The organism is Larkinella terrae, assembly GCF_009668025.1.
GTDB lineage: Bacteria > Bacteroidota > Bacteroidia > Cytophagales > Spirosomataceae > Larkinella > Larkinella terrae.
In genome coordinates, this window is the sequence record NZ_WJXZ01000014.1 from 115,344 (window position 1) to 230,686 (window position 115,343).

Sequence of the window (115,343 nt, forward strand, 5' to 3'; positions counted from 1 at the left end):
CAAAGGGCTGAGTTTCGGGTATTAACGTATGATACAGAACGCACTAAAGGTTGCCCTCGCCAACCGCACCGCTTTCGTCATTGCGGCCCTGTTGTTGATGGCGGCCGGGCTGGTTTGTTTCCGGTTTCTGAAAATTGAGGCCTACCCGGACATTGCCGATACGAACGTCATCGTGATTGCGCAATACGCCGGTCGGGCGGCTGAGGAAGTGGAACAGCAGGTCACAATTCCGCTCGAACGGGCCTTGAACAATACGCCCCGCGTCATTGCCCGCCGGTCGCGCACCATCTTCGGGCTGGCGGTCGTGCAGCTCAATTTCGAAGACGGAACGAACGATTATTTTGCCCGGCAACAAGTCATTGAACGGCTGGCAGCTGCGGAATTGCCCGACGGCGTCACGCCGGAACTGGGTCCGCTGACGACGGCGGTGGGCGAGATTTACCGCTACGTGGTGGAAGCTCCGCCGACCTTTTCGCCGATGCAGCTCCGCGATTTGCAGGATTGGGTCATCCGTCCGGCGCTGACGCAGGTTTCGGGCGTGGCCGACGTGGTGACGTTCGGCGGCCCCGTCAAACAGTATCACGTGCTGACCTCGCCGGATCGCTTGCGGAAATACAACCTGACGATGGAAACCATCATTCAGGCCGTGCAGGCCAATAACCTGAATACCGGCGGCAGCATCGTCGAACGCGGTGGGCAGGGGTTTGCGGTGCGCGGTCTGGGCGCGATTCAGCGAGCCAGAGACATCGACAACATCGTGCTGACCACCATCAACGGCGTTCCGGTTTACATCCACGACGTCGCCAGCGTTGAGGTGGCGCCCCCCCAGCCGCAGGGAATTTTGGGCTATACGATTCCGGTGAAGGGCGTTGACGTCAATTCCGGGGTGGAAGGAATCGTCTCGCTGCGCCGGGGCGAAAACCCGACGGAGGTTCTGAAAGCACTCAAGGAGCGGATTACCGATTTGCAGGACAACGAACTGCCCAAAGGCGTCAAATTACAGATTATATACGACCGCTCGACGCTGGTCAACTACACCCTCGAAACGGTATCGCACACGCTGCTGGAAGGTATTTCCATCGTCGTCATCATTCTGGTGCTGTTTCTGGGCGACATTCGTTCGGCGCTGGTGGTGGCCATTACCATTCCGTTTTCGCTGTTGTTTGCGTTTATCCTGATGAAACTGACCGGTATTCCGGCCAATCTGCTGTCGTTGGGTGCGATCGATTTCGGGATTATTGTCGACGGTGCCTGCGTAATGGCGGCTCACCTGATTCATTCATACCGACACGCGGCCGATCGGACGGCGGAATCGGGAAAACACCGGAAAAACATTGTGGCCCTGACCATTGAATCGGCGGGCGAAGTTGGGCGGGAAATCTTTTTTGCGGTGACCATCATCATTCTGGCGTATTTACCGATTCTGACCATGCAGCGCGTGGAGGGAAAACTCTTTTCGCCGATGGCGCTGACGCTGGCTTTCGCCGTGATTGGCTCAATGTTATTTGCCTTGACCCTGATCCCGGTTTTGATGACGTTCGTGTATCGGAAACAGGTTGAAACCGCTCAACCCGCCAAAAAGAAGCGGAAAACCGTTTTTGAACGCATCCAGGGTAGTTATGTTCGGATGGTCCTGCGAAGTTTGCAGAACCCCCGAGCGGTTTTTTTCGGCGGCCTGGCCGTGGTGCTCATCGTCATCGGTTTGGGCGTTCGCATCGGTACGGAGTTCCTGCCGACGCTGGATGAAGGATCGATTTTCATGCGCTCGTTCCTGCCCGCCGGTACGAACATCACGGAAAACCAGAAGATTGCCCCGGTGATTCGTCGGGTGGCGTCGCAGCATCCCCAGATCGAAAGCATCGTTACGCAATCGGGGCGGAATGACGACGGAACGGACCCGTTTCCGGCCAACCGGACCGAAATTCTGATGATTCTGAAACCATATAGCGGCTGGGTGCACGACACGACGAAGCAGCAATTGCTGACGACGATCAAAAGCCAGCTGGAAGAGCAATTGCCCGGTGCCAACCTGTCGTTCGGTCAGCCTATTATCGATCAGGTGACGGAAATTGTGACGGGTTCGGCCTCCGATCTGGCGATCAATCTGACCGGTTATGACCTGACGCTCCTGCGTTCCAAAGCCGATCAGGTGCTGAAAATTGTGCGCGGCATCGACGGCAGTTCCGAGTCCGGTATTGAGCAGGAGGGACCCCAGGCGCAGATGAGCATCAATATCAACCGCCAGCAGGTGGCCCGCTACGGCATCAATGTGGCCGCGATTCAGACGATGGTCGAAGCCGCCATTGGCGGAAAAGTGATCAGCACACTCTACGACGGACCCCGGCGTTACGACATTGTGGTGCGGTATTTACCCGAAAACCGCAATAACATCGACGTGATCCGCAGCCTGCAGGTTCCGTCGCCGGGCGGTTCCCTGATTCCGATGAGCCAGTTGGCAGATGTGCAACTGATTGACGGACAGACGAATATCTACCGACTGGATGGCAAACGGCTCGTCACGGTGCGGACCAACATCCGGGGGCGCGATCAGGGGAGTTTTGTGGCCGAAGCCCGGCGCAAAGTCCGGCAGCAGGTGACGCTGCCGCACGGTTATGCGGTGGCTTACGGTGGTCAATTCGAGAACCTGGAACGGGCGGGCAAGCAATTGACGGTGGCCATTCCGCTGACGGTGGTGATTGTGCTGGCGGTTTTGTTCCTGCTTTTCCAGTCGGTTCGTTACGCGCTGATGACGGTTGTCTGCGTGCTGTTCGGGCTGGCGGGCGGTATTGCGGCCTTGCTGCTGCGCGGCTATAACTTCAATGTATCGGCTGGGGTCGGTTTTGTTTCCCTCTTCGGTTTGTCGGTCATGGCCGGTGTGCTGTTGATTGCCGCTATCAACCGGGAGCGCGAAACCGGCGAAATGCCGCTTAAAATGGCGGTGGCCCACGCGTCGGGCGAGCAGTTGCGGGCTATTCTGATGATGCTGATCGTCGCGATCATCGGCTTGATTCCGGCGGCAACTTCTTCGGGCATTGGCTCGGACGTGCAGCGTCCGCTGGCGACGGTTATCATCGGCGGTTTGACCTCGACGCTCCTGTTTACACCTTTTCTGTTACCGCCTTTGTATTACTGGATAGAACGAAACCGCAGGAAAAAAACGGTTCCTGAGCCCCAGGAAGTTGTTGAATCCTCCCGGACCTAAAAACCGGCTTTGAAACCGTCTGTTTTTCCGTCCACCGTGCCAGTGGCTTCATCTAAAGATGCACCTTCTTTCTGGTCACGTAGAGACCGAATGTTGGTAGAAAATGAACCCGGTTCCACTGCTTTAGGTCGCGTAGCGATCGAACAAAAGGCGCGTGTTCGATCGCTACGCGACCAAAAGGGATGTGCTTAGAGAATTATACTATAAACATTCGGTCGCTACGCGACTAGAAAAGAGGTGCATCTACTTTAGAGGAAGACACAGCCCACGGGTTTGGCATTTTGCATTGATCAGGCTGTAGTACGTTCGGTTTCAAAACCGGTCGAAACCGTCAGTTCTTTCCAGGTTTCCAGATCACTTTTTACGGCATCAATCTTTCCATAAGCCAGATCGTAGGCATCCTGTCCCAGGAATAAATGCAGGGGCGGATTGGCTTCCGATGCAATTTGAATGATTGCGGCAACGGCTTTTTCGGGATCACCCGGCTGATTTCCGTTGATCTGCTGCTGGTGCGCCTGTTGCGAATCGCGGACCTCCCGGTAGGCATCGATCTGGTTTTTAGGAACGGCCAGCGAACCGGACGTCAGAAACTCCGTCCGGAAATAGCCGGGCTCAACCACGGTTACATGGATTCCCAGCGATTTAACTTCCGTAGCGAGCGATTCCGAAAATCCTTCGACGGCAAACTTGGTGGCGCAGTAAATCCCGAAACCGGGGAAGGCACCGGTAAAACCGCCAATGGAAGAAATATTGAAAATATGCCCGGATTGCTGCGCCCGCAGGTGTGGCAGCGCCTGCCGGATCACATTCAGCGAACCGAAAACGTTGACGTCAAAATTTTCGCGGGCCTCTTCGTCGGTCAGTTCCTCGACGCTGCCCAGCAAACCGTATCCGGCATTGTTCACCACCACATCGATTTGCCCGAAATGCCCGACGGTTTGGGCAATCGCGTCGGCCACGCTCGACTCGGTTTTCAGATCAACGGCCAGCGGCAGAAAACGATCGGCAGGCGCTTCGACCAACCGGCGCAGGTCGTCGAGATTCCGGGACGTGGCGGCAACATTATACCCGCCGTTCAACAACTGTTTTACCAATGAAAGTCCCAGACCTTTAGAGGCTCCGGTAACAAACCATACTTTCTGTGTGCTCATCATTTTGTGTGTTTAATGATGGGACAAAAGTAGGGGCATCGGGCGGGCGAAGCATTGCGGTTTTCAAACCGATACTTGCAAAATTCAAACAGTCCGGAAAGCGGAGGGTGTCAGGTGGGTCTGTTTCTTGAAAAAGTTGTTGAAATGGGCCGGTTCTTCGAAACCGAGCGTATAACTGATTTCGGAAATATTCCAGTCCGTGTGTTTCAGCAGCGCTTTGGCTTCGCTGGCGAGTCGTTCGGCAATGTGATCGGTCGTCGTTTTTCCGGTGGTCTCCCGAATCGAGCGGTTCAGGTGGTTGACGTGGACCGAAAGCTGGTCGGCAAAATCCTTCGCCGATCGCAATTTGAACCGTTGGGAAGGCGACTCGATGGGAAACTGCCGTTCGAGCAATTCGCTGAAAACCGCCGTGAGCCGCGATTTGGCGTCGGTTTGCTGATACAGCGTTTCCGTTGGCTGCATTTTAAGTGCGTAATGGATCAACTCCATCAGGTAATTCCGCAGCAGATCGTATTTATACGGATAATCCGAGCCAATTTCGTCGAGCATTTTCCGAAACAACTGGCTAACCTGTTCATCCTGCGTTTCATTCAGAACGTAAGCCGGTTTGCCGCCAATGGCGAACATGGGTAATTCGCTCAGGTTGCCCCGGAATTTTTCGGTAAAGAAAGCTTCCCTGAAAATGCAGAAAAAACCGCCGATGTCGTCGGACAGGGCTTCCCAGTTGTACGGCACCTGCGGGTTGAAAAACATCAGCGTTGGACCGTTGATATCCAGGCTTTTATCGGCGTAATGGTAAACATTTCGTCCGCGAATCAGCGTGACTTTGTAGAAATCCCGGCGGCTGTAGTTGACCGGTTCTTTGCCTTGACCAACGCAGTCCTCCAGCCGAAACACGTTGAAATGTCCCCGGTCCTGTTGCAGGTTTTCGGGCAGCCAGTTGAATTTGATCTGGTAAAAGTCTTCGAGCGTTTCGGTCTTTTGCATGACGCGAAGTTACGAAATTCAAACCGGATTTTTAGAGTTAGGGAGGGCGGTTTCTTGAAAAATGGTTGAATGGTTTTGATGGTTGGATGGTTAAAAATGGTTAAATGGCTGGTCGAGTAGGAAACCATTTAACCATTTTTAACCATCTAGCCATTTTTAGCCATCCAATATTAATACACCTCCATTTCCGGCTGCACGTCGCGGGCCCAGCTGTTGATGCCGCCCTGCAGGTTCATGAGGTTGGTGAAGCCGAATTCTTTCTGGAGATAATCGATGACGTACTGGCTGCGGATGCCATGGTGACAGTATACCACGACCGGCCGGTCGGTGGGGATGCGTTTGACGTTGTTGGCAATGATGTTGACCGGAATCAAAACCGCATTGTCGAGGTGGCAGATGTTGTATTCGGGCCGCTCGCGGACGTCGAGCAGGAAAAAATCTTCCGATTGCGCCAGCCGATCGGCCAGTTCCAGGGCGGTAATGGACTGGCGAACGGCGGTTTTTACCGCAATCCGCTGGCCTTCTTCCCAGCCGTTCTGGGCGGCTGCTTCGGCATCGAGCCGACGGCGAACCCGGATTTTCTGGAACGACATCGCCAGCAAATCCACCATCAGCAATTCTTCACTTAGCAAATGACCGATGCCCGTGATCAGTTTGATAACTTCATTGGCCTGATACGTCCCGATCACACCCGGCAAAACGCCCATCACGCCCGTTTCGGCGCAATTGGGAATCTCCATCTGATTCGGGAATTCGGGGAATAAACACCGGTAAGTGGGTCCGCGACGGACTTCTTCCGGCTGAACATCCGAAGCCGCCAGCCGGGCATTCAAAACCGCTACCTGTCCTTCAAACCGGTGAATGGCACCGTAGATAAACGGTTTTTCCTGCATCACACAGACGTCGTTGACCAGATACCGAACGGTGAAGTTGTCGGTGCAGTCGACCACCAGATCGTACTCGTCGATCAGCGTGCGGGCGTTCGAGCGATCGAGGGCGTAAGCGTAGGCATTAAACCGGATTTCCGGGTTTATTTTTTTGAGTGAATTTACGGCAATTGTCGCTTTGGGTTTTCCAACCTGCTCGGTGGTATAAAGCACCTGCCGCTGGAGGTTGCTGACGGCAACCGTATCCGGGTCGATCACGCCGATGGTACCCACGCCTGCCGCCGTCAGATAAAGCAAAACCGGACAACCCAACCCACCTGCGCCAACGACCAGCACACGAGCCTGTTTTAATTTCAATTGGCCTTCCAAGCCGATTTCGGGGAGATTCAGGTGTTTTTCGTAACGAGCGTATTCCGCAGGTAAAAGCATAGCTATTTGTTGTTGAGTTTCCGCACTACATTTTAAACGAAAAAGCAATCCAATTTACATTCCCACTTCTAATTTTATTTTATGAACCGCCCTTAAGTAGAAATCCCGTATTCGCACTTGCAAACCTGCTTAGCGGTTTTATCTTTGGTACTCAAACAATTAACCTTCGCCATGAAACAAAAAATTGGATTTACGGCACTTGCCCTGATGCTCTGGATGAGTTTCAGCGCTTTTCTGAGTGCCCCTAAAACCGTTGCCCAGATGACAACGGAGTGGACACGCGCGAAAGAATTCACCAAGGAGTATTTGGACGCGATGCCGGAAGACGGCATGGGCTACAAACCAACGCCCGAAATCCGGAGCTTTGCTGAGCAAATGCTGCATTTGACCGCTGCCAACTACAATTTTACTGCAGCCGCTACCGGAAAAGCCAATCCGATGCAGGGAAAAAAGCTGGAGGCAATGGACGAATTAAAAACAAAAGCCGCTCTGACGAAAGCTGTCATGGATAGCTACGACTTCGTGCTGGATGGCATCAAGGGGCTGAGTGACGCCCAACTGGCCGAAAACGTCAAGATGGGACCGCGTGAAATGTCCCGCGAAACCGTTTTTGCCAAGGCGTTTGAGCATCAGACTCACCACCGGGGCCAGGCAACGATCTACATTCGGATGAAAGGCATCAAGCCGCCGAATGAGAAATTGTTTTAACATCATTAGTAATTAAGGTAGAATGGAAACCAGAGTTCGGCGTGTTTTGTCGGGCTCTGGTTTTATTTTGGAGATATGTACTTACAAAATTAATTGTACCCGATAAGCCTTAACTTGCCTGTCTAACTCCGGAAAAGTTAGTCAAAATCTCGTTGACGGGAACTTACAAACGATGAAACGATACACCTTTGCGTTGGCCGTCGGATTGGTGATGTTGCTGACCATCAGCAGTGGCTGGCTGCGCCCTGAAGCGGTTTTTCGCCAGGTTACGCCAAAAATGATGTACGGCGACCAATCCCGGCTGGGCCGGCCTTACGCCAAAGATCCCCACGTCGTCAAATTTAAGGGGCGTTACCTGCTGTATTTTTCCATACCGGCCTACACTGATTCCAGCGGTGTCAAGCACGGTTGGGGCATTGGCGTGGCCGAAAGCCGGAACCTGATCGACTGGCAGAAAATTGCGGAAATTCCGCCCGTGGCAGATTACGAAAAAGCAGGCATCTGTGCGCCCGGCGCTTTGCTGAAAGACGGCAAAATTCATCTGTTTTACCAGACCTACGGGGGCGGCCCGAAAGATGCGATCTGCCATGCGTGGTCGGACGATGGCGTTCATTTTACCCGTAACGCGACCAACCCGATTTTCCGCCCGACGGGCGCGTGGAACTGCGGTCGGGCGATTGATGCGGAAGTATACCGGTTTAAAAACCAGTATTTTCTCTATTTTGCTACCCGCGATCCGGCGTATAAAAACCAGATTCTGGGCGTGGCCGTTACCCCCTTGAAAACGTCATTCAACCGCGAGGAGTGGCAGCAACTTTCGACCGAAGGTCCGATTTTGAAACCGGAGCTGGCCTGGGAAGGAGAGTGCATTGAAGGTGCTTCGGTGATCGAGCGAAACGGCGAACTGGTGATGTTTTACGCCGGGGCTTACAACAACTGGCCGCAGCAGATTGGCATCGCCCACAGCCGGGACGGACTCCACTGGGAACGGATGCAGACCGACCCTTTTTTGAAAAACGGGGCACCGGGCAGTTGGAACGCCAGCGAATCCGGACACCCGCATATTTTTGAAGACAGCGACCACCAGACGTATTTGTTTTACCAGGGCAACAACGACAAAGGCCGCACCTGGCTGCTGTCCAACGAGAAACTGAGCTGGAAAGGTACCCGTCCGGTGCTGCCTTGAAAAACCGCAAGCTTTCTAATTCCCTTCTTCTGGACTTATCATAAAACCGGAAAGGCGCAGGTCGAAAACCCGCGCCTTTCCGGTAAAGCACTTTTTATTCCTTATTTTTTTGCGACCGCAATCTGCAGTTCGTCCAGTTGCGCCGGAGCAATTGCGGACGGCGAGTCGATCATGACGTCGCGGCCCGAGTTGTTTTTCGGGAAAGCAATGAAATCGCGGATGGAATCGGCGCCCCCGAAAATGGAGCAAAGCCGGTCGAAACCGAACGCGATACCGCCGTGGGGCGGAGCGCCGAACTCGAACGCATCCAGTAAAAAACCGAACTGCGCCTTGGCTTCTTCGGGCGTGAAACCCAGCAGATCGAACATGCGCGACTGCAAATCCCGCTGGAAAATCCGGATTGAACCACCACCCACTTCGGTGCCGTTGATCACCATGTCGTAGGCATTGGCCCGCACCGCGCCGGGATCGGTTTCCAGCAATTTAATATCTTCCGGTTTGGGCGATGTGAACGGGTGGTGCATGGCAAACCAGCGGTTTTCTTCTTCGCCGAATTCCAGCAGCGGGAAATCCAGTACCCACAACGCGCTGAACTGGTTCGGATCGCGCAGACCCAGCCGACTGCCCATTTCCAGCCGCAATTCGCTCAGCTGTTTCCGGACCTTATTGGTTTCGCCGGACATAACCAGCAGTAAATCACCCGGTTCGGCCTGGAACTGAACCACCCAATGTTTCAGGTCTTCTTCCGAATAAAACTTGTCGACCGATGATTTGATCGTTCCATCTTCGTTATACCGGACGTAAATCAATCCTTTTCCGCCAATCTGGGGGCGTTTGATGAAGTCCGTGAGTTCGTCTACCTGTTTGCGGGTGTAATGGGCGCAGCCTTTGGCGTTGATCCCGATCACCAGCTCCGCTGAATCGAACACGACGAAGTTTTTCCCTGACGTCAGATCCACGGTGTCAAAAGCGCCTTTCAACTCAACAAACGACATCCCGAAACGCGTATCCGGTTTGTCGGAACCGTACAGGCGCATGGCTTCGGCGTAGGTCATGCGGGGCACTTCGTCCAGCGTGAGACCAATCACGTTTTTGAACAGGTGCCGCACCAGGCCTTCGAACATCTGAAGAATATCTTCCTGCTTAATGAACGACATCTCGCAGTCGATCTGGGTAAATTCCGGCTGGCGGTCGGCCCGCAGGTCTTCATCCCGGAAACACTTGACAATCTGGTAATACCGGTCAAAACCCGATACCATCAGCAGTTGCTTGAACGTCTGGGGCGATTGCGGCAGGGCGTAAAATTCGCCCGGATTCATGCGGCTCGGCACCACGAAATCGCGGGCACCTTCCGGCGTCGATTTAATCAAAACCGGGGTTTCGACCTCAATAAAATCCTGGCCGTCCATGTAAATCCGCGTCTGCTGCGCCATTTTGTGCCGCAATTCGAGATTCTTACGAACGGGATTCCGGCGTAAATCGAGGTAGCGGTATTTCATCCGCAGGTCGTCGCCACCGTCGGTATCGTCTTCAATCAGAAACGGCGGCAGTTTGGCCGGATTCAATATTTCCAGCTTTTCCAGCCGGATTTCGATGTCACCCGTTGGCAGATTAGGATTTTTGGATTTGCGCTCGATCACTTCGCCGGTGGCTTTCAGAACAAACTCCCGACCCAGCGTGCGGGTCAGGGCGATGGTTGCCGGGTCGGTTTTTCCTTCTTCGAGCAACAGTTGGGTCAGGCCGTAGCGGTCGCGCAGGTCGATCCAGATCAGACCCCCTTTGTCGCGGATACGCTGGACCCAGCCACAGAGAATAACTTGTGTGTTAACGTGTTCGATGCGAATTTCTCCGCAGGTATGAGATCGAAGCATACTCTTCAAATGGTTCAATAAGCCGCAAATGTAGCCAAAGTATACCCGCCTATCAAGCCGAAATAAAAATCGATGCCGGATTATTGAGCAGCAACGACCGGCGCCTTTTGCAGGAAAGCCCGGGCAAAGCTTTGGGTGTAGCGGGTGGCGGTTTTCCGGTTCAGGTGTTTGCCGTCGTCGGAACAATCGGCGGGGAAGGGCGATGTGAATGCCCGATGAAAGGGAACGGCAATCCGGTAGCGGTCGGGGAGAGCCGCGTAAACGTTCGGCAGGATTTGTTGCTCCTCCTGCATCATCCGATTGGGCAAATAGAAGTAGATAGCCACATTTGCTGCATTGCACTGCTTCACCAACTGCATCAATTGGTCGATGTAAAGCCGCTCGTTATCAGTGAATTGGTGGGAAATTTTAGCGGTATCGGGTGGGGAGCTCGTCCGTATTTTATTGGATAACCGGCTCGGAAACGCACCGGGTCGGAAATACCGAAAACCGGTGGACGTCATGATGTAATTCTCCGGATTGTCCCGAACAATCGCCAGGGCAAACAGGTAAACCGAGCTTCGGAGCATGAAAAAATGATTCAGGAAGGAATCGTAAATCGAGATACCCTTTTGTACCTGTTCGTGTCCGGACTGGGTTTCCCGCAGGAAATGGCTGTTCCTGAACGCAATGTCATTCAACGGGTTATCCCGCCCAAATGGGTCTTCGTGCGTGAGCGTAGGTGGAAAAGATAATTCCAGAAAGATGGTTTTCAGGTGCAAACCGTCCATTTTCAGGAGCTTTTCGCATTCGGCAAACGTGTTGGGCGCAAACATGGCACTGAGGCCGTGGTTGAACGAACGCGTTTGATAATGCGTAACCGAATCAAAAACCGCCGGATTGAAACTGTGCGATGTCCGGCTGGAACCCACAAAAACCGTGTTGATCCGGTGCCGCATCGGTTTCAGGAGCGAATCGAGTTTGTAACTGCTTTCGTCAAACTGTTTCATTCTGAAGGTGTGCAGGTAGGTCCAAAGGCTGATTTTGATGCTCAAAAGCACCACCGCCAGCACCAGCAGCTTCAGGAAAAATTTCAGCATGATTTCAAAACAGACCGAAAGCGTTCGGATCGATGCGCCTGAGCAGGCGAGTGTGGAAAGCTACTAAAAATCCAGTGAATCAGCAATTTACGGTTTTTTTGAATTACTGCTTTTAAATTGCTTCTGAATAAACGCCTGAGCAAAAAGCTGCGAATAAAGCGTAGCGGATTTTTCATTCAGGTGCTGCCCATCATCGGAATAGTCGGCGGGAAACGGTGGTGTGAATTCGCGTCGGTATGGAACCGCCAGGCGGTATCGGTCGGGCAGGGCGGCATACACGCCCGGCAGGATCGCTTTCTCCTCGGCCATCATGCGCGAGGGCAGATAAAAATAGATGGAAACCTTCTGCGCTTCACACTCCCGGGCGAGCTGCATGAGCTGGTCTTTGTAAAGCTGGACCCGTTTCGTGTATCGAACGGGGAGAACCGTGGTGTCGGGCGGAGTCGTTAAACGCACGGGATTGCTGGACCGGTTTTGAAACGTGTTGGAATGAAAATACCGGTAGCCGGTGGGCGTCATGCTATATTCGAGCTCACCACCCCGGGCCAGCGCCAGCGTCAGCACATGCACAGCGTTTCGCAGCCTGAAAAATTGCGTCAGATACGAATCGTAAAGGGACGTTCCCCGTTGCACGCTTTCCGGTCCGTAGCTTTGTTCCTGCAGAAAATGCGTGTTTTTTAACCCGATTTCGGCAAAGGGTTCCGGCCGGCTGAACGGGTCGCCGTAAGTTTCCGTGGGCGGAAAAGACAATTCCAGAAAGATGGTTTTCAGTTTTAAGCCGTTTATCCCGAGAAGCTTCCGGCATTGAGAAAAGGTATTGGGAGCAAACAGTGCGTTGATGCCGAGGTTAAAAGAGTGGGTTTGGTGGTGGGTCACGGAATCGAAAACCGCCGGGTTAAAACCGTGCGCCGTTCGGCTGGAACCCACAAAAACCGTATTGATCCGGTGCCGGACGGGCTTCAGCAACGCATTGGTTTTGTAACCGATTTCGTCGGAATACTTCTCTTCGTAGGTGTGTAAATAAGCCCAGAGAACGATTTTGATGCCCAGAATGACCGTTGTCAACGCCAGCAGTTTCAGCACAATTTTTAACATCGGATCAGAACTGGTAATAAAAAAAGGGACTGTCGCTAATCCGTCCAAAAGTGAGAATCAGGATACAAACGATCAAATAAAAACTCCAGCGGCTGAGTCCGCCATACGACGCCACCAGTTCGGGAAGCTCCCGGTTTTGCAGTTTCCGGTTGATGAAATCCATCAAACCCAAAGCCACCAGAATCGGAAGAAACGGTTTCAGGTTGACAACATCCGTCAGGTGCCAGCGGTTTTTGGAAAACAATCCGCCCAATAAGGATCCGGTTGCCCCAATCGACGGCGCGCGCAGGAAGGCGCTGGTAAACATCCCAACGTGATAAGCCAGCAGGGTGGACAAAAACCGGTGCAGGGGCGTGTTCAGATCGGGCCAGATCCGGCGGAAAAAAGCCTGTCGCTGTTCTTTGGTGGCGTGTTCAGCCACGAGCCAGAGCCCATTGAGCAGGCCCCAGAGGATGTAGCCCCAGGTGGCACCGTGCCACAGTCCGGTCAGGAAATAGACGATCAATAGATTGATATATAGGCCGGTACGGGAGCGTAACTGTTTGCTCAACGGGAAATAAACATAGTCCCGAAACCAGGAAGTCAGGCTGATGTGCCAGCCTTTCCAGAACTCGATGCGGGAAGTGGAAGCATACACCCGGTCGTCAAAATTGCGCATGAGCCGAATGCCCAGCATGCGGGCAGATCCCAGGGCAATGTCGGAATAGCCCGAAAAATCACAGAAAATCTGAAGCGGTACGAGGACGAGGGAAAGGTATAAAACCGGTCCGGAGTACGCGTCGGGCTGAATAAAAACCGGATCGATCAGGCCCGCGATGTGGTTGGCCAGTACGACTTTCTTGAATAAACCCCAGGCAATGAGTTGCAAACCGGCCACGGCGTTTTCGTAGCGGAATGGCTGGGGTGTTTGCAATTGCGTCAATACCCTCTTGGCGCGTTCGATGGGACCCGCCGAAAGCGTCGGAAAAAAGGCCAGATAGGTGGCAAAATAGCCGAAATGAAGGGCAGGTTTGAGGTAGCCCCGACGAATGTCGATCAGGTAACTGATGGCCTGAAAGGTATAAAACGAAATGCCGATCGGCACCAGGGGCGACCAGGCTGGCAGCGGACTGATTTCGCCCCAAAGGCCCAGCAGGCTCGCCAGATTCTGGTTCAGAAATGCGTAATATTTATAAAAAAGCAACGGCAGCAGCAGCAAACCGATGCCCAGCCAAAGCGTAAACCGGCTGCCGGAGGGCTTTATGAGTCGGCCAAAGACGTAGGCCACGGTGGTCGATGAGGCCAGGAGAATCAGGTAAAAGGGTTGCCAGGTGAAATAGAAAAAATAACCGGCCAGCAGCAGCCACATCCACCGAAAGCGGTGCGGTAGCAGGTAGTAAACGAAAAAAATCAGCAGTAAAAAAAACAAATAAAGCGTAGAACTTAACGACATGGGCTCAGGCGTTCGGTTTCTATGGACACATGAAGATAAGAAAGTTAAACCGAAAACCGTTCACACCAATTCCGTGTACAACTGCCAGTATTGCTCGGCTGCGCGTTCCCAGCTAAACCGGGCGGCTTGCTGGCGCAATCGGTTCGCCCGAAAGGGATTGGCGGCAAAATCGTTCAGGCCGTCGAAAATCGTTTCGGCCATCGCTTCCGGTTCGAACGATTCGAAATAATACGCATCCGGGCCGCCAATTTCGGGCAGGCTGGTCAGTTTCGACAGGAAAACCGGTTTGCCGCAACTCATCGCTTCGACCACCGGCAGCCCAAATCCTTCGGAAATCGACGGAAACAAAAAGGCATCACATTGTTGATACAAGCCGGTTTTGGTGGCTTCGTCGACGATTCCGGTCAGAATCAGCCGTTCGCCAATGCCCAGCTGTTGCGCCTGTTCGCGGAGGTGAGCGGCATACGGATGGCTGTCGGGACCGGCCAGCACCAGTTGCCATTCGGGAAAAGCTTCGAGCAACGGCAGCAGCGTGTGCAGGTTTTTTTTGGGATGGATGACGCCAACGAACAGGAAAAACGGGTTTGGGAGATTGAGCGATTGACCGGGCCGCCGGGCGGATACTGGGTGATTGAGTGTGTGGTTTAATGAATTTCCGTTGTGGATAACAGTAAGTGGTATGTTGGGAATGGTTACATGCTGGCGAACGACGGAAGCGGTGTATTCCGAAATCGTGGTGAGGGCCGAAGCCCGGTCGATCTTGCGCTGGAGAGCCGCGAGCTTACCGGTTTTTTTGGCGTCGCTGTAGTCCGGCCGTTCCAGAAAATTGAGATCGTGAATCGTGAGAGTCAGGCGGCTTTTTTTCGACGGAGGGAGAAAACCGGAATCCTGATGGGTACAATGCCAGACATCGAATGAGGCCGGATTAACCCATTTGCGCCACCAGACGGCGGTTTGATACTGGACGTCCGGCCCGAAAATACCCTGCTGGCCTTCGGGAACCAGAAACGTGAGTTGGGCCGCGTCCGGCCGCTGGCGAACGAGTTCGGCGCCCAGTTGCCGGCAGAATTGCCCCAAACCACTGTTCAAATCCCGAAGCCGTTCGGTATCGATAAAGATTTTCATTTCGTTAGAGTATTTTCCCAAAACGCACTTTCCGGGCAAACTGCGCCATTGAATCGGTGCCGCGAATATCGAGTCGCTGTAGCTCAAACCGGTTTGAGACCGGAAAGGGATTCAGGCGGTTTCCGATCCGGAAAGCGAGCCGGATGCCGGATTCGCTCAGGGCGGTTTTCATGGCCTGTTTAATCGTGGCGTCTTTGGGCCGACCGCCATACGGGTACGCAAATGCCCGCACGTACGGCAGATTCAGCGCATCGAAAGCCGCCGTGTTTTGTAATAAATCGGTTTTGATTTCACTGGCATTCAGGTGTTTGTAATTCATATGCTGGTGCGAATGCAGCGCGAGTTCAAACGTTGGCAACAGTTGGCGGAGCTGGTCGGGCGTCATCAACGGTTCGGTGCAGCCATCCCACTGGTTGCATTGGCCGACAAAAGCCGTGGGGACAAAAACGACGGCATTCATCCGGAAAGATTGCAAAACCGGCAGCGCGTGGGTCAGGTTGTTAACGTAGGCGTCGTCGAAGGTAATCAAGACCGAGCGGGCGGGTAGCGGTTTTTGCCGGTCGACGGCGGCAATGAGTTGTTCGAGCGTAATGGACTGGTAGCGCCGGGCCTGAAGCCACTGCAATTGCCGTTCAAACCGGGCTACCGAAACCGTCAGAGCATCCTGCCGTTCCGGGTCGATTTTGTGGAACATTAACACAGGTAGGGCCTTTGAAGTGCGGAAAAAATACCACACCGTTCCAACCGCTAACAGACCCGCCAGGAACCACATCATAAATATTTTAAGGTTAATACGGATCAAAAATCAGGATTATTTGCGTTATAAAACAAATTACTGCCCAATTGGCAGCTTATTTTCGTCGCATCGGTTTTTAACCGCCACAATGACGCTAAAATTGGCCAGTTGTAAGTTGGGTACGCAATTTGTTTAACTAATAGTACACAACCAACAAGTACGATTATGAAACCGATAGAGAATACGCTGAAGGGAATGGGTGGGCAATTCGATTTGCTGAACACATTGTATGGCGGATCGAGCATGACCCGTATGGAAACCGAGCAGGAAGAGGACCGGTTGCTGATTAAATTGTCTGCCCCCGGCGTTGGGCCGGAAGCGTTCAATGTATTGATCGATGGCAAAAAGCTGGTTTTATATACGTTGCTCCAACAAAAAAATCCGACCGAAGGTCAAAGTCTGGCGGTGCCGATGTTTTTGCGGGTGATCGATATTCCGGATTTCGTCGATGCTGAACACATTGAAGCCATTCAGGACCACGGTCAGGTGCTGATTAATCTGCCGTTCAAAGACGGCCAGCACTTCCAGAACCGGGTCGAAATCAAGAATCTGTTTTAAGAGGATAGTAATACGCAGGAAGTCAATGTCCACATTGGCCAAAACCGGTAGGGTTGACAAAACCGTACCGGTTTTTTGTTTTAAACCGAACCCCGGATAAAGTCTTCCAGTGCGTTCAGGTGGTCGGTGAAGGCCTGCCGTCCAACGGGCGTGGCCGAATAGGTCGTGTTCGGTTTGCGACCCACAAATTGTTTTTTCACGGAGACATACCCCTGCTCCTCCAGCGCCCGCAGGTGCGTCGCCAGATTCCCGTCGGTCATTTCCAGCAGTTCTTTGAGTGAATTGAAACTCAGGGATTCATTCACGATCAAAACCGACATGATGCCTAACCGGGCTTTACTTTCAAATGCTTTATTAAATCCTATCAGGAACTCTCGCATCAGCGCTTCAGTTCGTCTCGTTCATACTTGAGATACATGACGGTGCCGTACACAATGTGCAGCACGCCAAACCCCACGGCCCAGGTCAACAGCGAATAACCGGTCCAGAATAACGCCAGTAAACCCAGCAGAATCTCCGACAAACCGAGGTATTCGACGTCGCGGACGGTGTATTTACTGCCGCTGTAGAGGGCCATCCCGTAAAAAATCAATGTGGTCGGAAACGTCAGCCAGATCAGGTTAAACCGGATCAGGGCCAGACAGAAAATACCGCCCGTTACCAGTGGAATCAACAAAGCCCAGAGCAGCCGTTTCGAAATCGTGTTCCAGACGCCGTGACCCTGCCGCCGGGCCTTGCGGACCGTAAAAAAAATGCCCAGCAATAAAGCCGCTGCCAGAACGATGGCGCCATCGAGGATCAGAAAATCGACCATATCCTGACGGGCCGGGCCGTTGAGCCGGCTCATGCGTTCGTAGCTGAGCAGCGTGAGGTTATTGTTCTGTAGTTTTACAAAGGCTACACCCGCTCCAATAAGCGCTACAATACCCGCCGAAATTCCCGATAAACCGCTCAATGACAGGAATTTCGATGAGCGTTCCATCAAACTCCGTATCTCCGTCAGGGTCTGTAAATGTTCGTGCGATTCGGACATCGGAAAGTGTGATTGTTATGGTTTAGATGGTTTTTTATGGTTCTAATGGTTGAAAATGGCTGAATGGTTTTGATGGTTAAAAATGGTTCTGGTGGTTGAATTACCGATGTTCTTTAACCATTTAGCCATCAGAGCCATTTTAACCATTAAAATCATTCAGCCATTTTTAACCATCCAGTCCATTTCGATCAATTTAGTCCCAAAAATCAAAATACCTACTATTACCGCAATAATAACTACTAATAATACGCCTGCGGCCGACAGATCCTTAACGGCTTTGATTTGCGGGTGCCGTTCCGGTGAAACCACATCGGCCAGTTTTTCGATGGCGGTATTGAAAGCTTCGGCGGCCAGCACCAGCCCGACCTGCGTCAGGATGAGCGCCCATTCCGTCCGATTTAACCGGAGCCAGATTCCGGCGATGACGACGGCAATGGCGGCCAATAAATGAATTTTAGCGTTATTTTCAAACCGGAACAGAGTGCCAATGCCCTCAACGGCAAATCGAAAACTCCGTAAATTTTTCCGAACGTCAATCCAGCGACTCATGCGTACGGCGTTGAACAAACTGCGTGAAGCCGGTATAAAGCGTCACCAACGCGAAAGTATACGAAAGTGTCAGTTTCAATGCAAACGGGCTGAACAGGCTGCGGCCGATAATCTGGGACAGTTCCAGCGGATTCGTGAATAAATCCCAGCTATTCAGTCGGATGAAACGGCCGAGGTAAATGCCGAAACTGGTCAGAATCAGGCAGCCGATCATCACGGCCCAGGTGCGGACGTGGCCCATGCGCTGGAGGAGCATCCGGTGAACCAGCAATTGCGAATACAATCCGGTCAGCAGCCCCGTGAGGGCGCACATGAAAATCATCATGGTGTCGAACCAGACGGTTTCTTCCGCAACGTGCCGGACATGGAACAAATCGGTGATGATATAGGGCGAATTAGGCAGAAAGAGTAGCCAGAACGCCAAACCAGGCCAGAAAAACCACTTTGGCAGTTGGCGACTTTCCAGTCCTTCACGCAGAAAGAGGATCACGGCGAGTGGAATCCAGGCTAGAAACAGGTTCCAGCTCAGCATTTTGAAGAACCAGTAATTCTGGCGAACCGCCACCATCGTTATGCTCATGACGGATAGCAAAATCAGCATTCGCAGGCCTTCGCCGGACCGGTATACCGCAAGTAATTTGTTCAGCATATGGATAAAAGAACTTTGGTTTACAAAGTAGCACATTGCAGCAATGCCGGTCAAGAAAATAGGCGAAAATATTTAGGAATGGAGGATTTTTTCGATTTGTTGCCGAAACCAGCGGGTTTGCACCAGGCGTTTTTTGTCGAGGTTGAAAGGTGTAACTTTGTAAAAAATATTCCCGATGCAGACCAACCTGAATCAACGACTGGAAACCATGCCCGCCCGGCGGCAGGAACAATTGCTGGCATTCGACCGCCTGCTGACCATTATGGACGAGCTTCGCGAGCAGTGCCCCTGGGACCGCAAGCAAACCATGGACACGCTCCGCCACCTGACGATCGAAGAAACGTACGAGTTGTCTGACGCCATTCTGGAAAAGGACCTGCCCGAAATCCGGAAGGAACTGGGCGATGTGATGCTCCACCTGGTTTTCTACGCCCGCATTGCCTCCGAGCCGCAGTCGGGTGCCACGTTTGATATTGGCGATGTACTAAACAGCGTCTGTGACAAGCTGATTTCGCGCCATCCGCACATTTACGGCGACGTCGTCGCGGATACCGAAGAAAAAGTGAAACAGAACTGGGAGCAACTGAAGCTGAAAGAGGGCAATAAATCCGTTCTGGCGGGGGTGCCGGGATCGTTGCCTGCGCTGGTAAAAGCCATGCGGATTCAGGAAAAGGCGCGGGGTGCCGGTTTTGATTGGGAAGAAAAGCAGCAGGTTTGGGAAAAAGTGGAAGAGGAAATGCAGGAATTTAAAGCCGAATTCAACGCCGAAACCGACGAGGTGATCGACTCCGAGCGCGCCGAGAAGGAATTTGGCGACGTCTTGTTCTCGCTGGTCAACTATGCCCGGTTTATTGATATCAACCCCGAAACCGCACTGGAACGCACCAACAAGAAGTTCATCAAACGCTTTCAATACCTCGAAGAACAGGCCCGGAAAAACGGTCGTCAGTTGAAAGATATGCGGCTGGACGAAATGGAAGTGTACTGGCAGGAAGCCAAGCAATTTACCTGAGCCTCACAAATAATTTACCAAAAGTGCCACTTTTCAGTGCTAAATAGCACTTTGTCGGGAATAAGAATGACTTTTTAAATCTGTCTTCGTCATACAAGAGATTTTGGGATTTCCATCTGCACCATAATTCTCGGTAGTATGAAACACGGTTTTCTGCTTTCAGCAGGGCTGATGGCCCTGCTGAATCTAACGCCCGCATTTGCTCAGGATCTGGATTTTAATACAACCTCGCCACTTTATCCGCCTGGTGCAAATTCGCATTCTTACACAGCTATCGGAACACCAGCTGTGAATGTGTATATTAGCGTAAGTTCAGGACATACAACATCTTTAGCTGCTCCTCAAAGAGCTTCTACAGGTTTGTATTCTCCAAATTTAGATTTTGACAATCCGAATGAAACCAAAAGCTATAGTTTTACCTTCGGTGATCCTGTTACAGGCTTAGAGTTTTCGCTTATTGCCCTTCAGTATAGAATTACTACAAACCCTGACCACAGCTATCAGGATAAGGTGATTATTCTTGCTACGGATGAATTCGGCAATACCGTCATGCCGGTTATTCCTGCCGGAACCGGATATAGTGTGGCTGGGAACGAAGTTCTAGCAACCTCGTCAACAGCGTCCGACGTTAATAAAGTCCGATTTCCAACAAAAGTTAAGAATGTAACTATTGTCTACGGAAATGGCCCATTGGCGGGCTCAAATCCAAACTCACAGGGATTTACAATAGGAGATATGGATTGGTCGGGCATCGTGTTACCGGTTGAGCTGGCTAATTTCCGGGCCAAGCCGATTGGCAGCGTTGTCCAGCTTGCGTGGGAAACGACCTCCGAACACAATGCGAACTATTTCACGGTTGAGCACAGCCTGGATGTGATGAATTTTACACCCATCGGTCGGGTGAAAGCCGCCGGTAATGCCACCCGCCGTCAGTCCTATGCTTTTGTCGATGATCAGTCGCATCGGATGACCAATTATTACCGGTTGCAGCAGGTCGATACCGACGGATCGAAACGGTATTCCAAAATCATCGCGGCCCGGCCCGATCACCTTCTGCCTGCGCTAACAACCTATCCCAATCCCTCCGACGGCAAAACGTTTGGCCTGCAATTCAACGACATAGATACCGGATCGTTGCAGCTTGTCGACTTCAACGGGCGAAAAATCGACTTCCAATTGATTGAAACCCCGACTGGTCACGTTACCCTGAATCCGCTCGTCCCGTTAAAAACCGGTTTGTATTTTCTGCATGCCACGGGTGTGAAAACCGCCCGTTTAGTGGTCAACTAAACAAGTGTGTACAAGCATTTTATTGCCCCATTTTTCATTTTGACACTCTATCCATGAACCATCTTTTACGACTTTTGAGAGACTTTCTACAATTCAGATTTTCCCTTTCTTCGGTCTGCCCCCAACCCCCTAAAGGGAGCTTTGAAATGCCGATTAAAGCCCCCTTTAGGGGGTTGGGGGCAAATTGGAAAAGGAAAATTATAAATTTTAGGCAGTCTCTGAGTTTTGTTATTTTTCTTTTAACTGCGCAATCCGCTTTGGCGCAATCCATTTACTCCCAGAATTTTACCTCCGGGTTAAATGGCTGGACAGCCAGTAATTCAACCGCCATTAGCGTAACGACCACTTCCGCCAGCTCGGGTTACACGACGCCCATTGCGGCTTCGGGTGGAAACAATCTGTCGTTTGGTGAATGCGGTGGAAATTCGGAATATACTGCGACATCGCCAGCGATCAATACCGTGGGACGGACCAACATTATGGTTGGCTTTGGACGACGAAAAACGAATGCGTTTGGACCTCAGGTGGTCATGTTTGAATTCAGTACCGACGGCGGCACCAGTTGGACGAACATATCTTCCGATGTGTCAACCGTGGCAACGACCACCTGGGGGCTATCGGTTTTTAATTTGCCAGTGTCTGCCGAGAACCAGACAAGCCTGATTTTCCGGTTTCGATACACACCGCCGAGCGGTGCCGCCTGCGCAACCGCGTTCCGGATTGATGATTTTACGGTAAGTGAAAACAGTTCGTTACCGGTTAAATGGACTTATTTCAACGGCACCGCTGAGCGGAACGGCAATCGCCTTGGCTGGGAAACCGCCTGGGAACAGAATGCCAGTTACTTTGTCGTGGAACGGAGCGCCGACGCTGCGACTTTCGAAAGTATTGGTCAGGTAACGGCCGTCGGAAATTCGACCAGTAAACAAATGTATACTTTTACGGATGGCGAGCCTCTGCCGGGAACCAGTTATTATCGGTTGCAGCAGGTTGATAAAGAAGGGCTAACGTATTATTCCAAAATCATTACGGTTCGACCCGATTACCAGTTGTCCAATGTCATCGTTTATCCCAATCCGACCGACGGTCGGTTCATTTACCTTCAGACCAACGATCTCGATTTATCATCGATTCAATTGATGGACCAGAGCGGACGCAAAATCAATTTTCGGCTTGTCGACCAGAGTAACGGACGAATCAGGCTGGAACCGCTATTGCCACTAAGGGCCGGTGTGTACTTTATCAGTTTTGTACAAGGCAACCAGCGCCGGACCATTCGGTTTGTGGTTCGTTAGAAAACCGCTTTTTTGAAAAGGACAAAAACCGGTCAGGTCGATCAGTCGGGGATTCAGGTCGGCCGGTTTTTGTTTTCCGTACTCCCTTTTTTTAATTTGCGGTATGAGTGAGAAACGCTGGCTATACCGACCAATTCCGGAGTCACCTGAGGAGTTACAGGCAGTAGAGAATTTGATCCGTGATTTGAAAGTAAACCCGTATATGGCCACGTTGCTGGTACAACGGGGGGTATATAATTTTGACCAGGCCCGCACCTATTTCCGCCCCGAGCTTCCGCACCTGCACGACCCTTTTCTGATGAAAGACATGGAGAAGGCGGTTCAACGGCTGCAAATGGCGATAGTCAGAAACGAAAAAATCCTGATTTACGGGGATTACGACGTAGACGGTACCACGTCGGTTGCGCTGTTCTACGGTTTCCTGCGGACTATTTATGCCAATCTGGATTATTACATTCCGGATCGGTACAAGGAAGGGTACGGTATTTCCAGTCAAGGCATCGAATGGGCCGCCGAAAACGGTTTTTCGTTGATTGTCAGCCTGGATTGCGGTATTAAATCCGTTGAGCGGGTGGACGAAGCCTGGGAAAAAGGCATCGAGTTTATCATCTGCGATCACCACCGGCCCGGTGCCGAACTCCCGCGAGCGGCTGCCGTTCTCGACCCCAAGCGGGCGGATTGTGAGTATCCCTACAAGGAGCTGACGGGTTGCGGAGTTGGTTTTAAGTTATTGCAGGCTTTCTGTCTCTTCAAGGATATTCCGGCGGAGCGCTTATTCGACTACCTGGATTTGCTGGCAATCAGCATTGCGTCGGACATTGTGCCGATTGTGGGCGAAAACCGGGTGCTGGCCTATTACGGCCTGAAAAAACTGAATTCGTCGCCCGGTTTTGGGGTGCAGGCACTCATCAAAATAGCCGGTTTTAGCTCCACTTTGGATATTACCAATGTCGTATTTGGATTGGGTCCGCGGATCAATGCCGCCGGGCGAATCAAACACGCCAAAGCCGCCGTGCAGTTGTTGCTGGCCGAAACCGAAGAAGCAGCCACCGATTTTGCGTTCGAGATCAACGAGCACAACAACAGCCGCCGGCAATACGACACCAGCATTACCGAACAGGCGCTGGCCATGATCCAGAGCGACGAATGGCTGCTGAACGCCAAAAGCACGGTGCTTTTCAACAATACCTGGCACAAAGGCGTCATCGGGATTGTGGCATCGCGCTGCATCGAAAAATACCATCGGCCGACCATTATCCTGACCGAATCGCACAACCGCGCGGCTGGGTCGGCGCGGTCGGTGCCGGGATTTGATGTATACGAAGCCATCGAGGAGTGTTCCGACCTGCTTGAGCAATTTGGCGGACATACGTTTGCGGCCGGCTTAACGCTCAAACTGGAGAATATCAAGGCGTTCCAGCAAAAGTTCGAAGAAGTTGTCACACGCCGTATTCAGGAGGAGCAACTGATTCCGATGATTGAAATCGATTTACAACTAGATCTTGACGCGATCGACCAGAAATTTTACAATGTTCTCAAGCAGATGTCGCCCTTCGGTCCTCAGAATATGACCCCGGTTTTCTCGACCAGCGAGGTCTATCTGGTGGGGGAACCGTATATTATGAAGGAAAAACATTTGAAAATGACCGTTCAACAGGCGGGTTCTTACCAGCGGTTTACGGCCATTGGCTTCAATATGGCCCACCATGCTCTTTTTCTCCGGCGCGACCAGCCTTTTGCCATTTGCTATCAGATCGAAGAGAATAATTATAACGGGAACAAATCGTTGCAGTTATATTTGAAAGATATTAAGGCCGCCGTTGGCGCTGAGCAGTAAACTGCCGTGCTCGTTTGGAGGAAAACCAGCGCAGGCGCGGAATAAAAACATGATTCTTCGAACCGAAAATTTAGTCAAAAAATACGGCTCCCGACTGGTCAACGACCGCGTGACTTATCAGGTCGAACAGGGAGAAATCGTCGGTTTGCTCGGACCCAATGGTGCGGGTAAAACCACTTCGTTTTACATGGCCGTCGGTTTGATCAAGCCGAATAGCGGCAAGGTTTATCTTGACGATCAGGATATTACGAGTTTGCCAATGTATAAACGCGCCCGGTTGGGCGTCGGTTATCTGGCGCAGGAAGCGTCGATTTTCCGGGATTTAACCGTAGAAGAAAACGTGCTGGCGGTGCTGGAAATGACCGATCTGTCGCGGCAGGCGCAGAAAGAGAAAGTGGAACTGCTGCTGGAGGAATTTAGCCTGACGCACGTTCGGAAGAACAAAGGCAAAGTGTTGTCGGGCGGTGAGCGCCGACGGACCGAAATTGCCCGCTGCCTGGCCGTTGATCCCAAATTCATTCTGCTCGACGAACCGTTTGCCGGTGTTGACCCCATCGCCGTTGAGGATATACAGAGCATTGTCGCTCAATTGAAACACCGCAACATCGGTATTCTGATCACCGACCACAACGTCAACGAAACGCTTTCGATCACCGACCGCGCGTATCTGCTCTTTGAAGGCAAAATCCTGAAGCAGGGAACCGCCGAGGACCTGGCAAACGACGAGCAAGTCCGGCGCGTCTACCTGGGGCAAAACTTCGAATTGAAACGGAAGATTTAAAAAGGGTTATTTCGCGGAGGTAAGCGGAGTAAAAAGAGTTTAGCAGAGGTTTTATTTTTCTTCGCGTAACTCCCTTTTACTCCGCTTATCTCTGCGAAACAGTCCTCTTAAAATCTTAACTCAACACCTCCCGCAAAACCGCCAGCGACTTGATTTCCCCCAAACTATCGATGTGAATATGGTAAAATGCCACCATCGCATCCAGCAGTTCGGCGCGGGTTTGGCGGGAGATTTTGACGTGAGCGGCCAGCGGCTGGCGCAAAAAGTGATTCAGGGCGCGTTCGGCGGATTCGTCGGGAAGAAACGGGTATTTCTGTTCCTGCAATTGACCTTCAAATTCGCGGGCGTTGGACGGACCGAAGCCCAGGAAAAACGCCAGTTTCAGGAAAAACGCGATGTGAAAATTCTCGTAATCGCTTTCCGCTTCTTCCAGGTACAGGATGCTATCCACCAGAAAATAGTACAAAGACGGGTTGCTGGATTCTTCCTTCAGCGTTTTGGTCAGCATCTCGCTCACGAATAACGCCATGCTGGACTTGGCAATGTCGAACGGAATATGCTGGAGCGGATGGTTGATTTTCACTTCCGAAAGCCGGTGCAAGTCCTTGCCCGGTTTGTAATAAACCACCATATCGAGCAGCGTCAGGGGCTGAAAGAAGGCAATCCGGTTGGTTTTGCTCTTGGCCGAGCGCACGCCATTGACGAGGTAACTTTGTAACCCAAATTCTTCCGTGTAGATGCGGACAATGACGGACGTTTCGCGATAGCGAAAATAACTCAGAACGATTCCTCGGGTTTTGTGGAGCATTTTTTAGTAAAAAAACAGAGTCGGCTAGTATGAAAGTTGCCAAAAGTAGTACTAAAGCAAAGCGCTTTGGTTTTTTGAAAAAAATCAAAAGCTTTCTAATTTAACCCCTTTTACTCAATTTTCAAACCGGAATTTGCTGAAATCCTGCCTAAAATTGACCATTTTTGCGGGCTTTAAAGTCAAACTCAATTCCTTCAATCCTTCATGAAACTGTACCGCACCCGCCAGGGCATCGTTGTTGAACACGAAAACCGCTTCCACCGCGCCCCGAGTGACGATTGGGATTATCTGGTCAATCAGGACGATTTGTACGCCTTTCTGCAACAGGAAGTTCCGTCGACAACCGCTTCCGATGAATACAAAACCTGGACCGAAACCCAATTGTTACCACCCATCAGCCAGCAGGAAATCTGGGCGTCGGGCGTCACCTACCTCCGCAGCCGCAATGCCCGGATGGAAGAGTCGAAAGACGCCGGGGGCGGGGACTTTTACGAACGGGTTTACGACGCCGAGCGCCCTGAATTGTTCTTTAAATCGACAGCCGCCCGCGCCGTGGGATCGGGCGATGCCGTCCGGATTCGGAAAGATTCGACCTGGAGCGTCCCGGAACCGGAATTGACCCTGTTTTCGACCTCAAGCGGAAAGATTGTTGGCTACACGGTTGGCAACGACATGAGCTCGCGGAGCATTGAGGGCGAGAACCCGCTGTATCTGCCACAGGCCAAAACCTACGACGGCGCGGCTGCCATCGGCCCCTGCCTGTACGTACCGGGCGAACCCATTTCGTCGGATACCGAAATCCGGCTCGAAATCCGGCGCGATGGTCAGACGGTTTTTGACGAAAAAATTGCCATCAATCGCATGAAACGCCAGCACCCGGAACTGGTTTCTTTCCTGTATCGGGAAACTACTTTTCCGCACGGTTGTTATCTGATGACAGGCACCGGCATTGTTCCGCCCGACAGTTTTACGCTGGCAGCGGGCGACGAGGTGCGCATTTCGATTGAAGGAATTGGTACATTGATCAACAGCGTCCAGGCGTAACAGCATGAGTTTTACAGGCATAAACCCCGCGACCGGCGAAACATTGGCCGGTACGTTTGAAGAATCAACCCCCGAAGAAGTGGCCCACGCGTGCTGGCAGGCAGCCGCAGCGTTCCACACCTACCGCAAACTTTCCGGCGAAGCCAAAGCCCAGTTTCTGGAGCGCATCGCCGACGAAATCATGGCTCTCGGCCCCGAATTGCTCGAACGCGCCAACCTCGAAACTGCCCTGCCCATCGCACGGCTGACGGGTGAACGTGGACGCACGACGGGCCAGTTGCGGCTGTTTGCGCAGTATCTCCGCGAAGGTTCGTGGGTAGATGCCCGCATCGATACGGCGTTGCCCGACCGGCAACCGTTGCCCCGTCCGGATTTGCGGCAAATGCTGATTCCGCTGGGCCCCGTCGGTATTTTCGGCGCGAGCAATTTCCCGCTGGCGTTTTCCGTCGCGGGTGGGGATACGGCCTCTGCTCTGGCATCTGGCTGTCCGGTAGTGGTGAAAGCGCACCCGGCGCACCCCGGCACCTCGGATTTAGTGGGGAAAGCCATTCGCAAGGCCGTGGAAGCCAGCGGTTTGCCGGAAGGTGTTTTCCAACTGGTTCACGGTACGACGGTGGAAGTCGGGATGGCGATTGTGGAAAATCCGCTGATCAAAGCCATCGGTTTTACGGGTTCGTTCCGGGGCGGAAAAGCCATTTTCGATGCTGCCGTTCGTCGGCCGGAACCGATTCCGGTTTACGCCGAGATGGGCAGCACGAACCCGGTTTTCTTCCTGCCGGGCATCCTGAAAGACAAAGGCTTGGATCTGGCGAAAGCCTACGTCGATTCGGTGACGCTGGGCGTTGGGCAGTTTTGTACGAACCCCGGTCTGGCGATTGTCAAGCAGTCGGATGGGGGCGATGCGTTCATCAGTCAGGCCCGGTTGGCAATGGCACAGACGCAACCGACGGCGATGCTGACGAAAGGCATTTACCAGGCCTACACCAGTGGAATTGAAAAACTGAATTCGCATTCGCGAGTGTTGATAGCCAGTAAATCCGAAACCGTCGTCGAAGGTTTTGCCACCGCGCAACCCACGCTGTTGTCAACGACGGCCGACGTGCTGGTGGACAACCCGGAACTGACGGAAGAAGTGTTTGGCCCGAGCAGTTTGCTGGTGACGGCTGATACCAAAGAAGAAATGCTGTCCGTGGCCAACGGGCTGGAAGGCCACCTGACGGCGACGGTTTTTGGCAATCCGGACGAACTCGCGGAGTACGCCGATCTGCTGGAAGTGCTGGAACAGAAAGTCGGCCGCGTGCTGATCAACGGTTTTCCAACGGGCGTGGAAGTGAGTCACGCGATGAATCACGGCGGCCCGTATCCGGCCACGACGGATGTGCGGTCTACCTCGGTGGGCACGAACGCCATCCGGCGTTTTGCGCGCCCGGTTTGCTACCAGAACTTCCCGGATGCGTTGCTACCCGATGCCCTGAAAGCCGATAACCCGCTGTCGATCTTCCGATTGGTGGATGGGGCTTGGCAGAAATAAAAAAGAGTTGTTTCGCGGAGTTAAGCGGAGAAAATCAGAGGTACACAGAGAAAAACTCTGCTTAGCTCCTTTAGCCTCCGCTTAACTCTGCGAAATAACTTTTTACACAAAACTCAGCGTTTCAAACTTTCTCCCTAAAACCGCTACATCATCCACCTTCAGCCAGTCGCGGAGCAAGGTTGCGTAGATGCTGCGGAAATCGACGGAATATTTCAAGTTGCCTTCGTCGAGGTTCGTTAAGTTCGGCGCTTCGTTGAAAACCTTCCCCGGTGTCAAGCCTCCGCCGATCAGAAAAAGATTATTGGCCGTGCCGTGGTCGGTGCCGTTGCTGGCATTCTGCTTCACCCGCCGACCAAATTCCGAGAACGTCATCAGCAGCACATCGTTCAGTTTACCCGTCGATTTCAGGTCTTTCGTAAAAGCCGCCACCGCTTCGGCGTATTGGCGCAGTAAGCGTTCCTGCTGCCCCGGCTGGTTGATGTGCGTATCGAACCCCGAAATGGAAATGTAATACACATTCGTATTGACGCCCGACGTGATCAATTCCGAGACGGTTTTCAGGCGGTTTCCCAGTTCGCTGGCCGGATAAACGGTTTGGGAGCGGTTCACTTTCGATTTGTCGTAAATAAATTCCGCCGATGAAGCGGTTTCCGCCAGCGTTTTATAGAGATAGGAAATGTTTGGATTGGCGGCCGCTAACCGGGCATCCGGTTTCAGGTGGGCCAATTCCGTGACCAAACCGCTGCGGGTCTGGTTGTACAGTTTCTTCGGATCGAGCAGCGCCAAACCGTTCAGTTCTTGTCCTTTCAGCGCCAGACTCAGCGTATCGTCCACCTCAATTGCCCGGTGCGCAACGCAGTCCGATCCGTGACAATTCGCATCCAGATACCGCCCTAACCAGCCCGTTGTCAGGTACTTATCCGAATCGCTGGCGGTTTGCCAGATGTCCATCGACCGAAAATGGGACCGATCCGGATTGGGATAGCCGACGTTGTTGACCACCGTCACCAGGCCGTCGTCGTACAATCCTTTCAACGCTTCGAGTGCCGGATTAAAACCGATTTCATCGTTCAGTTTCAGTACTTTATCCGGAGCAATACCGATCGTTGGCCGTTCACGGTAATAAATGTCGTTACGGAACGGCACCACGGTATTCAATCCGTCGTTTCCGCCCGACAACTGAACGATCACCAGCGTTTTGCCCGCCGACGGCCCGCCCGTTAATGAATGGGTTTCATAGGCTTTCAGGAAGTGGGGAATCAGCAGGGTTCCCACCGTTCCCAAAGCCGAGTTCCTGACAAAATCGCGCCTTTTCATAGACTATGAGGGTTATGATTGTACAGTGATGGTTCTGATGGTTTGAATGGCTGGATGGTTAAATGGTTGATCGGGCAGGGGCAATTCAACTATTTTAACCATCCAGCCATTCAAACCATCAAAACCATTTAACACAATTGGTATTCCGGTAACGATAGAATGGCCGTAGTTAAATTCCGGATTTTCTCGCTTCGAAGACGCTCTTTGGTAACCTTACTCAGGAGCAATGTTCGTTGCGGAGCTGTCAGTGGTTGCGGCAAAAAATAGAGCGCCAATTCATCCACCAAACGCTCTTCGCTGACTTTCCGGAAGGCGTTCTCAAAGTTGGTCCAGTCGACTTGTGAAGCAAATAACCGGTTGACTTTCCGGGCCAGCAGTTCGGTATTGACGTCGCCATCGTCCTTCGGCTTGACCGTCACTTCGCCCGCTTTCAGAATCAGGTCCGGCAATTTCATCCGAAACAGCAGGCTCGAACTGTCAATCCAGTTGCGTCCGCCCGGCCAGCCCGCAACGTTCGGCGGATACAGCAAAACCTGCCCCAGCGTTCGCTGAACGTACAAAACCGGTTGTTTCTGCTCGAACTGAATGCCCAGGCTGTGCTGCATGCCGGCCAGTAATTCCACCGGTGATTTGATGCGCGCACCGACGTACTTCGGGTCGTAAAACCAGTCGCTGGTAAAGATCGTTTCCAGCAAATTGGCAATGTCGTAGTTGCTCCGGTAAAACTGATCGGAAAGTTGGGTAATCCGTTGATGATCAGTTAAGTTGTCGGTAATTTCGTCCGTAACCAGAAAGCGGTAGAGTTTGGTCGTTACGAACGTGGCGGTTTCTTTCCGCTCCAGCAGTAGCCGGATAATGTCTTCGCCCTGAAAAGCGCCGGCTTTGCCAAACACGGTTTTTTCGCCTTCGTCGTGGACATTCCGGCGGAAAACAAACTCGCCCTGCGGATTGAAACCCCAGCCGGTGAAAGCGCGGGCGGCTTCTTTAATGTCGTGTTCGGTGTAGTTGGCGCGGCCGAGCGTAAACAGCTCCATTACCTCGCGGGCGAAGTTTTCGTTGGGCGCGTTCTTGCGGTTTTGCTGGTTGTTCAGAAACTGCAACATCGCCGGTGATTTGGAAACCGCCATCAGCAGATCGCCGAAGTTGCCCAGCGCGTGCTCGCGGAGAAGGTTCACGTACTGCTGCACCATCCCGACATTGTTCTGGTTGCGGCAGGCAAAATGCCCGTGCCAGAACAGCGCCATTTTTTCCCGCAGTGCCCCCCGTCCCGACGCCATTTGCTGCATCCACTGCACGTTCAGGTCGCGGATGGACTCCCGGTTTTCGCGGATGCGGTCTTTCAACGTGTCGCGATCCAGTTTGCCTTCTTTAAACAAACCCTTCAGTTCTTTTTTGGCGGGCTGATCGCCGTCGGCAACCGTCAGGGGGACGAAATCGCGGCTGTCGGTAAACAACGCCCGCACCACTTTGCGCACCGACTGGTGTTCGGCTTCGCGAAGCTGGTGCGGGTTTGCGCCAAAACCCGCCCGCCAGAACAGATGCTGCTTGTTGACTTGCTCCTTCATAACCTGGATTTCGGGGTTTGACAAAGCAAACCGGCGAAAGGTTTAATCAAAAAACAATTCAGTAACCAACATAAAACCGGTGCGACGGGTAAGGCAATTCAATTGATGAAGTGTAAGCTGGGTATTTAAGGTAATTCAGGAAAATTCAGTTTCGGTTTCCTCGTCGCAAACCAGCCCGGTATACGTCAGAAAGTCGAAATTACGGTGTTTGAATACCAACCGGGCCAATAAGCAACAAAGTAGGGTTTTCATGGCTTTTTGCGTGGATTTGAAAGAAAATAAGTTTTAATTTCTGCAAGGCTTAACCCAACCCGCGATCTACGCCGATGGCGTTGGTAATTTCCAGCTTGACGAGATCGACAACGAACGAAAACAGCTCGCGGTTGACCATTGCTTTGATCGAACGTAAAAACCGGTTCTGGTCCTCTTCGGTCACCTGAAGCGGCCATTCGACGGCCGGTAACAACTGATTGCAACTGGTCTACAAAATTCCGGTTTTGCGGTTTCTTTTACCGGTACTTATGTTGCATAGAAGGATAGATTTGTTGCATTTCGGGGCCGACCGTTGCTATGTTGGGAGAACTTGTCTTACTTTTGCAACTGATTGATTTTCTGCAACTTTTGCGTTGCGCGAATTCCCTGCTTCTGCTACCCAAACACGACCATTAGATCCGTTGCGCGCCCTTATTGAAAGGGTTGACGGTCGTTTTATCCTGAAATCTGATTTGTGTTGGTATGAATGGTTTGGCGATTCCTTCTTTTTTGAAAAGAACTCCGTTTGCTGTGCTTCTGATGGTTGCGGGCTGTTTCGCATCCCGTGCGGTTTTTGCGCAGTTGATGCCTATTGACAGTTTAAAACAGGAACTGCGGTTACATCCAAAACCGGATACAAACCGGGTCGTGCTGCTGAATCTGTTGAGTAATCAATACATCAGCATCGATTACCAGCAGGTGAAAATCATTGCGGAGGAAGCCCTGAAGCTGGCGGAAAAGTTGTCTTACCAGGCTGGCATCGCCAACGCCAAAAACCGGCTGGCGCTCTGCTACCACATGATTGGCGAAGATGAACTGGCCATTCAGTTTGCCCTGAGCGCGGAGTCGATTGCCGAAAAGAACCAGATGGCTGAAGCGCTGGCCGAAAGTTACCGGATTCTCGGATCGGCGTACATGAATCAGGAAGATCTGAAAACGGCGGAAAACTACCACATCCGGGCCGAAAAAATGGCCCGGAAAACGAAAAACCGGCGTCTTCTGGCCCGCATTCTCAACGGCGCCGGAACGGTTCAGTTTCGGAAGCAGAACGACCTGGCTGCACTGAAACTCTACCAGCAAAGTCTGGGTATTTTGAGGGAAGAAAACGCGATCTTTTTTATGCCCATCGCCCTGTCAAACATTGGGGAAATTTACAGCCGACCGACGCTTCGAAACCCGGCGCTGGAACGGCAGTTTTTTGAGGAAGCGTTGTTCTACGCGCTCAAAAGCAAAAACCGGTTTGCCGAGGGAAGCGCCCTGTCCAATCTGGGAATGCTATTTACGACCCGGAATAATTACCCGAAAGCGGAACGATACCTGTCGCAGGCCCTGAAGCTGTCGCAGGAAACGGGCACACGCAGCGTGACAACCCGGATTTACCTGCATCTGGTGGAGCTGAACATGAAACGGGGGAAGTCCCCGCAAGCGCAGAAATACCTGAAGAGTTACTACGACTTGCGCGACAGCCTGCAGAATGAGAAACGAACCCGGCAGATTGTTCGGCTGGAGGCCCAGTATAAATCGGAGAAGAAGGAGCAGCAAATCAAGCTGCTGGAGCAGGAAAAGCGGTTTTACATGGCCTCGAAAAACTTCTGGATTGGCGGTTCTGTTTTGCTGTTCATTGCGGTTATTATCATCTATTACCTGCTGCAGTCGCGAAACCGCAAGGCCGGGCAATTGCTGGAGGTACAACAGACGCTGATCGAGAAACTGCGGGAAACCGACCTGCTGAAATCCCGGTTTTTTGCCACTATTTCGCACGAATTCCGGACGCCACTGGCGCTCATTCTGGCTCCGCTGGAAGAAATGCTGCTGGCTCCGCGCTCGTCGCCGGTCGATCCGAACGACCTCAAACTGGTGAAACGAAACGCCAACCGCCTGCTCGATCTGGTGAACCAGTTGCTGGATTTGTCGAAGCTCGAAGCCGGAAAAATGAGCCTGCAAATCCAGACCGGCGATCTGGAGACCTGGCTCCGGTTGCTGGTTTCATCATTCGATTCGCTGGCCGAAGCCCGTGGCATTCAGTTTATTAAACGGATGGCGGTTTCGTCGGACAACACCTGGTTTGATCCGGACAAGCTGGAAAAAATCGTCACGAACATCCTGTCGAATGCCTTCAAATTTACCGGCCCCGGCGGCTCGGTGGCGCTGTCGATCCAGACCAGCGACGACGCGTCCGACTTGTTTATTACGCTGACAGATACCGGAAAAGGCATTCCCGAAGAAGACCTTCCGCATATTTTTTCGCCCTTTTACCAATCGCGGAAACTGGCCGACGACGGGCAACCGGGAACGGGGCTGGGCCTTGCGCTGGTGAACGAGCTGGTGAAACTGCACAAAGGGGAGATTGATTTTGCGAGCCAGCTCAACACCGGCACCACCATCTCGATTACCTTGCCGGTTAGTCGGGAAAAGCTTGATTTTGCGGAAGCGGTTTTTGTTAGAAATCAGGAGTTTGCGCCAAAACCGCAAACCGCTGACGATTTTCCGGCGGTGGAAACGGAACCGGACGCCGGTACGTCCGACTGCCTGCTGGTGGTGGAGGACAACCCGGAATTGCGGAATTTTATCGTGACGATTTTTCAAAACCAGTTTCGGGTCGTGACGGCGCAGGACGGCGAAGAAGGGCTTCAACTGGCCGTCGATCTGCTGCCCGATTTGATTATTTCGGACGTCATGATGCCCAAAATGGACGGCATTGGCCTGACCGAACGCATCCGCACCAACGACCTGACGAGCCACATACCGGTTTTGCTGCTGACGGCCAAATCGGACGCCGAATCCCGCATGGACGGTTTTCGGACCGGTGCCGACGATTACCTGATCAAGCCGTTTTCGACCGAGGAACTGCGCGTTCGGGTCGCGAATCTGGTGGAGCAACGGAAAAAACTGGCCGCCAAATACCGCAGCGAAATCTGGGCACCAGCTTCGCCCACCCGGACGCTGTCGTACGACGAAAAATTTGTGATCAGTCTGCGGGCCGTGGTCGAAACGCACCTGAGCGATTCGTCATTCAGCGTGGAGCAACTGGCCGAGGAAATGTGCCTGAGCCGAACGCAGCTGTTTCGCAAGGTGAAGGCGCTGCTCGAAATTTCGCCGAACGAACTGATCAACGACATCCGCCTGCAGCGCGCAGCCGAACTGATCCGCTCCAAAGCCGATTCGCTGACGCAGATCAGCTACTCGGTTGGGTTCAGCGAGCAGTCGTATTTTGCCAAGCGGTTCCGTAAAAAATTCGGCGTTTCGCCCGGCGAATACGCCAACGCCTGATGAATGTAATGGCGGACAACCATGCGGTGTACAAATGGATATGCAGGAGCCTGGCAGGCAAAACCACTGAACTGGCCACTTACAGATTCAGGGCAGGGAAGTATCAACCCGATGGCACCAGTTGTTGGTTGTGGCTGGGGGATCGTTGACAGCACGTCTACTTTTGTGCCGTTCAATTGATTTTTATCCACATCCAACAACAAATGAAAATGAGACTGTTCTCAAAAAATGCGCTTACCCTGTTCGGGTTGATCGTTTACATGGGTTTGATTTCCTGCGAAAAAGACAGCCAGCTGCTTCAGCCGGATAACGGGCAAGGTTCCGGCAACGGTACCACGCGGCCCACTCAAACGACCGAAAACGGTCCGATCATTATGGTCCCCGGTGGGACGATTCAGGTAACTCCCGTACTGGTGAAATACGGCCACTGGCAGTTGAGTTACAACGCAAAAGGCGATCTGGAAAAGCTGCAATCGTCGGTCGACCCGACCTTATACCGGGAATACAGCCGCGCTTCCAACGGCACCGGAATGACCATTATGGATTACAACGGCGGAAAAATGAAGGGCAAAACGCTGATTCTGTTCGATGCCAAAGGCCGCTGCAAAGAGTCGTACGTGACCAGCTACGGAATTGCGAATGGACAGGTAACGACGTCGACCAAGCGGTTTAATTATTACTACAATGCCAATAACCAGCTGGAGAAGATCATGGATCAGGACAATAACCAGCGGTACGATCTGTTTACGTACACGAACACGGGCAATCTCTGGCAGGTAAAGCGGTATAACAACGGCCACAAATTTACCATGACGTACTGGGTTGACGCCGTGGGAATTCCGGCCGTTACGGATAAAAACCACCTGAACGCTCTCTGGTTTGAGCACGCCGACCAGGTAGACGAGTTTCTGCCTATCTACGGAAAGTTCCGGAAACAACTGGTGTATAAGTTCGAGAACATTGATGTCGTGAATGGCACGAGCGTCGATCAGGTCTATTACAGTTACAAGTTGAATAATGCGGGATATATCACCGAAAAGGAAGACACCCGGTATACGGCCGGTCAAACCGTGAAAGATACCTATGTATTTGGTTATAAGTAGTGTGTATTAGGTAATGCTTAAAAACGCCCGGCCCGAGTCGGGCGTTTTTTTTGCCGTTTAGTCAAAGCCGGGAGCAACTTAACCGGATTTTCCCGCCCGTTATTGCCCGGAAACGACCAGTTATTCATTTCGGGTTTCAAAAGAATGGAAGAACCTGTACTTTAGATCAACTAATCCGATAGCGGTTTCCCATACATCAAACAGACTAAAGTGTTAAAAAATGAAAAACATAACCAGGCGGATCACGAAAGAAAGACGTTAGAAGAAGAGCTCGAAACCGAACGGGCCATCAATTTTTTTGCGATTTCACTCATTGATCAAACCACCGTCGAGGAGGTTTTGTGGGACGTTGCCAAGAACTGCATCGCCCGCCTGAACTTCGTCGACTGCGTGGTTTATTTGCGGGATGAAAAGCGGGACGTTCTCGTGCAGAAAGCGGCCCACGGCCCCAAAAATCCCCGGTCGTACGAGATTTTCCAGCCAATCGAAATTCCGATCGGTCAGGGCATCGTGGGGTCGGTGGTGCTGAGCGGAAAAGCCGAGATCATCAGCGATACCTCGCTGGACCCCCGCTACATCCGGGACGACGAAATGAGGTATTCCGAAATTACGGTGCCGATTGCGCTGGACGGAAAAGTGATCGGAATCATCGACGCCGAGCATCCCGAAAAGGATTTTTTTCAGCCCCGGCACCTGCACATTCTGACGAGCATTGCCCGGCTCTGCGCCCAAAAAATCCGGCGCGTCGAGATCGAGCAGGCGTATCAGCAAACCGAACGGCAATTGCTCGAAAACAACAAGCGGATTGCCGAAACGAAGCTGCTGGCGCTGCGCATGCAGATGAACCCGCACTTTGTTTTCAACAGCCTGAATGCCATCAATAAGTTCATTCTGCAAAACGACGTGGACGAAGCGTCGACGTATCTGACCAAGTTTTCGCGGCTGATGCGGCAGATGATCGACAATACCCAGACCGAGTGGGTTTCGCTGCGGAACGAACTGAAGGCGCTGCAGACCTACGTGGAGTTGGAACAGTTGCGGAGCGATAATACCTTTGATTTTTCGCTGGTCGTCAGTCCGACGCTCAGTCAGGATACCGTTCACGTGCCGCCATTGCTGATTCAGCCCTACATTGAAAATGCGATCCGGCACGGCTTACTGGCCCAGAAAGCCGAAAAACCGCTTCTGCAGATCGACTGCCAGCAGGTGGCCGGTTTTCTGGTGATCTGCATTGCCGACAACGGCATCGGCCGCGAAGCATCGCTGCGGTCACAAGGCAGCGGTTTGATGGCGCACAAAGCCCACGGCAGCCGGATTGCGGAAGAGCGATTGCAGATTGTGAATGAAATTTACGGCGTCGATGCGCGGATCGACGTGGCCGATCTGGTCGATTCGGTCGGAGCCCCGGCCGGAACCTGCGTTACGTTTACCATGAAACTCAAACAATCATGACAGCCATTATTGTCGACGACGAAAAACATTGCCGCGATGTACTCGCCCTGTTACTCCAGCGGTTTTGCCCCCAGGTGCAACTGCTGGCCACCTGTGTAGACGGAACGGAGGGCTACCAGGCCATCGAAATGCACCACCCGGACCTGGTTTTTCTGGACATCGAAATGCCCGGCATGAGCGGTTTTGACATGCTCGAAGCCTGCCGGTTTACCAAATTTGACGTTATTTTTACGACGGCCTACAACGAGTACGCGATCAAGGCCATCCGGCACAACGCGCTGGATTACATCCTGAAACCGATCGATAAAGACGAACTGGTGCAGGCGGTTCAGAAAGCCGAACAGGAGCGCCTGACCCGGACGCCCGCCAAGGTAGAAAGTTTTGTCGATTACCTCCACCGGCAGAAAACCGGTGATCGCATTGCGTTGCCGACGCTGGAAGGCTTGCAGATCATCAACAGCGAAGAGATTTATTACTGCGAATCGGACGGTGGCTACACCCGGTTTTTCCTGACGAACGGAAAAGTTGTCCTGATTTCCAAGACGTTAAAAGAGGTGGAAGACGTGCTGGAAACCAAAGGTTTCTGCCGCGTTCACCACGGTTACCTGATCAACCTGCGCTACGTGCAGCGCTACATCCGGGGCGACGGGGGCGAAGTAATCATGGAAAACAACAAAAACATCCCGGTTTCGCGGAACAAGAAACAGGAGTTTTTGAATCTGCTGGAGAAGATTTAAATAACTAGTTTAGGGTATATGGTTTAACGTTTATGGTTGGCTGACGCATTCAATGTTCGGTATTCGCTATTCAATATTAATTAGACGCGCGTCAGCCAACCATAAACACTAAACCAGAAACGTTAAACTTCCTTTTCCACCGCAATAAAATGCGTCAGTTCACCTTTTTTGGTGCGGATGGGGTCGATTTCGATGTCGCAGAGATAGGACGTTCCGTTTTTGCGGTAATTGATGAGTCGATTACGAATCGGGCCGGTCGAGCGGTCGTGCTGCGCGGCTACCAGGTCTTTCGATAATTGACGAAGGCGCACCGGATCGGTTTCGGGTCCCTGCAAGAAGTGCGGAGTCCGACCGATGGCTTCCCGCGGCTGATAACCTGTCATGGCCAAAAACCGGTGATTGGTCCACAAAATCGACTTGGCAAGATCGGAAACCACGATTGTATACCCCTCACTCAGCACCTTTTCATAATCCCGAACCAGTTTCCAGTCAAAAATCTCCGCAAATTCCCGCAGCTTTTCCACTTCGCGCCGGTGGTGACGATCCTGAGCCTGATCGAGTAAAAAGATTTCCAGACATGCCGCCGGAAACAGCCGGGTCGAAACCACATTGCGCTGTAAATAGTCAGTGTAGGATTGATTCAAATGCATAAGTGTTCCTTTTTCAGGTGTTTATGTACTTTGCGACCAGTTCACAAAATGGAAAAGTATAGCCGGATTACGGATCGTTACCAGGCAAAAACCGTTATTTAACTTCCAGCACCAGGCCCGTTGTCCAGCGGAAATCGTTGTTTTTTCGGCCGATGGCCACCACGCTTTCGTACGAATTCTGCACCATGGTCCGCACGCTGATGAGCGAACTGAGCCGGATCTGAAACGCCACGTTTCCGTTCCAGCGCAGGTTGGGCTGGTTGAGGGCCGGTTGAAAAAAAGCCGTATGTGTGATCGAATACCGCCCGTCGTGCCACTGGTATTCGCCCACAACCCGGGTCGAATTTCGTAACACGTTGATATCCTTCACCTCCGCCGTGTTGGTGATGAAGTCGGTGTATTCATACAGCAGCACGTTCGTCACCGACAGGTAAGCGTTTTTTTTGCTGATCAGTTTATAACCAACCCCCGCCCCGCCGGTTAGCCGCCGTCGGATCTGACGCAGATTGCTGATTTCGATGGCCCCAAAACCCAGGTAGTAAAACCGCTTTTCCTGCAGAAATGTTGTCCGGAAATCGGCCAGAATTTCCCTTTCATTCAATTGCTGATTCTGTCGGCCGTAGGCAAACGACGGGCTGCTGGCAAACCGGAACAAGCGGCTCACGGCCCAGTCGAACGTACTGCCCACCTGAATCAAGGCCCGGTTGACGTTCCCGGCGGTTACCGTTCCATCCGCCGTAATTTTGTAATGAAAACCCGACAGGTCACTGGCCGCAACGGTGTCGCCCTGGGCTTCGTCCGGGTCATCGCCCGCAGCCGTGGTGTCGGCGACAACGGTGTTCGTCGTGTCGGCAACCACCGTATCGGCCGGAACGGCGGTTTGTAGCGTGTCTGGCGTAACGATTTGAGCAATACCGCCAAACGGCAAAAAGAGGCAAAAAAGAAGAATGATTTTCCAATTGATCATGGGCAAAAATACGATGGCTTCTTGTCTATAACCCATCATGCCGTACATTTGGTCTGCTTTTGTTCCAAAATGATTCAATCGACCTGCTTATGGCCGTGATTCGTTGGGGCGTTCTGGGGTTAGGCCGGATTGCCCATAAATTTGTTCAGGATCTGCTGACCGTTCCGGATGTCGAACTCCTCGCGGTGGCGTCGACCAGCCAGCAGCGGGCTGATGAGTTTGCGGCTCAATACGGCGCGAAACACGCGTACGGTTCGTACGACGAGCTGGTGAACTGCGAAGGGCTGGACGTGGTGTACATTGCCACAACCCACAATCACCATTTCGAAAATACGCTGCTGTGCCTGAACGCGGGCATTGCGGTTTTGTGCGAAAAACCGTTCGCCATGAACGCGGAACAGGTTCGGCAGATGGTCGAAACCGCGCGCTCAAAACGGGTTTTTCTGATGGAAGCCCTCTGGAGCCGGTTTATGCCGTCGGTGCAGAAAGCGCTCGAACTGATCGAAAATCAGGCCATTGGACAAGTGAAAGGCTTGCGCGCCGATTTTGGTTTCGTGGCACCGGTGGTTCCCGAAAAACGGATGTATAACAAGGCGCTGGGTGGGGGTTCGCTGATGGACATCGGTATTTATCCGCTCTTTCTGTCTTATCTGTTTTTAGGAAAACCGGCAACCGTTAAAGCAACGGCGGTTTTTGGCGCAACCGGCATCGACGAGCAATGCGGGATGGTGTTGACCTACGACCAGAATCAGCTGGCCGTTTTGAACAGCACGGTGGTCTCGAAAACGGAAACCGATGCGGTTTTGTACGGCGAAAACGGGAGCCTCTATTTGCCCGGTCGTTTTCACGAAGGCGATTCGGTTATTCACCAACCTCATGAAGGTGAGCCGGAAACCTTTACCTTTGCGCGGACAACCTGGGGCTACGACTACGAAGCCGAACACGTTTCGGACTGTTTGCGCCAGCAGAAAACCGAAAGCCCGTTGTGGTCGCTCGACGACAGCCTGAACCTGATCGGTCTGCTCGACGCCATCCGCGCCGAAGCGGGAATTTTGTATGAAGAGGATAAATAGTTTACGGTTTTCAGTTTACGGTGGCTGACGCATGTTGGCTAACACTTGAACAAGAATGCGTCGGCCCGGCGAAGCGTCGGCCCGGCGAAAACCGTATACCGAAAACTGTAAATCGAAAACCGATAGTATTATGAACAAAAAACTCCTTGCTTTTTCAGCCTTGCTGCTTTCTGGCCATACGTTGGTAATGGCTCAATCGTGGGAACAGGTGAAGCCGAAAAATGAGTGCGAAAAGCGCCACGAAAACGCTGCCGCCCTCGTTGGTGATAGTTTGTATGCGATTGGTGGTCGCGGGATGAAACCACTGGAGGCCCTGAACCTCAAAACCCTGATGTGGAAAAGACTGCCGGTTGCGCCGGTGGAAATGAATCATTTTCAGGCTATTAATTACAAAGGTGAAATTTATGTGATGGGCGCTTTTGAAGGCAAATACCCGCACGAAACGCCCATTCCGAACATTTATATTTATAGTCCCAAAACCGGTAACTGGCGGAAAGGCCCCGAAATTCCGAAAGCGATTCAGCGCGGGTCGGCGGGTGTGGTGGTCTATAACGACAAGATTTACATGGTTTGCGGGATTACCGACGGCCATTTCGACGGCCACGTTTCGCGTCTCGACGAATACGATCCGAAAACCAATACCTGGAAGCAACTGGCCGACGCGCCCCGCTCGCGCGACCACATCAGTGCGGCCGTGGTCGGCACCAAAATGTACCTGGCGGGTGGCCGTCGTTCGTCGGCCAAAACCGGTCACGTGATTGATACGACGATGCCGGAAGTGGACGTGTACGATTTTAAAACCGGTAAATGGGAAACGCTGCCGTCGGAGAGCAATTTCCCGACCCTGCGGGCCGGGAGCACGGCGGTAACGAAAGACAACAAAGTGTGGGTGATTGGCGGTGAAAGCGAACAGCTTTTGTCGCACAACGAAGCCGAAGTGCTCGACCCGAAAACCAACCGCTGGACGTCGGGGCCGAAGCTCCACGAAGGCCGTCACGGTACGCAGGCGGTGGTGTATAAAAACAGCATTTACATCCTGGCGGGATCGGCCAACCACGGCGGTGGCCCGGAACTGAATACCGTCGAAGTGTTAAAATAACGAATGAATCAACCAACTGATCGATACGCGCAACGCGGTGTTTCGGCTTCCAAGGAAGACGTTCACAAAGCTATTGCTAAACTGGATAAGGGGCTGTTCCCCAAGGCTTTCTGTAAAATCGTACCCGACGCGCTGGCGGGCGATCCGGCCTATTGCACCATTATGCACGCCGATGGCGCCGGAACCAAGTCGTCGCTGGCGTATCTGTACTGGAAAGAAACCGGTGATTTGTCGGTCTGGCGGGGCATTGCGCAGGACGCCGTGGTGATGAATACCGACGACCTGATTTGCGTGGGTTCCGTCGGCCCGATGTTGCTTTCGTCGACCATTGGCCGGAACAAAAATCGGATTCCGGGTGAGGTCATCGCCGAAATTATCGACGGAACCGAGGAAGTACTGGACATGCTGCGGCAACACGGCGTCGATATTTCCAGCACCGGGGGCGAAACCGCCGACGTGGGCGATCTGGTCCGGACGATCATTGTCGACAGCACGGTCATTGCCCGGATGCGCCGGGCCGATGTCATCAGCAACGATCGGATTCAGGCGGGTGATGTGGTGGTGGGGCTGGCCTCGTTCGGACAGGCGACCTACGAAAAATCCTACAATGGTGGCATGGGAAGCAACGGCCTGACCTCCGCCCGGCACGATGTGCTGGCACATTTCCTGGCCGATAAATACGCCGAAAGTTTCGACCCTGCCGTTGATCGGAGTCTGGTTTACAGTGGCTCGAAGCAATTAACGGATCCGGTTCCGAATACCGGTTTGAACGTCGGGCAATTGATTCTGTCGCCCACGCGGACCTACGCGCCAGTCGTGAAAGTGTTGCTGGATGAACTGCGGTCGCAGCTTCACGGCATGGTGCATTGCAGCGGAGGAGCGCAAACGAAAGTGCTGCATTTTATTGATGATCTGCACGTTGTAAAAAATAACCTTTTCCCGATACCGCCTTTGTTTCAACTGATTCAGCAGGAAAGCGGCACGAGTTGGCAGGAAATGTATAAGGTTTTCAACATGGGCCACCGGCTGGAAATCTATCTGTCGGAAGCGAACGCCCAGCGGGTGATCGACATTGCGGGTCAGTTTGGCATTGAAGGCCGGATCATTGGCCATGTCGAAGCGCTCGAAGGCAAGCGCGTCACCGTTCAAAGCGAAGCCGGAACATTCGTTTATTAGATAAAGACAAAAACTGTCCCTTGTCTCAAGTCTCACTTCTCCTATCTCGCCAATGAGCCAGGTCAAAATTTACGGCGTGAAGGAACCGCTGCGGGCCATTCGGGATCGCTTGTCGGACGTGATTCACGCGTGCGTGGTCGAAGCCCTGCAGTTTCCGCCGAACAAACGGGCACACCGGTTTTTGTACCTCGAACCGGAGGATTTTTTCATGCCCGAAGGCCGTTCGGAAAACTACATCATTATTGAGTTCATCATGATCGAAGGGCGGACGATCGAGACGAAGAAAAAGTTGATCAACCTGCTTTTTGAGCGAATCAGCCAGCAACTCGGGTTGTCGCTGGCCGATATCGAAATCTGTATTCTGGAAAGCCCGGCCCACAACTGGGGTTTTCGCGGCAAAACCGGTGATGAAGTATCGATCAATTATAAGATCAATGTGTAAGATTTCGGTTTTCAGTTTACGGTATACGGTTTTCGCCGGATTGCAGCCGGTTTCCCTTTTTACCGAATCAGTTGACTGACCGAAAACTGTATAGCGTAAACCGGATACTAACATGACGCTGCATCTGAAAGTCAAACCGGGCAGCAAAATCGATAAGCTGTTTTTCGACGCGGCCGGTCAACTGAACGCCAAAATCAAAGCCCCGGCCCAGGACGGCAAAGCCAATGCCTACCTGGTGGACTTTCTGGCGCGCCAGTTTGCGGTTTCCAAATCCTCCGTTGAGATCGTAGCCGGTTTTACAAATCCGCATAAACGGCTGGAAATCACTATAGATGAAGTTGAACTGACCCGGTTTTTATCGGGTTTGGAAGGGTATCAGTGAGCAGGTAAAAAAAATAATTGGCCTAACGTGTGACAATTACGAGCTTGCTGCAACTAATACCGTTGAATCCATTCGTTGTCTTTCCGTGGCCAAAGCATCGTTACATCAGGAATTTGTCCAGCTCATCGCGCGGCATCAGAAGCTGATTCACAGCCTTTGCAGCCTGTACTATCCGCTGCCCGAAGATCGGAAAGACCTTTTTCAGGAAATTGTGCTCCAGCTCTGGAAATCCTATCCGGCTTTTAATTACCAATCGAAAGTAACCACCTGGCTCTATCGGGTAGCACTCAATACGGTTTTCGCCCGAATCCGGAAAGAGAAAGCCCGGCCTAAAACTGGGCCGCTTTCCGAAAAAACCGACCAACTACCGGCATTGGATTCTGAGCGCACGGAGAACTCGGCGACGCAGGAATTATACCGCGCAATTAGCCAGTTATCAGACGAAGATAAAGCAATCATCCTGTTGCATCTGGACGAACACAGCAACGATGAAATTGCCGCAATGATGAACATGAGTCGAACCAATATTAGCACACGAATGAGCCGGATTAAAAACCGGTTGAGCAAACTATTCAAAAAAGAAATGTTATGAATACCGACGATTTAAAACCGCTCTGGGAAGCTTATAAAGAGGAGGTAGGTAACTCGATGCACTGGAGTGAGAAAGAACTTCTGCAATTGATTAAACCAGCGACAGTCGCTTATCCATGGTATCAATCCTATCGGCACGCCATTTTAAATGTTGGCGTGAGCGTTTTGTTATTGGGAATTACATCCGGTTGTTAATCTCCGTTCATTTCAATTTTATGGTATGCTACCCTTCATTATCTGGGATGTTCCTTCACGCCTTTATACGCTCGAAATCTTCGGTTTCGAGCTTCCGATTGCCTGGTACAGTTTGCTGTTTGCCGCCAGTTTTTTAGTCGGCCAATGGCTGATTTCGTATCTGTACGCCCGTGATCATAAACCTGCTTCAGATGTTGAATTGCTGACTTTGTACGTTGTGATTGCGACCGTCGTGGGCGCCAGATTGGGCCATTACCTGTTCTATGAGTGGGAGTTACTGATTGCTGATCCCTGGAAATGGGTTTCGTCGATGGTGCATTTACCGTTCGAAGGGCTGGCCAGTCACGGAGCGACCATTGCCATTTTACTAGCGCTGTTTTTGTACAGCCGAAAACGGAGCGATCAGCCGTTTTTGTGGGTGGCCGACCGGGTCGTTATTGTCGTCAGTTTGGGAGGAGCGTTGATCCGGCTGGGGAATTTAATGAACTCCGAGATTTACGGAAAACCGACCCCTTTACCCTGGGGATTTGCGTTTGTTCGGGAAACCGACCCAGCGCTTCTGCCCGTCGTTCCGCGCCATCCGACGCAGTTATACGAAGCGCTTTTCTGCCTGTTTCTGCTTACCTTAACTTTCTCGTTGTGGAAGTATAAACGTCAGCTACTACCAAGCGGTTTTATTACGGGACTCTTTCTGGTGTTGTTATTTAGTTTTCGGCTTCTGGTCGAATTTCTGAAAGCCAACCAGGAAGACTTCGAAAACAATATGGCTTTAAATATGGGCCAAATGCTAAGCATTCCGGCCATTTTAGCGGGATTAATAATTTTAATTCTTGCTCAAAAAAAGCATAAACCAGCTTTAATTACCAGATTATAAGGGTTGCGATTTATGGTTTCCATTCTTTCGGCAAACCGATCTGGCGGGCGTAAAAAACCGGGCCGTAGGAGTGAATAAAATCCAGCGCCTGATTGACGTCCGTTTCGAATTCGATGTAATAATCCGGATCAATTTTCTGGAGTTTTTTCAGAATCGACTCCGCTTTTTTCGCGACAAACGTGCAGGAGTTCTGGTTGTGGTGATTCAAATGCGCAAACTGACTCGGCTGGACGTTGAAAAAAGCCGTCAGCAGGTAGAGATTCAGCTCCACCTCACCGTATTTGTCCTTCGTAATTTTAACGTGGTGCGTAATGGCCGAAGTCAGCGACCGCAGGGCTTTCAGCATCCAGCCGTCGGGGTGCGTGTAGTGGCCGTTGGCGGTTTGGGCAATTTTCTCCTTCAGTTCGTGCCGCCGTTCTTCGGTTGTCGTTTCACCTTCGATCAGGACAAAATGCAGCCGTTCCACCAGATCTTTGTCTTTGGCAATCAGGCGGAGCAGCAATTTGTCCTTCTCACCCGTCGGCAGTTTCAGGATTTCTTTTTTGAGGTCTTTATCGATGGCTGCGGGCATCTCCTAACATTTCCAAATTTTACCAAAATTAGGAAATGTTAGGAGATGTTAAAACCTGTCAGGTCTTGAAGACCTGACAGGTTTAGTAGCTTTTTTTAAGTTACACGCGCTGAAACGCCACAATCGCATTGTGTCCACCAAAGCCGAAGGTGTTGCTCATGACCACATTGACCGGTTTTTGAACGGCCACGTTGGGCGTCAGATTCAGATCGGAGCTGATCCGCTCGTCGACGGTCTGGAGGTTGATCGTGGGCGGAATGGTGTTGTGCTGGATCGCGAGAATACCGGCAATGGCCTCAATGGCTCCGGCGGCTCCAAGCAAGTGGCCCGTCATCGACTTGGTGGCGCTGAGGTTGAGTCGTTCGGGTTTATGACCGAATACTTTCTGGATGGCCTGCGATTCGCTGAGGTCACCGACGGGCGTGGAAGTTGCATGAACGTTCAGGTAATCAACGTCTTCCGGTTTTAAATTGGCTTCGCGCAGGGCTTCGCTCATGGCTAAGGTAGCGCCCAATCCCTCCGGGTGAGTCGCCGTCATGTGGTAAGCATCGGCGGTTGCCCCGGTTCCGACCAATTCCGCGTAGATCCTGGCACCCCGGGCTTTGGCGTGTTCGTATTCTTCCAGCACAAGGGCGGCACCGCCCTCGCCCAGCACAAAACCGTCGCGGTTGGCATCGAACGGGCGGGAGGCCGTGGCCGGATCGTCGTTGCGTTCCGACAGGGCTTTCATCGCATTAAAACCGCCAACGGCTACTTCCGTCACCACGGCTTCCGAACCTCCGGCAATGATCACCTCGGCTTTGCCCAGACGGATGTAGTTGAAGGCGTCGATCAGGGCGTGGGTCGCCGAAGCACAGGCCGAAACCGGGGCAAAATTGACACCCCGAAAACCGTACCGGATCGAAATCAGGCCGGACGCCATGTTGGCAATCATTTTCGTAATGAAGAACGGGTTGAAGCGCGGATTACGACCACCGGCTCCGTAGGCAATGACCTCTTCCTGAAAGCTATACATTCCGCCAATGCCCGACGCCCAGATGACGCCGACACGGTTGGGGTCCACTTTATCGTCGACCAGACCCGCATCCCGAACCGCTTCATCGGCGACAACAATCGCGTACTGGCTGTATTCGTCCATTTTGCGGGCTTCTTTTTTCTCCAAAAACTGAAGCACATCGAAGCCTTTTACTTCGCAGGCAAACTTCGTTTTAAACAACGTCGTGTCGAATTTGGTGATCAGAGCGGCTCCACTGCGGCCCTGTACCAAACCGTTCCAATATTCTTCTACGGTATTACCAATGGGCGTCAAAGCGCCTAATCCCGTTACAACAACTCTCTTCATCTGATCGTCCGGAGTTAAATCCGGCTGTTAAATGCCTGACTTTTTTCAAAAACCGCAGCATACGGTTTTACAAACGTTCGACTGCCCGATTGCGGCAGTCGGTAAGCAATTGCTCGTTGCCGAATAATTTAACCAGGAGCAACGATCCCTGAATGTCAACGGTCACTTGTTGAGCCAGTTCCTGCGCCTTTTCGTCCGAATGGCTTGTCCGGTAAAGATGCGCCAGCGCAGCGATTGCATTGTTAAAATGGACGCGCAACGGTTCTTTAAACTCCTCGGTTACTAAAGCGGTTTCCAGGACGGTATTACCCATTAGGCAACCGCCTTCCGTCCGCAAAACACCATCAAACAGCGCATCGAGCAAATCCATGAGCCGCTGTTTGGGCGTACCGGATTCCTGGTAAGCGATGGAAAAAATGTGCTTTTCGTTGTAGGTATTGGCGTGCCAGAGCACCTCTTTCATCAGCATTTCCTTGCTGCTGAAGTAATGGTAAAAACTGCCCTTCAGCAAACCGCACGCCCGCGCCAGATCGTCCATCGTGGTCCGATGAAAACCCTGTCGTTTGAATACGCGCATGGCTTTCTGCAAAATCTCTTCCCGTGTAACTTTCTGAACCGGCATGCGGCAAATGTAAACGAGTAAAATGATTTTACCAAACGTTTGTTTGATAAAAGAGAGTTATTTGGCAGAGATCAGCGGAGTAAAGGAGAGTTTAGCGAAGTTTTTTTCTCTGTGTACCTCTTTTAAACTCCGCTCAACTCTGCGAAATAACCTCTTAACCAAGCTATCTTTGCCCCATGACTTTACAAAATGACCTGTTGCTGCGGGCGGCCCGTGGCGAAAACGTAGAACGCGTTCCCATCTGGCTGATGCGTCAGGCTGGCCGGATTTTGCCGGAATACCGGGCCGTTCGGGAAACCGCCGGTAGTTTTATCAAACTGGCGACAACGCCGGAACTGGCGGCCGAGGTGACCATTCAACCGGTTGATATTCTGGGTGTTGATGCCGCAATTATTTTCTCCGACATTCTGGTGATCCCGGAAGCGATGGGCCTGCCGTACGAGATGGCCGAGCAACGCGGACCGGTTTTTCCGGAAACCGTGCGGACATCGCAGGACCTGGCGCGGTTGAAAGTCGCCGATGCCGAAAGCGACCTGGCGTACGTGCTGGATGCCATCAAAATCGTGAAGAAAGAACTCAACGGCCGCGTGCCGCTGATCGGATTTGCCGGGGCGCCGTTCACGATTTTCTGCTACATGACCGAAGGCCGGGGCTCGAAAACCTTTTCGGTCGCGAAAAAGCTCCTGTATACGGACCCGATTTTTTCCCACGCGCTGCTGCAACAAATCACCGACAGCACGATCGACTACCTGAAAGCGCAGGTGCGGGCGGGTGCCGATCTGATTCAGCTATTCGATTCGTGGGCCGGTATTTTGTCGCCGGATCAATACCGCACGTTTTCGTTGCCGTATATTAAACAGATTTGCGACGCGCTGGCGACCGAAACAACGGTTCCGGTGACGGTTTTTGCCAAAGGAGCGTTTTTTGCCCGGCAGGAAATCGGGCAGTTGAGTTGCTCGGTGGTGGGGCTCGACTGGAACATGGACGCGGCCGAATCGCGGAAACTCATTCCGGACAAAACCCTGCAGGGCAATCTCGACCCCTGCGTGTTGTACGCCGAATACAGCCAGATCAAAGCGGAAGTCCGGAAAATGCTGGCGACGTTCGGGACGCAGCGGTACATTGCCAACCTCGGCCACGGCGTTTACCCCGATACCGATCCCGAGAAGGTGAAATACTTCATCGAAACCGTTAAAGAATACTCCGCATGAGCGAGCGGAAAAAGGCGTTAGCCGTTTTTACGCGGCACGCGGAACCGGAAACGCAGTCGTTCGATACAAAGGATGAAGCCGTTCGCTTCCTCGAACAGGGCGTGAAAGACAAGGAAATCCAGCCGATTGCGGTGATTGTCAATTACAAAGTGGCCTGGCGATACCACAACAACCGGGGCAGGGAGTACACCGACGATTACATCAACGAAATCCGGAAACGGGCCGAATAATCCGACCGGTTTTTATTGCCTGATGGCCTGATCGTCAAATTTTTCCATGATGGTTTCCGGTTTGGCGAGTTCCGTAAAACCGAACTGTTTGTATAAACCGTGGGCGTCGCGGGTGGCCAGCAGCCAGCGCCGGATCACCTGCAGATCGGGGTGGGCCATAACCGTCGCCATGAGCCACTTCGACAGGCCCTGTCCACGGTATTTTTCCAGCACGAAAACGTTGCCGAGGTATGCAAACGACGTAAAATTGGTGAGCACCTGGGCGTAGCCAATCTGATTTTCACCGTCGTATAGGCCAAAATGCAGCGTCGAGTTGTCCATCTGCTTTTGCAGCGTTTCGCGGCTGATGCCGGTTGCCCAATAGGAATGGTTCGCCAGAAAATCGTGAATAACGTCGAACTGCAGCCGCGACGGATCGGTCGAGATGGTGTAGTGGTCCTGCTTGACTTCCATAGGTCGTAGTTAATCAGTTTATCATTTCTGGTTTATCGTTGTTGTCACCATACACCAGAAACGATAAACACTGAACGCTTTTAACGGATTACAATTTTTCCTGAATTGCTTCCTTTTTCAGGCGGTTTTTGTCGATGGGAACAACGCCCAGCGATTCGCAAACCAGCCCACCGGCCAGGTTGGATAAACCGGCAATAAAACCGGGTGGTAAACCGAGGGCGACGCAGCAAGCCGCCACGCTGATGACCGTATCGCCCGCGCCCGACACGTCCGAAATCTGGCGAATGTGGGCCGGAAACCGGTGTACTTCGTTTTGGAAATCGATAAAAACCCCCCGTTCCGAGAGCGTAATCAGGGCCCCTTTCAGGTTCATCCGGGCTTTCAACTGATCGACGGCGGCCTGAAATTCCTCCGCCTTTGTCACATCGAAATCAATTTTCAACCCTTCTTTCAACTCTTTCAGATTGGGTTTGAACAGTGTCGTGTGGTTGTAAGCCAGAAAATTCCGCTTTTTCGGATCAACCACCGTCGGAACACCTTGCGCATTCGCAAAAGTCGTAATCTCGGCAATGGCTTCCGCACTCAGCACACCTTTGTCGTAATCCTGGAAAATAACCACCTGACAGGTCGGAATCAGCTTTTTTGCTTTGACAATGAGTGAGTTGCGTTCGGATTCGGTAATGTATTTATCGGTTTCCGTATCCACCCGAACCACCTGCTGCGAGCCCGCCATGATGCGTTCCTTGATGGTCGTAATGCGCGAGTTGCTGCGAATTAGTCCGTTGCAGTTCAGCCCGTGTTCTTCCAGTTGATTGACCAGCCGGTCGCCCGGTTCGTCGGTTCCGATGACGGAGCAAATGATGGGTTCGGCCCCTAGCGCCTGCACATTCAGAATGACGTTTCCGGCCCCGCCCAGCCGCAATTCCCGCCGTTGAACGGTCACCACCGGCACGGGTGCTTCCGGCGAAATCCGATCCACACGACCCCAGACGTAGGAGTCGAGCATGACATCGCCAACAATCAGGACGCGGAGCGAATTGAATGCTTCAAAAATTTCTTCAATGGATGTGGTATTGACCAAAACGGTTAGATGGTTTACAGTTTACGGTAAACTTCTTATTTCAACAGCGGTTTCAGTTTTTCGGTCCAGAGTGCGTAACCGGCTGGCAGCATGTGCAGGCTATCGGCCCGGAAATACTCGCCTTTGATCTGGCCATTGGCGTCGAGCATGGCAGAGTAAATATCCAGATACTGCGCCCGGCGCTGTTTCGCAATATAGTTCTTAATCAACGCATTAGCCTCCTGCGTGATCGGCAGGTATTTCCGGCGCGAGGGGCTGGGTTTCATTGAAATAAAGACAATATCGGTCTGGGGCAGCGGTTTTCGGATGGCGGTGAACAGCGTCACAAACCGGTCGAACACCTCCTGCGCCGTCACTTTTCCGCTGGCTACGTCGTTTTCACCGACGTAAATAACCACCTGTTTGGGTTTGTAGGGAATAATGGCGCGGTCGGCAAAGCGAATGACATCCGGTAGGGTAGAGCCGCCAAAACCACGGTTGAGCACCACTTTATCCGGAAAATCAGTTTTGAGACTTTCCCACAGCCGGATCGACGAACTGCCCGTGAACAGAATCGGATTTTTGGGTGGCTGGGTCGTCTGGTCCTGCTGCTCGAAGGCTTTGATTTCATTCTCAAACGGAACCGGCTGCTGGGCAATCGCAACGCACTGAATAACAAGGGTAAACAGGAATAGGAGTACGTAGTTTTTCATAAAGTATTGTTTAGGAATCAATCAAAAATTGCATTCGGTTTTTTTGTATCAGCCCACGGTTTTAACCGTGGGGCAGGTTTCGTAATTCTCTAATTTGCACAAACCGTTTTAACGGTTTACCCCAACTTGCAATCGCCAAAACCGTTGAAACGGTTTTTTGTATTAATTGGTATTTCGCTGTATTCCAAGGTTAAAACCTTGGGCTGTTAATTTCTGCATCGACATCCATTACAAAAACTGCACAACCGACTCCAGCCCCATGCCCCGCGAGCCTTTGATCAGAATCGCCGTGTTTTGAAACGGATTGTCCATGATCCAGTTGTGCAACGAAAACTTGTCGGGGAAATAATACGCTTTGGGCAATGCCGCCAGTGCGTATTTCATGTCTTTTCCGGCCAGAATCACGGTGTCAAATTGACCCTGCGCAATCAATTCGCCCAAAGCCGCGTGTTCGGCGGGGCTTTCGTCGCCGAGTTCGTACATGTCGCCCAGAATCACCACTTTACGGGCCGCTTCCTGTTTCATAAAGTTCTGAATGGCCGCGGCCATTGAACTTGGATTGGCGTTATACGCATCCATCAACAGCAGGTTGCTGCCCTTCTGAATGACTTGCGAGCGGTTATTCGTCGGGTTGTAGGATGCCACGGCCGCATTCGCTTCCTCCGCCGGAACGCCGAAAAACTTCCCGATGCAGAGCGCAGCCGCCATGTTGTCGAAATTGTAATGACCCGCCAAATGCGTCGTCACCACCTGACCGGCTTCGTCCCTGTAAACCACCGCCGGGTTTTCGGTAATGATTTCGTATTGATCGGTAAGCTGGTAAAATACCGCTTCGCGGAAAAGCCGCTCGCCAAACATCGCCGTCAGCACCGCGCTCTGGGCGTTAACGAAAACCGTACCGCCGGTTTCGGCCAGAAAATCGAAGAGTTCACCTTTGCCTTTCCGGACGCCCTCAACCCCGCCGAATCCTTCCAGGTGCGCTTTGCCGACATTCGTGATCAAGCCGTGCGTGGGCCGGGCGATGGAACACAGCAGCCGGATTTCGCCCTGGTGGTTGGCTCCCATTTCCACCACCGCCATTTCGTAGCTGTTATCAATGGCCAGCAGCGTCAGCGGAACGCCAATGTGATTGTTCAGGTTACCCAACGTCGCGTACGTCCGGTATTTTCGAGACAATACGCTCGCAATCAGCTCTTTGGTTGTGGTTTTTCCGTTTGATCCCGTCAGGCCAATGACGGGAATCGTCAGCGTGTTCCGGTGATGCCGGGCCAGTTCCTGCAAAGCCGTGAGGCCGTCGTTGACCAGTAAAAACCGGCTGTCCGTGGCCAGCGCCGGGTTATCGATCAGGGCGTAACGGGCGCCTTTTTCCAGCGCGTCATTCGCGAATAAATTTCCGTCAAATTGATCGCCTTTCAGCGCGACATACAGACAACCTTCTGTAATTTTACGGGTATCGGTCGATACGCCCGCGCATTCGCGGAAGCGATCGTACAATTCAGGAATGGAAATAACCATTTTCCGGAAAGAAGTAAACCAACGTTGTGAGTCTGTTCGTTATCCATTAACCGCACGGCCGACTTTGTCAATAATGTGGTTAATGAGCCAAAGTTACATGAAAAAGCTGTTTACCGTACTTTGTTTTCTGATTCTTCCATTCGCCCGGGCCCAAACCGGCGGTTCCTTTTCGTTTCGTTACGACGCCGGAGCGACCGTCAAAATTGTGGGCCGCAACCTGACGAATCCGTGGGCAGGGGGCATCAATGGGGCGCAATATTCCAGAATTCACCTCAATACCGATACCGTCGAGGACCTGGTCTTTTACGACCGGCAAACCAGCCGGGTGACCACTTTTCTGGCTGAAAAACAGGCCAACGGGAGCTACCTCTGGCGGCATGCCCCGCAGTATGAAGAGCAGTTTCCGGCCATCACGTTCGGCACCTGGATGTTGCTGGTCGATTATGACCACGACGGTAAAAAAGACCTTTTTACGCACACCAACGGCGGTTTGCGGATTCTGCAAAATACCTCTGCAAACGGCAAACTGTCGTTTAAAACCGTGGCCGACCCGGTTTACCACGAAGGACTTTCCGGCATTCTGAACCTCTACATCAATTCGGTCGATATCCCGGCGATTCTGGATGCGGATGGCGACGGTGACATCGATATTCTGACGTACGACATCAACGGCGGAACGGCAAATTTGTACCAGAACATGAGCGTTGAGCGGAAAAAAGACCCCAATGGGCTAGATTTCAAGCGAATCGGTTTTTGCTGGGGGAATTTTAAAAGCGACGACGACTGCGACGAGTTTACATTTGGGCTGGATTGCGTTTATGTCGGGAACGAAGCCGGGGGCGGGGGCGACAATTCGGGTGCGCGGGTGAAACACAACGGAAATTCGATGCTGCTGATCGACCTCGACGGCGACGGCAACAAGGATTTGCTGACGGCCCACGTCACCTGTCCGCACGTTTCGATGTTAACCAACTCGGGGGGCAACGGGGCTTCGACGGTTTTTGCGAAGTATAGCAATACCTTTCCGACGATTAATCCGATTTCGTTCAATCTTTTTCCGGCTTTATACGCTGAAGACCTTGATTTTGATGGCCTTACGGATCTTGTTGCCTCGCCGAATACGTACGGCAACGACGGTAATCTGATCGATTTCCGGATCTCGAACTGGCTTTATAAAAATACCGGCACGAATAACCGGCCCAATTTTCAGTATGTCTCCAAAAGCTTTTTGCAGGAAGACATGATCGATTTCGGTGAAAACGCGACCCCGGTTCTGGCCGACCTCGACGGCGACGGCGACATGGATTTGCTGATCGGGAACGCGGGCGTCCGCGATGCCACCGGCTACCGCGCCAGCATTGCCCACTTCGAGAATGTTGGGACCAAAACCAAACCGGCGTATGACCTGAAGACGACGGATTACCTGGGCCTTTCCCAGAAGTTTCAGTTGACGGACCTGAAAGTGGCCATTGCCGACATCGACGGCAACAACAGTTTTGATCTGATTTTCACCGGTAACTCGATCAATCGCGCGCCGGAAATCCGGTACATTCTGAATCAGGGCGCGCGCGGGGCGGCTTTTCAACTCGACGCAACCAAAGTGCAGCAAATCCCGACGCCCGACCGGCTGGGCATCATCGACCTGCCAACCTGGTACGACGTGGATCGCGACGGGAAAACCGATCTGCTGATCGGCAAACAGAATGGCGGTATTGAATATCACCGCAATACCGGCACGGCAACGGCGCCCAAATACGAATTGCAGCAGCAGAATTACGGACAGGTGAACGTGCTGCCGGGAGCGACCAGCCCGTCCATCGTCATTACCGATTTCAACGGCGATCAGATTCCGGAGCTGCTGACCGGCACGCGCGACGGCATGATGCGGCTGTACAAATTGCCTGCCCAACCCGCCGACAAAATGCAGTTGCTGGATTCGACGCTGGTAATCAATGAATTATCGCAAACGACCGACAACGCCATTCCCGGCGGAAATCTGGTGCTGACGGCGGCCGATCTGGACAACGACGGTCTGGCGGATGTGCTCGCCGGAACCCTGACCGGGGGCGTTCGCTACCTGCGCAACACCTCGGAGAAAGTGTTGATTACGGGCACGGAAGAAGAGGAAATGAAACAACCTTGGGTGTATCCGAGCCCGACCGACCGGTTTTTGCGGATCAAATCGTCCAACAACGGCGTCGTTGAGGTATTGAACCTGCTCGGACAACCGGTGACGGCCCGGCAGGCGGTGCAGGCGCATACGGAAGCCACCATCGATCTCGGAACCTTGCCGATCGGGATTTACCTGGTTCGCCTGTTGCGCGACGGACAACCCGTGCGGCACCAGAAGGTCATTTTGTCGAAGTAAAAACGGCTGATTCGTTACTTTTGCAGTCATACACCTAACTCCGCTGGCATGATTGTCTTTGTAAATACCCCTTTCAACGCGTCTGATAAAGCTTATTTTCTCGGAAAATTCCCGTCCGGTCACGAAGTTATTTTCAAAAAAGACCTGCCTGAAAACGAACAGGCTGCGGCCTTTCAACGGGCTGATGTGGTGTTGGGCAATCCGCCCGTTGCCTGGTTTTCGGAGGCTACCAATCTGAAATGGTGGCAGTTAGACTCGGCGGGATTCGACGGATATAAAAATCTGAAACTGACGAATCCGGTGACGAACATGGGCGATTATTTCGCCTGGCCCTGCGCCGAAACCATCGTGGCCGGTATCATTGCCTTTTACCGGGACATTCACGGACTGGCGGTTTTGCAAACCCAGAAAAAATGGGTCGGGGTGCCGCTGCGTTTCAAGCTGGGTTTACTCAAGAATAAAAAAGTGATCATTCTGGGGTCGGGCACCATCGGGCAGGCCGTGCGGCAGATGCTGACCGGTTTTCAGTGCAGCGTCCGGTTTCTGGCCCGCACCAATCCGGATGCTGAACTGCATACGGCCGACGAATTGAAAGCTGCGTTGCCCGAAACCGATCTGGTTGTCAACTGCTTACCCGGAACGGCAAAGGGTTTTTTCTCCGCCGAACTCATTGATGCCATGAAAACCGGGAGCGTTTACGCGAACATCGGCCGGGGCAGCACCACCGACGAAACCGCCCTGATCGGAGCGCTGAAAAGCGGTCAGCTGACCGGAGCGGTTCTGGACGTGACGGAAGTGGAACCGCTGCCAACGGACAATCCTCTGTGGGAAATGCCGAATGTGATTCTGACCCAGCATACGGGTGGAGGACTGGCGACGGAAGACATTGGAAAGGCCGACCTGTTTGTCCGGAACATGAACCAGTTTCTGGCTGGAAAACCGCTTGAAAATCAGGTCGATCTGTCGAAAGGGTATTGAAAATATTTTTTACCGCTGTCAGGGTTTTCAACCGCTGACAGGGTTTCGTCGCCCTGTCAGCGGTCGGAGACCCTGACAGCGGCAAAATCAATTTCCTCACCCATCCTGCTTCCATGAAAAAATTACTACTTGCCGGGTTCTTATTCTGCACCTTCATTGGCTTCGGGCAGACATTGACCAACCCCTTGCTGCCGTCGGGCGCGGATCCGTGGAGCATTCACAAAGACGGTTTTTATTATTACACGAACACCACCGGCCGCAACCTGACGCTGTGGAAAACCCGCTCGCTGGCCGATCTGAAAACCGCCGAAAAGAAAGTGGTCTGGACGCCCCCCGCAACCGGCCTGTATTCCAAAGAAATCTGGGCACCCGAACTGCATTTTATCAAAGGGAAATGGTACCTGATTTTTGCCGCCGACGATGGTCATAACCGCAACCACCGCCTGTGGGTGCTGGAAAACGCATCCGCCGATCCGCTGGAAGGGACCTGGACGATGAAAGGCCAGATCAAAACGCCCGACGACAAATGGGCCATCGACGGTTCGATTTTCGAGTTCAGGGGAAAACTCTACCTGGTGTGGTCGGGTTGGGAAGGCGACGAGAATGGGGAGCAGGATATCTACCTCTGCCAGATGGAAAATCCGTGGACGGCAACGGGCAAACGCATCCGGATTTCATCGCCAACGTATGCGTGGGAAATCGATGGGAAAATACCGAAACCGGGACCGGATGATAAGCCCATTGTGCTGGTCAACGAAGGGCCGCAGCCGCTTCAGCGAGGAGACCGCCTGTTTGTTGTTTTCTCGGCCAGCGGCTGCTGGACCGACAGCTACGCGTTGGGGATGCTTTCCTTCAACGGTGCCCAGGACATCATGACGCCCGGCAATTGGAAAAAGCAGGACAAACCGGTTTTCAAGGCGGTCAACGTGACCGGTACGAGCGCGGCCGGTCACAACTCCTTTTTCAAATCGCCCAACGGCCAGGAAGACTGGATCTTGTACCATGCCAACGACGAACCGGGGCAGGGCTGCGGAGGGCATCGTTCCCCGCGGGCGCAGAAGTTTACGTGGGGAGCCGACGGCATGCCGAACTTCGGCCAGCCGGTCGCGCTGGACGTGACCATGCCGATTCCGAAGTAACGTCACCGGCGGTTTTCCAACCATTCGATTTCGCGGTGGATCAACGTTATATTCCTGAGTAGATTTTTATAAGCTTCTTGCCATGATTCAAAGAAATTGGTATGCAGTTTTGATCTGCATTGGCGTGTTCGTCGCTTGCAACCGGGGAGCGTTGGCCCAGACAGATTCATCTAATTCCCGGAAAAGCCATGACCGGTATTGGGTCAGCTTCGGCCTCGGACGGGTTATCAGCCAATATCATCCAGGGGGAATTCCCGCAATCATGCCCGCCAATTACGTTCCCGAAACCGGGAAAACCGCCCAATTTTTTGGTCTGGTGGGAACGGCGCATTTCCAGCCCCGGAATACGGGAAGCGTAGTTTCGCTTCGCTACGTCCTGAACGCCGAGTGGATGTATCACGATTTTCCGGGCATCCGGTACGAAGAATTGGCCGCCCTGTACGGCATCCGGCTTAACAACTTCCTGCTTTCTGCGGGTGTCAGTAAAAACCACGGCGTCGATCGGGGGAAATTCGTTCGGAGCTCCGATCCTGGGAGCCTTTTAGACGGTGATTACTACGAAAAAATTACGTATAAAGACGTTGGCCTGCCACTGGAAGCCCAATTCATCTTTCCTTTTCAGGGATTCAGTTTCAGGCTGGCGGCTTTCGGCAACATCAATGACGGCCACTCCTACGGCGGTTTCAACTTTTCGATTTGCCTCGGGAGAATGAACTGAGGGCATAGCTTTCTGCGGGGACAGAAATTTACGTGGGGAGCCGACGGCATGCCGAACTTCGGTCAGCAGGTTGCGTTAGACGTGACCATGCCGATCCCGAAGTAACGATTTTGCAAACAAAATGATGTTACTAAAGAAATCCCGTAGGGATGTAATCTTTGTAGCCAAAAGTTTGATTTGCATGGTCCAGCGTGCCGTAGGTACGCAATAAGGAATTAAGATTGCGTACCTACGGCACGCTGGAAAGAAAGCGAGGACCAGCGCATTTTCTACAAACATAACGTCCCTATGGGACTCAAAACGTTAGTTCACGTCAGCATCCGCGGGATTTATCTGAAAAGAAGAATGGGATAATCAGAAACGATACGGCGTAATCAGTTCATCGACGTAACACCAGAGCCAGAATTCACCAGGTTCGGCGGAGGCAATAACCGGGTGGCTGGTCTGGTGGAAATGCCTGGTTGCATGCTGGTTACGGGACGAGTCGCAGCAATGCGTCTGGCCACAGGTCTGGCAGGTTCGCAGGTGTACCCAGTGATCACCGGTTTTCACACATTCTTCGCAAACCGCCGGTAAATCCGGCAGCGTAACGGTTTCAATCGCATCAAGATGTGAACAGCCTTTTCGTTTCAGCATAGCAATTTTAGGTTTCTGCCAGGTATTTATGAACAAAACTGACCGCCATCGCTCCTTCGCCCACGGCCGAAGCCACGCGGTTCATGGCCCCGGCCCGCACGTCACCGGCGGCAAAAATGCCCGCACTGCAGGTTTCCAGCAGGAAGGGATCACGGTCTAACTTCCAAAACTCCTTATAATCCGGGTATTTCGCAAGGTCACGACCGGTTTCGATGAAGCCTTTGGGGTCTTTAATGATGTTCATTTCGATCCAGTCGGTAAACGGTTTGGTCCCGATAAAAATGAACAGCGCGCTGGCGGGCACTTTCGTACGCTCGCCGGTCGGAATGTCTTCCAGCATCAGGCACTCCAGGTGCGATTCGCCCAGGCCTTCGGCCACCGCCGTACAGGGGTGGACGTGAATATTCGGCGTTTGTGCAATCTGATCGATCAGGTACTGCGACATGGTGGCTGTCAGGTCGGGACGACGGATGATGATGTGTACTTCCGAAGCCATTCGGGACAGGTACATTGCGCCCTGACCCGCCGAATTGCCGCCCCCGACCACATAAACCGGTTTCCCCTTGAACGCATACGCTTCGGTCGTGGCTGCTCCGTAATACACCCCGGCGCCCGTCAGTTTTTCCAGACCGGGACAATCCAGTTTGTGGTAAGCAACGCCCGTACTGAGCACAATACTCCGGGCCACAACCTCATTTCCGTCGCTCAATTCAATGTGTTTATACTGCCCTTTGGGTTTGATGGCGACCACCTCGTGCGGGGCCAGAAACTCCACGCCAAACCGGGTGGCCTGCGTAATGGCCCGGCGCGCCAGTTCGGCCCCGCTCAATCCCGACGGAAAACCGAGGTAATTCTCAATCCGCGAGCTGGTTCCGGCCTGTCCGCCCGGCGCGCGTTTGTCGATCAGAATGGTTCGTAAGCCTTCCGAACCCGCATAAACGGCGGCCGCCAACCCCGCCGGACCCGCGCCAATAATGGCCAGATCATACAGCGACTGGGCGGCTTTGGCACTCAGGCCCAGCTTTTCGCCCACGGCGGGCATCGACGGTTGTTTCAAAACCGTACCGTTTTCCAACACCACCACCGGCAGATCTTTTGGCTCGATCTGGTGTAGGTCAACCAGCTTTTTAGCTTCCGGATTGGCTTCAAAATCAAGCCATTGGTACGGAAAAAGGTTGCCCGCCAGAAAATCTTTCAACTCGTGGGTCTGGGGCGAAAACTGGTAGCCGATGAGCTTGAGCCCTTCAAAACCGGGGCGGTAATTCGACTGCCAATCGTTCAGCAATTCGTCCAGAACGGGGTACAATTTTTCCGTCGGCGGGTCCCAGGGTTTGTTCAGGTAATAATCCAGTTGAATATCGTTGATGGCCCGGATGGCCGCTTCAATGTCGGAATACGCCGTCAGCAACACGGTTTTGGCGCGCGGATACAGCTTGCGGGCTTTGATCAGCAAATCGACGCCCAGCATATCCGGCATCCGCTGGTCCGACAGAAACAACGCCACTTCCTCGTTTTTTTTCTGCAATTCGACCAGCGTTTCCAGGACTTCGTTGGCCGAGGTCGTGGCCAGAATCTTGTAATTTTTCCGGTATTGCTGCCGTAAATCCCGCTGGATGGCCTGCAAAACCGCCTGGTCGTCGTCAACGGCAATGATAATGGGAAGTTTCATCGATCGGTATTGAGTAAATGAGTGATGGGGCGATTGTGTGAAATCAGGTCCCGATTTTGCTTGTAAATCAGCGTTTTCCAGGGCTTCAGGCCGATACCGTTTCGGGTTGCGAATGCATCGGAATGCACACTTTAAACTCGGTGCGGCCCGGTTTGGAATTGACATAAATCCGGCCGTTGTGGTGGCGGATAATGCCCTGCGCAATGTCCAGCCCGAGCCCGGTTCCTTTGCCAATCGCTTTGGTTGTATAAAAAGGCTCGAAAATATGGTCGAGCTGGTCGGCCGGAATCCCCGAACCGTTGTCGATGACGCGGATCAGCTCAAATTCGTGATCGACTTCGCCGGTAATTTCCAAACGACCGCCCTCGCTCATGGCGTCCACGGCATTGTCGATCAGGTTGGTCCAGACCTGGTTCAGTTCGCTCGGATACGCGTCCAGTTGCGGTAAATCATCCGGAATCCGGACGTCGACCTGAATGTTTTTTTCTTTCAGTTTGTGTTTGAGTAACACCAGCGTACTGTCGATTCCCTCCCGAATGTGAATGCATTCCCGACCCGTTCCGCGATCCATGTGCGTATAGGATTTAATCGCATTCACCAGCACCGCAATGCGTTTGGAGGCTTCTGTAATATCGTTGACCAGCCGCTCCGTCACCAGGTTATTGACCATCCAGTTCAAAACCGTCGCCCGGCCTTCCGGCGCCACATCCTCCAGCAGCGTGTCCAGATCGTCGATCGTAAAACCAAAATCGATGAGGGATTCGGTCAGGTCGTCGCCGTCCGAAACCCCGTTGTCGTCAAACCAGTCGAGTAGCGCATCTTCCAGATTGCTGCGTTCCAGCAGCGACAGGCGGTTTTTTCCGGCTTGCTCGTTCATTTTTCGGAACAGCAGATCACTCACCCGGTCCACCATTTCGTTGGTTACGCGCAGCGCCATCACGTCCTTAAACCGCTGGGGCGTGTTTTGTAAATGCGATTTCAGCGTATCCGAACTCCGCACCACCGCCGAAACCGGGTTGTTCAGTTCGTGAGCCAGGCCCGCCGACATGCGTCCCAGCGCCATCATTTTGTCGTTTTGCTGCATCAGCCGCGTCGATTCCCGCACCCGCGACGTCATGACCTGCACCAGCGTTTCCGTCAGTTCGTATTGATTCTGAATCATTTCGCGAAAATGGTCGCGGTGCATCGACAGCAACGCAGTCGGTTCCAGCGTTTGCCAGTAGGCGATGGATTCCACCATGCGCGAAAAGGGCAGTACGCCTTCCAGACCGCCTTCTTCCGCCGTCCGCAACTCCTGCTGCTGCCCCTGCTGGATGAAGTAAAACCGGATTCGCCCTTTGAGCAGGATGTAAAAATGATCGGTCGGATCACCGGGTGAATAGAGAATGGTGTCCGCCGGATACTCGAGACAGTCGGACTGATCGACCAGCCAGCTTAGCTGCGCTTCCGGCACGTGCTGAAAATTCGGATTGTTTTTTAGTAAGGCAAGGCAATCCATGGATAAAGCGGGTTTGGAAATCAAAAGATAAGAAATCGGCGGCTAGTTTCAATAACTAACTTATCGTTCAGACCGGCGGTTAGGTTCCGCGTTTTGTTTCCGCACGATACCCTCAAACCGGTTGGCAACGGCGTCAATCCGGGATGGATTACCAGTTAAGGTATGATCGAAAAATGCATCGACCAGGCTGACAGTTGCCCGATGCGTTTTTGCTGATTGTTGACCAAAGCGTAAGAGGTAGCCTGCCAACAGGCGGGCAGGAGGAGCTAACAGGAGCGGGACATCCGTAAAACTGTAATGATCGGCGTCCACCAGTTCGTACCTGAATCCACTACCAAATTGCCTGAATAACAACCGATTGCCCGCTTCGTATCGGGCGTACCGACCGGTTTCACCTTTTTCGTCTTTATTACTTTCGACCAGTAGAAAAGGACGAGACGTCGTTGATTCGGGCAATCCGCCGTACAAGGTGCCATCGATATTGACCGCTGCTTTAATTCGTGCATCATGAGCCATCGCAACGGCCCCCGTGGCACCACCAAAGGAATGACCGGCGATACCAATCCGGTTCAGGTCAAGCGAGGTGAAGAATGGATTCGTGGAGGAATTTTTATTTTCTAATTGATTGAGCACGAACTGCACATCGGCAACACGGATGTCAAGCCGGTTTTTCATAAACCCAAGCCGGTCGGGGGCACCCGGTTCAAAGTTTTCAATCGTGGTGGCCAGTTTCCCGTTGGCCAGTTGCGTAAGAGCGGCTTCGTAGGGATGATCCAGACAGAAAACAACGTAGCCCTGACTGGCCAGGTCAACGGCCAGGCTGGTATAAAACGCCCGCGCGGCTCCGTAGCCCGGTAGAAAAAGCACAACCGGCCATTTTCCTTGAGCTGGTGTTGCATTTGCGGCCGCATAAGTATCAATTTGATCGTAGTGATCCAGTAAAAAGCTCGGTAAAACACTCACCTTTGGTGGCAGGTTGGGCCACCCATCCAAATAGAGGGAGTGAGTGCCATTTACGTCCCCCTGGGCTGGATACCAAGCTTGCACAATTACATTCCGTTTGTCAAAGGGGTCTTTGGTTATTTGTTCCGCTCTGGTTGAATCGACCCAGCGAAAAACCCGGGTTCCAACGGCATACTTGCCTGAAGGCTCGGTTAAAACAGGAACTGGTAAAAAGATAGCCCAGGGCATCAGGGCAACAACCAGTAACAGCCCTAAGCTGATGCGCTGCAGTTTTCGAGGTAATGCGGTTTTGCTAAAGACGACGATGATCAGCAAACCGATTAGCAAATAGGCCGGAATGTATTGCCAATAGAAGCCTTTCCAAAGAAATTGAATCACCACTAACAGGGTCAATAAGCTGATTAAAATGGTGAGTACGCCTTTGGCCCGATTCGAAGCGACGATTGCAGAAACCGTAGTTATGACCAGAATGACCAAAATCAAGATATCCAGGCTGTTCATTAGTTAGTAGTAACGGTTTTATAAAAAGTTGTCTGATAGGTCGTTAGCCGGAAAGGGCCGACCATAAAACTAGCCATCCGTTCAGTCGGGAATTGTTGAAAAGGACAAAAGGTATAACGAGCGGATAATCGGTGGCCGCTTCCAGCCCCTGGGCTGCTCTGCGCTCACTGTTGGTGGATGTTGCCAAATGAAAGTGGACCGATGCGGTTTTTGCCGATCAATTAGATTTTCATCAACGGTTGTGGTTGACACTGCGCCGGGCGGTTGTAATTTGCGGTATGAAGCCTTTCTATCTCCTGCTGGCAGCCCTCTTCGGGTTCGGTACGACCTCGGCGCAGCCCATTCGTTTTGCGTTTGTAACCGACACCCACGTGGGCGCACCCGCAACCGCGGCCGAAGATCTCCAGCGCACCGTCAACGACATCAACGCCCAAACCGACCTCGATTTTGCGGTTTTTACGGGCGACGTCACCGACTTTGGTTCGGACGAGGAATTCGCGGTTGCCAAACGCATTCTGGACGGTCTGAACAAGAAATGGTACATTTTTCCGGGAAACCACGACACCAAATGGTCGGAAAACGGCTGCAACAGTTTCCGGCGGTTTTTCGGGGCCGAGCGGTTTGCCTTTACGGTTGGCAACTACCGGTTTATCGGCTGCGGCAGCGGCCCCAACATGCGGATGTCGCCGGGGCTGGTGGCCCGCGAAGACGTTCTGTGGCTCCGATCCGAAGTCGAAAAGCTAAAAGGCAGCAATCAACCGGTGATTTTTATGAACCACTATCCGCTCGATGAGTCGCTGGAAAACTGGTACCTGCTGATCGACGAACTCAAGAAAACCAATATTCAGGCGGCTTTTTGCGGCCACGGTCATGCCAACCGCGAACTGAATTTTGAAGGCATTCCGGGCACGATGGGGCGCTCCAACCTGCGGGCGAAAGACGAGTTCGGCGGCTACAACATTGTGACGATGCAAAACGACACCATGACCTTTGCCGAACGAACGCCCGGTTTTTCGACCAAAGCCGTCTGGCGAACAATTGTGCTGAAAAACCACCATTTCGATCCGAAAGAAGCCGCCAAATTTCCGCGTCCGTCGTACCAGCTGAACACGCAGTATGCCAACATAAAACCGGTCTGGGCCAAACAGGACAGCAGCGACATCGGCGCGGGCATCGTCGAAAGCGACGGTTTTTGCATGTATCCCAACACCAGCGGCCAGATTGTTGCGCTGGGAACGGCTGACGGAAGCCTGCGTTGGCGGTTTGCGACGGGCGGAAAAATCTATTCGACTCCGGCGGTTCGGAAAAACCGGGTGGTGGTGGCTTCCACCGATGGAACAATTTATTGCCTTGATAAACGAAACGGTAACTTACTCTGGAAACAGGAAACCGGTAAGCCCATTGTGGCATCGCCGGTGATTGATCGGAATACGGTTTTCATCGGCAGTTCCGAAGGGAAATTCCGGGCGTTGTCGCTGGCCGACGGTTCGGTAAAATGGACATTCACCGGCGTAAAAGGCTTCGTGGAATCGGTAGCGGTTTTTGATAAAAGGAAGGTCTATTTTGGTTCGTGGGGCTCGTCGTTGTATGCACTGAACAAGAAAACCGGTGATTCGGTCTGGCGGTGGACCAACGGCAAAATCCGTAATTTCTCGCCCGCAGCCTGTGTGCCGGTGCTGGTCAAAAACCGCTTGTTTATCCAGACGCCCGACCGCACCGTAACCGCCATCGCCACCGAAACCGGGCGGGAAATCTGGAAAACCAGCCAGCACAAAGGCTTTGAGTCGATGGGCGTGTCGGCCGACCAATCGCTGATTTACGTCAAGTGCATGCAGGATTCGGTCTGGGCCATTCCTACGAATTCGGCCGACGGACGGGGCGCGTGGTTTGTCAATTGCCGGTTCGGCTACGAAATCAGTCCGGGCCCACTGACCGAGCGCGACGGCCTGGTGTATGTCCCGACCGACGAAGGCGAATTGTACACGATTGACCGCGAAAACCGGCGGCTGCTGTGGGCGCACAAACTCTCCAACGCCATGCTCAACCGCGTCTGGCCGCTGAAAAACCGCCGGGTGCTGGTGACGACGATGGACGGAAAAATTGCGTTACTGGCGGAGTAATGCCTTATTTATAAAATAGTTACGCACCAAAAACGTAAAATCCTGAGCGGGTGCTTACTTTTAGATTCTAAATCTTACAACAATGCTAGCTAAAATCCTGATTGGGCTGGTTGCCGCGATTCACGTCTACATTCTCTGGCTCGAAATGTTCGCGTGGACAACCCGTGGGCCGAAAGTTTTCAAGAATTTTCCGGCCCATTTATTTCCCGCAACCAGGTCGCTGGCGGCTAATCAGGGGTTGTATAACGGTTTTCTGGCGGCAGGTCTGGTGTGGTCGCTGTTGATTGGCGATCCCCAGTGGCAGCACAACGTCGGCTTATTCTTTTTGTCCTGCGTGGCTGTTGCCGGTATTTACGGAACGGTTACTGCTGATAAAAAGATTTTCTTTACCCAGGCGCTGCCCGCGCTGCTGGGGATCGGGGCGTTGCTGATCCAGAAATACGTTTAACGGTTCTGAAATCGGTTTTCCAGGCGTCGGTTGTACCGGTTCAGCATAGGCCGATAGCAAAACCGGGCGGTTTTTCGCGTTTGGATAGTGAACACCCAGGCGGTAACTATAACGATACTGCGAGTTTGACAGGATCAACCGAAATTCGCCATAACCCAGATTTCCCAGATCAAGGTAGCGTTTGTATTTCAGATGGCTGATAATTTCCTGATAGACAGCATTTCCGGTTGGATCGAGCAGCATAATTGACACCAGGTTTTCGTCGGGCTGCGTATAATACAGGGCAATTCTGTCGCCGGGCGTTGGAACAACTGTGGCCCGAAAACCGGCAAATGCGGAATCCGGCACGGCTGTTCCCAAGAGCGAAAACCGTTCGGGTACTTCCAGCATCTGACTGTCAGGAGCCTGGGCCAAAATCCGGTCGGGCTGGATTGTTGAGGTAACCAACTGCTTGTTTGCCAGGAGTCTAGAGGTCTGGTCGAGCCGCCGGACATTTTTCCGGGTTAACCGGATGTGTTTACCCGGCAGGGTTTCCTGGTAAATAATCCGATTGTGATTGTCGTAAAAAGCCACCACGGTTTGCTGCGAAACGGCGTCGGTGTGGAGCTGCCAATGGTACGACTGGTAATACGCATCGGTTTGCGCAAAAGCAGAGCAGGCAGTTAACAACGTGTAAACACACATTGTCAGTTTTCGGAAGTTCATTCGTTGTTGCATCTGATTCGGATCGGGAAGGTGAAACCGGCATTTTTCTGCTAAAAAAGGGCCTATTCAATCACGAAACCGGATTTTTAGCCCAAACCGAATGCCGACCGGACAGAAGCTGGTCAAACCGTATGAAATGCGTTTGCGGGGCAGAACCGCCGTTTGTCGGACGTTGGTGTTGTTCGTCTAAAAAAAGTGGTTTTCGGCGGGCAGGATCAGGCAAAACGGTACCTTTAACTGGTTTAACGGCAGCGCAGGCCAAACGACAACCCAATGGAATCACTTATTAAGCTCTTATTTCGCCACCGAATCAGCTGGCACGGCCTGTTCTGGCTGCTGCTGTTGGTGTATGAAGGATTGATTCTGGGCAGTGTCGACGACTCGTACCGTCAACGGTTTACCATTTCGCTCATCGAGCTGCCAGTCAAGATGCTGGCTACGTATACGATGCTTTACCTGCTGATTGACAAGCTGTTACTTCACAAGCGGTACGGTTATTTTCTCGTTTGGTTGCTGCTGGCAATGGCCGTTACCGGAACGGTTCAACGAATGATGGCCTACTATTTCATTTACCCGTTGTATTATCCGGCGGCTCTGGCGGCACCGGTTTTTTTCTGGCCTAAAGTGCTGATTTATACCTTTGCGACCTACGCCATGGTGTCGATTCCGACCACGATTCACCTGCTGAAAAAATGGTATGTCGACCAGCAATCCACCCAGCAACTGCGGGCTATGAGCCAGCAACTGGCCAAAGAAAAACTGGAGGCCGAACTGAAATTATTAAAGTCGCAGATTCACCCTCATTTTCTGTTCAACACGCTCAACAACCTCTATGCGCTGACCGTCAATCAATCGCCCAAAGCGCCCGAAATCGTTTTCAAACTGTCGGAATTGATGAGTTATATGCTGTACGACAGCAATTTAGCGCAGGTGCCGCTGCGGAAAGAAATTCAGTATATCGAGAATTACATTACGCTCGAAAAAATCCGGTACGGCGACCGGCTGGACGTTTCGCTCAATAGTTACGCCCCGCTCGACGGCATTCTGATTGCCCCCCTCATCATTCTTCCGTTTGTCGAAAACAGTTTTAAACACGGTGTGAACCGCCAGCTCGACAGTGTCTGGGTGCGGGTGGATGTGCTGACGAACGATAACGCCTTGATTTTCAAGATTGAAAACAGCAAGGCCGTTGATCCGGCGGCATCGATTCCCGAAGTTCAGTCCGGCATCGGGCTGCGGAACGTGCGCAAACGGCTGGACATTATTTACGGCACGCGCTATTCCCTCCAACTGTTCAATGAGGAGGATACATATCTGGTGGTTCTGAAAATCGAACTGGAGCCATCCGATTTAGAATCAGCCGGTTCCGTTGGACAACTGACCGAAAAAGTGTTAACGAGCTAGCGCATGAACTGTGTCATTATTGAAGATGAACCGCTGGCCCTGAATCTGCTGGAATCGTACGTCCGGCAGGTGGAAGGGCTGACTTTGATCCGGAGTTACACCAACGCTGTGGATGCTTTCACGTTTCTGCAATCCAAAACCGTCGATTTGTTGTTTCTGGACATCGAATTGCCGCAGATTTCGGGGCTGGAATTGTTGAAATCGCTCAAAAACCGCCCGCCGGTCATCATGACAACCGCCTACCGCGATTATGCCGTCGATGCCTACGACCTCGATGTGGTGGATTATCTGCTAAAACCGGTGACGTTCGAGCGGTTTTTGCGCTCCATCAGTAAAGTCTATCAGGGCAGTCAGTCGGCCAGTGTCGAGGTCCCGGCTAATCCGCTGACCAATGATTTCGACCGGGCCTATATTTTTCTGCGCGAAGACCGCGAAATGGTAAAAGTTTACCTGAAAGATATTCTGTACATTGAAAGCCTGCGCGATTACGTCCGGGTGAAAACGCATGATCGTCAGATTGTTACGTATCAGAAAATCAGTTACCTGGAACAGAAATTACCCGAAAATAAATTTATTCGGATTCACCGTTCCTTTCTGGTTGCGATCGAAAAAGTGACGGCTTTCACGCCCCTTTCCGTCCTGATCGGCGAAAAAGCACTTCCGCTGGGGCGCAATTATAAACAGCAGGCACTCAAGGCTTTCCACAGCGACAATGTAATGTTTTGAGAAGAAATACAATATTTTTCCCGCTGGTTCGACTCCGGTAACATGAACGAAAAGAAGATTCCGACCTTAAACGACTGGCTGGGCGGCACCGATCGGCTGGAACAACTGACCACGCTTTTTTATCAGAAAGTGCTGAAAGACGATTTGCTCGAACCCGTGTTTCGGCACATGTCGCCCGAACACGCCAGCCACGTTGCCCATTTCATCGGTGAAGTGTTCGGCGGGCCGAAACTTTACACGAAAGCCGACGGTGGGAGCCACGCCAGCATGGTGGCGCATCACCTCGGGAAGCACCTCGACGAAGCCAAACGTCGTCGCTGGATGAGTCTGCTACTCGAGACAGCGGACGAGATCGGCCTGCCCGATGATCCCGAATTTCGTTCGGCCCTGCTGGGTTATCTGGAATGGGGCAGCCGGATTGCGGTTCTGAATTCGACGACAACGGACAATCCGATTCAGACCGACGCGCCGATGCCGGTCTGGGGCTGGGGAGAAACCGGCGGACCCTATTTGCCGGAGTGAGGTTTTTTTTAAAGAATAGAGTTTCTTCCCGATTCACTATATGCCCTGATTGCGTATAGCCAATACGTTATTTCCCTTTTACTCCTGCTTCATTTCTTCGACTGTGCCAAATCGGGACGAAAGCTCGTACGTTTTTTACGGCCTGAACGGTTTTCTCCGGCACAACGGTTCTTTTCAAGAAAATGGTACTTTTTTTCGTTTGGTTAGTTTGCAAAAAAACCGCTTCAAGTTAGTCCGGTAAACGTTCTGTAAATTTTCCCTTCCGTTTTTTTCTACTCCTTCGTCCGCTGAGCCCGGCTGGGAACGGACTTGCCCTTCCGGTATCGCTCGATACTTCAAAAATATAGCCAACTTTTTCAAACCCCGCCTGGGCTGCAATTTTAGCGTGCCAAAAAAAGAATTACGGTATTCGGTAAAAAAGCTAATTCATTGAATAGTACTGTCGTTCCGGTAAGTAGAAACCGTTCTCTAAATTTTATAAATCAAGGCGAAAAAAGTGTAAATAATTGAATTACACAATATTATACCAAAAAATAACAAATCGTTTCGTTGGCATCGCTTTTGCATAGCTCATTTTCGAACCAAACCTTTGAAAGATTATCAGACAAAAAGAGTGAATAGCTTAAATAACTACGACCATAGTTCAATAACGATGAATAGGTTGTGTGAAGTGTAAGAGATTGAAAAAGGGTATGGGTTCAAAATACTCTTTTGTTGGATCACATTTAAAATTGCTCAACGTTATTATGATTTCAAATTTACCTGTCCGCATCCCGGGTTTAAAACTCTATGTGCAAATTGCGAAGAATGCCATTCAAGCAGCATGTCTTCTGGTTGTATTTTTCCACGTTGCTGTGGCTGGTCCGAATGACAATTCGCCCTCCAATTCTTCAAGGGGAGGGCGGTTTGCTCCGCCGGTGATCGACGGCCAGCGCTACATTGGTCTGACCATTTTCAATTTCGAAACGAACGCCCGAATCGATGATGAACGCATCGAAAATTCGGCCGCCAGCGGTTGTAACGCCGTCGAAATTACGATCAACTGGGACCGCGTTTATCCCAATATCAACAGCGCTCCCGGTTGGGATGTGGTCGATTCCCACATCCAGACTGCCCAACGGCTGGGCCTCAAAATCGCTCTGCGTGTACACGTTGGCCGTGATGCCGACCGGCTGGGCGGTTTCTGGGGCGTTCACGAAACCATGCAGGCGGCCGACAGTTCCCGGAGCACCAACCAGGGAATTATTCAGTTCTCATTTTCCCACAAACGGACCGTCGACCGGGCCAATGAATTCGTGCGGGAAGCCGTAAACCGCTACCGTTACCTGCAGGATCAGGGGCAGCTGCTGTTTTTCTCGGTGGTTTCGTCGCCCGCACTGGAGTCGGAATATTCACCGGTTTACAATCCGCCAACGGGTAACAAATACGTCGTTCCGTACGATTACAGTGTGTCTGAACTGGCGGCTTACCGGCAGTATCTGCAGGCTCGTTTCAGCCTGGCCCAACTGAACCAGCGCTGGGGAACCGATTACAGTCAGTGGGGCCGGGTGATGCCGCCTGCCAACAATCCCGCCGATCCGTACGCTTCCCAGACGGGCGTTCGGGGGGAGGACTGGTATGTCTTCCGCCACCGCCAATTACAGGGCTTTATCGAAAAAATCAACAGCACGGTGAAGGGAATCGATCCCTCGATTGTGGTGGTCAACCAGCACGGTTGCGTGTGGGACCGTCTGTCGGGTCTGCGGGCTACCTTCGCGTTCAAGAGCCTGGGCCAGTCGGCTGATGGACTGAAGTTTAACGATGGACCGGATTATAACCACCGGTTTTCGATGGACGTGGTGCGGACCAACCTGAAACCGGGCGCGTTTTTGATCAACGCCGTGGACGGGATGTTCCACAACTCGGTGTCGGTGGATAAATATTACGAGCAGATTTCGCAGTGTTACGAACACGGTGCAAAAATGCTGACGCTGGCCAATTTTGGCGGTATGGACGCCCGGCAAAAGTTGACGGATTTGATCAAGATGGTGGTTAACAACGGGTTGCTGAATCAGCCGGTTACGCAGGTACAAACTGCGGGTACCGCCATTGGCTATAAATTATCGGACATTCTGAAGTCGTACTCCATTGCGCAGGAGCGCTGGGGAACGCGTTACAATCAGAACGGAAAAAAACCGGTGCGGATTGAAATTGACGAAGATTTGCTCCGGAACGAACCGCCGATTATCAACAGCCTGCCGGTTTTGAGTGTCTCGCTCACCGATCAGTCGGCGACAGTGGGTCAGCCGTTTAGCTACTCGATTGGTCAGGCCTTTACGGATTCCGACGGATCGATTGTTTCCGTCGAGGCCAGCAATTTGCCGCAGGGAATCCAGTGGAAGAGTGCCACGGGTGAATTTACCGGAACACCAACCCGGGCGGAAGCAACGCTGGTAACGCTCACGGCTCGTGATAATCTGGGCGCTACGGTTACCGGGAGCTTCCGGATAACGGTTACGGACCTCATCGGAACCAACCTGCCGCCGATTGCGCCGATCCTCGCCCTGCAAATCGGGGAGGTAGGAAAAAGCTTTTCGTATGCATTGCCTTCGTTTCGGGACCCCGAAAATCAGCCGCTACTTCACCGCCTGGCGGGTATTGTGCCCGGTTTAACCTATTCGGCGGAAACCAATACGCTGAGCGGTACGCCAACCTCCGTCGGGGTCTATGTATTAGCTTATACGGCCGCTGACCCTCTGGAGGTTACATCGTCTACCGTGCTGCAACTCACGATTCGGGAAGCCACCCCGCCGACCAAACGGACCGGGAATTTTGAAGGCTATCTGGATAAATACAATTGCGAGGGAGATATCTGGGGTTGGGTTTGGGATCGTAATTTACCCAATACACCCATGCCCGTGGAAATTCTTGATGGCTTGAACGTTATCGCTACGTTTACGGCAAACGTCAACCGGCCGGACCTGGTGGCTGCCAAAAAAGGCAACGGCGCCCACGGCTATCAATTTATGATTCCGGCCAGTATTAAGGACGATAAACCGCACGTCATTACCATGCGGGTCGAAAATTCCGATTACTATTTGAAGGGCTCGCCCATGACGCTGAACTGCCCATTGAGTACGGCCCAGATAACGGATCCGACCAATAATCCACCGGTAGGGCCGCCCATTCCCATTCAGTATGCGTACGTCAATGTGCCATTTACCTACACAATTCCGGAGTTTTCGCACGAAGATGGTCAAACGCTGGTGTACGCGATCACCGGTGGAGTTGTTGGCTTGACCTATAATCAGGCAACCCGCACCTTCAGCGGTTCGCCCAGCCAGATTGGTACGTTTACGGCCAGTTTGATCGTATCGGACGGACAGGGCGGTTATACCCCGTCGCTGGTAACAGTGGTCGTTACGGCGGCTCCCGCAAACCGTCCGCCGGTGGTGGCTCAGACCATCGCCGACCAGTCGGGCATGGTCGATCAGCCCTTTGCCTTTACCATTGCGGCCGGCACCTTTACCGATCCGGATAATAACCTGAGCAGTATTCAGGTGAGCGGATTGCCCGCCGGGTTAACGTACAATCAAAGTAACCGGGTAATCAGCGGCACACCGACAACTGCGGGCGTGGCAACCGTGACGGTAAAAGCAACCGACGCACTGAGTGCAACGGCAGTGACATCCTTTAAAATTACGATCGATCCGGCTCCCCAAAAACCGGTGCCAAATCTGCCGCCCGCCATTGTTCAGGCTCCGAAGGATCAGACGGTGACGGTAGGTCAGTCGTTTAACTTCCAGATTCCGCTCGAAACGTTCTCGGATGCGGATGGTAGTGTGGTCAGCCTTGCTGTCAGCGGTTTACCGGCCGGATTGGGGTATACCCAAAGCACCCGCACGATCAACGGCACATTGACCACTCCCGGAACAGCTACGGTAGTTGTAACCGCTACGGATGACGATGGGGCCACGGCCACGGTAAGTTTCCGACTGATCGTGGTGCCCGCCGAAAATAAACCGCCGGTGGTTGTTCAGAACATTCCGGATCAGATAGCGATTGTGGGACAACCTTTTACGTATGCCATTGGCGAAAACGTGTTCACCGACCTAGATGGTGTCATCACGAAAGTAGAGGTTGTCAGCACCTTACCGGACGGTTTGACGTACGTAACCCCCATTCGGGTTATCAGCGGAACGCCCAACGCTCCAACCAGTGGTTTGCGGATGATGGCGGGAGCGGTTACCGGCCCAACGACTTCGACGGTGACGGTGAAAGCGACCGACAACCACGGCGGCTGGGTGACGACGACCTTCAAGTTAACAGTCAATCCGGCTCCGCCTGCCGATAATATTCCGCCGGTGGTGGACCAGACGATTCCGGATCAAACCGCTACGGCTGGTCAGGGCTTTACGTATACGATCGGCGCGGGTGTGTTTACGGACCAAGATGGAACGATCGCGAAAATCGAAATCGTCAGCGGTTTGCCCGCCGGACTGAGTTTTGCTCCGAGCACCCGAATTATCAGCGGTACGCCAACGGCAGCAACCACAACGACGGTGACGGTCAAAGCAACCGACAACGATGGAAGCTCGGTTACGACGACTTTCAAATTGACGGTGAATCCGGCCCCGAATGTGGGCCCGGTGGTCGCTCAGACGATTCCGGATCAAACCGCTACGGCTGGTCAGGGCTTTACCTACACGATCGGCGCGGGCGTCTTTACCGACCAAGATGGAACGATCGCGAAAATCGAAATCGTCAGCGGTTTGCCCGCCGGACTGAATTTTGCTCCGAGCACCCGAATTATCAGCGGTACGCCAACGGCGGCATCCGCGACGACGGTGACGGTGAAAGCGACTGACAATCAGGGCGCAACGGTTTCGACAACCTTTAAACTGACCGTGAATCCGGCCCCGGTGGTCGAAAACGTTCCGCCGGTGGTGGCCCAGACGATTCCGGATCAAACCGCTACGGCTGGTCAGGGCTTTACGTATACGATCGGCGCGGGTGTCTTTACCGACCAAGATGGAACGATCGCGAAAATCGAAATCGTCAGCGGTTTGCCCGCCGGACTGAGTTTTGCCCCGAGCACCCGAATGATCAGCGGTACGCCAACGGCGGCATCCGCGACAACGGTTACGGTGAAAGCGACTGATAATCAGGGCGCGACAGCGACGACGACCTTCAAGTTAACGGTCAATCCGGCTCCGAATGTGGCGCCAGTGGTCGCTCAGACGATTCCAGACCAAACCGCCACGGTCGGTCAGGGCTTTACCTACACGATTGGCGCGGGCGTCTTTACGGACCAAGATGGAACGATCGCGAAAATCGAAATCGTGAGTGGTTTGCCCGCCGGACTGAGCTTTGCCCCGAGCACGCGGATTATCAGCGGTACGCCAACGGCCGCAGCTACGTCGACAGTGACGGTGAAAGCGACTGACAATTTGGGCTTAACGGTTTCAACGACCTTCAAAGTGACGGTGAATCCGGCGGCCAATGTAGCACCGGTGGTTGCGCAGAAGATTCCGGACCAAACCGCTACGGTGGGCCAGGGCTTTACGTATACGATTGGCGCAGGTGTGTTTACGGATGCGGATGGCACGATTGCGAAAGTAGAGATTGTGAGCGGTTTACCCGCCGGGCTGAGCTTTGCCGCAAACACCCGCATCATCAGCGGAACTCCCACTGCGGTAGTTACCAACACGGTGACGGTGAAAGCAACCGACAACCAGGGCGCAACGGTTTCGACAACCTTTAAACTGACGGTGAACCCAGCTCCGAATTTGCCACCCGTTGTCGCTCAGACGATTCCGGATCAAACCGCTACCGTTGGTGTGGGCTTTACCTATACGATTGGCGCGGGCGTGTTCAGTGATCCCGATGGCAGCGTGGCGAAAGTAGAAATCGTGAGCGGTTTGCCCGTCGGGTTGAATTTCACCTCAAGTACCCGAGTCATCACCGGAACACCCATGACGGCAACTACGGCGACGGTGACGGTAAAAGCAACCGATAACCTGGGCCTGACGGTTTCAACCACGTTCAAACTAACGGTGAATTCCGCGCCAACCGGGGCCAATCAGCCTCCGGTCCTGGTGAAAGCCATCCCGGACCTGACCGGTACGGCCAGCATTCCGTTCTCCTATACCATCGGGAAGTCGCATTTCACCGATCCGGACGGTACCGTTGTCTCGGTCGATGTCCTTCTGTTACCGGCGGGGATTTCCTACAATAGTTCGACGGGTGTGCTCAGTGGTTCACCGGTTGCCGCCAAAAACTCGGTGGTTGTCGTAAAAGCCGTCGACAACAAATCGGCTACGACAACGGTCACGTTTAATCTTACCATCAAGGAAAACGTGATTATGAAGCTCTACAAGGCCGGCAAAGGACCCGAACCGCAGAACTATATTCAGGATCTGAACGATGGAGATGTGCTCTACGCGAACAATTTGCCGGAGATGGTCAACGTCTTCTTCGAGGTTGAATCGAAAATTGGGAGCGGCAGGTTTGAGCTGAGAGGCCCCAAAACCATTCTGTTCCAGGAGAACTTTGCACCCTGGGCGCTTTGCGGTGACAACGGTAGCGTTCCGCTGATTCCGGGCACCTACACGCTGAAGCTGATAGGTTACAAAGGGACGAATTTAACGAGCAACCAGATGGTCACCCGGGTGATTGCCTTTACCGTCAAGGCGGCTTCGGGTAAGCGGGAAAGCGCTACCACGGCGATGTCTGACAATGAGTCGGCTTCGACGGTCTGGGGTGTGTATCCGAATCCGTTCCAGGATCAGATCACGGTTACGCTACCGGGCGAGTCGAACGAGCAACTGACCCCGATGGCACCGTATCGTTTCTCGATTATTTCGCCGTCCGGACGTCAAACCCTGATTTCGGATCAGGATACGCAACTGGAGCCCGGAAAAGCCATTCTGAACGTTCAGCCGTATGGTTTGCCCTCCGGCCTGTATTTCCTGCAGATTCAGCGGGGAGAAGGACTGCGACGCACCATGAAACTATTGAAGCAATGATGCGATAAAAACAACAATTCAATAACCTGGACAAGTTAGGAAAGCCTGCTCTCTTTGAGGACAGGCTTTTTATATGGAGCATGCCGGGGGCGCACTTTTGAGTAGAAATTGTAAAAAAACAAGTAATTTAATTGGTAAGCGAATGTCTGATAAAATGCGAAAATATTTCTAAGTATTGCAGATTTGTTTGCTAATTTTTCAATTAGAGCGGTTTATTAGCCTTAAATTTGCTACCGAATAATAAATTTCATAAGTATTATTACTTAATAAAATTTTAGTTATTTATCTTTGATACGTCTTACCGATAAATGTACTTAAATGAATACAATCAATAATGTATCGAATCTGATGGCACCTAATTTCTCACGTAACCCGTTGACATCCTGCTTTTCGAGTTTGCAACAGGCGATCGGTTGTGCCAACAAATTTTTCATGGAAGGCCAGAATGTGCAGATCGTTGCCAAAGATAAAAACGCATTTTTGGTTGTTTCACCGGACATTGCCCGGCAGATGTCTACAAAAGGTTTTCGGTTACTGTATGGCAACTAAGCAATTAGTGTCGTGCTGACCGGAGAGAATATCAGGTTATAAAAAGAAAAAACCAGTCAATTGACTGGTTTTTTTCTGAATTACTCTATCCATGTTACTTTCTTCACTATCAATTGGCTCGCTGAGCCGGTTTTAACCGCTCAGGATTGCACCATAATCTGATGTTTTAATTCCACCCGCTTTTCCGCTCCGGTGGTCAGGAAAGCTCTAAAAACGCAGGTAGCCTGTTTCTGATAAATTTCTGACGAATACCAGCCCAGCAGCGTCGGGTGCATCTGCCCGTTGACAACCTCGACCTGCAGCGACGGGTCGATCTGCAAAACCACCAGCCGCTTCGTTTGCGGGTGCGACAACACAAAATGGTTGCGGCTCTTGGCCCGGAACCGAACGGACGGGTGAACGTGGAAAAGCACTTCAACGGTATGATTACTGCCGTGCTTGCTGTCGATCTGATCGTGGATGAGCAGCCGGTTCGTCAGCTTGTCGAATTCCATCTGCCGCTGGTGCGAACAGCCAATCCGATTATAGCCATTGTGGGACGCACTGATTTCGTCGGAATGTTTGTTCGATTCCGCTTTCTGAATCGTGACGTCGTAATGATTCAGCCAGCGCAGGTCCTCATCCTGATACGCCTGATTCTGGTAGTCGATGCAAACCGTGTTGTGGGCGCGGGTACTGACAAAATACCGGCGCCAGTCCGACGCGTGCTGGAAATAAGTCCCCGAATCAACGAAAAACGGCTGCCCGTCGATGTGCATGATAAACGACAGCGCATCGGCGTGGCCATGGGCGGCCGATGCCTGATAGCCCAGCGGAGCCGCGTTGAAATGGATGTAAATTTCGTTCTTGTCGGTTTCCTGTTTCCGTAATATATAATGCCCTTCCAGGGGGTAAAACCGGCTGCTCAGCGTGGTTTCCTTCGCGGAAATGCTGTTGAACTTCTGAAGTCCCTCGTTGCCGAACAGCAGGCGGTTTTTAAGATCGAATCCATTGGATCGCTGTTTGGAAACCGGGTCGCCAAACAGGATGGCCGCCGAGGTTAGCAACGACCGAAAATTGTTGAAAGGTACCTGCTCGTTGAGCGTCCACAACCGGCCGATTCCTTCGTCGCCATACTGCGGGAAATTTCCCTGCTCGTCGAGTGAATGGCCGATGTACGAAAAGATATTTTCCAACTGATTGAGATACAGGGCTGAAAATGGGTTTTTTGTCCGCAAACCGGTGACATACGCAATCAGGAACAGATCGGCCGTAAACTGGATGTAATCGGCGGCTTCTTCCCGATTGATGCCTTCCGGGCTGTGCTGCCGCTGCATTTCCTGTTCAAGACCGGTTTTGGCAAAGGCACTCCAGGCCACCGATTCCGGAAAATTCCAGAAGGAGCTGGCAATAAACAAACCGGCATAGCCCGCAATTAGCTGGTTGTTCGCGGCTGCGTGCAGGGGCAGATTATTCCGGCTGTAGGTGCAGTGCTGGTAGATAATCGGAAGCCAGATCGATTCGGCAAAGCGTTGAAAAACCGGGTCCGCCTTGGCCAGCACGGACGCATCCAAAATGTTCCAGCAGACAAACCAGTTGATCAGCCGGATATTCACTTCCATGTTGCTGTACCAGTTGACGCCCGTCAGATAAGGATTTGCTTTCACCCAAGACGAAATAATGGCAATCAGCCGGCTCAGTTCCCGCGGATCGGCCGTGTTTCGGTAGCGCAGGGCCAGCACCGGGAGAAATAAAAACCGGTTGACTTCCCAGACGTATTTGGCGTTGCCGTAGGCTTCGTTGTGAATATTGATTTCCCGGGTATACGTGAGCGGAAAACGCTTGTTGGTACCAATATCGAGATGCCAGTCAATCGGATAGCTATAGTCGAGCGTATGATCAAATATTTTATGTTCAAGCGGAAACGTCAAAGTCGGCAAATGGTCGGTATGAATGGCTAATACACTATCTGGCCAGGAGGAAAGCGTAACGGTTGCTTTCCAACCTACCAGCTGTTTATCCGTCTGCCGCTGTAAATACTGTCGAAGTCGAAATCGAACTTCTGCCGTAGACAAGGATCGCAGCCGGTAATAAAACCAGTGATACCTATTCAGCATTTTTATATTACACGTTGAGTAATAATTGACTAGTAAAGAAATCGTCAACCTGGTTATCGTATTCGTTTTACTTTTGATCCCCTCGTGCGCTCTGGCGGACTACCTTATACGTTAGTGAGTCAGCGGTTTTTTTGCGGCCGGGAAGAGTTTTAAGAATCCATGGCGCCTTGCGTGCGCGGGCTTAGAAAGGGCACTGTCAGGGTCAGAGAGGGGTTTGCAACAGCCTGGCGGTAACTCCGGCGCTGCGCCGTTGGGCAGTCGGAAATCAGCGCGCCAGGCCGTGCCCGTTTTTCAGTTAATCGTTGAGTAAATCAAAAAATCATAGCGCATCCGATGACGGTTTACTGCCGCGCAGGCCGATGCTGGACTGGGGTTGCCGTTGCGTAATCAGGCCAGCGCGAGGTTAAAATATTTAGACAGCGTGACGATGGATTTCACTCGTCTGCGGCTGACCGGTAACCGGGTTTCGTCTGATAATTCAACCCAGCTGTTGTGCATGTCGTGCAAATCCATTTGGACAATGTGTTCCGGATTAACCAAATGTGATCGGGAAATACGCCAGAAAGACGGGTGATATTCCTGTTGCTCTTTCAGGGTATAGCTGGATACAAAACCGTTCTGTTTGCTCAGGAAAATCCGGCTGTAATTGCTCCAGCCTTCAAAAAAGAGGATTTGTTTGGCAGAAATGGTTACAGCTCTTCCCCTGCGGTCTCTAACTTTAATGCTGGTACGTGCTATATTCATGTATGTAACGTTGAGTGCATAAGCTTTCAATAACGTTAGCAAACTCTATGCCATTGTGTTACTCTTTGCCTGCTACAGTTACATTTAATGTCTGATAAATAGACAATATGAAGATGTATACCGTTAACTGACACGCTTCAGTGATCCGGTCATTGCCCACCAGCAGATCTTCAGATCCAGGAGCAGGGAATGCCGCCGGATATACCAGCGGTCGTACCGAAACTGGTGCGGTTTTAGGGTGAGATCCGCCGATTCGGTCGGCTGAATGCGGGTTTGGGCCAGTCCGACAATGCCGGGCCGAACGGTTTGCCGTTGGCGATAGCCGGGCACGGTCCAGTACTGCGCATCGACCTGAAGCGTGTTCGGACGGGGGCCAACCAGGCTCATGTCTCCGGTCAGAACATTGAAAAAATTGGGTAGCTCATCCAGGTGAGTCCGACGCAAAAACCGCCCTACAGCCGTCAACTCAGATTCCCGTATGGGGGCCTGGCGGTAACCCGAGCGCACCCTGTATGTCGAGATACGAAATTTCAGACAGCGAAAGGGGCGCCCGTACCGACCCGTGCGGAGTTGGACAAAAAAAACAGGACCTCGCGAAGTCAGCACAATTGCCAGCGCAATAAGCGGCACCAGCCAGCTGAAAATAAGAGCAGAAATTAATAGCGTAAGTGAGAGGTCAAAAAGACGTTTTCCACCAGATTCATACGATGTAGGAGCCTTTTTGGGTGGGCTTTTGACATAAGGAGGCAGGGGATAGACCCTGGATTCAAGACTGATCATACACGTTGAGCGTAAAAAGTAATCAAATAAAATAAGTAAGGTAAATTAAAGACATTATGAATTCATTGAAATCTCGCAGACTCAGTATAGGCGGTTGCAATTAACCAACATAAATAAACAACTATTACTGGAGCGAGCTTGGAATGTTAAGACGAGGGTAGGATGAAAAAAGGCTACAAGACTCTAAAAAATCATTTTTGTTAAAAAAGTAAACTCAATCATACGGTTTTAATAATAGCTCTATATAACCGTTTGTCAGACAATATTAACCCCGAATTACTGCCCGGACAATTAATCACGCTGAAAAGTGATTGAGTGGTTTATCTATTCTTCTTTCAAATACCGGTCGCGTTCTTAACGCAAAAAACCGGATCCAATGCATCTTTTACAGCCTGTTGAAGATGTAACTCTGCGGTGGTTATTAACACAACCAACGTTTACAATCTACTTAAAATAATACTCATTGATTAATTCTTCGTTTATTGAGTAATTTAAAATGAAAACGGTAATTTTTTTGTGCGGGTCCGATTAAATAGAAGATTAATTCTACATTAAAATTTTACCCAACCAAAATTTATCTACTTCCCTGTTTTGGTAAAAAAGTTTGATAGACAACTAGTTACGCAGAAAAATGTTTCCTGAAAGCAGCTTAAAGTTATATTAAATTTATTATTTTTGTTTAATAGTTACTCAACGTGTCTGATAAAGTATTTACTTTGCAATAAGTAAAATTACTTAGTTATTTATCTACTGACATTGTGAAGGCAACTAGTACTCTTGCAAGCTTTTTTTTGGTTCTCGCCACCCTTTCGGTGACTGCGCAAACCCTGGTTAATGTATCGGGCGCTGTCTGGAAAACAGGTGACCGGCAGCCTCTTTCGGGCGTTCATGTTTATGTGCCTGGCCATCAGACAGGCGCGGTCACGAATGAAGCCGGTTTCTACACGCTAACCGCCCGGGCAAAAGATAGCCTGACCATTGTCTTCTCGTATGTTGGTTATGAAGCGGTTACCCGCACTATTTTTCCGGTTAATAATCAGACAGTAGATATCTATATGACACCCGGTCAGACCCTGACGGAAGTGTCGATTAAAAGCCAGTCGTCCCGGCAAAAGGACAGTGATAATGCCCAACTCAGCCGCGTTGAAATTCCCATCGCTCAGTTGAATAAAATTCCGGCGCTGTTGGGTGAAAAAGATGTACTGAAAGTAATTCAGTTGCTGCCGGGCGTTCAGAAAGGTTCGGAAGGGAATGCCGGTATTTACGTTCGGGGCGGAGGGCCGGATCAGAATCTGATTACGGTCGACGAAGCGGTGGTTTACAACCCCAGCCACCTGCTCGGGTTCTTCTCGGTTTTTAACGGCGATGCCCTGAAAAGTGTCGAACTGACCAAAGGCGGTTTTCCGGCGCGCTACGGCGGTCGGTTGTCGTCCGTGATTGAAATGGGAATGAAAGAGGGCGATAAAAATCACCTGCACGGAACCGGCAGCCTGGGCTTGATTGCTTCCCGGTTTACGCTCGAAGGCCCGTTGAAAAAAGGTGGGGCGTCGTTTCTGGTGTCGGCCCGCCAGTGTTACCTGGGTTTGCTGACCCAGTTGGTGTCGCCGGGGCCGGAATCGGGCATTCCGTCGCGTTCGGGCTTCTCGGATTATAACGCTAAACTTTCGTTCAACCTGGGACCGCGTAACCAGCTATATCTCAGCGGCTACACGGGAGCTGACCAGCTCACCAGCCAGCGGACTGCTAATGGTCGTGCGCTGGAATCCGGACTTGGCTGGGGCAATTCTACCGGCACGCTCCACTGGACGCACCGGTTTTCCAACCGCGTATCCGGCCACACGGCGGCCGTTTTCAGTCAATACCGGATGCGGGTTTCCAACGAAGACGTCTTTACCACGACGGGGTCGAACAATCCGGTTTTTCGACTTGATTATCTCTCCAGCATCCGGGATTTCACCCTGAAACACGACCTGGATGTGTATGCCGGTTCGAAACACCAGCTTCGTTTTGGTTTTCAGGTAACCGCGCATCGGTTCACGCCCAGCGCGGTTGTGTCGGCCGTTTCGGCTTCGGAAACCAGCAATTTGTCGACGGTTGCGGAGCCTGTTAACGTCCTGGAATCCGGTGCGTATGCCGAAGACTTCTGGCAGCCAACGAGTCGCTGGCGCATTCAGGCCGGTCTGCGTTTGAGCCACTTTTATCACAAAAATGCCCAATACCTCCGGCCGGAGCCCCGCCTTGCGGTTGCCTACAAGCTCCCGGCCGACTGGACTCTCAAGGGGGCTTACGCCCAAATGAATCAATATGTGCACATGCTGTCGAGTACAGGCATCGGTTTGCCAACCGACCTGTGGGTTCCGACCACCGATCGCGTCAAACCGCAGCAATCGGAGCAGTTTGCATTTGGCGTGGTAAAAGATGTCAACGCCGACATTGCGCTGACTGTTGAAGGTTACCATAAATCAATGACGAATAACATCAGTTATAAAGAAGGCGCCAGCTTTCTGCTTCCCGCTTCCATCACGACGAACGAAAAAAGCCGCTGGGAAGACAACGTAACGGCCGGAAAAGGATGGTCGTACGGGGCCGAAGTGATGCTGCAGAAAAAAACCGGTCGGTTTTCGGGCTGGCTGGGGTACACTTTGTCCTGGACGCAGTGGCAGTTTGCGGATTTGAACGGAGGACGTAAATTTTTCCCCCGCTACGACCGTCGCCATGACTTTTCAATCGTTGGCATATACGAACTGAGCCAACGTATAACCTTATCCGGTACGTGGGTTTACGGAACCGGCCAGGCCCTGACGGTTCCGTTATCGCGTTATTCCGTGAGCGCTAACAACCTGGATCATTCCAACCCAACCGCCAGCCCGTTTACCGATACCCGGAACGTGAAGGATTACGGCGATAAGAACAGTTTCCGGGCCGAGCCTTACCACCGGCTGGACCTGAACCTGCAATATCACGTCAGAAGGAAATCGCGTGAAAGTATTTGGGAATTAAGTGTTTACAATGCGTACAACCGGCAAAATCCATTTTATTACTCGCTGGAGGGAAAAGTCGAAACCGCCAATAAACCGTCGAAATCGGTTCTTTACCGGTATTCACTTTTCCCGGTAGTACCCACCGTTAGCTATACCTTTAAATTTTGATAAGTACCCATTGCCCGATTACAAATACATCTGTCCTATCTTAATTTACATACATTCATGAAACGGATTTACGTAGTATCTCTGCTGATTGCATTATTCACCACCGGCTGTCAGAGCATGCGGCAGGAAGTAGAACCGGCTGGTTTAAGCCAGGTTGCTAAAAAGCTGGTTATCATTGGGTTCATTTCTCCTCAGGATACGGTTTTGGCCGTAAAAGTGAACATCACCCGCCCGATTGCCGATGCGAATTACACCACGAATTATGGAACGGTAGCAAACGCCAAAGTCGTGCTGGAAACCGGAAACCGGTCGGTTCAGTTGACCTACAATAGCAAGAACGACTACTACCAGGTCGATGCGAAGAAATTTCCCGTTCGGGCGGGCGAGACGTACCAGTTGACGGCCCAAACGCCGGATGGCCTGAAAGCTTCCGGTTCCTGCACAATTCCCCAGCCCGCAGTCCTGCAAAAAGTACGGCTCGATTCGGTCGGTGATGCGACTAATCAGAAGCAATACTTTGTCCGGTATTACTGGCAGGATGTATCTGCCATGACTAACTATTACCAGACAGTTGGTATTTTTACTTACGCTAAATCCTGCCCCACCTGTAAGTCCGAAGCCGGTGCGAAGCCCAAACCCGAAACCACGCCGGTTGTATTCGAATCACTGGGACAAGCGGGCACTTTGCTGTCGGATCAGGCAAACAATGGCCGGGTTCTGGAGTCGTGCCGGGGCTTCCTGAATCAGAGCTCTACCGCCCTGCCGGTGTCCGACAAAATAACCTTTCCGAACCTGTATGACAGGGCGTTTGTCAGAGCTACCTTACTCAATGTGGATGAAGCCTATTATAAGTATCATCAGGCTCTGGAACTGCAAAAAAAGTCGGACGGTAATCCCTTTGCCGAACCGGTTTTGTTACCCAATACGATTACGGGAGGCTTAGGTTGCTTCGCGGGCTTCAATCAATCGACGGTGACGGCTACCTTTAAATAACAATTTTTTTGTACGCATAAAAAATTGTCAAATTTTTATGCGTACAAATACTTAGTTTTGTTTAATATTGCAAACCGGTATTTGACACCGAATTCGATCATGAAAGATTACATCGTTGTCCATTATGATGGCAACAACACGAACCTGACGTACACCGATAGCGAAGACGACGCACGTGCCTATTTAGCCGCCCTGATCACCACCAATCAGGTAGACAAAAACGACACACTTTCCATCGTTCGGGTAGATGATGATTATCTGGTGTATTTCAAACGCCGGAATAACACGCTCAAAACCGTATTGGGGAAAAACCGCCGGTCATCAGTAAGCTGGAGCGAATTCGTGTTTGGACCCCTGCAAGAGTTCTGTTCGAAGCTCTTCAAAAAAGTGGGCAACCTGAGCGTTGTTTTTGGAAATCGTTAAGACAACTCCTGCTTTTTTTTCAAACCGGCCCGTTTTTACCCGATTCACCGGATATTTCCGGTGCCGGGAGGCTTAGTTGGTAGCTGACTTTTTGAACAGACTCGCGGCCTTCTTGCCAGCTCATCCATTTCTTTCCTGGTCTCCGCACGTAAACCGGGTACGGAGAATAAATCCTTTCGGACGACCGCTCCACGGCTGATCGGTCGTCGTCCGTCATCGCATTCGCGTCGGACTAAATCCTTCATTTTCATTCGATAACAAACCTATACGGCGAAACTATAGGTTTTCCTGTAGCCAAAATGTAGGTCTTTGCGGATTGAACGCAGAACCGCCAGACAGGACCTTTGTGATGTCAATCATTCAAACAAAGGCCCACATGCAAGCTGCACTGTCTACTTCTGCTTCTCAACCGGTTCGTACTGCCGAAACCGAACCCAAAAACGATGGTTTTTTTACGGTTCTTTACGACATTATCCGGAATCATCCGTTGTTATTCACCGCGTTTTTCATGATTCCTTTTCTGGCACTGTTCATTTCACTGGGGCTGAAATGGTATTATGTTTTCCACGATACAACGCATTACCTGTCTGATTTCCAGATTGATCCGGCAACCGGCAAATGGTCGGACGGGCGGGCCTACTTCAATCCCGGTATCGACAAGTACATCCGCGAACTCGACATCGCCGGTTTGCTGGGCGGGATCGTCGGGATTTTCATCGGGTTGTATGTAACCGTTACGACCGAAAAAGCCAACCGGCTGAAAGAACGGCTGAATCAGCAGGAGATGGACCACATTAAGACGCAGACGAATCTGCTGGTGCAGGCCACGCAGTCGCTCAACACGCTGATGATCGACGTAAGCGGCAAAGTGAACGAAAAAGTATTGCTGATGGAAGGCCCCGACGAGGTGCTGAAAGGCATTGGCCGGGTGGTGGAGTCGGCGCAGACGCAGGGGAATGATTTGCTCGTGCTGTCCAATACGGCCCGCGTGGAAGGTATTGCGCCATTCCGCATGGATTACGTTGCCAAACACGCCGATCTGAAACCGCACGAACTTCGGAATGCGACCCAGTTTGACTACGCCCGGAAAGCGGAAGGTTTGCAGCGCGACTGTACGGACGTGGAGAACAAGTTGAAAGGAGCCGCCATTTATTTGCAGAACATGGGCAGCGACGCCCACGTCGAGTTTGTGACGCTCAACGACCAGAACGAAGGGGCCAGCCACGCTTTCCTGAAATACCTCGGCAAAGTCATCAATGAACACGTTTCAGTGGAAACCTACCGCCCCGGCAGTAACGCGCTGCTGAGCCAAACCGATAGCGTGCCGCATCACAACCGGTTTTTGATTCCGTCGTCGGCTGCCGAACCCACTGAGCCGAAAGCTCTGTTGGTGAACCAGTTGTATTCGGAACATACGCAGGCCATTCGGGAAATGCAGGAGCTGGGCATCCGGGTGACGAAGGCCAATAAGACGTTGCCCATTCAACTGTTCATCAGTGCCCCCCGCGAAAATAAACCGGGTATTTACCGCGGCCTTTGCGTCTGTATTCTCGGCAGCGGTTCGAGCACGAGCGGCCGGGCGACTAAACTGACGGCTTTCCTGACCGAAGATCCGCACATCGTTGCGTCGATGACCGAGCTTTTCTACGACTACCAAACCGACGGCAAACTGAATACCCAGGAATTTATCCGCCAGATGATCTGATGAATACCTTCGTTTTGATCCGAAAATTGTGGCCTTTTGTGCGGGCCTACCGGGGTAGTCTCGCGCTGGCGCTGCTGCTGACGGCCATCGGGGCCCTGCTCGCCCAGGTGACGCCACTGGTGATGGAATATACGGTCAATACCGTGCAGAATTTATTAAAGAAACCCATTGATAAACAGGAGGTAAGCTGGGTTGTTAGTACGTTAGTCGCCATTTTGCTGGCGAAGGAACTGCTGAGTCTGCTGGTGCAACTGGGTCAGAAATTCCTGAGCGACCGCATCCGGTTTCGCATGGCCGCCGACCTCTACGATTACACGATCCGGCGGATTGTTTCCTATCACCTCTCGTTTTTTGCCCTCGGCCAGAACCAGACCGGGAAGCTCGAAAAGCGCATCGACAAGGGCATCGACAGCCTGACGAAAACTGTCAAAAACCTGTTTGTCGACATTGTTCCGATGCTGGCCAATGCCGCCTTTGCGCTGATTCTGATTTACAACAAGAATGTCGGGGTTGGGGTTGTGGCTACGCTGGTGTTGCCGGTTTACGCCTACATCAGCCGCGAACAAACCCACCGCCAGAAGCAGATTCGGCGGAATATTCAGGAAATCCGGGAAAACAAAGCCAATGCGCTATTCGGGTTGCTGGAGTCGATTTTTGTCGTGAAATCGTTCGTTCGGGAGGGTTACGAACAGGGCCGCCAGCACGATCTGAACCACCGCCTGGCCGAAAACGAAATTCGGCATCATCGCACCAATTACCTGTTCGACGGACTAAAAAGCGTGGCCGAGCAATTGGGCATTGTGCTGGTTTTTGTCGTCACGATCTATTTTGTGCTGAACCGGCAGATGAGCGTCGGTGCCATTCTGCTCCACATCATGCTGTTCAACAACGTGTCGGCCCCGGTTCGGCACCTGCACCGCATCTACGACGAATACACCGAAGCGCTGGTGTATGCCGAAGGGTTTTTCGATATGATCGAGAACAACACCTACCTGCTCCAGCGCGGTTCGTTAAAAACCGCTGCCTGGCAGGGCCATTTTGCGCTTCGGAACGTGGATTTCGTGTATCCAAATGGCAAACAGGCACTTAAGAATATCAATCTCGAACTGAAACCGGGTAAAGTTACGGCGTTGGTGGGGTTGTCGGGGGCCGGAAAAAGCTCCGCGCTGAATCTGCTGGCCGGGTTTTATGATCCGACGCAGGGAAGTATCTTGCTCGATGGCCAGCCGCTGTCGGACTACGACAGTGAGTTTGTTCGGGAAAACGTGGGGCTGGTTCTTCAGAAAAACCACATTTTTGCCGGAACCGTCGAAGAAAATATCCGGTACGGCAAGCTCGACGCTCCATTTGAAGAGGTGGTGGATGCCGCCCGCCGGGCCAGCCTGCACGATCAGGTGATGCAGTTGCCGAACGGCTACCAGACCGAAGCCCGGGCCTTGTCGGGTGGTCAGCAGCAGCGGATTGCCATTGCCCGGCTTTTCCTGAAAAACCCGCCGGTGCTGCTCCTCGACGAACCAACTGCCAGTCTCGACGCCATCACGACGGAGCAAATCAAGGATAGTCTGGACGCCATCAAGCAAAACCGTACGGTTTTGATCATTTCGCACAACATCAGCCAGATCATGGACGCCGACCAGATTTACGTTTTGCAGGAAGGGGAGGTGATTGGGGAAGGGACCCACGAATCGCTCTACCGCGAAGGCGGTTTGTACCGCGACATCATCGATTCCAACGCCCGCTCGATGAACCTGACGCGGCTGGCAGCTACGGTTTTGGGGTAATAAGAGATTTGTTTTCAATTAATTACAACGATGAATCAGCCGATACGAGGATATACACTAACCCAATGGGTCGGTTCGGGCGGGATGGGGGAGGTGTATCAGGCTTACCATGCCGCCACGCAACGAACGGTGGCCATCAAAATGCTGAGCCGGGTGGAACAGGCCGAGCGATTCCGGAACGAAGCCGCCGTTCAGGCGTCGCTCCGGCATCCGCACATTGCGCTGGTTTACGAGTTTTTTGTAGAAAACAACCTTTCCTGCCTGGTGCTGGAATACATTGAAGGGCCGACCATCGAGCAATACATCCGCAAAAACGGTCCGTTGTCCGAAGAAGTAGCCTGGAATCTGCTGGCGCAGGTTGCTTCGGCGATGGATTACCTGCACCACCGGGGCATCGTGCACCGGGATTTGAAAGCGGGAAATGTCAAAATTGCCCGGCAGGGAAAGGCGAAATTGCTGGATTTTGGACTGGCCCGGTTTGCCAATTCCCCCAAACTGACGCACCAGGGCTACGTGATCGGAACGACCTCGTCGATGGCTCCCGAGCAGTTTTCGGGGCAGAGCAGTTCGGCGTCCGACTGCTGGGCGCTGGGCGTTTTGCTGTACGAAATGCTGACGGGCCAGTCGCCGTTTGGGGGCAGCACGCTGAGCGAAATCAGCCGCCGGATTCAGAAAGCGGATTACCTGGCACCCCGCAAACTGAATCCCAACCTTTCGAAAGCCAGTGAGCGTCTGATTGACAGGCTGTTGACGGTTTCGCCCGACCGCCGGTTTACGGCCCGGCAGGTGGTGGAAGTCCTGCGCCATCCACATTTGCTGGAGTCGCCCGACTGGATGGGACAGGTGCGAAAATGGTGGGATCGGGTGAAGCCTTGAATTGGTGCGGGAAAATCAATAGTTTTAAGGGTGTAACTACCCCGCCGTATGCTCGCCCGATCGCTTTTCCTCGTTTTCTTGCTGCCAATTAGCCTTGTTATCGTTGCCCAAAAACCGCCTGCGATCTCATTTCAGGTGGTTCCGCTGGGCGTAAAAGGCGGTATTGACGAGAGCAACCTGTCGGCCTATCTGCTGGCTCCGCAGGGAACGAACGAGTTCATCTGTCTCGATGCCGGAACGATTCACGCCGGAATTGAAAAAGCCGTTCAGAATCAGGTCTTTAAAGTCGGCACGGAAACCGTTCTCAAAGAATACATCAAAGCGTACCTGATCAGCCACGCCCACCTCGATCATTTGTCGGGCCTGATTATCAATTCGACTGAAGACGCCAAAAAACCGATTTACGGCATGTCGGCCTGCATTGATGTGCTCAAAAACAATTATTTCAACTGGAAAAGCTGGCCCAATCTCGCCAACGAAGGTGACGCCCCGGCCCTGAGCAAATACCGCTATACGGTTTTGGCGCCGAACACCGAGACGCCGATCGAATCGACCGGCATGAGCGTTCGGATGTTTCCGCTGAGCCACGGCCTACCGTACCAAAGTGCGGCTTTTCTGATCAAAAAGGGCGAAAACTGCCTCCTGTATCTGGGCGATACCGGCCCGGATCTGATCGAAAAATCTAAAAACTTGGCCCAACTCTGGCAGGCTATTCAGCCGCTGGTGCAGTCGAAATCCCTCAAGGCCATTTTTATCGAAGTGTCGTATCCGAACGAGCAGCCGGACAATCAGCTTTACGGCCACCTGACGCCCAACTGGCTGATGCATGAACTAACAGCTTTGAGCAAACTGACCGGCGCGGGTTCGCTGAGCGGTTTTCCAGTAGTCATCACGCACATGAAACCGGCGGGTACGAACGAAGCGACTATTAAAAAACAGCTCCAAGAAGCGAATGCGTTAAAAGTAAAATTGATCTTCCCCGAACAGGGAAAACCACTCCAATTTTAATCAGAACCGGTAGTATTATCATCATTTTAATCACCGTAATCATAGTCATGTTCCCCCTCTGGTCGACTTTTTTATTTGCCGTTCTGGCAATTGCGGGCGCCGTCCTGCTCATCAAAAGTATCGGGAAGATGATTGCGGTTTATGATACCAAAATTAAAATTGAATGGTCGACCCAGCTACCGGTTTTTGACTTTCCGTTAAATGAACCCGGCGCCTACGAAATTGCGGTTAAACGGCCGTCGATTTCCGGAATTATTCCGACCAATATTCCCTTTCAGTTGTCCGACTTATCGGCCGGAGAAGCTGTTCCGGTGCAGGCGTTTGTCAACCTGTTATCGCAGCGGAAAGATATGTTGGGAAACCGGATTGTTCCCATTGCCGAATTTGCCATTGATCAACCCGGAAATTTCCGGATGATTAATACCGATATCACCCGATTTAAAGAAAATGATAAACTGCTGGTGATGCCCAAAACTGGCTCAAAAGGTTTCCTGCTAATTTTTGCCATTTTGTTTTCGGCCATCCTTTTTATTGGCGGTTTGGTGCTGTTTATTCTGTCGCTGGTGAAGAAATAAAAAGAAACCGGGTGGAAAAACGAGAAAGTGAAAGCCGGTTTCTTTTAGGAAAAGTAATAAAATGGCAGTGCTTTCTTTTTTGAAATTGTAGTATTTTTTACTTGTGTTTTTATATTTTTACAAAATCAAAAAATAACTCATATGTAATTATTTAGTGACTATAAAAATATCGCTAGGTAATTTATTCGTTCTCCTATCCGCTGTCCTGATGATTTCACTTTCCCCGGTTTTTTACTGGATTTCAACGCGCCCGTTTTCAACTGTGCGGGATGCATCCGTTTATCATTTTCCCTCCAGATTGTATTCCCAATTCAGTCGGGTTATGTCTTAAATCACCTGTTTGCATACTACATGCCACGCATCATCGGTGACGTATATGTACGCCGGTGAGGTGTATATATTCTAAAATCGCATTTTCCTCTTTAACCACTTATTTCACTTCTGTACATGCATCAATTTTACCCAAACGTAATGAACGGATTGGCACTGGCGGCCCATTCAAAGACCGTGCGGTTTTTCCGTAAATCACCGGCCAATACTAAACTATTCCGTTCGCTTCTAATCAGCCTTGGGCTACTGATTTCATCCCTGGCCTTTGCTGGTGCCGACCCTCATCCGGATTACGCACCACTGGCTGCGTTTTATAATGCTACGAATGGCCCCGGCTGGAAGAATTCAAATAAGTGGTTGACGGATAATAACCCCTGTGGATGGTATGGGATTGGATGTACGGATAACCGGGTAACTTCTCTTAATCTGGAAAATAATAGCTTAACAGGGTCCATTCCAGCTACGATAGAAAATTTGACAGAATTAAGGAATCTGAACCTGGGCTTTAATCAGTTGACCGGATTGATTCCCGCCAGTCTGGGAAATCTGGCAAAACTGCAAACTCTTGAATTGGTCACTAATCAATTAAGTGGAGAGATTCCCACTACTTTGGGAAATTTAACCAAACTGCGATCACTTTACCTGCTAAACAATCAATTAAGTGGGGGAATTCCAGTCAGCCTGGGTAACCTGACTGACTTACAGGAACTTAATTTACTTAGTAATCAATTGAGTGGCTCCATTCCCGGTGCCTTAGGCAACCTGACTAATCTGAGGAAGCTCCTGTTGCTGAATAATAAATTAAGTAGTACAATTCCGGGGAGCTTGGGGAAACTGATCAACCTTCAGGAACTTTATCTATTCGGTAATGAATTAAGCGGGGAGATACCTGCCGAGTTAGGGAAGCTAACCAACCTTCAGCAACTTTACCTGAACAATAATAAATTAAGTGGAAATATACCGGCCAGTCTGGGAAATCTTATCGATCTGAAAGAGCTAAGTTTATATGAAAATAAATTAAGTGGAAATATACCGGCCAGTCTGGGGAATCTGACTAATCTACAAACTCTCCTTTTGAGTACCAATCAGTTAAGTGGTGAGATTCCGGCCAGCTTCGGCAACTTGACCAATCTCCTTGATCTTTCCTTGTATAGTAATGAGTTGATCGGAGGAATCCCTAATAGCTTGGGTAACCTAACGAATCTGCAATATCTTTCCTTATCCAGCAATAAACTAAGCGGGGAAATACCGGCGAGCCTGGGAAATCTAACCAATCTGCAATACTTCTTTCTGGAATACAATAACCTAAGCGGTAGCATTCCCAGCAGTTTAGGGAATTTGACCAAACTGGAGTATTTTTCTGTTTATAAAAACAGAATGAGTGGCTTTATCCCCAGCACACTGGGAAATCTCATTAAGCTTCAAAATTTATATTTACACGACAACCAGTTCGTTGGAGCGATACCGGCCAGCCTTGGAAATTTGACCAAACTGCAAACTCTTTTCCTGAATAACAATAAATTAAGTGGTTGCTTCCCGTCATCATTGCTAACGCTTTGTGGTAAAAACGTTAGTTTTGGCAACAATCCCGGCCTGCCCGGTGGCGGCAATTTTGCCGCTTTCTGCAACAACGAGCCGGGTAGCAATACCATGCCAGCACCAACATTGGCGCTGTCAACTGGTGTTTCACAACCGGTTTTTCAAAACGCGTCTTCGGTTTCACTCACCGTTTCCGGCTGCGAAGGTGGAACGGTTAACTGGGCGGGGCCGAATAATGCGAAAGGCACGGGCGCAACGATTCCAGTCTCTACGGCCGCCGTCGGCACTTTGGTGTATTCGGCAACCTGCACCGTTGGCAATTGCGTGAGTCCGTCAGGAACTGCGTCCGTCGTAATCAGCCCTGCCACCGGCAATTTCGACGGATTTGTTTACGGTGTCGATTGTGAAACATTCCGGGGCTGGGCCTGGGATCGCGATAAAGGCAATACTGTTATTTCGGTCGATATTCTGGACGGGGCTACAGTCATCGCTACGATTCCCGCCGGTAATTTTCGGCAGGATCTGCTCAACGCGGGAAAAGGCAATGGCAAACATGCTTTCACTTTTCCCATTCCGGCCAATCTGAAAGATGGGCAACCGCATCAGTTTACGGCCCGGGTAGCGGGAAGTAACTTCCAACTGAAAAATCCGCCCAAACCGCTGACCTGCCAGGGAACCGGCGGACCGGTGAACCAGCCGCCTATTGCCCCAACGACAATCCCTGGTAACATAACAACGTCGACTAATTATTTCTATTCGTTAAACTTACCGGCTTTTATTGACCCGGAAAATGGAACCTTGAACCACGAATTGACGGGTTTGCCCAGCGGGTTAAGTTTTACCGCTGCTACTCGCCTGATCAGTGGAATCTCCACTACTAGCGGCATTTTTATTTTGACCTATTCTGCTACCGACAACCAAGGAGCTAAAAGTCAAGTCACTATCGAATTTGTCTTAATTCCTGCTCCGGTGGTTAATCAGCCGCCCATTGCGCCAGTGACCAATCCATTGTCAACAACGATTGGTATGCCTTTTAGTGTTACATTACCAGTGTTCACCGATCCGGAAAGCCAGTCGTTGACCTATTCACTATTTGGGTTGCCTGATGGTCTGGGTTTTACGGGCAGTAACCGTACCATCATCGGCACGGCGGCCGTTGGGATGGCCGGTTGGTATGTACTGACCTATTCGGCAAGCGACGGCACGAATACTACGCCCGTTAATTTCACCTTGGCAGTAAATCCGGGGAACACGACTCCGCCACCGGTGGTGACGGGGGAATTTGAAGGGTATTTGTCGGTGGTTAACTGTCAGGAAATGCGGGGTTGGGTCTGGGATCGCAACAAACCCAATATGCCGTTGATGGTGGAATTCTTTTCGGACGGTATTTCCATCGGAACCATTGAAGCGAAGAACTATCGCCAGGATTTGAAAGATGCTCAGAAAGGCAACGGAAATCACGGTTACGTGTTTCCGACTCCGGCAAGCATCAAAGACAACGGAAACCACCAGATCAGCGCCAAAGTTCAGAACAGCAGGTATACGTTGAAAGGATCTCCGATGCTGTTTAAATGCGCTCCATCGGGTCGTTTATCGGCAGAATCGACACCAAATCAGCTTGATGTGGTCATTTTGGGTAATCCTACAAACCGGGATGCGGTCGAGGTAGAAGTGCGGGGAGTGGAAGGTCAGTCGGTGCGGCTGCAGGTGACGAATACCAGTGGACAGGTAATCACGGAGCATTTGGTGGAGCAAGCCGCTGCGGTCGAAAGGCAGATCTTGAGCCTGAAAAATCAATCGTCGGGGGTATTCATGCTGAAAGCCACCAGCGGTTCCCGATCGGTGACACTGAAAGTACTGAAGGAATAACCGCAGTTTGAAAGACCGGTTTGAAATAGTTTACGGTATTCAATGTTTTGCCCCTGAAGGGAGTTGGGGGCAAAACATTGAATTCGGCTACCATACACCAGCATTTACTTTTTCTGCTGCGACAGGAACGTGATCAGCGAGGCAAATTCTTCGTAGGACAGGGCGTTGGCCAAACCGGTCGGCATCATCGAGGTTTCCAGTTCTTTCCGGGAAACAATATCGCTGGCTTTGATGGTATAAACCTGGCCGGTAATATCCCGCAGGACCAGGCGGTTCGAGCTTTCTTCCGTTACAAAGCCCATGTAGGTTTTATTTCCTTTGGCCGTAATCTGTACCGTCGCAAAGCCCTGCGAAATCGACGCGTTGGGTTTCAGAATCGATTCGGCAATCTGTTCCCGGTTCATGATTGATCCGATTTGTCCCATAAACGGCCCTTTCATGGTTTCGCTGCGGCTCAGACTGTGGCAGGCAATGCAGCCTTGCTGCGTAAACAGCGTTTTGCCCAGGGCCGGATCGCCCGGTATTTTCGCCATCGCCAGCATCACGTCCTCAATCGACGCTTTGCCGACCTGACCCTTCTGGTTTCTGATTTTTTCAAGATCGACTTTGGTTTCTTCCTTTGCCGCCACGACTTCTTCTCCGCCAAATTCGGTGATTTCCATCCGGTGACGACCGTTCAGATCCGCGTAAAACGGCTTGCCGGTTTCGTCGGCTTTCGACCATTCCTGCGTCAGGAAATCCTTGATTGTTGGCGATGATTCCCATGTAACTCCCTTATAGTAAGGGCCGTGTGTATCGGGGCGCGTACTCCACCACCACGAACCGTCGTAATCCGCTTCCTTTTTATACAGCCGCGACAACGTAATCAAAATCTGTTTTTTCAGGCTTTCGTCCTTGGATTTCTGGTAAGCCGCAATCAATCCGTTGACGGCTTTTGGGTCGTGCATATACCGCAACGCCCAGAGCGCAATCGTCGAATTTTCGGTGCCGATGGCGTTTACGCACGCATCGACCGCGTTCAGACTCACCAGCGTCCGAACCGCAATGTGTGCCGGAACCAGGGCCGCATTGGGCGTCGCATGCGGGCCTTCCGTGCCTTTGGCCGGGGCCACAAACGAAGCCGGAACTTTCACCTGCAACAGGGCCGGGGCGGCTTCAATCCGGCCCAGACGGCCTAAACCGATGGTGGCTGCCAGCCGCACGCGCTCCGACGGATCTTTCAGTCCCTGCAAAAAGGGCTCGATGGGAACGGTTTTGAGGTACGGTTTCCGATCGGCGAGGGCGCGCAGGGCGTATTCCCGGAACTCGTTCTCCGACGTCAGTTTCACCAGATTCGGAATGCCTTCTTCACCCGCAATCTGCGCGTATGTGTACATGCCAGCCACGCGGGCAGACAGCGGCAGGCTTTTATCAGCGGCAATTTTCCACGCGGCAGGAGCGGCATTTTTGGCCGGGCGGGTCAGTAATTCCTGCTGGGCCGCCAGACGGGCCACGGCGCTACCGGATTTCAGCAAGTTTGCTAACTGGTTGACAGAGGCTTTTTTAACGTTCTCAAACGCCTTGTATTTCCAGTTGACGGGTACGGCCCGCTCCACGAACCCTTTGGCCGGGTTTCCCGAATAACCCGCACCGTCCCAGGCCGCCAGATACATCCGGCCCGACGCATCGACGTCCACGTCGGTAATCTGGGGCAGTTTGATAAATTCTTCTTCCTTCTGCGTATAACTCGGACCGTCCGGCGTTACGCGGTGAATATACAACTGGCTGCGGCCCCAGTCGGCCATCATTGGAACATGGTTGTATTTGTCCGGCCAGGTCGGATCGTCCAGGAAGAGCGAACCCGTACCGGAACCCCCGCCGACATCGACCAGCGCGGGAATGATTTCGTCCGTAAACCCCTTGAACAGAACCGGATAACCGTACTCGCCCGACTGAATCTGGTGGCTGAACCGGATGTTCCAGCCCCCGCCGTCGTTGGTGTTATCCCGCGTGAAGGTGTTCATGAGCGGGTCAATGGCAACGTCGTAAATGTTCCGCATCCCGTGGGTGTACACTTCCATTTCGGTGCCGTCCGGCCGAACGCGCACGATGCCTCCACCGAGTTGCGTCATTTTTTTACCGGAACGGTCCACGGCATCGTGGAACCCAAAATCGCCGACGGCGATGTAAATCCAGCCGTCGATGCCCATCCGAATGCCGTTGGTGGCGTGGTCGGTACCCCGGCTTTGCAGAAATTTCGGTGAACTGATGTTTTGAATGAGCGGTTTTGACGGACCATCGGCCACGCCATCCTGGTTCTTATCCTCGAAAACCACCAGATCCATGCCGCTGGCTTTACCGGTTTCGGCCGAAAACGTCGTGTGCAGCACGAAAAGCTGATCGCCGTTGGCGATGATGCCGCGCGGATTATCGACCATCGCGTATTTCGTGTGCTGGTCGACTTTGCCGTCGTTGTTGCTGTCGACCAGTTTGATCACGTACCCTTTGCCCGGCGTTTTGCCCAGCGATCCGATCATGTCCACGCCCACGAAAACCTCGCCCGTTGGTGCTACGGCCAGACAGGCCGGGCTGGGGGTCAGATCGGGGCCGGCAAAGTTGGTCAGCACAATGTCATCCGGCCCACTGGGCTGGGGCTGGGTTCTGGGTTTAGGCTGGCCCGTAGTGGTTTGGAAATCAGTGCTTTTAATCTGTGTTTCTGACGTGCCCAGCCGCCCGATCAGGGCAATCAGGATCAGGAAAACATACACCAGACTTAAGGAAATCTTCAACATGGTTTTTGGTAGTAAAAGCCTTTTCAGGGTCGCGAATAATCGAACACGAAGTAAGTCTACTTTCGGGATAAATAAAAATGGTCGGGCGGGGCGCTTACCGGCCAACGGACCGGTTTTTTCGGAGCGTGTTCGAAACGCGTGGCATACGATTATTTTTTGCCCGTTGTTGGGAACAGGCGGCTTTTTTAGTCAGAAAACTTCCGATATTGCCGGGGTGGGTTGCTGTTAAACCACTAACTGATCGCTCGTCTTCCCCAAGGGAATTTATGAAAACCGGGTTCATTATCCTACGCGTTTCTGCCCTCCGAATTTGGTTTGTCTGGCTGCTGGTGATGAGTAGTCCGGCAGTTTTTGGTCAGGTTCGGCTTCCGCGTCTGATCAGCGACGGAATGGTTTTGCAACGCGATATACCCATCAACGTCTGGGGTTGGGCCAGCGCGGACGAAACTGTCGAAATTACGCTAAACGGAAAAACCGGTAAAGCCAAAACCGGTCCCGACGGCAAATGGAAGCTCACACTGCCCGCTATGAAAGCCGGAGGGCCTTATCAACTTACCGTTCAGGGGAGTAATCAGCTGACCGTCAACGATGTGATGATTGGCGATGTCTGGGTTTGCTCGGGGCAGTCGAACATGGTGTTGCCGATGGAACGGGTCAAGGAGCGATATCCGAACGAAATTGCGCAGGCCCAAAATCCGGCGATCCGGCATTTTTTTCTGCCGACTCGCTACAACTTTCAGGGCCCAATGGATGACGTGCCGCCGGGCCGTTGGGAAGCCGCCACACCCCGGAACGTGCTGCGGTTTTCGGCGGTCGGGTATTTTTTCGCCCGTGATCTCTACGAGAAATACCACGTTCCGATTGGCCTGATCAACGCCAGCGTGGGTGGTTCTCCGGCCGAAGCCTGGTTGAGCGTCGAGGCCCTGAAAGCTTTTCCGGCCCATCTGGCCACCGTCGAAAAGCTAAAAGACAGCAGTTATGTAACCCGAATTCAGAAAAGCGAACAAAAAGCCGTCCGCGAATGGAATGCTCAGTTGCACCGACAGGATAAAGGCTGGCAGGGCGAGACAAACTGGACCGATCCAACCTACGACGCATCCCGGTGGCCGACGATGCAACTGCCCGGTTTTTGGGAAGATGCGGGCGTTCCCAAGGGCAACGGCGTGGTCTGGTTTCGGAAAGAAATCGAGGTTCCGGCCGAAATGACGAACCAACCCGCCAAGCTTTTTCTGGGCCGGATTGTCGATAGCGATTCGGTGTTTATCAACGGAATTTTTGCGGGTTCGATCGGCTACCAGTATCCGCCCCGGCGCTATGAACTGCCCGCCAATCTGCTGAAAACCGGCAAAAATACGCTGGTCGTTCGGGTGATCAACACGGCCGGAAAGGGCGGTTTTATTCCCGACAAACCGTATCAACTGGTGGCTGGCGGGCAAACCATCGACCTCAAGGGAAGCTGGCAGTATCAGGTCGGGGCGGTTTCGGGGCCAATGCCCGGCACAACTTTCTTTCAGTACAAACCGGAAGGGCTGTTCAACGCCCTAATTGCACCCCTGCTGAACTGCACGATCAAAGGCGTTATCTGGTACCAGGGCGAAGCCAACACGGAAAATGCGGGCGAATACCAACGGTCGTTTCCGGCGCTGATCGCTGATTGGCGAAATCACTGGCGGCAGGGTCAGTTTCCGTTTTTGTTTGTTCAACTGGCTAACTATCTGCCGGTTAAAAGTCAGCCTTCCGAAAGCCAGTGGGCCGAATTGCGGAATGCGCAACGAAAAACGCTGTCCGTTCCGAATACCGCTATGGTGGTTGCGACGGATGTGGGCGAGTGGAACGACATTCATCCGCTGAACAAGGAAACCGTCGGCAAACGGCTTGCGCTGGCCGCCGAACACCTAGCCTATGGCGATAAAACCGTGGTATTTTCCGGTCCGGTTTACCAATCCATGAAGCGAAAAGGTTCTAAAATCAGCCTTACGTTCTCCAACATTGGTAGCGGTCTGGTGGCTAAAGGCGGGGGTGAACTGACGCATTTCGCCATTGCGGGCGCCGACCACCGGTTTGTCTGGGCAAACGCCAAAATCAAGGGCAATCAGGTGATCGTTTGGAGCGATCAGGTGCCAAATCCGGTGGAGGTGCGCTACGCTTGGGCCGATAATCCGGACGGAGCCAATTTGTATAACCGGGAAGGCCTGCCAGCTTCGCCGTTTACCACCAGCCCCTACACCATTCGGCCCTGATCGTAAACCGATCGGATTTTTTCACCGCTGAAAACCGGATAAACTCAAACCGCCGTTCCGGAGTTAATAAAAATAAAAAACGTTTCAATGCCCCCACCAGCGTATCAGACGGCCCTCGCCCCGGATGAATTATTCGGCGATTTTTTTCTTGAAGTGCAGTTGAGTCGCATTTTTCCGGACTCCAAAACCTTCGTCGATTGCGTTCCGCTGATGGCGCCGGAAGCCATTCTGGCGTTGTATGAATCCCAAAAAAATAAACCGAATTTTTACCTGAAGGCGTTTGTCGATCAGCACTTTACCCTGCCCGATTCGCCCGCGTCCGGTTATTCCAGCGATGTGACCGTCTCGACCACAACCCACATCGATCAGCTTTGGGATGTACTGACGCGTTCACCGGATTTGCCGGTGGAAGGTAGCTCGCGGCTGCCGTTGCCGTATCCGTATGTGGTGCCGGGCGGGCGGTTTCGTGAGATTTTTTACTGGGACAGCTACTTCACCCTGCTGGGTCTGAAACAGGCCGGTCGGGTCAATCTGATCCGGAACATGGTCGATAATTTTGCGTACCTGATTGATACCTACGGTTTTATCCCCAACGGAAACCGCACGTATTTCCTCAGCCGCTCACAACCGCCGTTTTTTGCGCTGATGGTTCAACTGCTGGCCGAGCTGGATGGCCCGGACGTTCTGACGCGCTATTTGCCGCATCTGCAGCAGGAATACACGTTCTGGATGATGGGAACCGACCAACTGACCGCCGACCATCCGATGGAAAAGCGCGTGGTTCGGCTAGAGGGCGGCTCGGTGCTAAACCGGTATTTCGACGCGACTCCCCGCCCCCGGCCGGAAGCCTACCTGAAAGAAGTTGAATTGACGGAAGTGGCCAACGCGCTCGGAATTGAGTCAAAAACGCTGTATGGGCACATGCGGGCGGCCTGCGAATCGGGCTGGGATTTCAGCAGCCGGTGGTTTAACGACGGTCAGTCGCTGGCCACCACCAGCGCGGCCACGATTCTGCCGGTCGATCTGAATTGCCTGCTGTATTCACTCGAACAGACGCTGGCGAACGCTTACCGGCAGCAAGGAGATCCGGCGGAATCGGAGCGGTTTACGCAGCTGGCCGAAACCCGCAAAACCGCCATCGAACGGATCTTCTGGAACGAACACCGGGGTTTTTACCTGGATTACGATCTGATGACCAACCGGCAAACGACGGCCCTGACGCTGGCGGCTGCTTTTCCGCTGTTTTTTGGTTTGGCAACGTCCGATCAGGCGAAACAGGTCCACGACCGGCTGTGCGAGGACTTTCTGAAACCCGGCGGCTGGGTGACGACCCTGGTCCGGTCGGGGCAGCAGTGGGACGCGCCCAACGGCTGGGCGCCGTTGCAGTGGATTGTGTATAAAGGGCTGATGAACTACGGTTTTTCGGAAACGGCCGCTGAGGGCCGGGATCGCTGGCTGGCGCTCAACGACCGCGTTTTTCGGGGCACCGGCAAGCTGATGGAGAAATACAACGTAGAAGACGATACGCTGACGACGGGCGGGGGAAACTATCCCAATCAGGACGGTTTTGGCTGGACCAACGGCGTTTATTTGCAATTGATGCGGGACAAAACCGGGTGAATTTCAGGGTAGACCGGCGGTTTATTTCCCAAAACGGTTCATTTTTTTGTCCGTCATTACACAACCTTTACAGAAAATTTGCTGGATTGTCGGAAAGGGTTGCTTATTTTGCACCTGTATGGTCACTGACTTCTGTCAAATTCTATGTCATTGAAAAAAACCAAGATTGTTGCCACGGTCGGCCCGGCGTCCGACACCAAAGAAAAACTGCTGGCTTTGGCCCGCGCCGGTGTGAATGTTTTCCGGCTGAATTTTTCCCACGGTTCCCACGAAGATCACCTGGCCCGCATCCGGAACATTCGGGAAATCAACGAAGAATACGGTTTTAACCTCGCCATTCTGCAGGATTTGCAGGGTCCTAAAATTCGGATCGGTAAAGTGGAGGACGAAAATGGCGTCATGATTTACCCCGGTAATAAGCTGGTATTTACCAATGAGGATATCATTGGAACCGCCGAACGCGTCAGCACACCCTACAAGGGCATGTTCCGCGACGTTCGGAACGGCGAGCGAATCCTGCTGGATGATGGTAAACTGGAAGTAAAAGTAATCGGTACGGACGGCACCGACGTCATCACGGAAGTGGTATACGGCGGACCGCTGAAATCGAAAAAAGGCGTGAACCTGCCGAATACGAAGGTTTCGATGCCTTCGGTAACCGAGAAAGATTTTGAAGACCTGGATTTTGGTCTGGAAAACGAAGTCGACTGGATTGCGCTGTCGTTTGTGCGGCAGGCGTCGGAGATCCTGGAAATCAAGGAATACATTCGGGCGCGGGGCAAATCGTGCCGCGTGATTGCAAAGCTTGAAAAACCGGAAGCCATTCTGAACATCGACGAAATCGTTGCGGCTACCGATGGCGTGATGGTGGCGCGTGGCGATTTGGGGGTTGAACTGCCCGCCGAAGAAGTTCCGATGATTCAGAAAATGATCGTGGAGAAAGCGAACAAAGCGGCCAAACCGGTGATCGTGGCCACGCAGATGCTTGAAAGCATGATCGACTCGCCCCGCCCAACCCGCGCCGAAGTCAACGACATTGCCAACTCTGTGCTGGACGGGGCTGATGCCGTGATGCTCAGCGCCGAGACGGCCTCGGGGAAATACCCGATTCTGGCGGTCGAGAACATGACCAATACCATTCTGAAAGTTGAAGAACTGAGCGATAAAATCTACTACCGCTACCACGCGTTCGTCAATGAACAACCGGGCAAGAATGTCCTGAACGACAACGTGGTGATGAGTGCGTGCCGTCTGGCCCGCGACACCAAAGCAAAGGCAATCATTGGCATTACCACCTCGGGTTATACGGCCTTCCGGTTGTCGCACCACCGTCCGAAAGCGGGTTTGTACGTGTTCTCATCGAACAAGACGATGATGAACACGCTGGCGCTGTATTGGGGCGTTCAGGTGATGCCGTACGAGCCGAATCCGGCGAACACGGTCGATGAAACGGTTTCCGAAATCAAGGACCTGCTGGTGAAACGCGGTGTGCTGTCATCGGGGGATATTTTCATCAACACACTCAGCATGCCGTTGATGGAAAACCTGAAAACGAATACGGTGAAGTTGAGCGTGGTGGAGTAAGAGTGCTTGAGTTATTTCGCAGAGTTAAGCTGAGTAAAAGGGAGTTGAGCAGAGAGGTATTACGAATCTCCGCTCAACTCCTTTTTTTCTCTGCTTAACTCTGCGAAACATTAGCTAAACTTTGCGAACTAACTTCTTTATACTTCCGCTGGAAATAACCGAAAGAAACGAGAATCAGTACGCCATACACGACGGAAATGATGTACGCTGAGTACACGAAGAAGTCGAGGAAGCTGATGTTGGGCTGGCCGAAGTTTTTGTAGAGCGTAACCGCCACGCTGCCCATGTACCCGTAATAATCTGCCAGCGTGACGATAAATCCGACCGTGCTGACGTACCGGAACGAAGCTACCAATCGCTCGAAATACAGCCCGTTACACGGCACGTAAGCCCCGTACAGACCCAATCCGACGAGCGTAAACCAGGTCCCCGGCGACAGGATTCCCCGCTGAAAAAGCCAGGTGCTGAGCCCGATCAGCACGGCGGCCAGGAGCATCACGATGTTGATAAGCCGGAAAGCCAGAAAATTGTCTTTCACCAGTTGCAGCATACCCATCACCACCAGAATCCCAAGGGCAACGGTGGTTTCCGTTTGCGTAAAAACCGCCGGGTTGGTGATGCCCACCGCCGAAAGAATTTCGGGGGCAAAATTATCGCGGAAATCGCGGAAGGCCGACAGCAGCACGTAGGAGACGATGAGCGTCGTGAGGCCGACGGAAAAAGTCTGCAGAAACTGCTGCCGTTCGGTCTGGTTCATGGGTCGGCGTTCGGTTCGGAGGGCCTGATCTTCGGGCGAAGGCGGTGGCAGGAGCGTCATCATCCAGACCGAAATCAGCAGCGGAACGACAAACAGCAAACCGGTGACAAACGGCAGCCAGAATTCCGAAATTCCCCAGGCGCTGCGGATCGTCAGCGCGACGGTTTTGACAAAACCTGATGCAAAAATGAACGACGCCGTCAGGCCCGCAACCAGCGCATCGGTTTGCCGCCGACCTTCCAGAAAGCCGAGCATAATGCCGTAGACCATGCCCAGCGGCAGGCCGTTCAGGAACAGAAAAACGATGTTGTAGGGTGGGGGCGTGAGCGCAAAACCCAGCAGGGCGAGTTCGGCCAAACCGATGAAAAGCAGGACGTTCAGGGCCCGTTGGGCCGGTTTCATTTCCGATACCACTTTCACGCCAATCCGCTTGGAAACCGCATAACCGAGCACCTGCGCCGTGATGAGCCAGATTTTGTAGTTGATTCCGGCGTAGCTCATGCCCTCAAAAACCACCGCCGTGATTCCTTTCCGGAACGCGTACATGCAGGCATACGTGCAAAAGGCCGCAACCGCCCCAAAAATGACAAAGATGACCGGATTACGTAAAATGGATTTGCTCGACATTCCGATTCGTTTGATCACAAATTACACATGATTTGGCAATAGACGACGCGCCCGGGCCTAAAAATCAAAATTCGCCCTGCTTCCCATCAAAAAGTGAATTCTGGTATTAAGATTGTGTTATGGAAATAATAAAAACCGCATACCGAACTGGCTGACTCTTTCGTATATATTCTTACATTCACATTTGCCACAACCCGAATACAACCGATATGAGCGCACATACGATCACCAATGGATGTCTGCTGATCGCTGAACCGTTTCTGGGCGATCCCAATTTTGAACGAAGTGTCGTGCTGGTGTGCGACCATAATGAGGACGGAACCTTTGGCCTGGTGCTGAACCAGTTAGCGCAAGTGAAGCTGAACGATGTGCTGACCGATGAGATGTACCACGACTATTCGCTGTATGTCGGCGGACCGGTTCAGCAAAATACCCTGCATTACATTCACCGGCTGGGTCACGCGCTGGAAGAATCGATCGAACTGCCCAACGGCCTCTACTGGAGCGGAAATTTCGACCGGCTCCGGCAACTGATCAATGCCGGAGCCGTCAAAGAAACCGACGTGCGGTTTTTTGTCGGCTACTCCGGCTGGTCGGGTGGGCAACTGGCCGACGAAATGGCCCAAAACGCCTGGATTGTAACGCAGGCCAACTCGAACTTCATTTTTGATACTCCCTCCGACCAGTTCTGGCGGGGCATCCTGCGCCAGATGGGCGGCCAGTACCGGGTGCTTTCGCATTACCCGGTTGACCCGCGGTTGAATTGATTTGGAATGACGATTGACCATTGACGAATGACCATCGTCGATCGTCAATGGTCAATCGTCATTTCTCTTAATTTTTGTGAAAATGCCCCGAAACTTCGGGCTCTTGCCGTAAGATAACTGAATTTCTCCCGTTATTTGTCTGCCGGTTCATCGTCAGGAAGAGGGACCGATCCGTTTATTTCCCAAAAACTGTATAAATGAAAGTCAGACTACTTATACTATTCGCGTTATCGTTCGCTTCATTTTCTTCGTTTGCTCAGCTTCAGGGGGTGTTTGGTCTTAAAATCGGTGCCAATTCGGCCACGACCGCTCAGGAAGGCGTTACGCCATATATTTCGCGTTTTCACACGTCATTTCATTTGGGCGGTGTTTATCGTCTGCGTTACAAGAGTTTTGTCGTGCAGCCGGAACTGTTGTATTCATTGAAAGGAGGAACGTTCAAACGCCTGGGCGTCAATTCGCAGATCATCCGCAATAATTATAATTACCTGTCGGTGCCGGTAATGCTGGGCTGGATTCCCACCGAAGGCATCGCCATTCAGGCCGGGCCCGAGTTCAGTTACGCCCTTAATACGCCCAAAACAAACGGACCGGGGCAACGCTCGGATACCGGAATTGCCGTTGGCATTCACTACGACTTTCTGGATATGGCCGAGAAATTCAGCCTGAACCTGCGGTACATTTACGGCTTGAACAATATCTCCGACAATTCCATCGTAAAGTATTACAACCGCACGTATCAGGTCTCAATCGTGTATAATTTCTACAAGAAGAAGTAGCGAATCCGCTCGATCCGGCTGTTATCGGCACCGGGTTTGCCGTAGCCATTTTTCCATACTTACAAGTCTGAAAACCGTACTGAACTGGAAAAAAGTGTATCTTGCAGAACGATGTTTTCAATTGTTGACGTAGAAACGACGGGGGGAATCGGTGGACAAACCCGTCTGACAGAGGTGGCTATTTTCCGATTCGACGGCGTCGAGGTGGTCGATCGTTTTCACTCGTTGCTCAATCCCCATTGCCCCATTCCGCCGTTTATTGCCCGCATGACCGGTATTTCGGACGAGATGGTGCAGTCGGCTCCGGATTTTGAAGATGTTGCCCACGAAATCGACCGCGTCACGAAAGGAGCGGTTTTTGTCGCCCACAATGCCCCTTTCGACTACGGTTTTCTGAAAAAAGAATTTTCCTGGATCGGCCTGCCGTTTGAGCGTCACCGGCTCTGCACGGTGCAACTCAGCCGCCGGATTTTTCCGGGCCTGCCCTCGTACAGCCTCGGCAAGTTGTGTCGCTCCCTCGAAATACCGGTCAAAAACCGTCACCGCGCCGATGGCGACGCCGCCGCCACCGTCAAACTGTTTGAACTGTTGCTGACGAACGACCAGCACGGACTGATCAAGTCCCGGCGGGTGAGCGTTTAAATTTTATTCCACAATTTTGTAAGCCTTTCTGGCCTCGGCCCGCGACAGTGCGTTGAAATGCCACCACTCGGTCTTGAGCGACGAAAAACCGGCTTTTTGCATAACCGAGCGCAAAAGCCGCCGGTTTTCGACCTGTTTTCGGGTTAGCTTTCCCTGTTTCAGCAATTGATCCTCTTTTTCAGGATACGCCAGCTCGCCGAAGTAATCGAATTTCGTGCCCATATCAAGCGGTTTTCCGGCCTTCGTCGCGATGGTCAGGTCGACGGCGCAACCGTAGTTATGCACCGAGCCGTTGCGCGGGTTGGAAACGTACTTCCCGCGCTCATTGACAGGCAGGTGGCTCAGGGTTTTCCACAAGTCCCACTGCGCCGAGCGGGGGCGGGTGGCGTCGTAAACCAGCAAACGGAAATCCGGATTTTTCTGCTGGAGAAAACCGCTCGCTTTCGCCAGTTTTTTTGCCGCCATCGGTTGCAGGTACGCCCGCGTCAGGTCGTCGTAGACGTCTTTCCCGACAAAATTATCCGTGGTCGAATACTTCAGGTCCACCAGAATGGTGCGGTCAACCGTCTGAATATCCACCAATCCCTGCCGGATCATGGCCCGCTCGAGCTTGCCCTGCGCAAAGAGTTGACAGGATAAATGAAGCAATAAAAAAAAACTATATCTCATGAATGATAAACACTCCGCTGAACTCCTTTTTTCTCTGCTTAACTCTGCGATATAACTCTAAAAACTATTTCGCAGAGCCAGGCGAAGACAAGCAGAGTTGAGCGGAGAGGCTTTAATACGTTGCGAAATAACGAAAAACCACCTATTTTGCTACGAATAACGTGTCCCCATAACATGGCCCTTAACTACATCTGGGTAGCTTTTTTTCTGATTGCCTTTCTAATTGCGCTCTTTAAACTGATTTTTCTGGGCGATACCGAAATCTTCAAGACCATCGTTGAAGGCTTGTTCGATTCCTCCAAAACCGCAGTGATGGACATTGCCCTGCCGCTGGCGGGCGTGATGACGTTCTTTCTGGGCTTGCTGAACATCGGCGAAAAAGCCGGTGCGATCAATTTCCTGGCCCGGATCATTGGCCCGTTTTTCAACAAACTTTTCCCGGAAGTTCCGAAAAACCATCCGGCCAACGGCCAGATGATCATGAATTTTTCGGCCAACATGCTTGGTCTCGACAACGCGGCCACGCCCTTTGGCCTGAAAGCCATGCAGAGTTTGCAGGAGCTGAATCCGCAGAAAGATACGGCCTCGAATGCCCAGATCATGTTTCTGGTGCTGCACACCTCGGGCCTGACGATCATTCCGCTGAGCATTATGGCGCAGCGGGCTATTCTGGGCGCTCAGGACCCTTCCGACATTTTCATTCCCTGCCTGATTGGAACGTATGTGGCCACCGTTTTCAGCATGTTCATTGTGGCCCTCCGGCAACGGATCAACCTGTTTAATGGGCTGGTAATGGGTTGGTTGGGCGGAGTAACGGCTTTTCTGGCGTTTGCGCTGTGGTATTTATCGTCGCTGCCGAAGGAAGAAATCGAGCAAATCTCCAAGGTGGTCGGCAACGTGACCTTGTTCGTGATCATCGTCGCGTTTCTGCTGGGTGCAATGCGGAAGAAAGTCGACATTTTCGATACGTTTATCGAAGGCGCGAAAGGCGGTTTTGAAACATCGGTTCGCATTATTCCGTATCTGGTCGGAATGCTGGTGGCTATCAGTGCGTTGCGAAACTCCGGCGCTATGGCGTATGTTGTCGATGGCATGAAATACGTGATCGGTCTGATGGGTATCAATACCGATTTTACAGATGCGCTGCCGGTAGCCCTCATGCGGCCCCTGAGCGGTAGCGCGTCGCGGGCGCTGATGATCGACGCGATGAAGGAGTTTGGCCCGGATTCGTTCGTGGGCCGCTTGTCCTGCATTTTTCAGGGAGCCGCCGACACCACGTTTTACATCGTTGCGCTCTATTTTGGCTCCGTGGGCATCAAGAAAACCCGCTACGCCATCGTGGCCGGTCTGATCGCCGATCTGGCGGGTGTCGTCGCCGGCATTGCGCTGGGGTACTTCTTTTTTCACTGAGCAAAAGCCGCTGAGAATTTGTTATCTTTGGAAAAAGAAGGTGGTACTATGGTAACGATTCCAATAGAAGTAAGCGAAGAAATCATTCAGGCTTACGGCATCAAGGCCATTCAGGAACAGTTTCAGAAACAACTTGAATGGGAAAAGCTGCGTTTGGCAGCTTTGCGTCTAAAAACTGCTTTAGATGAAGCCGGGCTGGATTACGATGAAATTGCCAGGGAAGCAAGGGCAAAAGCGTGGGAAACGTATAAATACAAGATCAAGGATAAACTTCCTCCAGAAGCCTTTGAATAAGGTTATCTGGAGCATAAGCTTATGATTAATCCACCTTCCGGAGCCAGTTTTGTAATTGATGCCAATATTCTGTTTAGCTGTTTGATTAGTGGTAAGGACGACTATCTTACTTTCTTCAAGACGAACACGGTATATGTTCCGGATTTCCTTTACGAAGAAATCCAACTGCATCAGGAAGTGATTCGGCAAAAGAGTAAAATGGTTTTGGCAGAGTTTAGAAATTATGCCTTAGCCATCTTTCAAAACTTGACAGTTGTTCCAAATCTGCTCATTTCCGATCAACACTTTTATCAGGCCTATCATTTATGTCGATTTAAATGATCTGAATTATGTAGCGCTATCTCTCGAAATGAACTTTCCGTTGCTTACCCGGGATAAGCTTTTGGTCGATGGGCTTCGCGCCAGAGGATTCGCAAATGTTATTTTATTGGATGAATTATTCAGTCAATAGGCTGATTCGTGCTTTTTATGAACATCGACCAAATACGTGAACACCTGCACCGGCTGATCGACGAGGTGGACGACATTTACGTCCTGAACGGTCTTTACCGCAACCTGTCGGCCGAAAAACGCCACCGCGAAGCCTACGAGAAGGAACAACGCGAAAAAGCGCAGGCGGCTAAAAACCGGAAAAAGTAGCAAAGAAGGAGTGTATCAGCCGCTGATGTGTGCGATCCGGCGGAACGAACAATCCTTATAATGGATTTGAACCCGGTTTTTGAGCAGATTAGCCCCTCTTTTTGTTACTTTGTGTAACTAACGAATCTGTTGCTTATGCCGTTGTCTGTCCGTCAGCGATTGCTGGCTTGCACTCTGTCTGTGTTATTTTTTGCTCAAACGGTTCATTCCCAGACCGTTCCTTCGTTTTTGAAAGCCAACCCGCGCTGGGTCGATTCGGTGTTTAACGCCATGACGCCCGACCAGCGGATTTCGCAACTCATCATGGTGGCCGGTTTTTCAAACCGGACCAAATCCTACGAAGATTCGCTGATGACGCTGGTGAAGACCTACCAGATCGGGGGCATTGTCTTCTTTCAGGGCGGACCCATCCGGCAGGCGCGGCTGATCAACCGGCTGCAAACCGTCGCCAAAGTGCCGATGCTCGTGGCGCTCGACGGCGAATGGGGGCTGGGCATGCGGCTCGACAGCACGGTGCGGTTTCCGTACCAGATGACGATGGGCGCCATTCAGGGTCGCGACGACCTGATCTATAAAATGGGCGTGTCGGTGGCCCGCCAAAGCCGTCGGCTGGGGATTCATGTCAATTTTGCCCCGGTGGCCGACGTCAACAACAATCCCAACAACCCGGTTATTAACTTCCGTTCGTTCGGCGAAGACAAGGAGGCCGTGGCCCGCAAGGCGCTGGCGTACATGAAAGGCATGCAGGACAATGGTTTGCTGACTTCGCTGAAGCACTTTCCCGGCCACGGAGATACCGGAACGGACTCGCACTTTGATTTACCGCTGATCTCGAAAAACCGCGAGCAACTGGACCAACTGGAACTGTATCCATTCCGGAAACTGATCGATGCGGGGGCTGCGGGCGTGATGATTGCCCACCTGAACATTCCGGCGCTGGATCCGACGCCCAACCTACCAAGCACGCTTTCGCGCAAAGTGGTCACGGATTTGCTGAAAAATGAACTGGGTTTCGGAGGACTGATTTATTCCGACGCCATGAACATGCAAGGCGTCACGAAGTATTTTCCTTCCGGAATTGCCGATCGCATGGGCCTGGAAGCGGGCATGGATGTGCTCGAATACACGCTCGATATTCCGCGGGCCATTGCGGAGGTAAAACAGGCCATCGCCGACGGACGGCTTTTGCAGGCCGACATCGACGCCCGTTGCCGTAAGGTGCTGGCGGCCAAAGCCTGGGCGGGCCTGGATCGCTATAAGCCGGTTGACCTGATGAACCTCGTTCGGGATTTGAACGAACCGGAATCGAACCTGATCAATCGTCTGCTGACGGAAGAAGCCCTGACGGTTTTGAAAAATGAAAAGGAACCGTCCGGCGAACCGCTGATTCCGCTGCTGAACCTGAGCACCAAACGAATTGCGTCGATTTCGCTGGATGCGGCTCAGGAAACGTCGTTCCAGAAAATGCTCGCCAATTACACGGCGGTGAAATCGTTCAACATCGCGGCCACGACGGCGGATACGACGATTGAGCGGATTCGGAACGAACTGAAAGACTACGATGTGTTGCTGGTCGGTGTGCATTTGAGCAACATTCGTCCGGCGGTGCAATACGGCGTTACGCCCAAAACTGTCGCTTTGCTGAAAGAATTGTGCGAAACCGGTAAAGCCGTGGTGTCGGTTTTTGGCAATCCGTACGCCCTGAACAAGCTCGAAGGGCTGGACAAAACGCGGGGTCTGATCATGGCGTATCAGTTGACTTCGTTTACGGAAGAACTTTCCGCTCAACTGATTTTTGGCGCGATTCCGGCGAAAGGCAAACTACCCGTGACGGTAAACGAGCAGTACAAACTGAACGACGGAATTGCTACCTCTTCGATCAGTCGGCTGAAATACACGATTCCGGAAGAAGTGGGCGTCGATTCGTATTTCCTGACGGCAAAAGTCGATTCGCTGATGCAGGTGGCGCTGGAACAGAAGGCAACGCCGGGGGGCGTGGTCGAGATGGCGAAAGACGGCAAGGTGATTTTCCGGAAAGCTTACGGCACGCATACCTACGAAGGCTTGACGCCGACGAAGGAGGATGATTTGTTCGATCTGGCATCCGTCACGAAAGTCAGCACTTCGGTCCCGGCGCTGATGCGGCTGGTCGACGAAGGCAAATTCGATTTGAACAAAACGATGGCAGATTACCTGCCGTCGTTCAAAAACTCCAACAAGGCCGATCTGGTCTGGCGCGATGTGCTGACGCACCAGGCCGGTTTGAAAGCATCGATTGCGTTCTGGATGGACACCAAAAATCCCGATGGAACCTGGAAGGATAAAACGTTCAGCGAAGAGAAACACGGGCCGTACAAAGTGGAGATTACGGACCATCTCTTCATGCATAAAAAATACAGGAAAACCATTTTTGAAACGATCCGGGATTCGCCGGTGAGCGCCAAAAAAGACTACGTGTACAGCGATTTGTCGTTTATTCTGTACCCACAGATCGTGGAAAAAATGACTGATGAGAAATTTGAGGATTACCTGAAGAAGAATATCTACGAACCGCTGGGCGCTACGACGCTGACCTTCAATCCGATGCGGTTTTACCCGTTGCCGCGCATCGTGCCGACGGAGTACGACTCGGTTTTTCGGAAGACGCTGGTGTGGGGCCGCGTCCACGACGAAGGTGCCGCTATGCTCGGCGGGCTGTCGGGGCATGCCGGTTTGTTTGGAACTTCCAACGACCTGCTGAAACTGGCGCAGATGTATTTGCAAAAGGGCTATTACGGTGGAAAACAGTTTATTAGCCCACAGACGATGACGGAATTTACGCGGTACCAATTCCCCGAAAAAGGCAGTCGGCGCGGCATCGGTTTCGACAAACCGACGTTCAAATATTCGGGTAATGCGCCAAAAAATGCCAGTCCGCAGAGTTTCGGGCATTCCGGTTTTACGGGAACGTTCATCTGGGTCGATCCGCAGTATAATATCTCGTACGTGTTTATGTCGAACCGGGTTTACCCGAGTCGCAGCCATAACAAACTCATTACGCTGAACATCCGGACCAACGTCGCCGACGCCTTGTATCAGGCCATTTTGCGGGGACCAACGTCGAATGTGTCCACCATTCTGGCGACGCCGTAAAACCGGTCGGTATCCGTTGGGCGGTTTTGGGAAAGCGGAAGTGCAACTGGAACTCTAACTTTTGGACTGATGAAAAATTACCTGCTGCGCCTGGTCGACTACGAGCAATGGGCCAACCGGGCGGTCATTGATGCGTTGGGCAGCGTTGCCAACCCGCCCCACCGGGCCGTTGAGCTGATGGGCCATGTCCTGTCGGCGCAGCAGGTCTGGATGTCGCGGTTGACGGGTGAAATCAGTTATGTAGCCATCTGGGAGGACATTCCGATTGCGTGGATGGGCGAAACCTCCGACCGGAATTTTCGGCGGTTAAAAACCTTTCTGGAAGGCGAATCCGAGGAAAGCCTGGTTCAGTTGATTGCCTACAAAAACTCCGTGGGTGAACCCTTTGAAAGTCCGCTGACGGATATTTTACTGCACCTGAGTCACCACGCGGCTTACCACCGGGGCCAGATCGTTCAATTGATTCGTCCGCAACTAACCGAAGCACCGAAAACCGACTTTATTTTCTGGGCGCGAATGTGATGAAATCATTAGAAAATCATCGAAAAGGTGCTGCCCTGTCCGGGGGTGGAGGTCACTTTTAACTGGCCGTTGTGGAGTTGCATGATTTGCCGCGAAAGGCTTAAGCCGATGCCCGAACCGGTTTTTTTTGTCGTATAAAACGGGATGAAAATTTTCTCGATGGCTTCCGGTTCGATGCCCGGGCCGTTGTCGATGACATAGATAATCAGGCGGTTATCCTGCGATTTGACCTCGATTTTGAGCTTCGGTTTGCGTTCTCCCTCCAGAATTTCCATTGCGTTTTTAATCAGGTTGATCAGTACCATTTCAATCTGCCCGGCGTCGGCAAAAATCATCAGGTAGGAGGGGATGGGTGGGGCCTGCAGAATAATGTGTCGTTGCTGCAGTTCGGTTTGCACCAGCGCCAGCACGTTCCGGATCAGGTTTTCGACGGAAATTTCGGCCAGACGCGGCTGCGGAATAGCCGTGAAATTCCGGTAGGCATCGACAAACCGCATGATGCCACGCCCCCGGTGTTCGATGGTTGTCAGGGCTTCGCGGAGGTCATTGACGGCTTCTTCGTCGGCACCGACCAGTTCCGTGTTCACAATCTGCTGCATCGTGCCGACCAGCGAGACAATCGGCGTCACGGAGTTCATAATTTCGTGGCGCAGCACTTTCGTCAGGTTCTGCCAGGCTTCCAGCTCTTTTTGCTGCAATTCCGTCCGGATGTTCTGAAAGGATGCCACCGTTACCGGTCGCCCGCGCAGGCTCACCGTGGCGCAGCGCACCGAGAGCTCCTGTTCCGAATTGGTCTGGTAAATGGCGGGCGTGCTGCTGGCGCTCGTCGTCAGAATTTCGTACAAACCGGTATGAACTGACTGAAGATCCGACAGATTCCGAAGCCGGTAAATGCCCAGCATCCGCAGCGCGGCCTGGTTACTCATCTCGACATTTCCGGCCACATCGAACGAAATCAGCCCGACGCTGACCTGCTGAACAATGGTGTTCAGGTAATGCAGATTGGCTTCTTTTTCGGCCCGGGCCTGCCGGAACGCTTCCAGCACTTCGTTGAACTGCTGGTTCAGCTCCTTGAAACTCGGCCCCAGTTCGTTATCGGCTTTGAAGGCCACGGCAAAATCCGAATACCGCACGGACTCCATAAACCGGGTCAGTTTCCGGTTCAGGCTGGTGATGTAGCGGTGCAGGTTAGCGGTTTGAACCGTCAGCAAAATAATACCAACCCCGACGAGCAGCGACCGGCTGGCCGGAACCTTCCACCAGATGTAAGCGATCAGGAGACAGGTTACGAGAATAATTGTAATCCGAATAAAAAGTCCGGTGGCGAATCGTTTCATTTTTTAGGTTGTTATTCTAGACGCCAAGTAATAAATTGACATAAAATTGCGCTACAATGAGAACAATTGAAGTAAATATTCTGGCCGATGATGATGAAGAATTTGTCATGAATATCTTAAACGCATTGGCACAAAAACGGATTATTGGGATCAATCTCCATAAAGATGTCGTTCGTCCCGGTAAACCAATGACCGTAAATGAACTAAACCGGCTCGTTGACGAAAGCGAACAGAGCCGGTCTTATTCGGTGGAAGAAGCTAAAATCATGCTTGGATTATGATCGTTGAAGGACGCGAGGTCGTTCTAACCAGCCTTTTTATCACACAATTAGCTGCCATTCAGGAGTACTTTAACGAAATAAACCCAAAGCAGGGACGAAAATTGAGTACGAATTTATTCAATTTCATAACGGATGTTATTCCGCTTCATCCCTATATGTTTGCTGAATACAGCGGAAAACCAACGCCCGAGCATTCGTATCGTCGAGCCGTCTACAAGAAAAACCACCTCATTATTTACAAAGTCAGCGATCTTAA

The 115,343-nt window shown here is 52.1% G+C and carries 97 protein-coding genes and 1 pseudogene (2 of these 98 cut by a window edge); 61 read left to right on the forward strand and 37 right to left on the reverse strand.

The features are described from left to right. A protein-coding gene (locus tag GJJ30_RS22545) for an efflux RND transporter periplasmic adaptor subunit (protein ID WP_154177460.1) crosses the window boundary here: on the forward strand, positions 1-25 show its end. 989 nt of this gene lie to the left of the window's left edge; 25 of the gene's 1,014 nt are visible here — the last part of the coding sequence; the start codon falls outside the window, past its left edge; the stop codon is at positions 23-25. A gap of 3 nt (positions 26-28) precedes the next feature. Beyond that, complete coding sequence (locus tag GJJ30_RS22550) at positions 29-3,202, forward strand: efflux RND transporter permease subunit (protein WP_154177461.1); 3,174 nt, start codon at positions 29-31, stop codon at positions 3,200-3,202. Positions 3,203-3,492: 290 nt separating this feature from the next. On the opposite strand, the gene GJJ30_RS22555 is transcribed toward GJJ30_RS22550, so the two are convergent. The 3 genes from GJJ30_RS22555 to moeB all read right to left on the reverse strand — a co-directional run bounded on the left by GJJ30_RS22555 (position 3,493) and on the right by moeB (position 6,656). Beyond that, positions 3,493-4,353 (reverse strand): oxidoreductase, encoded by an 861-nt coding sequence (locus GJJ30_RS22555; RefSeq protein WP_154178693.1) that lies wholly within the window; start codon positions 4,351-4,353, stop codon positions 3,493-3,495. A gap of 84 nt (positions 4,354-4,437) precedes the next feature. Continuing rightward, entirely contained in the window at positions 4,438-5,340 is a 903-nt protein-coding gene (locus GJJ30_RS22560) for a helix-turn-helix domain-containing protein (protein ID WP_154177462.1), read from the reverse strand. A gap of 170 nt (positions 5,341-5,510) precedes the next feature. Further along, positions 5,511-6,656 carry a molybdopterin-synthase adenylyltransferase MoeB gene (gene moeB / locus GJJ30_RS22565; RefSeq protein ID WP_154177463.1) on the reverse strand — a complete coding sequence of 382 codons (1,146 nt, stop codon included), beginning with the start codon at positions 6,654-6,656 and terminating at the stop codon, positions 5,511-5,513. Between the two features lie 171 nt (positions 6,657-6,827). Between moeB and GJJ30_RS22570 the strand changes: the two genes are divergently transcribed. Next, positions 6,828-7,364, forward strand: coding sequence for a DinB family protein (locus tag GJJ30_RS22570; RefSeq protein WP_154177464.1), 537 nt, complete (start codon positions 6,828-6,830; stop codon positions 7,362-7,364). Positions 7,365-7,536: 172 nt separating this feature from the next. Next, positions 7,537-8,550 carry a family 43 glycosylhydrolase gene (locus tag GJJ30_RS22575; protein ID WP_229313357.1) on the forward strand — a complete coding sequence of 338 codons (1,014 nt, stop codon included), beginning with the start codon at positions 7,537-7,539 and terminating at the stop codon, positions 8,548-8,550. Positions 8,551-8,651: 101 nt separating this feature from the next. Here the strand turns inward: GJJ30_RS22575 and aspS are convergent, their stop codons facing one another. From aspS to GJJ30_RS22605, 6 genes are all read right to left on the reverse strand, one after another. Continuing rightward, complete coding sequence (aspS, locus tag GJJ30_RS22580) at positions 8,652-10,421, reverse strand: aspartate--tRNA ligase (RefSeq protein WP_154177465.1); 1,770 nt, start codon at positions 10,419-10,421, stop codon at positions 8,652-8,654. 80 nt (positions 10,422-10,501) lie between these two features. Beyond that, the gene (locus GJJ30_RS22585; protein WP_154177466.1) at positions 10,502-11,500 is read right to left on the reverse strand and encodes a hypothetical protein; all 999 of its coding nucleotides are present in this window, start codon (positions 11,498-11,500) and stop codon (positions 10,502-10,504) included. Between the two features lie 87 nt (positions 11,501-11,587). After that, positions 11,588-12,595 carry a hypothetical protein gene (locus GJJ30_RS22590; RefSeq protein WP_154177467.1) on the reverse strand — a complete coding sequence of 336 codons (1,008 nt, stop codon included), beginning with the start codon at positions 12,593-12,595 and terminating at the stop codon, positions 11,588-11,590. Positions 12,596-12,599: 4 nt separating this feature from the next. After that, positions 12,600-14,027 carry an MBOAT family O-acyltransferase gene (locus GJJ30_RS22595; RefSeq protein ID WP_154177468.1) on the reverse strand — a complete coding sequence of 476 codons (1,428 nt, stop codon included), beginning with the start codon at positions 14,025-14,027 and terminating at the stop codon, positions 12,600-12,602. A 60-nt stretch (positions 14,028-14,087) separates the two neighbouring features. Then, positions 14,088-15,152, reverse strand: coding sequence for a glycosyltransferase family 4 protein (locus GJJ30_RS22600; RefSeq protein WP_154177469.1), 1,065 nt, complete (start codon positions 15,150-15,152; stop codon positions 14,088-14,090). Positions 15,153-15,156: 4 nt separating this feature from the next. Then, a complete protein-coding gene (locus GJJ30_RS22605) occupies positions 15,157-15,846 on the reverse strand; it encodes a polysaccharide deacetylase family protein (protein ID WP_170299256.1) in 690 nt (229 codons plus the stop codon). Between the two features lie 267 nt (positions 15,847-16,113). Between GJJ30_RS22605 and GJJ30_RS22610 the strand changes: the two genes are divergently transcribed. Continuing rightward, a complete protein-coding gene (locus GJJ30_RS22610; protein WP_154177471.1) occupies positions 16,114-16,506 on the forward strand; it encodes an Hsp20/alpha crystallin family protein in 393 nt (130 codons plus the stop codon). 80 nt (positions 16,507-16,586) lie between these two features. On the opposite strand, the gene GJJ30_RS22615 is transcribed toward GJJ30_RS22610, so the two are convergent. The 4 genes from GJJ30_RS22615 to GJJ30_RS22630 all read right to left on the reverse strand — a co-directional run bounded on the left by GJJ30_RS22615 (position 16,587) and on the right by GJJ30_RS22630 (position 18,737). Continuing rightward, positions 16,587-16,886 (reverse strand): winged helix-turn-helix domain-containing protein, encoded by a 300-nt coding sequence (locus GJJ30_RS22615; protein WP_154177472.1) that lies wholly within the window; start codon positions 16,884-16,886, stop codon positions 16,587-16,589. Beyond that, on the reverse strand, positions 16,886-17,539 hold the full coding sequence (locus GJJ30_RS22620) for a hypothetical protein (protein ID WP_154177473.1): 654 nt from the start codon (positions 17,537-17,539) through the stop codon (positions 16,886-16,888). The genes GJJ30_RS22615 and GJJ30_RS22620 overlap by 1 nt, the downstream gene beginning before the upstream one ends. Positions 17,540-17,695: 156 nt before the next feature. Continuing rightward, positions 17,696-18,088, reverse strand: a complete 393-nt coding sequence (locus GJJ30_RS22625) for a diacylglycerol kinase family protein (RefSeq protein WP_154177474.1) — start codon at positions 18,086-18,088, stop codon at positions 17,696-17,698. After that, positions 18,072-18,737 carry a DUF1361 domain-containing protein gene (locus GJJ30_RS22630; RefSeq protein WP_154177475.1) on the reverse strand — a complete coding sequence of 222 codons (666 nt, stop codon included), beginning with the start codon at positions 18,735-18,737 and terminating at the stop codon, positions 18,072-18,074. The genes GJJ30_RS22625 and GJJ30_RS22630 overlap by 17 nt, the downstream gene beginning before the upstream one ends. Positions 18,738-18,912: 175 nt before the next feature. Here GJJ30_RS22630 and mazG point away from each other — a divergent pair, with 175 nt between their 5' ends. The 5 genes from mazG to lptB all read left to right on the forward strand — a co-directional run bounded on the left by mazG (position 18,913) and on the right by lptB (position 24,952). Further along, positions 18,913-19,749, forward strand: a complete 837-nt coding sequence (mazG, locus tag GJJ30_RS22635; protein WP_154177476.1) for a nucleoside triphosphate pyrophosphohydrolase — start codon at positions 18,913-18,915, stop codon at positions 19,747-19,749. Positions 19,750-19,887: 138 nt separating this feature from the next. Beyond that, complete coding sequence (locus GJJ30_RS22640; RefSeq protein ID WP_154177477.1) at positions 19,888-21,039, forward strand: T9SS type A sorting domain-containing protein; 1,152 nt, start codon at positions 19,888-19,890, stop codon at positions 21,037-21,039. 257 nt (positions 21,040-21,296) lie between these two features. Beyond that, complete coding sequence (locus tag GJJ30_RS22645; protein ID WP_170299257.1) at positions 21,297-22,334, forward strand: T9SS type A sorting domain-containing protein; 1,038 nt, start codon at positions 21,297-21,299, stop codon at positions 22,332-22,334. Between the two features lie 103 nt (positions 22,335-22,437). Continuing rightward, positions 22,438-24,171, forward strand: coding sequence for a single-stranded-DNA-specific exonuclease RecJ (recJ, locus tag GJJ30_RS22650; protein ID WP_154177479.1), 1,734 nt, complete (start codon positions 22,438-22,440; stop codon positions 24,169-24,171). 49 nt (positions 24,172-24,220) lie between these two features. Further along, positions 24,221-24,952, forward strand: a complete 732-nt coding sequence (gene lptB / locus GJJ30_RS22655) for an LPS export ABC transporter ATP-binding protein (RefSeq protein WP_154177480.1) — start codon at positions 24,221-24,223, stop codon at positions 24,950-24,952. A 115-nt stretch (positions 24,953-25,067) separates the two neighbouring features. Here the strand turns inward: lptB and recO are convergent, their stop codons facing one another. Next, entirely contained in the window at positions 25,068-25,760 is a 693-nt protein-coding gene (gene recO, locus GJJ30_RS22660; protein WP_154177481.1) for a DNA repair protein RecO, read from the reverse strand. 204 nt (positions 25,761-25,964) lie between these two features. Between recO and GJJ30_RS22665 the strand changes: the two genes are divergently transcribed. Both GJJ30_RS22665 and GJJ30_RS22670 read left to right on the forward strand, forming a co-directional pair. Further along, positions 25,965-26,804: a fumarylacetoacetate hydrolase family protein gene (locus GJJ30_RS22665; RefSeq protein WP_154177482.1), complete on the forward strand. Its 840-nt coding sequence runs from the start codon at positions 25,965-25,967 to the stop codon at positions 26,802-26,804. Positions 26,805-26,808: 4 nt separating this feature from the next. Then, the gene (locus tag GJJ30_RS22670) at positions 26,809-28,335 is read left to right on the forward strand and encodes an aldehyde dehydrogenase (NADP(+)) (protein ID WP_154177483.1); all 1,527 of its coding nucleotides are present in this window, start codon (positions 26,809-26,811) and stop codon (positions 28,333-28,335) included. 102 nt (positions 28,336-28,437) lie between these two features. On the opposite strand, the gene GJJ30_RS22675 is transcribed toward GJJ30_RS22670, so the two are convergent. From GJJ30_RS22675 to GJJ30_RS22685, 3 genes are all read right to left on the reverse strand, one after another. After that, entirely contained in the window at positions 28,438-29,652 is a 1,215-nt protein-coding gene (locus tag GJJ30_RS22675; RefSeq protein ID WP_154177484.1) for a DUF1501 domain-containing protein, read from the reverse strand. A 128-nt stretch (positions 29,653-29,780) separates the two neighbouring features. Then, positions 29,781-31,217, reverse strand: a complete 1,437-nt coding sequence (locus GJJ30_RS22680; RefSeq protein WP_154177485.1) for a DUF1800 domain-containing protein — start codon at positions 31,215-31,217, stop codon at positions 29,781-29,783. Positions 31,218-31,518: 301 nt separating this feature from the next. After that, positions 31,519-31,683 (reverse strand): hypothetical protein, encoded by a 165-nt coding sequence (locus tag GJJ30_RS22685; protein ID WP_154177486.1) that lies wholly within the window; start codon positions 31,681-31,683, stop codon positions 31,519-31,521. A 326-nt stretch (positions 31,684-32,009) separates the two neighbouring features. On the opposite strand from GJJ30_RS22685, the gene GJJ30_RS22690 reads away from it, so the two are divergent. The 4 genes from GJJ30_RS22690 to GJJ30_RS22705 all read left to right on the forward strand — a co-directional run bounded on the left by GJJ30_RS22690 (position 32,010) and on the right by GJJ30_RS22705 (position 38,031). Next, complete coding sequence (locus tag GJJ30_RS22690) at positions 32,010-34,739, forward strand: ATP-binding protein (protein WP_229313498.1); 2,730 nt, start codon at positions 32,010-32,012, stop codon at positions 34,737-34,739. Positions 34,740-34,948: 209 nt separating this feature from the next. Then, on the forward strand, positions 34,949-35,842 hold the full coding sequence (locus GJJ30_RS22695; RefSeq protein WP_154177488.1) for a hypothetical protein: 894 nt from the start codon (positions 34,949-34,951) through the stop codon (positions 35,840-35,842). Between the two features lie 210 nt (positions 35,843-36,052). Continuing rightward, the gene (locus GJJ30_RS32600; protein ID WP_310588366.1) at positions 36,053-37,294 is read left to right on the forward strand and encodes a histidine kinase; all 1,242 of its coding nucleotides are present in this window, start codon (positions 36,053-36,055) and stop codon (positions 37,292-37,294) included. Further along, a complete protein-coding gene (locus tag GJJ30_RS22705) occupies positions 37,291-38,031 on the forward strand; it encodes a LytR/AlgR family response regulator transcription factor (RefSeq protein WP_154177489.1) in 741 nt (246 codons plus the stop codon). Before GJJ30_RS32600 ends, GJJ30_RS22705 begins: the two co-directional genes overlap by 4 nt. Before the next feature lie 122 nt (positions 38,032-38,153). Here the strand turns inward: GJJ30_RS22705 and GJJ30_RS22710 are convergent, their stop codons facing one another. Together GJJ30_RS22710 and GJJ30_RS22715 are read right to left on the reverse strand one after the other, a co-directional pair. Next, positions 38,154-38,681 (reverse strand): PAS domain-containing protein, encoded by a 528-nt coding sequence (locus GJJ30_RS22710; protein WP_154177490.1) that lies wholly within the window; start codon positions 38,679-38,681, stop codon positions 38,154-38,156. Positions 38,682-38,775: 94 nt separating this feature from the next. Next, complete coding sequence (locus GJJ30_RS22715) at positions 38,776-39,648, reverse strand: DUF481 domain-containing protein (protein WP_154177491.1); 873 nt, start codon at positions 39,646-39,648, stop codon at positions 38,776-38,778. 89 nt (positions 39,649-39,737) lie between these two features. On the opposite strand from GJJ30_RS22715, the gene GJJ30_RS22720 reads away from it, so the two are divergent. The 8 genes from GJJ30_RS22720 to lgt all read left to right on the forward strand — a co-directional run bounded on the left by GJJ30_RS22720 (position 39,738) and on the right by lgt (position 45,480). Further along, positions 39,738-40,721 (forward strand): Gfo/Idh/MocA family protein, encoded by a 984-nt coding sequence (locus tag GJJ30_RS22720; protein WP_154177492.1) that lies wholly within the window; start codon positions 39,738-39,740, stop codon positions 40,719-40,721. Between the two features lie 130 nt (positions 40,722-40,851). After that, the gene (locus tag GJJ30_RS22725; RefSeq protein ID WP_154178696.1) at positions 40,852-41,820 is read left to right on the forward strand and encodes a Kelch repeat-containing protein; all 969 of its coding nucleotides are present in this window, start codon (positions 40,852-40,854) and stop codon (positions 41,818-41,820) included. A gap of 3 nt (positions 41,821-41,823) precedes the next feature. Then, positions 41,824-42,996 (forward strand): AIR synthase related protein, encoded by a 1,173-nt coding sequence (locus GJJ30_RS22730; protein ID WP_154177493.1) that lies wholly within the window; start codon positions 41,824-41,826, stop codon positions 42,994-42,996. 52 nt (positions 42,997-43,048) lie between these two features. Continuing rightward, entirely contained in the window at positions 43,049-43,438 is a 390-nt protein-coding gene (locus GJJ30_RS22735) for a tautomerase family protein (RefSeq protein ID WP_154177494.1), read from the forward strand. A 112-nt stretch (positions 43,439-43,550) separates the two neighbouring features. Further along, positions 43,551-43,820, forward strand: coding sequence for a DUF167 domain-containing protein (locus tag GJJ30_RS22740; RefSeq protein ID WP_154177495.1), 270 nt, complete (start codon positions 43,551-43,553; stop codon positions 43,818-43,820). 85 nt (positions 43,821-43,905) lie between these two features. Beyond that, the gene (locus tag GJJ30_RS22745; protein ID WP_154177496.1) at positions 43,906-44,412 is read left to right on the forward strand and encodes an RNA polymerase sigma factor; all 507 of its coding nucleotides are present in this window, start codon (positions 43,906-43,908) and stop codon (positions 44,410-44,412) included. Further along, positions 44,409-44,606 (forward strand): hypothetical protein, encoded by a 198-nt coding sequence (locus tag GJJ30_RS22750; RefSeq protein WP_154177497.1) that lies wholly within the window; start codon positions 44,409-44,411, stop codon positions 44,604-44,606. Before GJJ30_RS22745 ends, GJJ30_RS22750 begins: the two co-directional genes overlap by 4 nt. 25 nt (positions 44,607-44,631) lie before the next feature. Next, complete coding sequence (gene lgt / locus GJJ30_RS22755) at positions 44,632-45,480, forward strand: prolipoprotein diacylglyceryl transferase (RefSeq protein ID WP_154177498.1); 849 nt, start codon at positions 44,632-44,634, stop codon at positions 45,478-45,480. Positions 45,481-45,490: 10 nt separating this feature from the next. Here the strand turns inward: lgt and GJJ30_RS22760 are convergent, their stop codons facing one another. From GJJ30_RS22760 to GJJ30_RS22770, 3 genes are all read right to left on the reverse strand, one after another. After that, complete coding sequence (locus GJJ30_RS22760; RefSeq protein ID WP_154177499.1) at positions 45,491-46,051, reverse strand: hypothetical protein; 561 nt, start codon at positions 46,049-46,051, stop codon at positions 45,491-45,493. 100 nt (positions 46,052-46,151) lie between these two features. Then, complete coding sequence (fabF, locus tag GJJ30_RS22765) at positions 46,152-47,393, reverse strand: beta-ketoacyl-ACP synthase II (RefSeq protein WP_154177500.1); 1,242 nt, start codon at positions 47,391-47,393, stop codon at positions 46,152-46,154. Positions 47,394-47,460: 67 nt separating this feature from the next. Then, positions 47,461-48,015, reverse strand: a complete 555-nt coding sequence (locus GJJ30_RS22770) for a TetR/AcrR family transcriptional regulator (protein WP_154177501.1) — start codon at positions 48,013-48,015, stop codon at positions 47,461-47,463. A gap of 176 nt (positions 48,016-48,191) precedes the next feature. Here GJJ30_RS22770 and hemE point away from each other — a divergent pair, with 176 nt between their 5' ends. Both hemE and GJJ30_RS22780 read left to right on the forward strand, forming a co-directional pair. Next, positions 48,192-49,226 carry a uroporphyrinogen decarboxylase gene (gene hemE, locus GJJ30_RS22775; RefSeq protein ID WP_154177502.1) on the forward strand — a complete coding sequence of 345 codons (1,035 nt, stop codon included), beginning with the start codon at positions 48,192-48,194 and terminating at the stop codon, positions 49,224-49,226. Beyond that, the gene (locus GJJ30_RS22780; RefSeq protein ID WP_154177503.1) at positions 49,223-49,456 is read left to right on the forward strand and encodes a hypothetical protein; all 234 of its coding nucleotides are present in this window, start codon (positions 49,223-49,225) and stop codon (positions 49,454-49,456) included. The genes hemE and GJJ30_RS22780 overlap by 4 nt, the downstream gene beginning before the upstream one ends. A gap of 12 nt (positions 49,457-49,468) precedes the next feature. Here the strand turns inward: GJJ30_RS22780 and GJJ30_RS22785 are convergent, their stop codons facing one another. From GJJ30_RS22785 to GJJ30_RS22800, 4 genes are all read right to left on the reverse strand, one after another. Beyond that, a complete protein-coding gene (locus GJJ30_RS22785; RefSeq protein ID WP_154177504.1) occupies positions 49,469-49,909 on the reverse strand; it encodes a GNAT family N-acetyltransferase in 441 nt (146 codons plus the stop codon). Between the two features lie 88 nt (positions 49,910-49,997). Continuing rightward, positions 49,998-50,990, reverse strand: coding sequence for a bifunctional heptose 7-phosphate kinase/heptose 1-phosphate adenyltransferase (locus GJJ30_RS22790; protein WP_154177505.1), 993 nt, complete (start codon positions 50,988-50,990; stop codon positions 49,998-50,000). 35 nt (positions 50,991-51,025) lie between these two features. Beyond that, complete coding sequence (locus GJJ30_RS22795; RefSeq protein WP_154177506.1) at positions 51,026-51,682, reverse strand: GDSL-type esterase/lipase family protein; 657 nt, start codon at positions 51,680-51,682, stop codon at positions 51,026-51,028. Positions 51,683-51,910: 228 nt separating this feature from the next. Next, entirely contained in the window at positions 51,911-53,197 is a 1,287-nt protein-coding gene (locus GJJ30_RS22800; RefSeq protein WP_154177507.1) for a UDP-N-acetylmuramoyl-tripeptide--D-alanyl-D-alanine ligase, read from the reverse strand. Positions 53,198-53,294: 97 nt separating this feature from the next. Between GJJ30_RS22800 and GJJ30_RS22805 the strand changes: the two genes are divergently transcribed. From GJJ30_RS22805 to GJJ30_RS22820, 4 genes are all read left to right on the forward strand, one after another. Next, entirely contained in the window at positions 53,295-55,565 is a 2,271-nt protein-coding gene (locus tag GJJ30_RS22805; protein ID WP_170299259.1) for an FG-GAP-like repeat-containing protein, read from the forward strand. Between the two features lie 48 nt (positions 55,566-55,613). Beyond that, the gene (locus GJJ30_RS22810) at positions 55,614-56,543 is read left to right on the forward strand and encodes a D-2-hydroxyacid dehydrogenase (protein ID WP_154177509.1); all 930 of its coding nucleotides are present in this window, start codon (positions 55,614-55,616) and stop codon (positions 56,541-56,543) included. 113 nt (positions 56,544-56,656) lie between these two features. Then, complete coding sequence (locus tag GJJ30_RS22815) at positions 56,657-57,682, forward strand: glycoside hydrolase family 43 protein (protein ID WP_154177510.1); 1,026 nt, start codon at positions 56,657-56,659, stop codon at positions 57,680-57,682. Between the two features lie 262 nt (positions 57,683-57,944). Then, positions 57,945-58,400 carry a hypothetical protein gene (locus GJJ30_RS22820; RefSeq protein WP_154177511.1) on the forward strand — a complete coding sequence of 152 codons (456 nt, stop codon included), beginning with the start codon at positions 57,945-57,947 and terminating at the stop codon, positions 58,398-58,400. Positions 58,401-58,754: 354 nt separating this feature from the next. Here the strand turns inward: GJJ30_RS22820 and GJJ30_RS22825 are convergent, their stop codons facing one another. From GJJ30_RS22825 to GJJ30_RS22840, 4 genes are all read right to left on the reverse strand, one after another. Beyond that, the gene (locus tag GJJ30_RS22825; RefSeq protein WP_154177512.1) at positions 58,755-59,036 is read right to left on the reverse strand and encodes a UBP-type zinc finger domain-containing protein; all 282 of its coding nucleotides are present in this window, start codon (positions 59,034-59,036) and stop codon (positions 58,755-58,757) included. 7 nt (positions 59,037-59,043) lie between these two features. Continuing rightward, entirely contained in the window at positions 59,044-60,705 is a 1,662-nt protein-coding gene (locus GJJ30_RS22830; RefSeq protein ID WP_154177513.1) for an NAD(P)/FAD-dependent oxidoreductase, read from the reverse strand. A gap of 85 nt (positions 60,706-60,790) precedes the next feature. After that, entirely contained in the window at positions 60,791-62,203 is a 1,413-nt protein-coding gene (locus GJJ30_RS22835) for a sensor histidine kinase (protein WP_154177514.1), read from the reverse strand. Positions 62,204-62,263: 60 nt separating this feature from the next. Next, a complete protein-coding gene (locus GJJ30_RS22840; protein ID WP_154177515.1) occupies positions 62,264-63,667 on the reverse strand; it encodes an alpha/beta hydrolase family protein in 1,404 nt (467 codons plus the stop codon). A gap of 278 nt (positions 63,668-63,945) precedes the next feature. Here GJJ30_RS22840 and GJJ30_RS22845 point away from each other — a divergent pair, with 278 nt between their 5' ends. The 7 genes from GJJ30_RS22845 to GJJ30_RS22875 all read left to right on the forward strand — a co-directional run bounded on the left by GJJ30_RS22845 (position 63,946) and on the right by GJJ30_RS22875 (position 77,148). Next, positions 63,946-65,787 carry an outer membrane protein assembly factor BamB family protein gene (locus GJJ30_RS22845; RefSeq protein WP_154177516.1) on the forward strand — a complete coding sequence of 614 codons (1,842 nt, stop codon included), beginning with the start codon at positions 63,946-63,948 and terminating at the stop codon, positions 65,785-65,787. 82 nt (positions 65,788-65,869) lie between these two features. Further along, entirely contained in the window at positions 65,870-66,235 is a 366-nt protein-coding gene (locus GJJ30_RS22850) for a DUF1304 domain-containing protein (RefSeq protein ID WP_154177517.1), read from the forward strand. Positions 66,236-67,213: 978 nt separating this feature from the next. Beyond that, complete coding sequence (locus GJJ30_RS22855; RefSeq protein WP_154177518.1) at positions 67,214-68,344, forward strand: sensor histidine kinase; 1,131 nt, start codon at positions 67,214-67,216, stop codon at positions 68,342-68,344. Positions 68,345-68,347: 3 nt separating this feature from the next. After that, the gene (locus GJJ30_RS22860) at positions 68,348-69,070 is read left to right on the forward strand and encodes a LytR/AlgR family response regulator transcription factor (RefSeq protein ID WP_154177519.1); all 723 of its coding nucleotides are present in this window, start codon (positions 68,348-68,350) and stop codon (positions 69,068-69,070) included. A 42-nt stretch (positions 69,071-69,112) separates the two neighbouring features. Beyond that, a complete protein-coding gene (locus GJJ30_RS22865) occupies positions 69,113-69,592 on the forward strand; it encodes a group II truncated hemoglobin (RefSeq protein ID WP_154177520.1) in 480 nt (159 codons plus the stop codon). 854 nt (positions 69,593-70,446) lie between these two features. Beyond that, positions 70,447-76,599, forward strand: coding sequence for a putative Ig domain-containing protein (locus tag GJJ30_RS22870; protein WP_170299260.1), 6,153 nt, complete (start codon positions 70,447-70,449; stop codon positions 76,597-76,599). Between the two features lie 318 nt (positions 76,600-76,917). After that, positions 76,918-77,148: a hypothetical protein gene (locus GJJ30_RS22875; protein WP_154177522.1), complete on the forward strand. Its 231-nt coding sequence runs from the start codon at positions 76,918-76,920 to the stop codon at positions 77,146-77,148. Between the two features lie 140 nt (positions 77,149-77,288). Here the strand turns inward: GJJ30_RS22875 and GJJ30_RS22880 are convergent, their stop codons facing one another. The 3 genes from GJJ30_RS22880 to GJJ30_RS22890 form a co-directional block, all read right to left on the reverse strand. Next, entirely contained in the window at positions 77,289-79,244 is a 1,956-nt protein-coding gene (locus GJJ30_RS22880) for a heparinase II/III family protein (RefSeq protein WP_154177523.1), read from the reverse strand. 387 nt (positions 79,245-79,631) lie between these two features. Next, on the reverse strand, positions 79,632-79,988 hold the full coding sequence (locus GJJ30_RS22885) for a LytR/AlgR family response regulator transcription factor (protein ID WP_154177524.1): 357 nt from the start codon (positions 79,986-79,988) through the stop codon (positions 79,632-79,634). Positions 79,989-80,111: 123 nt separating this feature from the next. After that, positions 80,112-80,768, reverse strand: coding sequence for a sugar transferase (locus GJJ30_RS22890; protein ID WP_154177525.1), 657 nt, complete (start codon positions 80,766-80,768; stop codon positions 80,112-80,114). Positions 80,769-81,580: 812 nt separating this feature from the next. On the opposite strand from GJJ30_RS22890, the gene GJJ30_RS22895 reads away from it, so the two are divergent. The 10 genes and pseudogenes from GJJ30_RS22895 (at position 81,581) to GJJ30_RS32410 (ending at position 95,016) form a co-directional block, all read left to right on the forward strand. Next, the gene (locus GJJ30_RS22895) at positions 81,581-83,917 is read left to right on the forward strand and encodes a TonB-dependent receptor (RefSeq protein ID WP_310588368.1); all 2,337 of its coding nucleotides are present in this window, start codon (positions 81,581-81,583) and stop codon (positions 83,915-83,917) included. Between the two features lie 57 nt (positions 83,918-83,974). After that, entirely contained in the window at positions 83,975-84,910 is a 936-nt protein-coding gene (locus GJJ30_RS22900; RefSeq protein ID WP_154177527.1) for a DUF4249 domain-containing protein, read from the forward strand. Positions 84,911-85,009: 99 nt separating this feature from the next. Further along, positions 85,010-85,333, forward strand: a complete 324-nt coding sequence (locus GJJ30_RS22905) for a hypothetical protein (protein ID WP_154177528.1) — start codon at positions 85,010-85,012, stop codon at positions 85,331-85,333. Between the two features lie 376 nt (positions 85,334-85,709). Further along, positions 85,710-87,038, forward strand: a complete 1,329-nt coding sequence (locus GJJ30_RS22910) for a hypothetical protein (RefSeq protein ID WP_154177529.1) — start codon at positions 85,710-85,712, stop codon at positions 87,036-87,038. Next, positions 87,038-88,819 (forward strand): ABC transporter ATP-binding protein, encoded by a 1,782-nt coding sequence (locus tag GJJ30_RS22915; protein ID WP_154177530.1) that lies wholly within the window; start codon positions 87,038-87,040, stop codon positions 88,817-88,819. The genes GJJ30_RS22910 and GJJ30_RS22915 overlap by 1 nt, the downstream gene beginning before the upstream one ends. Positions 88,820-88,849: 30 nt before the next feature. Continuing rightward, positions 88,850-89,695: a serine/threonine-protein kinase gene (locus GJJ30_RS22920; protein WP_154177531.1), complete on the forward strand. Its 846-nt coding sequence runs from the start codon at positions 88,850-88,852 to the stop codon at positions 89,693-89,695. 48 nt (positions 89,696-89,743) lie between these two features. Next, positions 89,744-90,703 carry an MBL fold metallo-hydrolase gene (locus GJJ30_RS22925; protein ID WP_154177532.1) on the forward strand — a complete coding sequence of 320 codons (960 nt, stop codon included), beginning with the start codon at positions 89,744-89,746 and terminating at the stop codon, positions 90,701-90,703. A gap of 47 nt (positions 90,704-90,750) precedes the next feature. Beyond that, positions 90,751-91,278 (forward strand): hypothetical protein, encoded by a 528-nt coding sequence (locus tag GJJ30_RS22930; RefSeq protein WP_154177533.1) that lies wholly within the window; start codon positions 90,751-90,753, stop codon positions 91,276-91,278. 471 nt (positions 91,279-91,749) lie between these two features. Beyond that, a pseudogene (locus GJJ30_RS32685) lies at positions 91,750-93,120 on the forward strand (leucine-rich repeat domain-containing protein); the annotation flags it as partial. 33 nt (positions 93,121-93,153) lie between these two features. Then, positions 93,154-95,016, forward strand: coding sequence for a putative Ig domain-containing protein (locus tag GJJ30_RS32410; protein WP_229313360.1), 1,863 nt, complete (start codon positions 93,154-93,156; stop codon positions 95,014-95,016). A 104-nt stretch (positions 95,017-95,120) separates the two neighbouring features. On the opposite strand, the gene GJJ30_RS22940 is transcribed toward GJJ30_RS32410, so the two are convergent. Continuing rightward, entirely contained in the window at positions 95,121-97,787 is a 2,667-nt protein-coding gene (locus GJJ30_RS22940; RefSeq protein WP_154177535.1) for a PQQ-dependent sugar dehydrogenase, read from the reverse strand. A 266-nt stretch (positions 97,788-98,053) separates the two neighbouring features. Here GJJ30_RS22940 and GJJ30_RS22945 point away from each other — a divergent pair, with 266 nt between their 5' ends. The 3 genes from GJJ30_RS22945 to pyk all read left to right on the forward strand — a co-directional run bounded on the left by GJJ30_RS22945 (position 98,054) and on the right by pyk (position 103,231). Beyond that, the gene (locus tag GJJ30_RS22945; RefSeq protein WP_205880602.1) at positions 98,054-100,027 is read left to right on the forward strand and encodes a sialate O-acetylesterase; all 1,974 of its coding nucleotides are present in this window, start codon (positions 98,054-98,056) and stop codon (positions 100,025-100,027) included. An 87-nt stretch (positions 100,028-100,114) separates the two neighbouring features. Then, the gene (gene treA, locus GJJ30_RS22950; RefSeq protein ID WP_154177536.1) at positions 100,115-101,647 is read left to right on the forward strand and encodes an alpha,alpha-trehalase TreA; all 1,533 of its coding nucleotides are present in this window, start codon (positions 100,115-100,117) and stop codon (positions 101,645-101,647) included. A gap of 144 nt (positions 101,648-101,791) precedes the next feature. Then, complete coding sequence (gene pyk, locus GJJ30_RS22955) at positions 101,792-103,231, forward strand: pyruvate kinase (RefSeq protein WP_154177537.1); 1,440 nt, start codon at positions 101,792-101,794, stop codon at positions 103,229-103,231. Between the two features lie 94 nt (positions 103,232-103,325). On the opposite strand, the gene GJJ30_RS22960 is transcribed toward pyk, so the two are convergent. Continuing rightward, positions 103,326-104,615 carry a DUF5690 family protein gene (locus tag GJJ30_RS22960; RefSeq protein ID WP_154177538.1) on the reverse strand — a complete coding sequence of 430 codons (1,290 nt, stop codon included), beginning with the start codon at positions 104,613-104,615 and terminating at the stop codon, positions 103,326-103,328. Positions 104,616-104,824: 209 nt separating this feature from the next. Between GJJ30_RS22960 and GJJ30_RS22965 the strand changes: the two genes are divergently transcribed. The 3 genes from GJJ30_RS22965 (at position 104,825) to GJJ30_RS22975 (ending at position 106,803) form a co-directional block, all read left to right on the forward strand. Beyond that, positions 104,825-105,382, forward strand: a complete 558-nt coding sequence (locus tag GJJ30_RS22965; RefSeq protein WP_154177539.1) for a YqgE/AlgH family protein — start codon at positions 104,825-104,827, stop codon at positions 105,380-105,382. Between the two features lie 197 nt (positions 105,383-105,579). Next, positions 105,580-106,161, forward strand: coding sequence for a porin family protein (locus GJJ30_RS22970; RefSeq protein WP_154177540.1), 582 nt, complete (start codon positions 105,580-105,582; stop codon positions 106,159-106,161). A 111-nt stretch (positions 106,162-106,272) separates the two neighbouring features. After that, a complete protein-coding gene (locus GJJ30_RS22975) occupies positions 106,273-106,803 on the forward strand; it encodes a 3'-5' exonuclease (protein WP_154177541.1) in 531 nt (176 codons plus the stop codon). A 3-nt stretch (positions 106,804-106,806) separates the two neighbouring features. Here GJJ30_RS22975 and GJJ30_RS22980 read toward each other — a convergent pair whose 3' ends face one another. Continuing rightward, entirely contained in the window at positions 106,807-107,472 is a 666-nt protein-coding gene (locus GJJ30_RS22980) for a M15 family metallopeptidase (RefSeq protein ID WP_154177542.1), read from the reverse strand. A 174-nt stretch (positions 107,473-107,646) separates the two neighbouring features. On the opposite strand from GJJ30_RS22980, the gene GJJ30_RS22985 reads away from it, so the two are divergent. The 6 genes from GJJ30_RS22985 to GJJ30_RS23005 all read left to right on the forward strand — a co-directional run bounded on the left by GJJ30_RS22985 (position 107,647) and on the right by GJJ30_RS23005 (position 113,469). Further along, complete coding sequence (locus GJJ30_RS22985) at positions 107,647-108,882, forward strand: nucleoside recognition domain-containing protein (RefSeq protein ID WP_154177543.1); 1,236 nt, start codon at positions 107,647-107,649, stop codon at positions 108,880-108,882. Between the two features lie 27 nt (positions 108,883-108,909). Next, the gene (locus tag GJJ30_RS22990; protein ID WP_154177544.1) at positions 108,910-109,176 is read left to right on the forward strand and encodes a hypothetical protein; all 267 of its coding nucleotides are present in this window, start codon (positions 108,910-108,912) and stop codon (positions 109,174-109,176) included. 21 nt (positions 109,177-109,197) lie between these two features. Further along, positions 109,198-109,497, forward strand: coding sequence for a PIN domain-containing protein (locus GJJ30_RS22995; protein WP_154177545.1), 300 nt, complete (start codon positions 109,198-109,200; stop codon positions 109,495-109,497). Between the two features lie 147 nt (positions 109,498-109,644). Then, positions 109,645-109,815 (forward strand): hypothetical protein, encoded by a 171-nt coding sequence (locus tag GJJ30_RS32080; RefSeq protein ID WP_170299262.1) that lies wholly within the window; start codon positions 109,645-109,647, stop codon positions 109,813-109,815. A 135-nt stretch (positions 109,816-109,950) separates the two neighbouring features. Next, positions 109,951-112,947 (forward strand): serine hydrolase domain-containing protein, encoded by a 2,997-nt coding sequence (locus GJJ30_RS23000; protein WP_154177546.1) that lies wholly within the window; start codon positions 109,951-109,953, stop codon positions 112,945-112,947. A gap of 69 nt (positions 112,948-113,016) precedes the next feature. Then, positions 113,017-113,469, forward strand: coding sequence for a DinB family protein (locus tag GJJ30_RS23005; RefSeq protein WP_154177547.1), 453 nt, complete (start codon positions 113,017-113,019; stop codon positions 113,467-113,469). Between the two features lie 8 nt (positions 113,470-113,477). Here GJJ30_RS23005 and GJJ30_RS23010 read toward each other — a convergent pair whose 3' ends face one another. Further along, positions 113,478-114,806, reverse strand: coding sequence for a sensor histidine kinase (locus GJJ30_RS23010; RefSeq protein ID WP_154177548.1), 1,329 nt, complete (start codon positions 114,804-114,806; stop codon positions 113,478-113,480). 56 nt (positions 114,807-114,862) lie between these two features. Between GJJ30_RS23010 and GJJ30_RS23015 the strand changes: the two genes are divergently transcribed. Together GJJ30_RS23015 and GJJ30_RS23020 are read left to right on the forward strand one after the other, a co-directional pair. After that, positions 114,863-115,087 carry a hypothetical protein gene (locus tag GJJ30_RS23015; RefSeq protein WP_154177549.1) on the forward strand — a complete coding sequence of 75 codons (225 nt, stop codon included), beginning with the start codon at positions 114,863-114,865 and terminating at the stop codon, positions 115,085-115,087. Further along, positions 115,084-115,343, forward strand: the 5' portion of a protein-coding gene (locus GJJ30_RS23020; protein ID WP_154177550.1) for a type II toxin-antitoxin system RelE/ParE family toxin. The gene runs 70 nt beyond the window's last position; 260 of the gene's 330 nt are visible here — the first part of the coding sequence; the start codon lies at positions 115,084-115,086; its stop codon lies beyond the right edge, outside the window. The genes GJJ30_RS23015 and GJJ30_RS23020 overlap by 4 nt, the downstream gene beginning before the upstream one ends.

What these genes read in the sequence shown, in the direction of transcription:
- GJJ30_RS22550 (WP_154177461.1), top strand. Translation starts at nt 29, where the DNA reads ATGATACAGAACGCACTAAAGGTTGCCCTCGCCAACCGCACCGCTTTC.
- GJJ30_RS22555 (WP_154178693.1), bottom strand. Translation starts at nt 4,353, where the DNA reads ATGAGCACACAGAAAGTATGGTTTGTTACCGGAGCCTCTAAAGGTCTG.
- GJJ30_RS22560 (WP_154177462.1), bottom strand. Translation starts at nt 5,340, where the DNA reads ATGCAAAAGACCGAAACGCTCGAAGACTTTTACCAGATCAAATTCAAC.
- moeB (WP_154177463.1), bottom strand. Translation starts at nt 6,656, where the DNA reads ATGCTTTTACCTGCGGAATACGCTCGTTACGAAAAACACCTGAATCTC.
- GJJ30_RS22570 (WP_154177464.1), top strand. Translation starts at nt 6,828, where the DNA reads ATGAAACAAAAAATTGGATTTACGGCACTTGCCCTGATGCTCTGGATG.
- GJJ30_RS22575 (WP_229313357.1), top strand. Translation starts at nt 7,537, where the DNA reads ATGAAACGATACACCTTTGCGTTGGCCGTCGGATTGGTGATGTTGCTG.
- aspS (WP_154177465.1), bottom strand. Translation starts at nt 10,421, where the DNA reads ATGCTTCGATCTCATACCTGCGGAGAAATTCGCATCGAACACGTTAAC.
- GJJ30_RS22585 (WP_154177466.1), bottom strand. Translation starts at nt 11,500, where the DNA reads ATGCTGAAATTTTTCCTGAAGCTGCTGGTGCTGGCGGTGGTGCTTTTG.
- GJJ30_RS22590 (WP_154177467.1), bottom strand. Translation starts at nt 12,595, where the DNA reads ATGTTAAAAATTGTGCTGAAACTGCTGGCGTTGACAACGGTCATTCTG.
- GJJ30_RS22595 (WP_154177468.1), bottom strand. Translation starts at nt 14,027, where the DNA reads ATGTCGTTAAGTTCTACGCTTTATTTGTTTTTTTTACTGCTGATTTTT.
- GJJ30_RS22600 (WP_154177469.1), bottom strand. Translation starts at nt 15,152, where the DNA reads ATGAAAATCTTTATCGATACCGAACGGCTTCGGGATTTGAACAGTGGT.
- GJJ30_RS22605 (WP_170299256.1), bottom strand. Translation starts at nt 15,846, where the DNA reads ATGTTCCACAAAATCGACCCGGAACGGCAGGATGCTCTGACGGTTTCG.
- GJJ30_RS22610 (WP_154177471.1), top strand. Translation starts at nt 16,114, where the DNA reads ATGAAACCGATAGAGAATACGCTGAAGGGAATGGGTGGGCAATTCGAT.
- GJJ30_RS22615 (WP_154177472.1), bottom strand. Translation starts at nt 16,886, where the DNA reads ATGCGAGAGTTCCTGATAGGATTTAATAAAGCATTTGAAAGTAAAGCC.
- GJJ30_RS22620 (WP_154177473.1), bottom strand. Translation starts at nt 17,539, where the DNA reads ATGTCCGAATCGCACGAACATTTACAGACCCTGACGGAGATACGGAGT.
- GJJ30_RS22625 (WP_154177474.1), bottom strand. Translation starts at nt 18,088, where the DNA reads ATGAGTCGCTGGATTGACGTTCGGAAAAATTTACGGAGTTTTCGATTT.
- GJJ30_RS22630 (WP_154177475.1), bottom strand. Translation starts at nt 18,737, where the DNA reads ATGCTGAACAAATTACTTGCGGTATACCGGTCCGGCGAAGGCCTGCGA.
- mazG (WP_154177476.1), top strand. Translation starts at nt 18,913, where the DNA reads ATGCAGACCAACCTGAATCAACGACTGGAAACCATGCCCGCCCGGCGG.
- GJJ30_RS22640 (WP_154177477.1), top strand. Translation starts at nt 19,888, where the DNA reads ATGAAACACGGTTTTCTGCTTTCAGCAGGGCTGATGGCCCTGCTGAAT.
- recJ (WP_154177479.1), top strand. Translation starts at nt 22,438, where the DNA reads ATGAGTGAGAAACGCTGGCTATACCGACCAATTCCGGAGTCACCTGAG.
- lptB (WP_154177480.1), top strand. Translation starts at nt 24,221, where the DNA reads ATGATTCTTCGAACCGAAAATTTAGTCAAAAAATACGGCTCCCGACTG.
- recO (WP_154177481.1), bottom strand. Translation starts at nt 25,760, where the DNA reads ATGCTCCACAAAACCCGAGGAATCGTTCTGAGTTATTTTCGCTATCGC.
- GJJ30_RS22665 (WP_154177482.1), top strand. Translation starts at nt 25,965, where the DNA reads ATGAAACTGTACCGCACCCGCCAGGGCATCGTTGTTGAACACGAAAAC.
- GJJ30_RS22670 (WP_154177483.1), top strand. Translation starts at nt 26,809, where the DNA reads ATGAGTTTTACAGGCATAAACCCCGCGACCGGCGAAACATTGGCCGGT.
- GJJ30_RS22675 (WP_154177484.1), bottom strand. Translation starts at nt 29,652, where the DNA reads ATGAAAAGGCGCGATTTTGTCAGGAACTCGGCTTTGGGAACGGTGGGA.
- GJJ30_RS22680 (WP_154177485.1), bottom strand. Translation starts at nt 31,217, where the DNA reads ATGAAGGAGCAAGTCAACAAGCAGCATCTGTTCTGGCGGGCGGGTTTT.
- GJJ30_RS22690 (WP_229313498.1), top strand. Translation starts at nt 32,010, where the DNA reads ATGGTTGCGGGCTGTTTCGCATCCCGTGCGGTTTTTGCGCAGTTGATG.
- GJJ30_RS22695 (WP_154177488.1), top strand. Translation starts at nt 34,949, where the DNA reads ATGAGACTGTTCTCAAAAAATGCGCTTACCCTGTTCGGGTTGATCGTT.
- GJJ30_RS22705 (WP_154177489.1), top strand. Translation starts at nt 37,291, where the DNA reads ATGACAGCCATTATTGTCGACGACGAAAAACATTGCCGCGATGTACTC.
- GJJ30_RS22710 (WP_154177490.1), bottom strand. Translation starts at nt 38,681, where the DNA reads ATGCATTTGAATCAATCCTACACTGACTATTTACAGCGCAATGTGGTT.
- GJJ30_RS22715 (WP_154177491.1), bottom strand. Translation starts at nt 39,648, where the DNA reads ATGATCAATTGGAAAATCATTCTTCTTTTTTGCCTCTTTTTGCCGTTT.
- GJJ30_RS22720 (WP_154177492.1), top strand. Translation starts at nt 39,738, where the DNA reads ATGGCCGTGATTCGTTGGGGCGTTCTGGGGTTAGGCCGGATTGCCCAT.
- GJJ30_RS22725 (WP_154178696.1), top strand. Translation starts at nt 40,852, where the DNA reads ATGAACAAAAAACTCCTTGCTTTTTCAGCCTTGCTGCTTTCTGGCCAT.
- GJJ30_RS22730 (WP_154177493.1), top strand. Translation starts at nt 41,824, where the DNA reads ATGAATCAACCAACTGATCGATACGCGCAACGCGGTGTTTCGGCTTCC.
- GJJ30_RS22735 (WP_154177494.1), top strand. Translation starts at nt 43,049, where the DNA reads ATGAGCCAGGTCAAAATTTACGGCGTGAAGGAACCGCTGCGGGCCATT.
- GJJ30_RS22740 (WP_154177495.1), top strand. Translation starts at nt 43,551, where the DNA reads ATGACGCTGCATCTGAAAGTCAAACCGGGCAGCAAAATCGATAAGCTG.
- GJJ30_RS22750 (WP_154177497.1), top strand. Translation starts at nt 44,409, where the DNA reads ATGAATACCGACGATTTAAAACCGCTCTGGGAAGCTTATAAAGAGGAG.
- lgt (WP_154177498.1), top strand. Translation starts at nt 44,632, where the DNA reads ATGCTACCCTTCATTATCTGGGATGTTCCTTCACGCCTTTATACGCTC.
- GJJ30_RS22760 (WP_154177499.1), bottom strand. Translation starts at nt 46,051, where the DNA reads ATGCCCGCAGCCATCGATAAAGACCTCAAAAAAGAAATCCTGAAACTG.
- fabF (WP_154177500.1), bottom strand. Translation starts at nt 47,393, where the DNA reads ATGAAGAGAGTTGTTGTAACGGGATTAGGCGCTTTGACGCCCATTGGT.
- GJJ30_RS22770 (WP_154177501.1), bottom strand. Translation starts at nt 48,015, where the DNA reads ATGCCGGTTCAGAAAGTTACACGGGAAGAGATTTTGCAGAAAGCCATG.
- hemE (WP_154177502.1), top strand. Translation starts at nt 48,192, where the DNA reads ATGACTTTACAAAATGACCTGTTGCTGCGGGCGGCCCGTGGCGAAAAC.
- GJJ30_RS22780 (WP_154177503.1), top strand. Translation starts at nt 49,223, where the DNA reads ATGAGCGAGCGGAAAAAGGCGTTAGCCGTTTTTACGCGGCACGCGGAA.
- GJJ30_RS22785 (WP_154177504.1), bottom strand. Translation starts at nt 49,909, where the DNA reads ATGGAAGTCAAGCAGGACCACTACACCATCTCGACCGATCCGTCGCGG.
- GJJ30_RS22795 (WP_154177506.1), bottom strand. Translation starts at nt 51,682, where the DNA reads ATGAAAAACTACGTACTCCTATTCCTGTTTACCCTTGTTATTCAGTGC.
- GJJ30_RS22800 (WP_154177507.1), bottom strand. Translation starts at nt 53,197, where the DNA reads ATGGTTATTTCCATTCCTGAATTGTACGATCGCTTCCGCGAATGCGCG.
- GJJ30_RS22805 (WP_170299259.1), top strand. Translation starts at nt 53,295, where the DNA reads ATGAAAAAGCTGTTTACCGTACTTTGTTTTCTGATTCTTCCATTCGCC.
- GJJ30_RS22810 (WP_154177509.1), top strand. Translation starts at nt 55,614, where the DNA reads ATGATTGTCTTTGTAAATACCCCTTTCAACGCGTCTGATAAAGCTTAT.
- GJJ30_RS22815 (WP_154177510.1), top strand. Translation starts at nt 56,657, where the DNA reads ATGAAAAAATTACTACTTGCCGGGTTCTTATTCTGCACCTTCATTGGC.
- GJJ30_RS22820 (WP_154177511.1), top strand. Translation starts at nt 57,945, where the DNA reads ATGCCCGCCAATTACGTTCCCGAAACCGGGAAAACCGCCCAATTTTTT.
- GJJ30_RS22825 (WP_154177512.1), bottom strand. Translation starts at nt 59,036, where the DNA reads ATGCTGAAACGAAAAGGCTGTTCACATCTTGATGCGATTGAAACCGTT.
- GJJ30_RS22830 (WP_154177513.1), bottom strand. Translation starts at nt 60,705, where the DNA reads ATGAAACTTCCCATTATCATTGCCGTTGACGACGACCAGGCGGTTTTG.
- GJJ30_RS22835 (WP_154177514.1), bottom strand. Translation starts at nt 62,203, where the DNA reads ATGGATTGCCTTGCCTTACTAAAAAACAATCCGAATTTTCAGCACGTG.
- GJJ30_RS22840 (WP_154177515.1), bottom strand. Translation starts at nt 63,667, where the DNA reads ATGAACAGCCTGGATATCTTGATTTTGGTCATTCTGGTCATAACTACG.
- GJJ30_RS22845 (WP_154177516.1), top strand. Translation starts at nt 63,946, where the DNA reads ATGAAGCCTTTCTATCTCCTGCTGGCAGCCCTCTTCGGGTTCGGTACG.
- GJJ30_RS22850 (WP_154177517.1), top strand. Translation starts at nt 65,870, where the DNA reads ATGCTAGCTAAAATCCTGATTGGGCTGGTTGCCGCGATTCACGTCTAC.
- GJJ30_RS22855 (WP_154177518.1), top strand. Translation starts at nt 67,214, where the DNA reads ATGGAATCACTTATTAAGCTCTTATTTCGCCACCGAATCAGCTGGCAC.
- GJJ30_RS22860 (WP_154177519.1), top strand. Translation starts at nt 68,348, where the DNA reads ATGAACTGTGTCATTATTGAAGATGAACCGCTGGCCCTGAATCTGCTG.
- GJJ30_RS22865 (WP_154177520.1), top strand. Translation starts at nt 69,113, where the DNA reads ATGAACGAAAAGAAGATTCCGACCTTAAACGACTGGCTGGGCGGCACC.
- GJJ30_RS22875 (WP_154177522.1), top strand. Translation starts at nt 76,918, where the DNA reads ATGAATACAATCAATAATGTATCGAATCTGATGGCACCTAATTTCTCA.
- GJJ30_RS22880 (WP_154177523.1), bottom strand. Translation starts at nt 79,244, where the DNA reads ATGCTGAATAGGTATCACTGGTTTTATTACCGGCTGCGATCCTTGTCT.
- GJJ30_RS22885 (WP_154177524.1), bottom strand. Translation starts at nt 79,988, where the DNA reads ATGAATATAGCACGTACCAGCATTAAAGTTAGAGACCGCAGGGGAAGA.
- GJJ30_RS22890 (WP_154177525.1), bottom strand. Translation starts at nt 80,768, where the DNA reads ATGATCAGTCTTGAATCCAGGGTCTATCCCCTGCCTCCTTATGTCAAA.
- GJJ30_RS22900 (WP_154177527.1), top strand. Translation starts at nt 83,975, where the DNA reads ATGAAACGGATTTACGTAGTATCTCTGCTGATTGCATTATTCACCACC.
- GJJ30_RS22905 (WP_154177528.1), top strand. Translation starts at nt 85,010, where the DNA reads ATGAAAGATTACATCGTTGTCCATTATGATGGCAACAACACGAACCTG.
- GJJ30_RS22910 (WP_154177529.1), top strand. Translation starts at nt 85,710, where the DNA reads ATGCAAGCTGCACTGTCTACTTCTGCTTCTCAACCGGTTCGTACTGCC.
- GJJ30_RS22915 (WP_154177530.1), top strand. Translation starts at nt 87,038, where the DNA reads ATGAATACCTTCGTTTTGATCCGAAAATTGTGGCCTTTTGTGCGGGCC.
- GJJ30_RS22920 (WP_154177531.1), top strand. Translation starts at nt 88,850, where the DNA reads ATGAATCAGCCGATACGAGGATATACACTAACCCAATGGGTCGGTTCG.
- GJJ30_RS22925 (WP_154177532.1), top strand. Translation starts at nt 89,744, where the DNA reads ATGCTCGCCCGATCGCTTTTCCTCGTTTTCTTGCTGCCAATTAGCCTT.
- GJJ30_RS22930 (WP_154177533.1), top strand. Translation starts at nt 90,751, where the DNA reads ATGTTCCCCCTCTGGTCGACTTTTTTATTTGCCGTTCTGGCAATTGCG.
- GJJ30_RS22940 (WP_154177535.1), bottom strand. Translation starts at nt 97,787, where the DNA reads ATGTTGAAGATTTCCTTAAGTCTGGTGTATGTTTTCCTGATCCTGATT.
- GJJ30_RS22945 (WP_205880602.1), top strand. Translation starts at nt 98,054, where the DNA reads ATGAAAACCGGGTTCATTATCCTACGCGTTTCTGCCCTCCGAATTTGG.
- treA (WP_154177536.1), top strand. Translation starts at nt 100,115, where the DNA reads ATGCCCCCACCAGCGTATCAGACGGCCCTCGCCCCGGATGAATTATTC.
- pyk (WP_154177537.1), top strand. Translation starts at nt 101,792, where the DNA reads ATGTCATTGAAAAAAACCAAGATTGTTGCCACGGTCGGCCCGGCGTCC.
- GJJ30_RS22960 (WP_154177538.1), bottom strand. Translation starts at nt 104,615, where the DNA reads ATGTCGAGCAAATCCATTTTACGTAATCCGGTCATCTTTGTCATTTTT.
- GJJ30_RS22965 (WP_154177539.1), top strand. Translation starts at nt 104,825, where the DNA reads ATGAGCGCACATACGATCACCAATGGATGTCTGCTGATCGCTGAACCG.
- GJJ30_RS22970 (WP_154177540.1), top strand. Translation starts at nt 105,580, where the DNA reads ATGAAAGTCAGACTACTTATACTATTCGCGTTATCGTTCGCTTCATTT.
- GJJ30_RS22975 (WP_154177541.1), top strand. Translation starts at nt 106,273, where the DNA reads ATGTTTTCAATTGTTGACGTAGAAACGACGGGGGGAATCGGTGGACAA.
- GJJ30_RS22980 (WP_154177542.1), bottom strand. Translation starts at nt 107,472, where the DNA reads ATGAGATATAGTTTTTTTTTATTGCTTCATTTATCCTGTCAACTCTTT.
- GJJ30_RS22985 (WP_154177543.1), top strand. Translation starts at nt 107,647, where the DNA reads ATGGCCCTTAACTACATCTGGGTAGCTTTTTTTCTGATTGCCTTTCTA.
- GJJ30_RS22995 (WP_154177545.1), top strand. Translation starts at nt 109,198, where the DNA reads ATGATTAATCCACCTTCCGGAGCCAGTTTTGTAATTGATGCCAATATT.
- GJJ30_RS32080 (WP_170299262.1), top strand. Translation starts at nt 109,645, where the DNA reads ATGAACATCGACCAAATACGTGAACACCTGCACCGGCTGATCGACGAG.
- GJJ30_RS23000 (WP_154177546.1), top strand. Translation starts at nt 109,951, where the DNA reads ATGCCGTTGTCTGTCCGTCAGCGATTGCTGGCTTGCACTCTGTCTGTG.
- GJJ30_RS23005 (WP_154177547.1), top strand. Translation starts at nt 113,017, where the DNA reads ATGAAAAATTACCTGCTGCGCCTGGTCGACTACGAGCAATGGGCCAAC.
- GJJ30_RS23010 (WP_154177548.1), bottom strand. Translation starts at nt 114,806, where the DNA reads ATGAAACGATTCGCCACCGGACTTTTTATTCGGATTACAATTATTCTC.
- GJJ30_RS23015 (WP_154177549.1), top strand. Translation starts at nt 114,863, where the DNA reads ATGAGAACAATTGAAGTAAATATTCTGGCCGATGATGATGAAGAATTT.